Raw genomic sequence first — 114,172 nt, forward strand, 5'->3', positions numbered from 1 at the left:
TCCCGCTGCTCAAAGTCGACGGGGTTGGCGGGGTGTTCCAGTGCACGACGGCGGAGCACCACTGGTGGAAGTCGATGCCTTCCTGGCCGGGGCTGGTGGTGGCGACGACGAACGGCCAGAACGGACTGTTGAAGGCCCGACGGACGGACTCCTTACGGTTGACCTGGGATTGTTCTTCGCCGCGGCCGCTGTAGCGCAGCGCGAACCGGCCGGGCAGTTTGATCCGCTCGTCGGGGTGGTGCGGGTTGAAGGCTTCGTACGTCGACGGTCGGCTGGCGATCGCCTGCTGCGCTTCGTCGGCGAGCCGGCAGAGTTCCTCGTCGTCGTGGCGGGTGTCGGCGGCACCGCTGCGCAGGGTGTGCAGGTGCTCGTCGAGGACGGCCTGCAGACCGCCGGCGGCGCAGTACCGCAGCACCGCCTGCCAGTAGACCGAGCCCATCGATAGGCTGTCGAGCAGCTGCGCGGATTCCGGTCGGTTGAACAGGGACCGCAGCCCGTTCGCCAGGACCGCTGCGGCGCTCCTGCGGATACAGCGTCAGTCCGCCGTTCACCTCATTCGGGAAGTTCGCCGGTGCCCCTGGCAGCGTCGCGTGCCAGGCACCGCTCGATTGGTCGGCCAGTTCATCGGCCTCGGACAGGCCGGAGGTCAGCCGTCGGTCCGGGGCGTCATCGTCACCCGTGCGGATGCCGTACCGCAGCAGCGCCGCCGCATAGATGGCTGGTGGCAGGGTTCGCACACCGACGCCGGCCCGCCGGCCCGCCGGCCGATCACACCTCGGTGTCGTCCCCGCGTAGCAGCGCAGCGATCGCCTTCCGCTCGTTGCCGTCAATTTGCGCGGCGAGGCGCTCACCGCGCAGGCCACGCCGCTGCGCCTCCTGGTAACACCACGGCACGATCAGCAGGTACCGCGCCCGGGTCTGCAGCACCGAGGTCCCGGGAAACAGCAGGTCACTGAACGCGTCGCGGACCTGGCCGACGCCCAACTCGTCCCGGCTCTCCGCGTCGCTGAACAGCTTGAGCAGCTCACGCATCCGGTTCTGGTCGTCGCGGGAACTGTCCAGCCAGCTCAATCTCGAGGCCATCAATACCCTCCGCTCATCCTTATGCACCATCGATGAGGTCGCTGAGCGGGCCGGTGGGCAGAGCGATCCAGCCCTCGACACGTGTGACCGTCCGCTGCTCGTCGCTCGGCTGGACTGCCTTGCCGATCGCCGCGGCGCGCGCGTTCAAGGCCGCGATCACCGAGTCGAACGCGTCATGGCTGCGCCGACACAGCCTTTCAAAAGCACCCAACTCCAGCCAGGGCGCGGCCTCGCGAAGCGCAGTAACCAGATCGGCATGCTGCACGTGCTGGCCCCGGCCCTTGTAACCGCGGTACGCCAATCCCCAGCGGCACAGGGCCGCCGCCGGGTACACCTCCACGATCCTGCCGCCGCCGCCGCAGCGGTCGACGTCGTGTCCGGCGGCAGCGAGCATCGCCAGCAATCCGGCGCAACGGAAGGCGGCGTGAGCGATGCGGTCCGCGGCCACACTGAGCGGGATGATGCTCGTCTCCTCGCGGACCACCTCGTCTGTCAGCCGGTAAGCCAGGTGACGCCGCCACTGGGTGCCATCGGCATCGGCATCGGTGACGTGGCCGATTCGATGGGCCTGCACGAGCGCGACGAAAGGTTCCGGCCAGCCGAGGGGGCAGTCCAGTCCGACCTTGTCAGCGTGCTCGCTGGCCTCGACGATGCGGGCGTCGCTGACGTCGAGGACTAGGTCCCGCACCATGGCGCGGTCTGGCAGCCATTCGACCGTGGCCATCGCCGTACGCTTGTCCGCCGCTGCAAGGTCGACGCCGAGGGTCAGCACCGCACCACTCTAGGTGTCGTTAGCTCGGCAAGACATGGCTCGACCGACGGTCGTTAGCTGACACTTAGCTGTATCCGGGCTCCGATGCGCTGAGCCAGGGCTGGGTGCGGCTCGGCGGCTTTGTCCACGGCGCGACGTTCCGCAGCACACCGATACAATGTTCGTCCACTGGGTCGAGCGGTCGATCGCGGTGCACCCGTATCGCCTCTTGCGTTCAGGCGGCTGGCCTTCGACGTGGCCGGTCCGTTATGGCGGCGGCCAGGGCGGCGCCGGTCGCAGCCAGATCTATGGGCGTGCCGGCGAGCTGATGGGCCAGCTCATCGATGCGATACCGCAACAGTCGCTGATATCGGACTGCGTAGACGGCGATATGAGTGACGCGGTGACCGTTGTGAACGGCGAGCAGCGCGTACGTCAGGATCTGACGGATCAGCTCGTCAAGATAGCGGTCCTCGTCGAGTCGACCACTCTTCACTTCTAATATGGTGGTGCCAAGGAGGAAGTCGGCGTGGCGGCGTCCGTCGAGCAGGGACAGCTGCGCGGTCGCCGGCCCGTAGGAGCGGAATGCGCCGTGGAAGCCACTGGAGTAGCTGGCCCAGACGGTACGGAACGCACGCCTCGTGTGATACGTCTCGTCGACACGACCGCTGAGGAGACGCGGGTACTGCTCAAGGAGATGCTGCGCGACATCCACGGAGTCTGAGCAATGACGATCAAGATCATTGAGCAGATTGCGAACGTGGGCGAGCCGACTGGCGACGGTGAAGACACGCGCTGGCTGCGGCGCTGAGCCGCTACGGCGCCAGACGCCGTATGCCGTGTCGGCGTTGTGGGTGGGCCCGTAGCCGGCCATGTTGAGCAATCGGCCCGCGAGGTCGTTGTCGAGGCAGTGGAGCAAGCGAAGGTACGGGCTCTGATCGCACAAGGCAAGGCCAATCGCGAGTTCCACAACGTGGCCGAAGAAAGACTTGTTCGGCGGGTCGATCAGCAGAACTGGGCAGCGGCGAAGATCCGCCGCAATGCTGGCGCGCAGAACATGCTGGTACGGAAACGTCTCGGCCAGCAAGGCGCCGACGGGATTCTGCGAGACGCCATGGGATCCGGCGATCATGGTGCTACTCCTCTCACGGCGGGAGCGACGCTGACCACGGGTGCGGCAGCGTGGGGCCCGACTGGTAGGCAACGCGCGAGACAGGCGGCCCGTCCGCGATAGGCGGAACGTCCTCAGTGAACAGGTGGGATATAGCCGCATGCGGTCTGTAGCCCTCGGCGTTCACGCCGCGATGTGGGCTCCGCGAGAGGAAGCGGCAAGCAAGGGGAGACGGATAGACCGGCGTCCCGACTCCTGCACCGTACGACAGACACGAGCGACGCACAAGGACCTCTACGCCCACCGCTTTGAGTAGCGTGGCCGGCCAAGCACCGGTTCCGCTCAGCTGGCTTATGGTCGTCCGGGACGCGGTATGCGGGTGCTCGCCGGGTGCTCGCGCGCCGTGGACGACGGGCATCCAGTGGCACACGGCGGCCCACAGGCAATGGACTGGTAGGGGCCGTGGGACTGTCAGCGCCGTACGGGACCGATGAGCATGGCATCGACGGGGCTCTTAATCCGCGGGTTCGGGGTTCGAGTCCCTGGCGGCGCACAGATGGCAGAGGCCCTGGTTCGTTCACCCCGAACCAGGGCCTTTTCGTCGTGCCCGTTCGGACGCCGCAACCTGGCCGGACCTCGGACCCATCGACGGCCGGGCGGAATAGATCATATTCTGACCCGTCGAAGGAGGCCGTCGTGTCCGCCACCCGGAGCGTGCTCACCCCGGCCACGTCGGCCGGTCCAACCGGCCTGCGCCCCCGCACCTGGACCGCGCTGATCGTGCTCGGGCTCGTCGGGCAGATGGCCTGGACCATCGAGAACATCTACCTGAATCTGTTCGTGTACGACACGATCACCGACGATCCCAACGCGATCGCCACGATGGTCGCCGCCAGCGCCGTCACCGCCACCGTCGCCACCCTGCTGCTCGGTGCCCTCTCCGACCGGACCGGCCGGCGCCGGTCGTTCATCGCCGGCGGCTACCTGCTGTGGGGCGTCTCCACTGCCGCCTTCGGTTTCCTGACAGTGGGGTTCGTGGAGGACATCGCGCCCGTGGCGAACGTCGTGCTGGTCACGGCGATCGCGGTCATCACGCTGGACTGTCTGATGTCCTTCCTCGGCTCGGGGGCGAACGACGCGGCGTTCCAGGCGTGGGTCACCGACGTGACCGAGCCGGCGAACCGCGGCCGGGTCGAGTCGGTGCTCGCCGTCATGCCGCTGGTCTCGATGCTGGTCATCTTCGGCGGGTTCGACGGGCTGGCCCGCACCGGGAACTGGCAACTGTTCTTCGTGGTCATCGGCGCGCTCATGGCCGTGGCCGGTTTGCTGGCCTGGTTCCTGGTCGAGGACAGCCCGTCACTCGTCCGGCACGAGGGCGGCTACCTGCGCGCCGTCGTCCACGGTCTGCGCCCGGCCGCCGTCCGGGCCAACCCGGGGCTCTACCTCGCCCTGGCGGCCTGGTCGATCTGGGGGATCTCCACCCAGGTGTTCCTGCCGTATCTGATCATCTACCTGCAGCGGTATCTGCGGATCGAGGGGTACGCGATAGTCCTGGCCGTCGTCCTCGTCACGGCGTCGGCGGTGAGCGTGGTCGGCGGGCGGCTCATCGACCGCGTCGGCAAGGTGCGCTTCCTGCTGCCGGCAGTAGTGGTCTATGGCACCGGGCTGGCGCTGATGTTCTTCGCCCGCGGCATGGTGCCCGTGATCGCCGCCGGGATCGTGATGATGTCGGGCTTCATGCTCGTGCTCGCCCCGATCGGTGCCATCGTGCGCGACTACTCACCGCCGGACCGGGCCGGCCATGTCCAGGGGCTGCGGATGGTCTTCGCCATCCTCGTCCCGATGCTCGTCGGTCCGTACCTCGGCGCCGCCGTGATCACCGGCGCCGGCGAGGTCTACGAGGATCTCGGCGTGGTGAAGCAGGTTCCGACGCCGGGCATCTTCCTCATGGCGCTCGCAGTGCTGGTCCTCATTTCGGTGCCGGCCGTGGCGCTGCGGCGGCGGGAGCAGGAGGCTCGGGCATGACGCTGCTGACGACGTGGGGTGCCACGCTCGACGCGGAGCGTGTCCTGCCCGAGTATCCCCGCCCGCAGTTCGCCCGGGACAGTCATCTCAACCTCAACGGCCGGTGGGAGTACGCGATCACCGGTTCGTCCACCGAGCCGGAACGCTACGACGGCCGGATCCTCGTGCCGTTCTCTCCGGAGTCCGCGCTCTCCGGCGTCGGGCGGCAGCTCCAACCGGGCGAGACGCTCTGGTACCGCCGTCCGCTGACCCTCCCGGCGGGCTTTCACGCTGCCGGTTCGCGCCTGTTGCTGCACTTCGGCGCGGTCGACCAGACCTGCCGGGTCTACCTGAACGATGTTCCGGTCGGCGGCCACACCGGCGGGTATCTGCCATTCACCTGCGACATCACCGACGCGCTCCGCGAGGACGCCAACGTCCTGGTCGTGGCGGTCCAGGACGACAGCGACACCGGCCACCACTCCCGGGGCAAGCAGCGGTTGCGCCGCGGCGGCATCTGGTACACCGCCCAGTCCGGGATCTGGCAGACGGTGTGGGCCGAGAGCGTGCCCGCCGTACACCTGCGGAGCCTCACCCTGACCCCGCTCCTCGACGAGCGGTGCGTCGAGGTGACGGCGCACGCGACGGCGGATGCCGGCGACGCCGGCATCCGGATCCTGGCCGACGGGGTCGCGGTGGCCGAGGCCACCGCGCCGGTCGGCGTAGCGGTGCGCATCCCGATCCCCGAGGTACGGCAGTGGAGCCCCGAGGATCCGTTCCTCTACGACGTGACCGCCGAGTTGGGCGCGGACCGGGTACGCAGCTATTTCGGCATGCGCTCGTTCGGTGTCGGACCGGACCCCGACGGCGTGCCCCGGCTGCTGCTCAACGGCCGGCCGTACTTCCACGCCGGGATCCTCGACCAGGGCTACTGGTCGGACGGCATGTACACGGCGCCCTCCGACGAGGCGATGATCGCCGACATCGCCACCATGAAGCGGCTCGGGTTCACCATGCTGCGCAAGCACATCAAGATCGAGCCGCTGCGCTGGTACCACCACTGCGACCGGCTGGGGATGCTGGTCTGGCAGGACATGGTAAACGGCGGCAGCAGTTACCACCCGCTGGTCGTCACCGCGCCGGCGGTGACGCCGCTGCGGCTGCCCGACCGGGGCCGGTGGCGGCGCTGGTTCGGCCGTGCCGACGCCGGCGGACGGGCCCGGTTCCGGGCCGAGCTGCGCGACACCGTCGAGCATCTGCGCAACGTGGTGAGCCTCGCCGTGTGGGTGCCCTTCAACGAGGGCTGGGGGCAGTTCGACGCGGCCCGGATCGCCCGCGACGTCGCCGAACTCGACAGCACCCGTACTGTCGACCACGCCAGCGGCTGGCACGACCAGGGCGGCGGTGACCTGCGCAGCCTGCACGTCTATTTCCGCCGCTTCCGGGTGCCGCGGCGACGCGGCGACCGGCGGGTGCTGGTGCTGTCGGAGTACGGCGGCTACAACCTGCGCGTCGACGGGCACGCCTTCAGCCGCAAGGATTTCGGCTATCGGCGGTGCCGGAGCGCCGAGGAACTGGCGGAGGCGTTCACGCGGCTGCACCACGAGCAGATCGTGCCCGCGATCCGGACCGGTCTGAGCGCGACCGTCTACACCCAGCTGTCCGACGTGGAGGACGAGCTGAACGGCTTGCTCACGTACGACCGGCGCGTGGTCAAGCTTCCCGAGGAGGTGGTCCGGCAGGTCAACGAGCGGCTGCGTCACCAGCGGTTCTGAGCTTCCTCCGCCCAGCCGGCCAGGCCGTCCACCGCCACCCGTTCGCCGTCGTCCGCCTGGACCCAGCCGGAGAAGTGCCCGAAGCACTGGTGGGTCTCGCTCGCCACGACGCCGAGGTTGGTGCGCGAGATCTTCTCGTGGAACGGGTGGAACTCCACAGCGACCCGATCACCGCTGATCCGCCACGGCCGCAGCCAGTCGTGGCGGTCGTAGCTCCACTGCAGTTCGGCGCCGAGCTTGTGCAGCCGGCCGCCGAGAAACAGCGCGTTCTCGGTCGAGCCGGTGCCGTCGGTCCACTTGCCGCCGAGCTGGATCGACACGTCCGATCCACTGCCCGCCGCCCAGTTCCAGGTGATCGCGTACGGCCACTTGCCCCGGCCGTGGTCGAGCACGGCGAACGAGTCCCGCTCGTCCACGGCGTGCGTCGTGCCGTCGACCCGTAGCGAGCCGCGCACCGGCCGCCCGACGTCCTTGACCGTGTACTGGAACCGGCGCGGGCTCCACGGGACCACGACGCCGAGCGACTCGTGGCCGGGCGGGAGCGGCACCACGAGGTCGATCTCGATGCCCGGCGCGGTGGCACGGATCGTGCTGCCCTCGCCTGTCTGGTCGATGTCGATCGACAGGCCGCTCCCACGGGCGCTCACGGTGCCCGCTCCGCTGACCGGCGGCAGCACGGCGCCACGGGCGAACGGGACCACGACGTCCTTGCCGGTCTCGACCTTCGTGGCGCGGTCGAGCACGTAGACACCGTGCACCCCGGCGTAGTCCAGCGACGACGCGACGAGACCGACGATGTGGGTGGGCGTCACGATCCCCCAGTACTCCCAGCGCTTGGCCCTTCCCCAGCCGCGCAGGTTCGCCCGGTGCAGCGGCCGGCGGGTCCAGCCGACCGCGGCGGAGTTGAGCCGCCCGTCCGGCAGGCACAGGTCGACCGGCTCGACGATCTCCTTCTCGTGCGTCATCGGGGGAGCGTAGCGACCGCCTCAGTAGTCGATGTTGATGGCGGCGACCTGGCGGCTGCCGTTGAAGACGATCGCCGGGCCGGCGAAGCGGGAACTGGCGTACGTCAGCGCCGTCTTGTGCCCGGGGCTGTTGAACCAGGCCTCGATCATCTGCTCCGGCGAGGAGTTGCCCGACGAGGCGAACAACACCTCGTGCCCGCAGTGCTGCAGGCCGCTCGCGTTGAGGTTCTTACGTACGCAGGACTCCGCCTCCCGGTGCTGCGCCGCGCCGAGTTTGACCTCGTTCAGCCCGAGCGCGCGACGCCGCTCGTTGAGCAGCACCAGCAGCCGCCGTTCCGGGGCGGACAGGCCGGTGGACGTGGCGGCGGACCTGGAGGGCGACGACGACGGGGTCGGCCTGGGCGACTTGCTGGGCTTCGCCGACCTGCTGGGGGTGGGGATCGGGCGGGCAGCGGTCGGGGACGGCTCCACCGCGGCCGGCGAGGGTGTGAGCGCCGGTGCGGCGGTCGCGGCCGAGGGCTGCGCGGCTGCCGCCCTCGCCTGCTGCGGTTTCGGCTCGCTCGGGTAGTTGGCGAGGACGAGCGCGCCGCCTCCGGCCACCGCGACGGCGGCGACGACGCCGACCAGGACCTTGGACAACGAGAGCCCCGGCCGGGCTCCGGCGGTCACGGCGTGGAGGCCCGGCGAGGCGGCCTGCGACCCGGCGACGGTGTGCATCGTGTGGGTGACGTCCGAGGCGAGTGCGGCCGGGGGCGGCGTGAGCGCCAGACCGGCCAGCAGCCGCTCGGCGGGGACCAGGTCGTTCGTCGCGTCCGGGCAGTGCGGGCAGTCCCGGATGTGCCGGGCGAACCGCTTGCGCCACACCGGCGCCGGCTGACGGTCCCAGCGGGCGGCCGCGTCGGCCAGGGCGGCGCAGCCGGGCCGGGCGGTGAGCGCCCGCACCACCAGCCGGGCGGTGTCCAGCTGAGCCTTCATCCGGGACACCCGAACGGTCACGTGGTGCGGCGCCAGGTTCAGGGCGTCGACCAGGTCGGCGCGGCTGAGGTGACCGGCCTCGACCAGCCACCAGAGGGACAGCAGGTGACGGTGGTCGTCATCCAGCCAGCGGGTGGCCAGGACGACCTCCCGGCGCTGGTCGGAGAGGCGGAGCTGGGTAAGCGTCAGGTCCTCGAAGTCCGAGCGCGGGTCGATCACGGTGTCGATGTCCTCCGGCGGCGCCGGTGTGGCGGCCCGGCGCTGCGTGTGGGTGCGGATCTCGTTCATCGTGACGGCCACCAGCCACGAGCGGAAGAGCTGCGGCTCGCGCACGCCCGCCAGGCCGCGTACGACGTTCAGCATCGTGTTCTGCACCACGTCGTCGACGTCTGCCGACCGGTTCAGTGCCCGGCCCACGATGTTGTAGACCAGCGGCAGACAGTGCGAGACCAGCTCGTCCATCGCCGCCCGGTCGCCGCGGCGCGCCGCGTCCACCACCGCCGACATGCCGGCCCTGCTCGGGTACGCGGGATAGGACACCCTCACCACCTCGTCTTCGCGCAAACGATCTCGTACACGGTGGAGACTGTCCGGTACGCGGTCAGGTCACACAAAATGCGTGCCCTGTCGGAGGAGAGCGCTATCTTCTCCGCCATGCCATTGATCACAGTCACCGACGAGGTCGTCGGAGCGCCGAGCGGACCCGCATGGACCATCGAGGTCTTCGAGGAAGAGGTACGCCTCGACGAGCTGATCCGGCGACGCGTCTTCCTGGAGATCGCCGAGTCCGGCGTGGACGCCGATCCGGAGGAGCGCACCCGGACGACGCTGGAGGCGTTCGGCCGTAACGCCTTCGTGGTGCTCGTCGACGACCGCCAGGTAACCGCCCTGGACGAGAAGGTCCGCCTGCACGCGGGATCCCGCGTCACCTTCCTCAAGCTCGTCCCGCTGGTGGGTGGCTGAATGAAGACGTACGACCCCGAGTCGGCCCTGCGCGATGTGGCCGCCACCGCCAAGAAGTGGTGGGGCCCGAGCGCCCAGAACCTCAACGAGACCGCCAAGCAGGAATTCGTCGACCGGGTGGTGACGGTGTGCGGCTGGGCACCGGCGGGGACGGTCCCGGCGCTGCTCGCCGCGCTCAAAGATCCGCACGGGCCCTACGATCTCGCTGCGCCGTTGGTCGAGCTGCTGCCGGAGGCCACCCGGAAGGTCGAGTCGGTTGCCGCCGCCGTGGCCGACCTGACCGGCGACGACGCGGATCACGACAGGCGTGTCGCCGCCGCTTCCACCCTGATCGACAGCCTGCCGCACCTGCCGTACCAGCACGAGGAGCCGTGGGACCGGGCCCGGGGCGAGGCGTGGCGCCGGACGGCGGAACTGCTGGCCGCGCAACCGGCACCGGTACGGCAGGTGGTGTTCGACGCGCTGGCGGTGCCGGGGCTCAACAAGGACGGGGCGAGCAAGCTGATCACTGCCGCGCGCTCCGGCGGCGGGCTCGACGGCTCGGCCTGGCTCGGCCGGCTCGGCACTCAAGCATGGCTGGGATTCAATTACTGGAGTTGGCACCTCAAGCGGTTCACCTGGGAGGCCATCCAGGCGGAGGCCTCGGCCGGGCGGGTGGATCCGGCGGCGTTGGCGACCTGGCGGCGGACCCGGATCGAGCGTTCCTCCAGCGACACGAGCGACGAGGCCGATCGGATGTGGCCGATCCCCAACGTCGGTGAGCAGTGGGCCGACCGCGCCGTCGCGGACATCGAGGCGATGCCGGCGGATCGCCGGTCCGCGTGGGAGGCGCTGCTGGCGCACTGTCCGGTCGAGGTGGACAAGGCGAAGCCGACGGCCGGTTGGCGCAAGCAGGCTCGGTCGCTGCTCGACGCGGTGGGCGTCGACGATTTCACCGCCCGGCTCGACGACTGGCTCCCGCTCGTCGGGCAGGCGCGCAGCCTGCCGCTGCGCATGACCACATGCTGCCCCGGCCACATCAAGGACATGCCATCACGGATGATCGACCGCTACAACGTCGGGCTGCTGTGGGGCCTGATCTGGATGCGGACGATGTGCCCGCCGTCGGAGGAGAGCCTGCGCAGCCTCGGCCAGATCGCGGAACGGGCCGCCCGCAAGATCTCCGGCCACGGCCCGGCGAGCCCGAAACTGGCGAACGTCGCGGTCGCGGCGCTCGTCGACACCGATCACCCGGCCGCGCTCGCCCAACTGGCGCGGCTGTCCTCGCGGCTGACCTACAAGAGCACCCTGCGCCTGGTGGAGAAGGGGCTGACCCGGCACGCCGAGGCGCGCGGCGTCAGCCGGGAGGACGTCGAGGAGATGGCCCTGCCCGGCTTCGGGCTGCCGCTCGCGGACAAGCTGGGCGACTGCTCGTACGAGCTGGAGGTGCGCGGTGTCGACGCCGTAGTGGTGTGGCGCAACGCCGACGGCAAGGTGGTCAAGACGCCTCCGGCCCAGGTGCGCAAGGAGCACGGCGAGGAGGTGAAGGAGCTGAAGGCGACTGTCGTCGACGTCGCCGCGACGCTCGTCGCCACCCGCGACCGGCTGGAAGGGCTCCTGCGGCGCGACCGTTCGTGGACCGTCGAGCAGTGGCGCGAACGGTTCCTGGACCATCCGCTGGCCCGTACGCTGGCCCGGCGTCTGGTCTGGACCGTCGATGGCGTCGCCTGCTGCTGGGCCGGTGAGGCGCTGCGAACAATGGACGACACCGTGGTCGAGCCGGCCGACGAGGCGACGGTCCGGCTGTGGCATCCGGTGCTCGACCCCGACGCGGTGGGGTCGTGGCGAGACTTCCTCAGCCGGCACGGGATCACCCAGCCGTTCAAGCAGGCGCACCGGGAGCAGTACCTGCTCACCGACGCGGAGCGGGCCACGGGCATGTACTCCAACCGGTTCGCCGCGCACATCGTGCGTCAGCACCGGCTCAACGCGCTGCTGTCCCGGCGCGGCTGGTCGTACGTCCAGCACCGCAACGATGGGGCCTCGTACGACCTGCCCTGGCTGGCCCTCCCGGACTGGGGGCTGCGCGCCGAGCTGGGTGTCGCCGGGATCGAGGACCGGGGCGACGACCTCGTGTTCGACACGATGGGGACCGACCAGCTGTTCTTCATCCGGGGAGAGCGCCTGCCGGTTCCGCTGGCGGAGGTGCCGCCGGTCGTGCTGAGCGAGGTGATGCGCGACGTCGACCTGTTCGTGGCCGCGGCCGGGGTGGGCGCCGACCCGAACTGGTACGACGGCGGGCCGGAGGGCCGGTACCGCGACTACTGGGCGGGGAGCAGCTTCGGCGAGCTGACCCCGACCGGCCGCACACGCCGGGAGGTGCTGGCGGACCTGATCCCCCGGCTGGCGATCGCCGGCCGCTGCACGCTCACCGACAGGTTCCTGGAGGTACGCGGCGACCTGCACACGTATCGGATCCACTGCGGCTCGGGGAACATCCTGATCGCCCCGGACGAGCGGTACCTGTGCATCATCCCGGACTCGGCGAAGGCGAAGGAGCCGGAGATGTACCTGCCCTTCGAAGGCGACAGCCGGCTCACCGAGATCATCAGCAAGGCGTTGCTGCTTGCCGCCGACAAGAGGATCAAGGATCCGGTGATCCTGCACCAGCTGTGAGGCCGCCGGCGGGCGCCGGGCCCAGGTTCAGCCCGGCGCCCGCTTCGGCAGCAACAGCTCCTCGTGGTCGAGTTCGCGCTCCAGCACGCGCAGTTCCTCGTCCGGCAGCCGCCCGGAGTCGCGCCACCGCAGCAACTCCTCCCGCTGCGCTTCGAGGACGCTCCGGCGGACCCGCAGCGCCGTCTCGTACTCCGGTGAGGTGGGCAGCTCCGACGAGCCGCTCTGCTGGATCAGGTCGAGCCGCCCCCGGTAGCGGGCCAGCCGGGTCTGCAACTGGGCCCGCGTGGTGTCGACGGCGACCCGGCTGTCCGGCTCCTCGGCGACGACGGTGTCGAGGCGTGCCAGCGCCGCCTCCACCGCTGCCGAGCGGGCCTCGTTGCGTACCCGGGCCTGGTCGGCCTCGTTGGCGCGCAGGCCGAGCATCCGCACGAGCGGCGCGAACGTCAGGCCCTGCCCGACCAGCGTCACCAGGACGACCACGAACGTGCAGAACAGCAGCAGGTCACGATCGGGGAAGGGGTCTCCGCTGCGGGTGGTCAGCGGCAGCGTGAAGATCGCGGCGAGGCTGATCACGCCGCGCGTACCGGACCAGCTCAGCGCCACCACCTCGCGGGCGGTCAGCCCGCGGGCGTTGCGGTCGACGCCACCGAGCCGGCGTGCGGCGTCCGGCTCGTCGGTGTCGTCCTGCTCGGCGACGCCACCCAGCCGGGTGTGCAGCGACCGGGGGAGCCACTGGGTCAGGATCAGCCAGGCGGGACGCAGGAGCAGCACCACACCGACCGACACCGCGACGGCGATGACGATGGTCGACGTCTCGTACTGGCGCAGGCCCCGCACGACGGCGGGGAGCTGCTGGCCGATCAGCAGGAAGACGAAGCCTTCGAGGAGGAAGTCGACGAGCCGCCACACCGCGTTCGTCTGGAGGCGGGCGGCCCCGGAGCCGAACTGCGGCGTCTGGTGGCCGACGATCAGGCCGGCGACCACCACTGCCAGCACGCCGGAGACGTGCAGCGCCTCGCCCAGCAGGTACGCCACGAACGGTGTCGCGAGCGAGATCGCGTTGGACAGCAGCGGGTCCGCGGTGAGCGGCCGGACCAGTCGTTTCGCCCGGGCGACGACCACGCCCACCGCGATGCCGCCCGCCGCCGCCAGCACGAACTGCCCGATCGCGGCGTGGAACGAGAACTCGCCGCCCACGGCGGCGGCCACGGCGACGCTGAGCATGGTCAGCGCGGTGGCGTCGTTCAGCAGTCCCTCGCCCTGGATGATCGTGACCATCTTCGGCGGCAGGTTCACCCGGCGCCCCACGGCCAGGGCGGCGACCGGGTCGGGCGGGGCGACGGCGGCGCCGACAGCGATGCCTGCGGCCAGCGTCGCGCCGGCCACGAACAGGTGGAACCCGACGCCCACGAGCAGCCCGGTGAGCAGTACCAGCACCACGGAGAGGCTGACCACGATCCGCAGGTTCCGGCGGATGTCCAGCAGCGACGAGTCGAGCGCGGCGCTGTAGAGCAGCGGCGGCAGCACGACCATGAGCACCAGCTCGGGATCGAGCCCGATGTTGGGGCCGGGGAGCAGCGCGTACGCGATGCCGATGAGGGGCAGCAGCGCGGCCGCCGGCAGGCCGGTCCGGGATGCCACCCACCGCACGGCGATGACGACCGCGACGGCGGCGAGCACGAACAGCAGTGTCGAATGGGTGCTCACCCCGACCGACACTACCGGCGCCGAGATCACCAGGCGACGCGGACTGCACCGTCAACCAGGGGTTGACGGGTAGGAGTCGTCAACCTATGGTTGACGCATGGAGGAGACCGAACCGCTCAAGATGACCCATCCGGTACGCCTCGACGACCTCATCGACGGCATCAAGAAGGCACACACCGACGCGCTCGACCAGCTGGCCGACGCGGTCCTCGTCGCCGACCACCTGGGCGACGTGGCGGACCACCTGATCGGGCACTTCGTCGACCAGGCGCGCCGCTCCGGCGCCTCGTGGACGGAGATCGGCCGCAGCATGGGCGTCACCAAGCAGGCCGCCCAGAAGCGTTCCGCCGCCAAGGCGGAGACCGCCGCCGCGCTCGACCCGAACTCCGGGTTCGGCCGCTTCACCCCGCGCGCCCGCAATGTGGTGCTGGCCTCGCAGGAGGAGGCGCGGGCCGCGGGCAACGCCGAGATCACCCCGGGCCACGTCGCGCTCGGACTGCTCGCCGAGCCGGAAGGACTGGCCGCCGCGGCGATCGTGGCTCGGGGCGTACCCCTGGAGCGGCTGCGGGAGGTCGTCACCGCGACGCTACCGGCGAAGGCCGACCCGGTCCCGGACCTGATCCCCTACGACGCGCGGGCCAAGAAGGTCCTGGAGCTGACGTTCCGGGAGGCGCTGCGGATGGGGCACAACTACATCGGTACGGAGCACATCCTGCTCGCCCTGCTGGAGGAGGAGGGCGACGACGGCGTGCTGCGCGGCCTCGGCCTGGAGAAGTCCGAACTGGAGTCGGCGTTCGAGGCGGCGCTCGCCGAGATCACCCGGAAAGGGGCCTGACCTCGCGCCGGGCACGCGTCACGGGGGCGCGTGCCCGGCGTCCGGGTCGTCAGCCGGCGACGGGGAAGCCGTACCGGGCGGCGTGCTCCGGGTCGGCGGGGTCGACCTGGCGGATGCCGGCGTCGGCCAGCCGCTTGTTCACCTCGTCGAGGTGCTCCCGGACCAGCCGGGCCTCCTCCTCGGTGACCCGGCCGCGGTGCGGGCGCCCGGCGTGTTCGATGGTGCCGTAGTCGATCCTCTCGGTGGCGCGGCGGGCCTTCGGCGGCTTGACCCGCTCGGCGGTCCGCAGCAGCTGCGCCATCGGCACGTCGGTCGCCATCGCGTCGAACTCGCTGGCGGTCAGCACCACCCGGCGCGGCTCACCGTGGCCGTGCCGGTCGTGAATCTCCACCACCGCGACGTCGAGCGCCGCGTCGTCGATGCTCTCCACCTCGACCGCGGTGGCGTCCAGCTGCACGGGGCCGGCGACCAGGTCCGGGTGCTCCAGGACGACGACCTTGACCACCTCGTCGTCGGGGCTGAGCACCTGACCGGTGAAGTCGGAGACGTGGATCGTCTTCTTGCCCATGCGCGGAGCTTCTCCTGTCGTAGGCCGGAAATCGGACCACAAGACGCTACCGCACAGGTGTGCGAAGGCCGGTACGCCGCCCGGCCGGTGTGTCGCCGCCCGCCCTCAGAGGGGCGTGAGGCCACGCCAGGAGGCGGTGCCGGCCGGTTGCGCGTTCAGTTCGGCCCAGGAGAGTCCCCGGACGCGGGCCTCGCGGTACGCCGGCTGCGCCGGAAACCGTCCGGCGTCTGCGGCGGCCCGCCAGCCGCGCTCCGGGTCCTGCTGGAATCGGTCATTCGGTTCGTGAGGCATGACCACTACCGTCCCAGAGAAACTTGTCCATGTATGAAAATGAATATGACGCAGGGTCGATGCCTTCGGTTCCGTGAAGCGCCGGAGTTCCTGCGGCCGGGGGCGGAAGCAGGGATCGGCGTCCGTCGCTGGCGTGCCGACCCTCTACCCATCGGCCGCACGTCTCAACCCCCGCGCGATCGCGGAATTCGGCGGACACGAGCGCGGCGTCCCGGCGTACCATGATCACGTGCTCGACCGGCGGGTCTTCCTTCATCTGGCGACCTGGTTGGGGCAGTGGCCGGCGGGCCCCGGGCTGCACGTGGTCCGGTCCCACCGCCGCGCCCGCCCGGCCTGGGACGGGCGGCTGCGCCCGGCCGTCGCGGTGACAGCGGACGGCAGCACCGTCCTCTCGGTGGCCGCCGACCGGGTCGAGGCGGTCCGGACCCTGGTGCGCGACCGGCCGCTCGGGGAGTGGCTGCCCGACCTGCCGGGCGCGGTCGGCACGCCCGAGTTCGTCGCGCACACCTCGGTCTTCCGCTGGTGCACCGACCCGGCGCCGCTGCCGGAGGTGGGGGAGTGGGTGCCGCCCACGCTGCCCGGGCTGCCGCCGTGGCTGCGGCTGTTCGACAGGGAGGTGCTGGTGGTCCGCGGCGCCGACGGCGCGTACCGGGCCGGCGTGGGGATCAAGCGGCACGACGCGTACGGGCACGAGCTGGCGGTGGGCACGGTGCCGGCGGCGCGCGGGCGTGGCCTGGCCCGGCGGCTGGTCGCGCAGGCGGCCCGCCGGGTGCTCGACGAGGGGGCGATCCCCACCTACCTGCACGACCCGGGCAACGCGGCGTCCGGCCGGGTGGCCGAGGCGGCCGGGTTCCCGGACCGCGGCCTCACCGCGTTCGGCGTCTTCCCCCGCTGAGCCGGCCCGGCATCCCCGGCCTGGCGCGGACCGTGGATCCCGGGCCGGATCCACGGTCCGCTGCTCTCCCCCCAGGCCCCGACATCGGTAACGCTATGTGTTAGTGCCGGTGGTCAACAAGGGGTGTGCCACTGTCCGGTTGCGGACTCTCACCTGCGCAATCGCTGTCAGGCGCGGTGGTGAGATCAGTGACGCAGCGTGTGGATCAGGGTGAGCGCCTGACGTGTGACGGGTCGCAGCACGCGCAGCCGGGACAGCCCCACCAGCCGGTCCACGAGCGGCACCACGCCGTCGATGAGCTGCCGGGTCTTGACCTGACCGTCCGAGCGGTCGTGCACCCAGTAGAGCACCACCCCCATGTAGCCGAGCCAGAGCAGCTCGGGCAGCGCCTCGCGCAGCTCGTCGTCGAGCTTGACGGTGGACCCGGTGAGCGCCTCGCGGAACAGCGCGATCGACATGTCCCGGGGCTCCGACGACTCGGCGGAGAACGGGCTCAGCGGCGAGGTCGGCTCGGCCGCCGTCTTGAAGAAGGCGCCAGCGAACGCGTGGTACGGGCTCAGCACGTCGATGCCCGCGTGCAGCACCCCGGCCAGGCGCGGGCCGAAGTCCCGCTCCCGGGCGAGCACCGTGTCGGCCGCCGCCCGGTGCTCGCGCTGGGTGCCCGCGTAGAACTCCTGGACCAGGTGCTCCTTGGAGCCGAAGTAGTAGTAGGCGTTGCCCACCGCCACGCCCGCCTCCTGGGCGACCGCGCGCATCGTCGTGCGGGCGTATCCGCGCTCGCGGAACAGCCGCATCGCGGTGTCCAGGATCAGCTGGCGGGTCTGCTCACCCCGGGCCGTCGACCCCTGGCCAGCCGCAGCTGTCGTCGGCGCACTCTGCTCGGTCATCGTCGTCACCGTATCCCGGTTCCCGGATCCGCTCGCGGACCGCGGAGGCCGCCGCCACCACCTTGCGGGCCAGCGGCAGCAGGTGTGGACGGGCCAGCCGCTCGGCCGTGCCGCGGTGCTCGGCCAGCGCCCACAGGCAGGCGAACCAGGCGCCGTCGCCGCGGTAGACCGCGCCGGTGTCGGCGACCACCGTCAGGTCGCGCAACGTCGCGTCGTGGTCCAGCCCGGGGAAGCGCCGCCGGGCCTCGGCGGAACCGGCCGGCACGAACTCCAGCGGTACGAGCTGGGCGCGCGAGGCGAGCCAGCGCCGGGCGGCCCGGCACAGCGGGCAGTCCGCGTCGAACAGGACGGTGAACCCGCGGATCCCACCGGCCCCGTGCCCGGTGGGATCCTGCGGGTGCCCGCCCGGGGCGGACGTCACCGGGCCGGCGGGTTCGGACCCGCCGGTACCGGTCCGCCCTGCGGCGGGAGCATTCTGACCGGCGGCAGCGGTGGGTGGGTGGCCTGCTGCCGCAGGCGGCCGCGCCGGTAGCGGCCGAGCGCGAAGACGTTGAAGAAGTGCAGCGCGCCGAGCACCAGCAGGACGAATCCCACCTTCATGGAGAGCTGCTCCAGTGCCTGGCTGGTGTCGCCGACCGGACCGGACTCCTTCATCGCCACCGTGACGTAGCCGAGGTTGAGCAGGTAGAAGCCGACCACCAGCAGGCTGTTGACGGCCTCGGCCAGCCGGCTGTCGGCGAACACGTCCTGCAGGAACACCAGCCCGTTGCGGGACAGTGCCCGCGCCACCCAGACGGTGAGGCCGATGCTCACCGTCAGGTAGGCCAGGTACATCCAGACCTTCACGTCCATCCCCGTAGCCTCTCTTGAACGTGTTCAAATCGCTGGCGCCCTGAGCGTACGACAGATTTTGAACGTGTTCAAGAGGGCGGCCCGCAGCCCTTCCGGGCAGCGGGCCGCGTGGGGGGTGCGGGTCAGGCGGTCAGGCCGAGCGCGTCGGCGGCGGCCCGGCCGTTGGCGTGACTGGCGCCGTGGGTGGCGACGAACGCGCGTGCGCCCGCCGGCCGCCACGCGCCCGGCCAGCCCATCTCGACCACAGTCACCCGATGCGTGGCGGCCAGCGCCTCGACCAGCTCGCGCGCGCCGGGCAGCCGGTGCAGGTGCCGCCCGACCAGCACGACCGGCCGGTCCCCGGCGAGCCGCCGCACCTGCTCCGGGTCGGTCTCGCCCGCCACCGCGCGCGCCTGCTCGAGCCCGGCGGCCAGGTGCGGGCCGAGTCCCCACGGCACCCGCCCCTCGGCGATGGTGGAGGTGGCGTGCACCTGCACCACCAGGGGAGCGGTGTCGCGGGTGAGGTCGCCCTCCACGCGTACCGCCCGCAGCGCGGCGGCGTAGCCGAGGCCGTCTGCGGCGGGCGGCGGGGCGTCGGCGGGCCCGGTGGCGGCGGCGAGCGCGGCGGTCCGGCCGGCCGCCTCCTCGACCCGCCCACGCGCCAGCCGTCCGTCGGCCATCGCCGCGACGATCTCGGCGGCGACCGACTCGACCAGCTCGGCGTCCACCCGGGCGCCGATGCAGAGCAGGTCCGCGCCGGCGGCCAGGGCCCGGACCGCGCCCGCGCCGACCCCGCCGGCGGCGAGCACCGCGCCCTTCATCTCCAGCGCGTCGGTGATCACCGCGCCGGTGAAGCCGTACTCGACGCGCAGCAGGTCGTGCAGGACCGCGCGGCTGAACGTGGCCGGGCCGTCGCCGGTCAGCGCCGGCACCCGGATGTGCGCGGTCATCACCGCGCGGACGCCCGCGTCGACCACGGCGGCGAACGGCGGCAGGTCGCGTTCCCGCAGGACGGCCGGCTGCACGTCGACAGTGGGCAGCTCGTGGTGGGAGTCCGCGACTGTGGCGCCGTGCCCGGGGAAGTGCTTGGCGCAGGCGGCCACACCGGTCGACTGGAGACCGGCGACGGCGGCGGCCGAGTGGACGGCGACCCGCTTCGGGTCCGCCCCGAACGAGCGGGTGCCGATCACCGGGTTCTCGTCGGCGGTGTTGACGTCGACGGTGGGGGCGAGGTCGACGGTGATGCCCAGCGCGGCCAGCTCCGCGCCGATCGCCGCGTACACCCGGCGGGTGAGATCGGGGTCGTCCACCGCGCCGAGCGCGGCGTTTCCGGGGTACGGGCTGCCGGTGGCGTGCGCCAGCCGGGTGACGTCGCCGCCCTCCTCGTCGATCGCGACGATCACGTCGGGGCGGCCGGCACGCAGCGCCGCCGTGGACGCCGCGACCTGGGCCGGGTCGTGGATGTTGGTGCCGAACAGGGTGTGCCCGGCGAGCCCGTCGGCGAGCAGGTCGACCGCCCAGCCCGGCGGGACCGGTCCCGGGTACGCGGCAAGCAGCGTGCCCAGCGCGAGCCGGCGCAGTCCTGGATCCAGACCCACGAGTATCCCCTTTCCCTGCCGGGTCGTCCGACCTCCGCGCATGGGGGTGGCCGATACGCTAACGGGCGCCCCTCGGCAGGCGTTTTGTGGTTAGAAAACTTTACTGAAAATTGAGGACGACGGCATGAGTGCGACCCGGCTGCCCGGTACCCCCCGACTCCTGCGGGCGCTCAACGACCGTGCGGCGCTGGAGCTGCTGCTCGAGCGCGGCCCGCTGACCCGGGCCCGGATCGGTGAGCTGACCGGGCTGTCCAAGGTCACCGCGTCCCAGCTCGTCGAGCGGCTGGAGGAGCGCGGCCTGGTCGCCCGGGTCGGCGAGCAGGCCGGCGGGCGGGGCCCGAACGCCCAGCTCTACGCCGTCCGGCCGAGCAGCGCGTACGTGGTGGGCGTCGAGGTGGGCGCGGAACGGGTGGTCGCCGCCTGCGCCGACATCACCGGCACCGTGGCCGGACGGGTCGAGCAGTCCACCAGGGACACCGACGACCCGGTCGGCGTGGTGCACAACGCCGTGGTCCAGGCGGCCGCCAGTGCCGGGGCGGAGCTGTCCGCCGTCCGGCGCGTCGTGCTCGGCACCCCCGGCCTGGTCGACCCGCAGACCGGTGACATCACGTTCGCGTTCAACCTGCCGCGCTGGCACAGCGGCCTGCTCGCCGCGCTGCGCGAGGACCTGGACACCCCCGTCGTGTTCGAGAACGACGTGAACCTCGCGGCGGTGGCCGAGGCGCAGTCCGGCGCGGCCCGTGGCACCGCCGACTTCGTGCTGGTCTGGGTGGACGCGGGCGTCGGCCTGGCGATCATGCTGGGCGGCCGGCTGCACCACGGCAGCAGCGGCGCGGCCGGCGAGATCGGTTACCTGCCGGTACCCGGCGCGCCCATCCCGCGCGATGTGTCCAAGCGGGCCAAGCCGGCGTTTCAGCAGCTCGTCGGCGCCGACGCGGTACGCGCGGTGGCAGCCGAGCACGGGTTCGCCAGCCCGGAGGCGGCCGAGCAGGGCGTCGCGGCGGCCCGGGCCGCCGAGGTGGTCCGCGCGGCGATCGCGGCCGGCACCGCCGGTGGGCCGATGCTCGACGAACTGGCCCGGCGGCTGGCGCTCGGTGTGGCGAGCACCTGCGTGGTGCTGGATCCGCCGCTGGTGGTGCTCGCCGGCGCGGTCGGCCAGGCGGGCGGGGCGGCGCTGGCCGAGCGGGTGCAGCACGAGGTCGCCGCGATCACGCTGGTCCGGCCCCGGGTGGTGACGACCGGGCTGACCGAGGAGCCGATCCTGCGCGGCGCGCTGCGTACCGCGCTGGACGCCGTACGCGACGAGGTGTTCGGCTCGACGGTCGGCTGACCGCGTCGTGCACCCTGGCGCCATGTGAAGGAATCCTTCATCATGGCGCCAGGGTCCGCAAGGAGTTGCCGGATCGCGGCTCCGGTCAGATCAGGTCACGGCGGCGGAACACCGTGAACGCCGCAGCCACCAGCGCGCCGGTGAGCCCGAGCAGCACCACCAGGCCCGACGTCCAGGTGAGCGTGTAGGAGCCGTCGCAGTAGCCGGAGATCCCGGAGCCGCAGGCATTGTTGTCCCACAGCCGGACCTCGCCGGACAGCCAGGCCGCCAGGTGGCTGGACAGCATGTACCGGTCCGGCCGGCCGACCTCCAGGATCTGGAACACCAGCCGGGCACCCAGCTCCCACACCACCAGGTACGCGGCCACCGTGCCGAGCGCCGCCGAGGTGTGCCGGCCCAGCGTGGCCACGGCGAACCCGAGCGCCGCGGCGAGCAGCACCAGCACCAGCCCCCGCGCCCAGATCGCGGCGAGCGACGGCCAGAAGTCGCCGCCGGTGCGCCCGACCAGGCCGGAGGCCTGGCCGATCAACCAGAACGCCCCGAGGTACGCCACCGACGCCAGCACCGAGAGGCCGAGCAACCCGCCCAGCAGCGTGCCCAGCTTCGCGGCGAGCACCGTCGGCCGCCGGGGCCGCCACAGCAGCAGGTTCACCACCCCGCCCGAGTTCAGGTCGGCCCCGATGTAGGAGGCGCCGACCAGGAACCCGAACAGCGTCAGGAACGCGATCAGGAAGTAGAGCAGCGGCTCGGCCTCCTTGGCGAAGACGAACACACCGCTGAGGTAGTCGGCAGCGGTCGGCAGCTCCTCGATCTGGGCCGGGTCGATCTGGGCGCAGTCGCGCGGCAGATAGTCGTTCTCGCCCAGCGGTAGCCCGCCCTCCCGGATCCGCAGGCAGCGGTCGTACGCCATCTCCATCTGGCGCACGCTCTCCGCCGCCTGGGTCTGGGCCCGGCTCAGCTCCGGCGGGCTGGGCCGGTGCGAACCGGCGAGCGTGGTCGCCACCGTCACCGCGAAGGCGACAGCCAGCAGCACCACCATGAGCTGCACGAAACGCCGGGCGGCCAGCCGCTCCAGCTCGGCACGGACCAGGTTCACGCGTCCACCTCCCGGGTCTCCCGGACGTCGAGGTCGATCACTCCGTCGTTCGGCGGAGCGCCGTCGACCTGCCGCGGCACCGCCACGTGCTCGTGGCCGCCGGTCAGCTCCAGGAAGACGCTCTCCAGGTCCGGCCGCAGCGGGACCAGCTCCCGCACCCACACGCCCTGCTCGCCGAGCGTCCGGCTGATCGTCTCCGGATCCTCCACACCGGTCACCACCAGGTGGTCCGGCGCGACGGCCACCGACAGGCCGGCCCGGCCCAGCAGCTCCCCGGCCCGCTCCGGGTCGGCCACCCGGACCCGCCACTGGTGCTGGTCGAAGCCGGCCAGCACCTCCTGCACCGGCCCGTACGCGACCCGCTGCCCCCGGCTCACGATCGTCACGTGGTCGCAGATCAACTGGATCTCGGCCAGGATGTGGCTCGACAGCAGCACCGTCACCCCGGCCTCGGCGAGCGACCGGGTCAGGTCGCGCATCTCCCGGATGCCGGCCGGGTCCAGCCCGTTCGCCGGCTCGTCCAGGATCAGCAGCTCCGGGTTCTTCAGCAGGGCCGACGCGACCGCCAGCCGCTGCTTCATGCCCAGCGAGTAGCCCCTGACCCGCTCGTCGCCCCGGTCGCGCAGCCCGACCTGCTCCAGCACCTCGTCCACCCGGCTGGTCGGCACACCGCCTGCGAGCGCCAGCAACCGCAGCGTCCGGTGCGCGGTGAAGTTGGCGAAGAACTGCGGGCTCTCCACGATCGCGCCGACCCGGCCGGCCACGTCCGGCAGGTGCTCGGGGGACTCGGCGCCCAGCACGCGCATCCGCCCGGAGTCCGGCCGGACCAGCCCCAGCAGCGCACGCAGCGTGGTGGTCTTCCCGGACCCGTTCGGCCCGAGGAAACCGTGCACCTGGCCCGCCTCGACCAGCATGTCGAAGCCGTCGACGGCGACCCGGCGCCCCTGGCGCAGCGTGTGGAACGTCTTGCGGAGGCCGGCGATCTCGATGACCGCGCTCATCCGCGCGCCTTCCGGCAGCGGTCGGGCATGGGTGTCCTTCCGGAAGTGGTGACCAACGACACGGCGCCCCACCCTATGGCGGCGGCGCCGCCCGTGGGGGGCGCCGGGCCGGGTGCGTGATTGGATGGAGCGGTGACTGGTGACCTGATCCCCGGCGCCCCGGGCGCCCCCGCCCCCTCGACCGTGGACGCGGATCTGGTGGTCAGCCTCGACGGGGTCGTCGTCAAGCGTTCCGGCACCGCGCTGGTGCACGACGTCGACTGGCGGGTCGAGCTGGACGAACGGTGGGTGGTGCTCGGGCCGAACGGCGCGGGCAAGACCACGCTGCTCAACCTGGCCGCCGGCCGGCTGCACCCGACCAGCGGCGTCGCGCACGTGCTCGGCGAGCGCATCGGCCGTACCGACGTCAACGAGCTGCGTACCCGCATCGGTCTGTCCACCGCGACGCTCGCCGAGCGGATCCCCGCCGAGGAGCGGGTCGTCGACGTGGTGGTGACCGCCGCCTGGTCGGTGGTCGGCCGCTGGCGGGAGAGCTACGACCGCACCGACGTGGCGCGCGCCGCCGCGCTGCTGCGCCAGCTCGGCGTCGGACACCTCACCGACCGCACGTACGGCACGCTGTCCGAGGGCGAGCGCAAGCGCGTGCAGATCGCCCGCGCCCTGATGACCGACCCGGAGTTGCTGCTGCTCGACGAGCCCGCCGCCGGGCTCGACCTGGGCGGGCGCGAGGACCTGGTGGCCCGGCTGGCCGAGCTGGCGTACGACCCGGACGCGCCCGCGATGGTGCTGGTCACCCACCACGTCGAGGAGATCCCGCCGGGCTTCACCCACGCGCTGCTGCTGCGCGAGGGCGGCGTGGTGGCGCAGGGCCTGCTCGCCGACGTGCTCACCGCCGACAACCTGTCGAAGACGTTCGGCCTTCCGCTGGTGGTCACGCGGTCCGGCGACCGCTGGGCCGCCCGCGCCGCCTGAGCGGCGGGACGACACCGTGCCGCAGACCCGGATCGCCGTCGTCGGCAGCGCCAACATGGACCTCGTCGGCATCGGCGCGGCGCTGCCCCGGCCCGGCGAGACGGTGCTGGGCGACGACTTCGTCATGGTGCCCGGCGGCAAGGGCGCCAACCAGGCCGTCGCCGCGGTACGCGCCGGCGCGTCCTGCGTCTTCCTCGGCGCGATCGGCTCGGACTCGTTCGGCGTGACGCTGCGGGCCCGGATGACCGCGGCCGGCGTGGACACCGGCCACCTGCGGGTGGTCTACGGCCCGTCCGGCGTCGCGCTGGTCATGGTCGGCGGCGCGGGGGAGAACGCCATCCTGGTCACCCCCGGGGCGAACGCCGCGTTCACGTCGCTGACCGCGGACGAGCTCTCCGCCGTACGCGATGCGGATGTGCTGGTCGCGCAGCTGGAGGTGCCGGTCGAGACGGTGACCGAGGCGGCGCTGGCGGCCCGGTCGGCGGACACTCGGGTGGTACTCAACGCGGCGCCGGCCCGATCGGTGCCGGCCGAGCTGCTGGCGGCGACCGACCTGCTCGTGGTGAACGAGCCGGAGGCGCAGGCGCTGACCGGTCGCGGCCGGGACGAGCCGGCGGCGCTGCTGGACCTGGTGCCCCGGGCGGTGCTGACGCTCGGCGGCGACGGCGCGTGGTACGTCGACCGGGACCGGCCGGCGACACACGTGCCGGCGGTGCCGGTGGACGTGGTCGACTCGACCGCCGCCGGGGACGCGTTCACCGCCGCGCTCGCGGTGGCCTGGGGCGAGGGCCGGGACCTGGCCGACGCGGTGCGCTGGGCGGCGGCCGCCGGTGCGGCGTGCGTACGCAAGCTCGGCGCCTCGGTCGCGCTGCCCCATCGGGCGGAGATCGACGAGCTGTTCCCGGCCGGCTGAGCCTCAGCCGGCCGGTTCGTCGGTGAGGCGCTCGCCGCGCCGGCGCAGCATGCCGAGCCCGGGGATGCCGGCGACCGCGAGCTTGAGATCGCGCGTGACGTCCAGCAGGTCGTGCAGGTCCGGGCCGACCCGGTCCAGCGTGGCCAGGATCGGCAGCACGTCCGAGGTGAGGTGGTCCTTGAGCTTCGGCAACTCGTCCACGAGCCGGATCGCGGCGGTCACCTCCTCCGGGCTGAGCTGCTCCACGAACCGCGCCGCCATCGGCGCGGCCCGCCGCAGCGTCGCCTCGTACGCGGCGAGCAGCTCGTTCGCGACGCCCGTCGCCTTCTCCGCTGTCGCGAGCGTGCCCGCCGCCCGCGCGGTCACCGTCTCCGCCTCGGTCACCACCCCTGCCGCGCCGCGGGCCACCCGGTCGGCCTCGCCGACCACCACTGCCGCCGCCTCGGAGACCCGCTGCGCCTCGCCGACCACGGCAGTCGCCGCGGCGGCCACCTCGGTCGCCGTGTCGATCGCCGCAGTGGCGGCGGCGCTGATCACCGCCACCTCGCGGACCGCCGTCTCCGCGCCGGTGAGCACCCGGTCGGTGCGGTCGAGCGCGCCCTCGATCCGGTCCACCACCCCGTCGATCCGCCGGACCAGCGCCTCCACCTGGTCGAGGACGGCGAAGGCCCGAGCGGGTACCGAGGCCACCGTGGCGGCCGAGCCGAGCGCCTGGTCCAGTGCGGTACGGGTGAGGCCGAGCACGGCGCCGGGCCGGGGAAGAGGGATCGCCATGACATCCAGTGTGCGGCGTCGCGGCCAGTGCCGCCCGGCGGCGGCCGGGCGGCGACTGTCACTCCGGGCCGCCGACGCGGCGTAGGGTGCCGGCATGCCCACCCCCGGCCCGGCGTCGCGGCGACTGCTCGCCTGCGGCGTGGTCGCGCTGCTCGCCGTCGTCCTGGGCGCTCTGCTCCTGGCCCGCGCCGACGCCGGTCTGAGCACGCGGCGGGCGACGGTGGCGGGAGTGCCGCTGACCGAGGTCCGGGCGGACGGCGTGAGCGGCGACCGGCGGCCCGGGGTGGTGATCGCGCACGGCTTCGCCGGGTCGGCCCGGCTGATGCGGCCGCTGGCCGACTCGGTGGCCCGCCGGGGCGGGATCGCGGTGCTGCTCGACTTCGCCGGCCACGGCGCCAGCCACGCCCGGCTACCCGGCGCGGGCCGGGACGAGGAACGCAGCCGGGCGCTGCTGCGGCACGACCTGGACGTCGCGGTCGCCTGGCTGCGCGGGCGTCCCGGCGTCGACAGGGACCGGATCGTCCTGGTCGGGCACTCGATGGGTGCCGGCGCTGTCGTCCGGTACGCGGTCGCGCATCCGGAGATCGACCGGACCGTGGCGATCTCGCTGCCCGACGGCGGTGACGTGCCGGCGGGCTGGCCGGGGAGGCTGACGCTCGTGGTGGGCGGGCTGGAGTTCGCCGGTTTCCGCCAGGCGGTCGACGAGGCGTCACGGGACGCGGCGCCGGGCACCCGCACGCGGGTGGCGGCGCCCGGCGTCGAGCACGTGTCGGTGCTGTTCGCGCCGCGTACCCACGCCGCGGTTCTGTACGCGCTGCCGAACCCTGCCGGCGGGCTGCCACCGTCCCCGCTGACCCGGCCGGCCGGCGCCGGGCTGCTGCTGGCGGGGCTCGCGCTGGGCTTCGTGCCACTGGCGGCGTTGCTGCCGCGCCGGGCGCGGGCGGGCACCGGCGGTCCGCGTACCGGGCGGTGGCTCGCCGCGACGGTGCCGGCGGCGGGCGTGGGCGCCGTGCTCGCCGCGCTGTTGCCGACCGCCCGGTCGCCGCTCGCCGTGGGCGGATACGTGGCGGTGTTCCTGCTGCTCACCAGCGTGCTGCTGGCCGCCGCGGCGCGCTTCGCGCAACCCCGCCGGCCACCGGCGACCGGGGGTGGCGTCCGGTCCGCTGTCGTCGCCGTCGTGCTCCTCGGGTACGCGGTGCTCGCCGTCGCGCTGCCGCTTCATCTCGGTCTCACCTCGACCGTGCCGGTCGGGGCCCGGTGGTGGCTGCTGCCCCTGGTGACGTTCTGCTGCCTGGCGTTCCTGCTCGGCGCCGAGCGGCTCGCGGACGGCCACGGCGTCCGGTACGCGGCCACCGGCGGGATCGCCGTGCTGGTGCTCGCCGTCGCCGCGGTCATCGGCCTGGCACCCGGGTTCGTGCTGCTGGTGGTGCCCCTGTTCGCGGCGCTTGTGGCCTGGCAGGCGGCCTGGGCCGTGGTGCTGCGCCGCCGGGCCGCGCCGTGGTGGCTGGCGCCGTCGGTAGGGGCGGTGGTGCTCGCCTGGCCGATCGCGACCACGCTGCCGCTCACCTGAGTCGCCGCTATCGGCGGTCGGTCTGCTGCTCCACGGCGCGTTGCACGGCCCGGTAGATCTGCCCGAACCGCAGCGCGTCGGGCGTACGGACCAGCATCGTCTCCCGGCCGTGGTGCTGCACCCACAGCTCGTGCACCCGGTTGCCGCGCTCGTAGGAACGGTCGAGCCAGCCGAGCGGCACCTCCAGGAACGGGGTGAGCGCCAGTCCCACCACCACGAACGCGGCCAGGATGATCAGGGCCAGTTTCCACTCGCCCCGGTCCTGCGCGGACCAGGCCAGCGAGAGCACGCAGACCACCGCGACCAGTGGTGGCAGCGACAGCAGCAGGACCAGCACCCCGCGGCCCAGCACCCGCCCGCGGACGGCGAGTGTGGTGGTGCCGCGCGCGTGCCAGACGTACGTGACGTCGGCGAGCGCGACGGCCTGACCGCCAGCGTGGATGGCCTCGGAGGTGACCTGCACGGCGTCGTCCCGGTAATAGAGGACCATGAATCAGCCTAACCGCGTGTGTCGATGCCGGCGACGCGTGCGCCGGTAGGCTGGCGGCATGACGGACCGGAACGCGGTCGGAACCGGCGGTGACGAGCAGGCGCGCAACGTCGAGGTGGTCAAGCGCTACCTGCGCACCTTCGTCACGAAGGACCTGGCCGAACTGGCCGAGGTGGTCGACGAGGACGTGGAGATCTACGGCTCCGGCAGCGCGGTACGCGGCCGGCGCTACACCGAGGCGGCCGTCTCCTCGCCCGGCCTGACCGTGCTCGACCAGGAGATCCAGGAGATCTTCGCGGCCGGGGACCGGGTGGTGGTGTCGCTGGCGCAGACGTACCGGCGGGACGCGACAGGGGCGACCACAGTGCAGAGCGCCTGCAAGATGTACCGCCTGGCCGGCGGCCGGATCGTCCAGTTCTGGGGCGAGCAGGACACCTACGGCCTGTTGCGCGGGCTGGGCCTGCTGCCGGACGAGCCGATCACGTTCTGACCCGTCGCGGCAGGACCCGTCGCGGCAGGACCGGTCGCGGGACGACCGGTCGCGGGACGACCGGGCGCGGCGGGGAGGCTCTCCACGGCCCGCTGCACCGCCCGGTAGATCTGCCCGAAGCGCATCGCGTCGCGGGTGTGCAGCAGCCGCACCGGGCGGCCCCGCCATTGCGCCCACATCTCCATCTCCCGGCTGCCCCGGGCGTACGAGCGGTCCAGGTGTTCGAAGAGGAAGTCCGCGAGCGGCCCGACGGCGAGGCCGACCAGCACCGAGACGCCGACGATGGCGACGGTGACCACCGCCGAGCGCTGCAGCCACACGGCCAGCGCGATGCCCAGCGCGGCGGCCACCAGCGGCCCGGCGAGCGCGGCCCCGATCGCGCCGCGCCCGGCGAGCACCCGCCAGGAGCGGTCGCCCTGCCGGTGCCACACGGTGGTCAGTTCGGCCAGCGGGTAGCTGCGCCCGTCCACCCGTACCGCGGTGGAGGTGACCTGGACGGAACGGTCGTCGTAGTAGGTGATCATGGCCTCACTCCCGGTGGCGGGGCGGCGGCGACTGCGGCGGCGACCTGGGGAGTCGCCGACACCACACTGTCTACCCCAACGAGGCGAGTCGTAAGGTTGGCACGCGACTTCGACGAGGAAGTGAGGGCAGCGTGGGCGAGTTCGTCAGGCTGGAAGTGAAGGACGGCATCGGCACCATCCGGCTGGAGCGGCCGCCGATGAACGCGCTCAACACCCAGGTGCAGGAGGAGTTGCGCGCCGCCGCGTCGGCGGCCACCGCCGACGCCGAGGTCCGCGCCGTGATCGTGTACGGCGGCGAGAAGGTCTTCGCGGCCGGTGCGGACATCAAGGAGATGGCCGACATGTCCTACGTGGACATGGCGGAGCGCGCGGCCGACCTGTCCAGCGCGCTCGGCGCGATCGCCCGCATCCCCAAGCCGGTCGTCGCCGCGATCACCGGGTACGCGCTCGGCGGCGGCTGCGAGCTGGCGCTGGCCTGCGACTGGCGGATCGTCGCCGAGGACGCCAAGCTCGGCCAGCCGGAGATCAAGCTCGGCATCATCCCGGGCGCCGGCGGCACCCAGCGGCTGGCCCGCCTGGTCGGCCCGGCCCGCGCCAAGGACCTGATCATGACCGGGCGGATGGTCGACGCCGCCGAGGCGCTGCGCATCGGCCTGGCCGACCGGGTGGTCCCGGCCGCCGAGGTCTACGACGCCGCGGTGGCGTACGTGAAGCCGTTCCTGACCGGGCCGGTGCAGGCGCTGCGCGCGGCGAAGGCGGCTGTCGACGGCGGTCTGGACATGGACCTCACCTCGGGCCTGGCCTGGGAGAGCCAGCTCTTCGCAGCGCTGTTCGCCACCGACGACCGGCGCGAGGGCATGGCCGCGTTCGTGGAGAAGCGCAAGCCGGGCTTCACCGGTCGCTGACGCGAGAGCTGTTCACATCCGCGATACCGGCCAGTAGCGTGACCCCGGTCGGTCGACGAAGGGGAATGGCATGACGGAGCGGATCGAGGGCCACGGGGGCGATCTGGCACTCGCGGCACTACGCGCGCACGGCGTACGGGAGATGTTCACGCTGTCCGGCGGGCACGTCTTCCCGCTCTACGACGCCGCGCACAAGGCGGGTTTCCCCCTCTACGACGTGCGGCACGAGCAGTCCGCCGTGTTCGCCGCCGAGGCGGTCGCCAAGCTCCAGCGCCGCCCCGGCCTGGCCGTGCTCACCGCCGGCCCCGGCGTCACAAACGGGGTCTCCGGCCTGACCAGCGCGTTCTTCAACGCCTCGCCGGTGCTGGTGCTCGGTGGACGGGCGCCGCAGTTCCGCTGGGGCTCGGGCAGCCTCCAGGAGATGGACCACCTGCCGCTGGTCGCGCCGGTGACCAAGCACGCCGAGACGGTGTTCAGCGCCGACGACATCCCGCGCGCGGTGTCGGCGGCGCTGACCACCGCGCTCACTCCGCACCGCGGCCCGGTGTTCCTGGACTTCCCGCTGGAGGCGGTCTTCTCCGTCGGTGACGCCGACCTGCCGGCGGTCACGCCGCCGGCCCCGATCGAGCCGGACCCGGACGAGGTGGCGAAGGCGGCCCGCCTGATCGCCGGCGCGTCCCGGCCCGTGATCATCGCCGGCTCCGACGTGTACGCGGGCGACGCCGTCGACGCGCTGCGCGCCGCCGCCGAGTCGCTGCGGGTGCCAGTGTTCACAAACGGGATGGGCCGGGGCGCGCTCCCGCCGGAGCACCCGCTCGCCTTCGCCAAGGCCCGCCGGGTCGCGCTCAAGGGCGCCGACGTGGTCGTGGTGATCGGCACCCCGCTGGACTTCCGGCTCTCCTTCGGCGACTTCGGCGACGCGCAGGTGGTGCACGTCGTGGACGCACCGAGCCAGCGGGCCGGGCACGTGCAGCCGGCCGCCGCGCCGGCCGGTGACCTGCGGCTGATCCTGGGTGCGTTCGCCGACCACACCGGCGACCGGGCCGACCACGCCGACTGGATCGCCGAGCTGCGGACCGCCGAGGACGCGGCGAAGGCCCGCGACGCGGAGGAGATGGCCGCCGAGAGCGACCCGATCCGCCCGGCCCGGATCTACGGCGAGCTGCGCCGGGCGCTCGCGCCTGATGCCATCACCATCGGCGACGGCGGCGACTTCGTGTCGTACGCCGGTCGGTACCTGGAGCCGGCCCAGCCCGGCACCTGGCTCGACCCCGGCCCGTACGGGTGCCTCGGCACCGGCATGGGCTACGCGATGGGCGCCCGGGTCAGTCACCCGGACCGGCAGATCTGCGTGCTGATGGGCGACGGCGCGGCCGGCTTCTCGCTGATGGACGTGGAGTCGCTGGTCCGGCAGAAGCTGCCGGTGGTGATCGTGGTCGGCAACAACGGCATCTGGGGGCTGGAGAAGCACCCGATGCGGGCGATGTACGGCTACGACGTGGCCGCCGACCTCCAGCCCGGCCTGCGCTACGACAAGGTGGTCGAGGCGCTCGGCGGCGCGGGCGAGACGGTGGAGAAGGCCGCCGACCTCGGGCCCGCGCTGGGGCGCGCGTTCGACTCGGGCGTGCCGTACCTGGTGAACGTGCTGACCGACCCCGCGGACGCGTACCCCCGTTCGTCGAACCTGGCCTGACCACGGCGCGTACGGGCCGTCCGCCGGGTGACCGGCGGGCGGCCCGCGGCGCGTCTCAGACCTCGGGGCGGTCCCGGTCGTCCGGCCGGCGCAGTTCCTCCTCGCGGCGGCGCAGGTCCTCCTCCCACAGCCGCAGCCGTTCCTGGTCCTCGCGGCGGGACCGCTCGTCCAGCGAGGCGAGGAACTCCGGGTCGTCGTCCGGGGCGAGCGGCCGGCGGGCCGGGGCGGCCGGACGGGCCGTGCCGGTGACGCCGGCGGTGCCGGCCGGGCGTTCGCGGCCCACGAGGAACCAGGCGATCGAGCCGACCAGCGGGAAGAAGAGAATGATCAGCACCCAGATCATCCGGGGCAGCGCCTTGACCTTCTCCTCGTCGGCGGAGAGGCAGCTGATCAGCGCGCACACGGCGAGGACGATCTGGACCAGGAAGAGCAGCACGTAGAGGCGGGCCATGCCTCATGATGGCTCACCGCCGCTCGTCAGTGCACCCCGCCGAGCACGTGCGCCACGCCGAGCAGCGCCAGTCCGGCCGCGCCGAGCGCGGTCAGCGGCACCGACCATCTGTCGAACCGGCGCGGTCCGGTGCCGGTGGCCCGGTGCCACGTCACCACGAGCACGGCGAGCCAGACCACTACCGCGAGCCCGGCCGGCGCCGCGTCCGCGGGCCGGCCGCCGAACGCCGGCCGGAGCTGGAGCAGCAGCACCGCGGTGAGCGTGAGCAGCGTCCGCCGCCACGCCAGCCGGGTGCGCTCGGGTTGCAGGCCGGGGTCACGGGTCACCGCGCGCCGCCCACCAGCACGGCGGCCACCAGCAGCAGCGCGCCGACCGCGACGACGAGCGCCAGGACGGCCGGGAAGCGGGACGCGGGCAACTCCTCGTTCAGCCGCATGGCGCGTTCGGTGCGTGCCCAGTGGTCGACCGCCCGGATCGAGACGGTGGCGCCGAGCAGCAGCAGCGCGACCGCGAGCCCCTCGCGCAGGTGGGCCAGGCGCAGCGGCGGCAGGAACTGCGCGGCGGCCAGCCCGCCCGCCACCAGCGCGAGACCTGTTCGCAGCCAGGCCAGGAACGTCCGTTCGTTCGCCAGCGAGAAGCGGTAGTCCGGCGGGGTGCCGACCGAACGCAGCTCACGCGGGTCGAACCAGCTCTTGATCGACTCCCACACGCTGCCGATTATCCGCTTTGCCCCGCGCCTAGCCTGGGGGGATGACCGATCTTGACGCGCGCGAGCTGCGTGACGCCTACGACAGCCAGCTTCGTCCGGAGTTGCCCGATCCGGCGCCCGCCGGCGTGACGGTGGAGCGCGACGGCCCGCTGTTCCGCGTGCTCGGCCTCGACCACCGCGGCTTCCTCACCTACCGGACGCTCGACGGCCTGGCCGGCGCCGAGCTGGACGCGCTGATCGCCCGGCAGGTCGAGGTCTTCCGGGAACGGGGCGAGGCGGTCGAGTGGAAGCTCGCCGGTCACGACGAGCCGGCCGACCTGGCCGACCGGCTGCGCGCCGCCGGGTTCGTCCCGGAGGACCAGGAGACAGTCGTGGTCGGCCCGGTCGCGCCGCTCGCCGCCGCCGTCCCGGTGCTCCCCGAGGGGGTACGCCTGCGCGAGGTCACCAGCCGGGCCGACCTGGAGCGGATCGCCGACATGGAGGAGGAGGTCTGGCGGGAGGACCGCAGCCACCTGGTGTACGGGCTGGCCCGGGAGATCGAGGCGGATCCGCAGTCGATCACGATCGTGGTGGCCGAGGCGGGGGAGACGGTGGTCAGTGCGGGCTGGATCCGCTACCAGCGTGGCACCGGCTTCGCCAGCCTGTGGGGCGGCTCGACGCTGCCGCAGTGGCGCAGGAAGGGCATCTACCGGGCGCTGGTGGCGTACCGGGCGCGACTGGCGCAGCAGCGCGGCAAGGCGTTGCTGCAGGTGGACTGCTCGCCGGACAGCCGGCCCATCCTGGAGCGGCTCGGGCTCGTTGCGGTCACCACCTCCACGCCCTACGTCTACACTCCGTGATCATGGAGCGGTTGACGGCGGACGAGCGGCTCACCCTGAAGACCGGCGCGTTCGGTGCCGTGTTCCTGGTCTCCAACGCCGTACCGGGGGTGCTGGCGATGGTGCGGGAGAGCTTCGCCGCCTCCGGCGCGCTCGGCGAGGTGGGCGGCGTGGTGAAGGAGGCGCTGACCACCGGGCCGCTGCCGCAACTCCCTCGGGACTCGGTCCTGGAGGTCGAGTCGGTGGTGCTGCCCGCGCTGGGCCGGTCGGTGGAGATCCTGCGCGCCAAGTCGCCGGGGGACGTCGAGACGTACCGGTCGGTGGTGCTGGACGCGGCGGATCGGGTGGCGCAGGCGCACCGGGGGATCGAGCCGGCCGAGGCGGCGGCGATCGAGAAGATCCGGCAGGCGCTGACCGAGGCGGCGTGACGGCGGTGAGTTGCGTCACTCCGGGCCGCCGGGGCGGCCATGCTACTTGCGGGTAACATTGCCTCGTGGGGAAGTGCACAGCTGCCCGCGGTTGACCCACGTTGCGTCACGCGGGAGGCTGCGCCCGTGACCGGGCGAGTGATCGCTACACCAAACAGGAGGGTCGTCGAAGCGCGATGAACATCGTCGTACTCGTCAAGCAGGTGCCCGATTCGGGCGCGGACCGCAACCTGCGTTCTGACGACAACACCGTCGACCGCGGTTCGGCGAACAACGTCATCAACGAGATGGACGAGTACGCCATCGAGGAGGCGTTGAAGATCAAGGAGGCGCACGGCGGCGAGGTCACCATCCTGACCATGGGTCCGGACCGGGCGACCGAGTCGATCCGCAAGGCGCTCTCCATGGGCCCGGACAAGGCCGTCCACGTCGTCGACGACGCCCTGCACGGCTCCTGCGCGGTGGCCACCTCGAAGGTGCTCGCCGCCGCCCTCGGTCAGCTGGGCGCCGACCTGGTCATCTGCGGCGCCGAGTCGACCGACGGCCGGGTGCAGGTCATGCCGCACATGATCGCCGAGCGGCTGGGCGTGGCCGCCCTGACCGGCGCGCGCAAGCTCACCGTCGACGGGTCCAGCCTGACCGTCGAGCGGCAGACCGAGGAGGGCTACGAGGTGGTCACCGCCTCGACCCCGGCCGTGGTCTCCGTCTGGGACACCATCAACGAGCCGCGCTACCCGTCCTTCAAGGGGATCATGGCGGCCAAGAAGAAGCCGGTGCAGACGCTCTCCCTGGGCGACCTGGGCGTGGCCCCGGCCGAGGTGGGCTTCGACGGCGCCACCAGCGCTGTGGTGGAGCACTCCAAGCGCCCGCCGCGCTCCGGCGGCGAGAAGATCACCGACGAGGGCGAGGGCGGCGTGAAGCTGGTCGAGTTCCTCGCCACCGAGAAGTTCGTGTGAGAGGTCACTGACATGTCTGAGGTTCTCGTCGTCGTCGAAGCCACCAAGGAATTCGGCGTCAAGAAGGTCACCCTGGAGATGCTCACCCTCGCCCGCGAGCTGGGCAGCCCGAGCGCGGTCGTCCTCGGTGGCGCCGGCGCCGCCGAGGCGCTGAGCGCCAAGCTCGGCGAGTACGGCGCGGAGAAGATCTACGCGGCCGAGGGTGAGGAGATCGACGGCTACCTGGTGGCCCCCAAGGCGACTGTGGTCGCCGAGCTGGTCAAGCGCGTCCAGCCGGCCGCCGTGCTGCTCGCCTCGTCGCAGGAGGGCAAGGAGATCGCCGCCCGCCTCGCGGTCAAGCTGGACAACGGCATCCTGACCGACGTGGTCGGCCTGGCCGCCGACGGCACCGCCACCCAGGTGGCGTTCGCCGGCTCCACCATCGTCAAGTCCAAGGTCACCAAGGGCCTGCCGCTGGTCACCGTCCGGCCGAACTCGCTCAACCCGGCCCCGGCCGCTGCCACCCCGGCGGTCGAGCAGCTCACCGTGTCGGTCACCGACGCGGACAAGCTGGCCAAGGTCGTCGAGCGGGTCGCCGAGCAGAAGGGCTCCCGCCCCGAGCTGACCGAGGCGTCGGTGGTCGTCTCCGGCGGCCGCGGTGTCGGCAACGCCGACAACTTCAAGCTGGTCGAGGAGATGGCCGACCTGCTCGGCGGCGCGGTCGGCGCGTCCCGCGCGGCAGTCGACTCCGGCTACTACCCGCACCAGTTCCAGGTGGGCCAGACCGGCAAGACCGTCTCCCCGCAGCTCTACGTCGCGCTGGGCATCTCCGGCGCGATCCAGCACCGGGCCGGCATGCAGACCTCGAAGACCATCGTCGCGGTGAACAAGGACGCCGAGGCGCCGATCTTCGAGCTGGCCGACTACGGCGTGGTCGGCGACCTGTTCAAGGTCGTCCCGCAGGCCGCCGAGGAGATCCGCAAGCGCAAGTGAGCGTCGCGTGACAGAAGGCCGCCGCCCGGTGCACCGGGCGGCGGCCTTTCTCGTAGGGAGCTGATCGGCGGGCCGGGGAGCTGAGCCGGCCCGCCGATCAGCCCGTCAGGGTGCCCCTCAGCAGGCTGTCGCCGGAGTGGCCGGGCTTGTTGTCGTACTGCTCCGCGCTGACGTCGACCACGGTGTAGGTACGCAGGTCGACGTTCGGGGGGATCGGCAGGAGCGCGTCCCCTGATCCGTTGCTCAGCGTACCCACGGAGAACATATCCATCGTGTTCGGATCGATCAGCCAGACCTCGTAGTACCCCGGAACGGTCGGGAGATTCGCCACGTGCAGATGCAATCGGTTGTCGCCGAGCACCCGGGCGTCGCCGGAGGCGTCCTTCGGCGTCGAACCGAACGCGGCGAGCGGCGCGCTGGCCAGCACAGACGGCTGCGGATCGGCCGGCTCGCCACCGCCGCCGCCGAGCACCGCGGCCGTACCGGCCACGCCGATCACCGCGGCGGCGGTGGCGGTGACCGCCGTGGTCGCCCACCCGGGCCAGCGCCGGGTCCGCCGCGGACGACGTGCCACGACGGGTACGGCGGCCGGCTCCACCGGGTCGGCCGGGCGCGGCAGGCGCCGATCGGTCAGCGTCGGCAGCTCCTCGGCGGCCCGGATCTCGGCCACGATGCCCTGCCAGATGTGCTCGGGCGGGTCGGGCAGCTCGGCCAGTCCCTGCGTGCCCGCGCCGAGCCCGGCGACGTGCTGGAGCGTCTCCATCTCGCCCCGGCAGTGGTCGCAGGTGTCCAGATGGGTGGCCTCGCCGTCAGCCGCCTCGCTCTCACCGAGCGCCAGAAAGACCAGCCGGTCGTGGTCCAGGTGCTGCACCGTCCACCTCCCATCTGCGTTTCAGGCTCTGCATGCCGCGTCTGATGTGACTCTTGACGGTGCCGAGCGGCACTCCGGTCACCGCCGCGATCTGCTGATGTGTCAGGTCGTCGTAGAACGCCAGCTCCAGCATCCGGCGCTGCTCGTCGGGAAGCCGGGCCAGCTCGTCGGCGACCACCAGCCGGTCGACCACCGTGTCCGGGTCGGGGCCGGTGGAGACCGGTTCCGGCAGTTGCTTCACCGTCTCGACCACCCGGGTCTCCCGGGCCGAGGCCCGGATCCGGTCGACCACCTTGCGCCGCCCGATTCCGAGCAGCCAGCCGACCAGTGAGCCTTTCGCCGGGTCGAACGTCTCCCGGCCGAGCCAGGCGGCGACGAACGTCGCCTGGGTCACGTCCTCGGCGTCACTGCGGTTCACGAGCGTCGTGGTGGCCAGGTGCAGCACCGCCCGCCCGTACCTGTCGTACGCCTCTCGCAGGGCCGCCTCGTCGCCGTCGCGGAACCGGGTGGCGAGGTCGTCCTCGCCCGGCGGTTCGGGGCCCTGCCTGGCCGCCGTCACCGGGCGGCTCGCCTTCCGTGGGGCATGCCCGACTGTAACTCCCACAGCCCTCGCCCCACTCTCCCGGTGTGTCGGTCACGACCCTCGTCACCTCTCCTTCGTCGCCGGAGGGTCCGGCGGATGCGCCCGGAGACGGGAAAAAGAAATCGGATCCGGGCGCATCCGGGGGCGACGGAGCCGGCGTAACCCGTTCTGCAAGCCAGGCCTGACGAATCAGCATCAACCACCAGGAGGCAGACAATGCAGTACGCGATGTTCCGTCGGGTCGCCGCGGGCGGCGCGGTGGCCGCCCTCACCTTCGCCGGCGTCGGCGCCGCCACCATGAGCCCGGCCTACGCCGCCTCGTCGAAGGTCTCCGTGGTCCACGGCATCCCGGACACCCCGGTCGACGTGTACGTCAACGGCGAGAAGACGCTGAACAACTTCAAGCCCGGTGACGTGGCCGGCCCGCTCACCCTGCCCGAGGGGGAGTACGACATCGCCCTGACCAAGCCCGGTGAGGCGGTCGACAAGGCGATCCTGAAGGTGGACGACGCGAAGGTGCCGGGCGGGGCGAACATCAGCCTCGCCGCCCACCTGAGCGCCGCCGGCGAGCCGCAGATCACCCCGTTCGTCAACGACGTGTCCAAGGTGGGTGCCGGCAAGGCCCGGCTGATCGTCCGGCACACCGCCGCCGCCCCGGCCGTCGACGTGCGGGCCGGCGGCAAGCCGGTCTTCGAGGACCTGACCAACCCGAAGGAGGCGAAGGCGGACGTGGCCGCCGGCTCGGTCGAGGCGGACGTGGTGCTCGCCGGCACCGACACCGTCGCCATCGGCCCGGCCGACCTGAACCTGAAGGAGGGCACCGCCACCATCGTCTACGCGATCGGCTCGGCCGAGGCGAAGAACCTGAGCGTGGTCGCCCAGACCATCAACGGGCTGCACTCGGCGCCGGGCGGCGTGCCCAGCGGCACCGGCGGCCAGGCCGGCACCGGCGTGGACACCTGGTGGTACGTGCTGGCCGGGGCCGGCGTGCTGCTCCTGGTCGGCGGCGGGGCGCGGGTGGCGGCAACCGCCCGGGCCGGTCGCCGGTGACGGTGCGCAACCGCGGGGCGCTGGCGGCGATGGCCGCCGGCGCCGCCGCGCTCATCCTGGCGACGGTGGTGGCGTGCGGATCGGAGCCCGCCGAGGACGTCGGCGGCGACGAGGTGACCGCCCTGGCGAGCGCCACACCCACGCCCACGCCGGCGGCGACCGGCGGCGGTTCGGTCCCGGTGAACCCGGGGACGCTGCCCGGCGACAGCGAGATCGTGCCGCCGGTGAAGCTGAGCATCCCGCCGATCCGGGTCACCGCGACAGTCAACCCGGTCGGCGTCAACGAGCGCACCGACGAGTTCGAGGTGCCGCCCAGCGTGGACCAGGTCGGCTGGTACCGCTACGGCCCCGGCCTGGAGGCCGGCGCCGGCTCGGTGGTGATCGCCGGGCACGTGGACAGTGCCGAGCAGGGCAAGGGCGCGTTCTTCCGGCTGCGTGAGCTGGGCCAGGGGGACGAGCTCACCGCCACCGGCTCGGACGGCCGCGAGCGCGCCTACCGGGTGGTGGCCCGGGAGGAGTACCGCAAGTCGAAGATCCCGCTGGAGCGGTACTTCGCGCGCGACGGGAAGCCCCGCCTCACGCTGATCACCTGCGGCGGGCCGTTCGACGCGAAGACCCGCAGCTACCGGGACAACATCGTGATCACAGCCGTTCCCGCGTGATCACGGGCGTTCCGCGTGAGCGGCCGGACCGCCCCGGGTGGGACGGGGCGGTCCGGCCCCCGGCGCCGGGTACGCAGGCCGTTAGGCTGAACCGTGATGGCATACCTTGATCACGCGGCGACGACCCCGATGCTGGACGAGGCACTCGAGGCGTACGTCGCCGTCGCCCGCGAGGTGGGCAACGCGTCGTCGTTGCACGCGGCGGGTCGCCGGGCCCGGCGACGGGTGGAGGAGTCCCGCGAGCGGGTGGCCGCCGCGCTCGGTGCCCGCCCCTCCGAGGTGATCTTCACCGGCGGCGGTACGGAGAGCGACAACCTCGCCGTGAAGGGCGTCTTCTGGGCCCGTCGCGCCGGCCGGGCCGAGCGGGTCCGGGTGGTCTCCAGCGCGGTCGAGCACCACGCCGTCCTCGACGCGGTGGACTGGCTGGTCGAGCACGAGGGCGCGGAGGTCGGCCGGCTGCCGGTCGACGCGGCCGGGCGGATCGACCCGGAACGCCTGCGCGCCGAGCTGGCCGAGCACGGCGAGCGCGTCGCTGTGGTCACCGCCATGTGGGCGAACAACGAGGTGGGCACCGTCCAGCCGGTGGCCGAGCTGGCCGCCGTCGCCGCCGAGCACGGGGTGCCGTTCCACACCGACGCCATCCAGGCGGTCGGGCAGGTACCTGTCGACTTCGCCGCCAGCGGCGTGTCGGCGCTCACCGTGACCGGGCACAAGCTCGGCGGCCCGGCCGGCGTGGGTGCGCTGCTGCTGGCCCGCGACGTGGCGGCCACCCCGCTGCTGCACGGCGGCGGCCAGGAGCGTGACGTGCGGTCCGGGACGCTCGACACCGCGGGCATCGTCGCCTTCGCGGTCGCCGTCGAGGCCGCGGTGAAGGGCCAGCAGGAGTACGCGGCCCGCGTCGCCGCGCTGCGCGACGAACTGGTCGAGCGGGTCCGGCAGGCCGTCCCCGAAGTGATCTTCAACGGCGACCCGGCCGATCGGCTCCCCGGCAACGCGCACTTCTCGTTCCCCGGCTGCGAGGGGGACGCGCTGCTGCTGCTCCTGGACGCCCAGGGCATCGCCTGCTCGACCGGGTCGGCCTGCTCCGCCGGGGTGGCGCAGCCCTCGCACGTCCTGCTGGCGATGGGTGCCGACGACGACCGGGCCCGGTCCTCGCTGCGCTTCACGCTCGGCCACACGAGCACCGGCGCGGACGTGGACGCGCTGATCGCCGCGCTTCCGGCGGCGGTGGAGCGCGCCCGCCGCGCGGCCGCCCTCCGTACGCCCCGCTGACCCGGATACCCTCGGTGAGGACGAGGGGAGTGGGCCGGTGAGGGTTCTGGCGGCGATGTCGGGCGGGGTGGACTCCGCCGTCGCGGCGGCACGGGCGGTGGAGGCCGGGCACGACGTGACAGGCGTGCACCTGGCGCTGGCCCGTAACCCGCAGACGTACCGCACCGGCGCCCGGGGCTGCTGCACGCTGGAGGACTCCCGGGACGCCCGGCGCGCCGCCGACGTGCTCGGCATCCCGTTCTACGTGTGGGACATGGCCGACCGGTTCCACGACGACGTGGTGGACGACTTCGTGGCCGAGTACGCCGCCGGTCGTACCCCGAATCCCTGCCTGCGCTGCAACGAGAAGATCAAGTTCGCCGCGGTGCTGGACCGGGCCGTGGCCCTGGGCTTCGACGCGGTGGTGACCGGCCACCACGCCCGGCTCGGCGCCGACGGCCTTCTGCGGCGCAGCGTCGACGCGGCCAAGGACCAGTCGTACGTGCTGGCGGTGCTGACCCGCGCGCAGCTCGACCGGTCGATCTTCCCGCTGGGCGACTCGACGAAGGCCGAGGTGCGCGCGGAGGCCGCCCGGCGCGGCCTGGCGGTGGCCGACAAGCCCGACTCGCACGACATCTGCTTCATCGCCGACGGCGACACCCGCGGCTTCCTCGCGGAGCGGCTCGGTGAGGCGCCGGGCCAGGTGGTGGACGCGCTCACCGGCGCGGTGGTGGGCAGCCACAGCGGCGCCTACCAGTACACCGTCGGGCAGCGGCGCGGCCTGCACCTGGACCGCCCGGCGCCGGACGGCCGCCCCCGCTACGTGCTGTCCATCACCCCGACCACCAACACGGTGACCGTCGGCCCGGCCGAGGCGCTGGAGGTCTCGGACGTGCGCGCCACGCGCCCGGTGTGGACCGGCGGGCCACGCCCGGACGGGCCGGTCGAGTGCGAGGTGCAGCTGCGGGCCCACGGCGACGTGGTGCCGGCCGCCGTCGAGGTCGACGCCGACGGCCTGCGCGCGTCGCTGCGCCGCCCGGTCCGCGGTGTCGCCGCCGGCCAGGCGATCGTGGCCTACCGGCCGGACCCGGCCGGCGACGTGGTCCTCGGCTCCGCCACCATCACCGCCGCCTGACCTCGTACGGGCAGCGGATAGGCTGCGGCCGTGACTGAGCAGGCGTGGCCCTGGCCCACCGGCGCGGCGACCGGGATCGGGTCGCTGCCCGGCACCGACATCGCCGAGGCGCAGCGGATCGTGCTCGGCGAGCTGCCCGCCCTGCCGCACCTGCCCGAACTGCCCGCCCGAGGGCCGGGCGCGGACCTCGTCGGCCGCAGCGCCGGCCTGCTCGTCGAACTGCCTGTCGAGCTGTACGCGGCCCGCTGGCGCATCGCCCCGCGCCCCGGCCGGGACCTGCGCCGCGCCCGCGACCTGATGGAACGCGACCTCGACCAGCTGGCCGAGCAGGCCGAGGAGTACGCCGGCCCGGTCAAGGTCCAGGCCGCCGGGCCGTTCACCCTGGCCGCCGCGCTGGAGCTGCCGATCGGCGGCCGGATGCTGCGCGACCCCGGCGCGGTACGCGACCTCGCCGGTTCGCTCGGCGAAGGGCTGCGCGGGCACGTCGAGGCGGTGACCCGGCGGCTGCCCCGCGCCTCGGTGCTGCTCCAGCTCGACGAGCCGTCCCTGCCGGCGGTGCTGGCCGGGCGGGTGCCCACCGAGAGCGGCCTCGGCACCCACCGTCCGGTGGAGACCGAGGTGGCGCGGGCGCTGCTGCGCGACGTGATCGAGGCGGCCGGCGTACCGGCGCTCGTGCACTGCTGCGCGCCGGACGTACCGCTGGAGCTGATCCGCTCCGCCGGTGCGGCAGGCGTCGCGCTCGACCTGTCGCTGGTCACCGACCTCGACCCGCTCGGCGAGGCGATCGACGCCGGGCTCGGGCTGCTGGCCGGCGCCGCGCCGACGCTGCCGCCGCCGTCCGGCCGGGCGCCGACGTCGGCCCAGGTCGCCGACCGGGTGCGGCGGGTCTGGGACCAGCTCGGCTTCCCTCGCCGCCGGCTGGCCGAGCAGGTGGTGGTCACTCCCGCGTGCGGCCTGGCCGGCGCCACCCCGGGGTACGCCCGCGCGGTGCTCACCGCCTGCCGCGACGCGGGCCGGCGGCTCGCCGAGGACTGACGTTTTTCCGTCGTACCCGCCGGGCACGATGACCGGCATGATTGGACGACTGCGTTCCACAGTGATCGACTGCCCCGATCCGCACGCGCTCGCCGCCTTCTACTCCGAGCTGCTCGGCCTGCCGCTGGTGGAGGAGAACTCCGACGGCGACGAGTGGGTGGTGCTCGGCGGTCCACCCGGGCACCAGCCACGGGTGGCCTTCCAACGGGCGCCGGGCCTGCGCGCCCCCGACTGGCCCGACCCGGCCCGGCCGCAGCAGTTCCACCTCGACGTGACAGTCGACGACATCGAGGCGGCCGAGAAGGCGGCGCTGGCGCTCGGCGCGCGGCGGCTACCGGGCGAGGGGGAGGGCTTCCGGGTCTACGCCGACCCGGCCGGCCACCCGTTCTGCCTCTGCTGGGACTGATCTTCCCCGGCTTGCGTGGTGGGGGCATGATCGCCACCGTGACCGCCTCCACCGCCACCGGCCGCGCCGCCGGTTCGCTGTTCGGCCTGGCCTACGGCGACGCCCTGGGCAAGCCGACCGAGTTCCTCACCGTCACCGAGATCGTCCGCCGCTACGGTCCGGCCGGTCCGCGCGAGCTGACCGGCGACCCGGCCCTGGTCACCGACGACACCCAGATGGCGCTCGCCGTGGCGTGGGCGCTGCACGACGCGCCCGCGTACACGGCCGAGGCGGTGGAGCCGCTGCTGCGGCAGCGCTTCGTCGACTGGTCCATCAGCCCGGAGAACAACCGCGCCCCCGGCATGACCTGCCTGCGGGCCTGCGCCGAGCTGGCCCGGGGTGCCCGCTGGCAGGAGGCCACTGTCGCCGGCTCGAAGGGCTGCGGCGCTAACATGCGCGTCACCCCGGTCGGGCTGCTCGACGTCGACCTGGACACGATGGCCGGGCTGGCCCAGCTCCAGGCCGGCCTCACCCACGGCCATCCGACCGGGCTGGCGGCGAGCGAGCTGACCGCGTACGCGGTCCGGCTGCTGCGCGACGGCGCTGCGCTGCCGGAACTGCCCGGCCTGCTCACCGATCGGGCCCGGGAGCAGCGCACCGTCTACCGCGACGACTGGCTCGGTGACCTGTGGCAGCGGCCCGGCGAGAGCAGCGCGGCCGAGTTCGTCGCCCGGGGCTGGGACGACTGCCTGCGCGTGCTCGGCCGGCTGGAGGCGGCGCTGGCCCGCCCGGACGACGGCGGCGACCCGTGCCGGCTCACCGGCGAGGGGTGGATCGCCGAGGAGGCGCTCGCCACCGCGTTGCTCTGCGCGCTGCGCCACCGCGACGACCCGGTCGGCGCGCTGGCCCGGGGCGCCACCACGGCCGGTGACTCGGACTCCATCGCCGCGCTGGCCGGCGCGTTCGTCGGCGCCGCGTACGGCATCGCCGCCTGGCCCGCCGGGTGGGCCGGCCGGATCGAGTACGCCGGTCAGCTCACCGCGCTCGCCGCCGCGTTCGACGGGGAGGCGTCCGGCGGCGGCTCCCGCGGCGAGGGGTGACGCGCTCGCTCAGCCGGCGAGGTGGCTCAGCCGCCGGACACCACGCCACAGGTCCGGGTCGCAGGTGCCGGCCCGGTCGGCGAACGCGCCCAGCGGCACCGGGATCGGCTCGCTCACGTCGAGGTAGCTGTCGTGGTCGGCGCCCGGATCCCAGTCCCGGGTCGGGATCGGCAGGTGGTCGTCCCGGTCCGACTTGTCCTGGCTGGTGATCTTCAGTACCTCGGCGTCCCCGCCGTCGACCCGCAGCACCAGACAGGGACGCACCTTCGAACCGGTCCCGTCGGCGTACGGCACGTCGGCCCACCAGATCTCCCCGGGGCGCGGCTCGTCCCGGTCCCGCCCGGCGCCCCGGGGCCTCGGCGCCGCGCCGGCGCGGTCACCCCGTGGCCCGGTGCCGGCCCGCTCGTCGCCGCGCCCTCCGCCGGGCCGGTCGGTGCCGGTCCGGCCGCCACGCCCGGTGTCCCGCCGCCCGTCGGCCCGGCCGCGCGTGCCGGCGGCGCGGTCGGCCGCGCGGCGGCGCCACTCGTTCCACAGCCAGCCGGCCGCGACGCAGGCCACGATCACCAGCGCCCAGATCACCCCGTCGCGCATCCGCCGCCCGCCTTCCGACCGTTGTCGCCCACTACCGCCGACGCGATCGTCGCACGGCCGCGGCGGACCCGCCCGGGTGGCGCGGCGGGCACCGGTCCGCCCTGCTCGGCGCAGGTGACCGGACGGCTGTCACAGCCGACCGCTACGGTTCTCGGGTAGCACCAACACGGGAGGTCGACAGCGGTGTCCGAAGGCGGCGGCGTGTCCGAAGAAGCGGTTCCCCCAGCGGTCGACGCGGCCCAGGACGCGGCGGCCGGCGCCGAGCCGACCCCGGCGGCCCGGGAGCGGCACGCCACGCTCAGCCAGGAGCTGACCGAACACCAGTACCGCTACTACGTCCTCGACGCGCCGACCGTCACCGACGCCGAGTTCGACGAGCAGCTGCGGGAGCTGGAGGCGCTGGAGGCCGAATACCCGGCGCTGCGCACCCCCGACTCACCCACCCAGCGGGTCGGCGGCACCTTCTCCACCGACTTCACCCCGGTCGCGCACGCCGAGCGGATGCTCTCGCTCGACAACGCCTTCGCCGACGAGGAACTGGCCGCCTGGTCCGAGCGGGTCGAGCGGGACGCCGGCGGCCCGGTGCCCTACCTGTGCGAGCTGAAGGTCGACGGGCTCGCCATCAACCTCACCTACTCCAAGGGCCGGCTGGTGCGCGCGGCCACCCGGGGCGACGGCCGCACCGGCGAGGACGTCACCGCCAACGTGCGCAGCATCAAGGGTGTGCCGGCCCGGCTGACCCCGGCCGACGACTTCCCCGACGTGCCCGATCTCCTGGAGGTGCGCGGCGAGATCTACTTCCCGGTGGCCGCGTTCGCCGACCTGAACGCGAGCCTGGTCGAGCAGGGCAAGGCGCCGTTCGCCAACCCGCGCAACGCCGCCGCCGGCAGCCTGCGGCAGAAGGACCCCCGGGTGACCGCCTCCCGCCCGCTGCGCCTTGTGGTGCACGGCATCGGCGCGCGCACCGGGTTCCGGCCGGCCGCGCAGTCCGAGTCGTACGCCGCGCTCAAGGCGTGGGGGCTGCCCACCAGCGACCGGTGGCGGGTGGTGGACGACCTGGCCGGCGTCGCTGACTACATCGCCTACTACGGCAAGCACCGGCACGACGTCGAGCACGAGATCGACGGCGTGGTGGTCAAGGTCGACCCGGTCTCCATCCAGGGCCGCCTCGGCTCGACCAGCCGCGCGCCCCGCTGGGCGATCGCCTTCAAATATCCGCCGGAGGAGGTGAACACCAAGCTGCTCGACATCGAGGTGGAGGTCGGGCGCACCGGCCGGGTCACCCCGCGCGCCGTGCTCGAACCGGTCCGGGTGGCCGGCTCCACCGTCGCCTACGCCACCCTGCACAACGCCCGCGAGGTCGAGCGCAAGGGCGTGCTCATCGGCGACACGGTGGTGCTGCGCAAGGCCGGCGACGTGATCCCCGAGGTGCTCGGCCCGGTGGTCGAGTTGCGCCCGGCCGACGCCCGCCCGTTCGTCATGCCGACCACCTGCCCGGCCTGCGGCACCCCGCTCGCGCCGGCCAAGGAGAGCGACGTCGACATCCGCTGCCCCAACGGGCGCGCCTGCCCCGGTCAGATCCGCGAGCGGGTCTTCTACCTGGCCAGCCGCAAGGTGCTCGACATCGAGGTGCTCGGCGAGAGGGGCGCGGCGGCGCTTCTGGACGCCCAGATCATCACCAACGAGGGCGACCTGTTCCAGCTCGACGCCGAGCAGTTGAGCCGGTCGCCGTTCTTCGTCAACAAGGACGGCAGCCTGGGCAGCAACGCCACCAAGCTGCTCGAGAACCTCGCCGAGGCCAAGGAACGCGACCTGTGGCGCGTGCTGGTGGCGCTGTCCATCCGGCACGTCGGCCCGACCGCCGCCCAGGCGCTCGCCCGGCACTTCCGCTCGGTCGCCGCGATCGAGGCCGCCGGTGAGGAGGAGCTGTCCTCCGTGGACGGCGTCGGCCCGACCATCGCCGCGAGCGTGAAGGAGTGGTTCGCCGTCGACTGGCACCGCGACGTGGTGCGCAAGTGGGCCGAGGCGGGCGTCCGGATGGCCGAGGAGGCCGCCGACGAGGGGCCGCGACCGCTCGACGGCGTCACTGTGGTGGTCACCGGCACGCTGAGCGGGTTCAGCCGCGACCAGGCGGCCGAGGCGATCCAGGTCCGGGGCGGCAAGGTGACCGGCTCGGTCTCCAAGAAGACGGGTTTCGTGGTGGTCGGCGACAACCCCGGCTCCAAGGCCGACAAGGCCGCCACCCTGAAACTGCCGATCCTCGACGAGGACGGCTTCCGGGTGCTGCTCGACTCCGGCCCGGAGGCGGCCCGCGAGGTGGCCCGGGTGGAGGACTGACAGGCTGGTCACAGCTTTCGTCCGGCGGATACCAAGTTAATTACGACTCCGACCGATTCGTGACTGTCGTGTCGGGGAAATCGCCTCGGAGGGCGTTTCATTGGCGTACGACGCGTGACGGCGCGCGCCAGGACGTTCCCCGGGAGGTGCGATGGAGACCGGCGACCCGCGTAACTCCGTCCCGCCCGGGCGGAGCGGGCCGTTCTTCGGCTTCGTCGCCGCGATCGGCGCGGTCGCTCTGCTGGTCTCGGCCGGGCCGCTCGTCGCGCTCACCGACCGGCTGACCGAGCTGCCGGCCGCGTTCTGGACGATGGCGGTGCTCGCCGTCGCCTGCGACGCCCGCCCGTTCGTCCCGCCCGGCCGCCGGCAGACGTCTGCGGTGTTCCCGTCGACCTGCTTCACCTTCGCGATCCTGCTCGGCTGGGGCTTCGGCCCGGCTGTCGCGGTGCAGGCCGTCGCCGTGGCGGTCAGCGGCTGGCGACTCGGGTACGCCCCCTGGCGCACCGGCTTCAACGCCGCGCAGTACGCGTGCGCGCTCGCCGCCGCGTACGCGGTCACCCGGCTCGGTCCGGGCGAGCTGTTCGGCGGCGGCCGGCTGCACTGGACCGACGTGGCGGCGGTGGGCGGCGCGACGCTCGCCTGGTTCGTGGTCAACTACGGGCTGGTCAGCTCCGCGGTCCGGCTGCGGTTCGGCGACAGGTGGTGGCCCAGCGTCCGCAGCGGCCTGGCGTACGAGCTGCTGTCCACCGGTTCGCTGCTGCTGCTCGCACCGGTGCTGGTGGCCGCCGCGCGGGCCAGCGCGGCGCTGATCCCGCTGGTGCTGGTGCCGCTGTTCGCCGTCTACCGGATGGCCCGGCTCTCCGAGGAGCGGGAACAGCTCGCCGACGTGGACCCCCTCACCGGGCTGCCCAACCGCAAGGCGCTGCTCACCGAGGTGGCCGAGCAGGTGCACCTGCACGGCGAGCGGGCCGCCCGGGGCGCGCCGGACGCGCACCTGGCGCTGCTGCTGCTCGACCTCGACCGGTTCAAGCACGTCAACGACGCGCTCGGGCACGCGGTGGGGGATCGCCTGCTGGTCGAGGTGAGCGCCCGGCTGATGGGCGCTGTGGGCGCCGGTGACATGGTGGCGCGGCTCGGCGGCGACGAGTTCGCCATCGTCGTACCCCGGCTCACCGACATCGACCAGGCCCGCGAGCGGGCCGGCCGGGTGGTCGCCGCGCTCGCCGAACCGGTGCCGCTGGACGGGCTGCCGCTGGACGTGGGCGGCGCCATCGGCATCGCGCTCTACCCGGACCACGGCGAGGACTTCGCCACCCTGATGCGTCACGCCGACGTGGCCATGTACGACGCGAAGCACCGCAACGACACGGTGGCGGTGTACGCGCCGGAGTCCGACCACAACTCGGCCGAGCGCCTCAGTCTGCTGGCCGACCTGCGCCGGGTGCTGGAGTCCGGCCCGTCCGCGCAGGGCGGGGAGACGGTCGGCGTACGCGGGGGTGACGGCGCGGCCCTGACCCCGGCGCTGCCGGTGCGGGCCGACCGCCCGGCCCGCAACCAGCGCCCGGCGCGCGAGGGCGGCCGGGGACGGTCCGGTGACGGGCCGAACCGGTGGCTGCGGCGCCGCCGCGACCGCGCGGAGGAGCGGCACGACGACGACCTGATCGAGCAGATCCTCACCCGCGCCGACCCGATCCGCCGCCGGGCCGCCCGGGCCGGCGCCGGACCGGGTGCGGGTCCGCTCGTGGTCGGCGACGCGGAGTTCGCGCCGGAGACCGCCGACGCCGACGTCACCCAGGACGCGGAGGCGGCCGTGAGCACCGGCGCGCCGGGCGTCATCGGGCCGACCGCCGACGGGAGCACCGCGGGGGCTGAGGCGGACGAGCAGGCCGGGCACCCGGGCGAGATCACCATGTACTACCAGCCGCAGATCGCCATCGCCACCGGCGAGGTGGTGGGCGTCGAGGCGCTGCTGCGCTGGCGGCACCCGCGCCGGGGCATGGTCGACCCGGGCGAGCTGATCCAGGTCGCCGAGCAGAGCGCGGTGATGCGGCTGCTCACCCGCCGCGTGGTCGACGACGTGGTGGAGCAGCTCGCCAAGTGGTCGGCGGCCGGGCTCACGCTGCGGGCCGCGCTCAACGTCAGCGTCCGGGACCTGCACACCGGCGAGATCGCCGACCAGATCGCCGACCGGCTGACCCGGTACGGCGTGCCGCCCGAGCGCCTCCAGGTGGAGATCACCGAGGGCGCGCTGATGGCCGACCCGCGGCGGGTGCTCGCCAGCATCACCCAGTTGCACCGCATCGGCGTCGGCATCGCGCTGGACGACTTCGGCACCGGCTACTCGTCGCTGCAGCACCTGCGCCGGCTCCCGCTGTCCGAGGTGAAGGTGGACAGGTCGTTCGTCCTCGGAATGGCCGAGGACCCGGACGACGCGGCGATCGTCCGCTCGATGATCGAGCTGGCCGGCGCGCTCGGGCTGCGGGTGGTCGCCGAGGGCGTGGAGGACGAGCGCACCTGGCGGCTGCTGCACGCCGCCGGGTGCGACGTGGCGCAGGGCTGGTTCCACGCCCGGCCGATGCCGGCCGAGGACCTGGTGGCCTGGCTGTCCCGCTACCGTCCGGTGCGTCCGGCGGAGGCGGTGGGCCGCGGCGGTCCGGCGCCGGAGGGGGAGTCGAAGGCGTCGTCGTGACGGCGGGACAATAGACTCGCTCCGGTCACCGCGCGTCATCGAGCACGCCCGCACGCGCGGCCGGTCCACCGCAGACGTCTCAGGACAGCCACGAAGGGGGCACTGATGGCCGCCATCTCCCGCGAGGAGGTCGCGCACCTCGCGCGACTGTCGCGGCTCGCCGTCACGGAGGAGGAACTGGACACCTTCGCCGGCCAGCTGGATGTGATCCTCCAGTCGGTCGCGCAGGTCGGCGAGGTCGCCGCGGCGGACATCCCGCCGACGTCCCACTCCGTGCCGCTGACGAACGTGCTCCGCGAGGACGTGGTGCGGCCGGGTCTGACCCCGCAGGAGGCGCTGTCGGGCGCCCCCGACGCCGAGGAGCAGCGGTTCCGCGTCCCGCGGATCCTGGACGAGGATGTGGCCTCATGAGCGAGCTGACGAAGCTGAGCGCCGTGGAGATCGCCGGGCTGGTGGCGAGCGGCGAGACCTCCGCGGTCGAGGTCACCCAGGCCCACCTGGACCGCATCGGCGCCGTCGACGACCGGGTGCACGCGTTCCTGCACGTCGACACCGAGGGAGCGCTGGCCGCCGCGCGTGCCGTGGACGAGCGCCGCGCCGCCGGTGCGGAGCTGGGCCCGCTCGCCGGTGTGCCGGTCGCGGTGAAGGACGTGCTCACCACCAAGGGCGTACCGACCACCGTCGGGTCGAAGATCCTGGAGGGCTGGCGCCCGCCGTACGACTCGACGATCGTCGAGCGGCTGCGCGACGCCGGCACGGTGATGCTCGGCAAGACGAACATGGACGAGTTCGCGATGGGCTCCTCCACCGAATACTCCGCGTACGGGCCGACCCGTAACCCGTGGGACCTGGAGCGGATTCCGGGCGGCTCCGGCGGTGGCAGCGCGGCGGCGCTGGCCGCGTACGAGGCACCGCTGTCGATCGGCTCGGACACCGGCGGCTCGATCCGCCAGCCCGGCGCGGTCACCGGCACCGTCGGCGCGAAGCCCACCTACGGCGGCACCTCCCGCTACGGCCTGGTCGCGTTCTCGTCCTCGCTGGACACGCCCGGCCCGTGCGCGCGTACCGTGCTCGACGCCGCGTTGCTGCACCAGGTGATCGGCGGTCACGACCCGCGCGACTCCACCTCGATCCCGGCCCCGGTGCCGGACGTGGTGGCCGCGGCGCGGCTCGGCGCCACCGGTGACCTGACCGGCGTGAAGCTCGGCGTGGTCACCGAGTTCACCGGTGAGGGCGCGGAGCCGGGCGTGATGGCCGCGTTCCGCGACGCGGCCGAGGCGCTGGCGAAGCTGGGCGCCGAGATCGTCGAGGTCTCCTGCCCGCACTTCAAGTACGCGCTGCCGGCGTACTACCTGATCGCGCCCAGCGAGTGCTCCTCCAACCTGGCCCGGTTCGACGGCGTCCGGTTCGGCCTGCGGGTCGGCGACGACGGCAACCGGTCGCTGGAGGAGGTCATGTCGCTGACCCGCGAGGCCGGCTTCGGCCCCGAGGTCAAGCGCCGCATCATGATCGGCACGTACGCGCTCTCGTCGGGCTACTACGACGCCTACTACGGCCAGGCGCAGAAGGTCCGCACGCTCATCACTCGGGACTTCACCAGCGCGTTCGAGCAGGTCGATGCGCTGATCTCGCCGACCACGCCGTTCGTGGCGTTCCCGATCGGTTCGCGTACCGCCGACCCGTACCAGATGTACCTGGCCGACCTGTTCACCATCCCGACGAACCTGTACGGCGGCCCGGCCATCTCGGTGCCGTGCGGCCTGTCCGACGGGCTCCCGGTCGGCTTCCAGATCATGGCGCCGACGATGGCCGACGACCGGATGTACCGGGTCGCGGCCGCGTTGGAGGGCGCCGTCGGCACGCTCACCCCGCCGGCGCTCTGAACCAAGCGGTACGGAGGCGGCCCGGCCGCCTCCGTACCGACACGGTGATCACCGATCAGTGGATTGCCCGGGGTCACTGGCACTGGTCGAATAGACTCCGAGTCTGCTGATTCGACTGGACTGTGGCCCGCTGGCGGACGCGAGCGGTTCCGACCGAGAGCTGGATGTGCGATGGGGACACTTCGCCCGGTCATGGCCCTGACGATGGTCGTCGCGTTGCTGCTGGGCGCCGGTCAACCGGCCGCCGCGCAACCGGCTACCGCCGCCACCGAGACCGTCACCATCACGTCGGGCAAGCCCCGGTCGGTGATGGTGATCGGGCAGGTCTACGCGATCCACACCGTCGAGGCGACGGGTGGCACCGGGCCGTACTCGTTGACAGTGGTGTCGGGCGGCCTGCCGACGGGGATGCTCGTGGTGGGGACGTCGCTCGGTGGTGCGCCGACCACGCCGGGGACCTACACGTTCACGCTGCGGATGACCGACAAGAACGGCCTTTTCGACGAGCAGACGGCGACGATCGAGGTACGCGAACCGACTGTCGTCATCACGTCGGGCAAGCCCCGGTCGCCCATGTACCTCGGCCGGGTGTACGCGATCCACACCGTCGAGGCGACGGGTGGCACCGGGCCGTACTCGTTGACAGTGGTGTCGGGCGGCCTGCCGACGGGGATGCTCGTGGTGGGGACGTCGCTCGGTGGTGCGCCGACCACGCCGGGCACGTACACGTTCACGTTACGGATGACCGACAAGAACGGCCGCTTCGACGAGCAGAACGCCACTGTCGTCGTCGCCGAGGCAGCGGCCGCGTTCACCTCCGGCGAACCGCCCGCTGCCACCGTCGGAAAGCGGTACTCCTTCCGGTTCACCGCCGACGGCGACTCGGACATCGTGTTCGCCCTGGCCGCCGGGGCCCTGCCGGACGGCCTCACCCTCGACGACAAGGGCAAGCTCAGCGGCACCCCGAGCAAGGCCGGTACGTTCGCCTTCACCGTCGGCGCGAAGGGGTACAGCACCAGCGCCACGAAGGAGGTGTCGCTGACCGTCGCCGCCCGCACCCCGGCCACCCCCACGGCCTCCCCGACCGGCTCGACGCCCGACCCGGACGACCCGACTGCGACGCCGACGCCGAGCGACCCGGCCGCCACGCCGTCGGAGAGCAGCCTCCCCGCGACGCCCCAGCCGACGCCCTCGCCGTCGAAGGTGAGCGGCGCGTGGCTGCCGATCACCGGACCGGGTTCGCCGCTCGTCCTGCTGCTGCTGAGCGTCGTGGCCTTCTCCATCGGCGGCATCCTGCTCGTTCTGGCCTACAACCGCCGGCGGACCTTCACCACACCCGAGTGACACCCGGCCCGGGCCCGGTCCCCGTCGCGGGGCCCGCGCGGTGATCTCGAAGCCCGGCAGCGGGGTGGCCGGGCCAGCCGATTAGGCTGGAACGGTTCTGTCCGGATCGCGCCTGGAGCTCAGATGACGACGACACTGCCCGCGTACGACGAGGTCGTCGCGCGCTTCGAACCGGTGATCGGCCTGGAGACCCACGTCGAGCTGGGCACGAACACCAAGATGTGGTGCGGCTGCCCGACCGACTTCGGCGGCGAGCCGAACACCCGGGTCTGCCCGGTCTGCCTCGGCCTGCCCGGTTCGCTGCCGGTGGCGAACAAGGCCGCCATCGAGGCGACCATCCGGATCGGGCTGGCGCTGAACTGCTCGATCGCGCAGTGGTGCCGGTTCGCCCGGAAGAACTACTTCTACCCGGACATGCCGAAGAACTTCCAGATCAGCCAGTACGACGAGCCGCTGTGCTTCGACGGCTACCTGGACGTCGAGGTCAACGGCGAGCTGGTGCGCATCGGCATCGAGCGGGTGCACCTGGAGGAGGACACCGGCAAGACGCTGCACGTCGGCGGCGCCACCGGTCGCATCCACGGCGCCACCGAGTCGCTCGTCGACTACAACCGGGCCGGCATCCCGCTCGTCGAGATCGTCACCAAGCCCATCCCCGGCACCGGCGCGCTCGCGCCCGAGGTCGCCCGCGCGTACGTCGCCGAGCTGCGTGACGTGATCCGCTCGCTCGGCGTCTCCGACGTGCGGATGGAGGAGGGCTCGCTGCGCTGTGACGTCAACACCTCCCTCAACCGGCCGGGTGAGGAGTGGGGCACCCGTACCGAGACCAAGAACGTCAACTCGCTGCGCTCGGTCGAGCGGGCGGTCCGTTCGGAGATGCTGCGCCAGGCGTCGGTGCTGGAGGCCGGTGGGCGAATCACTCAGGAGACCCGGCACTTCCACGAGGACACCGGGGACACCACGTCGGGCCGGTCCAAGGAGACCGCCACCGACTACCGGTACTTCCCGGAGCCGGACCTGGTGCCGCTCGCCCCGGACACCGCGTGGGTGGCCGAGCTGAAGGCGGCCCTGCCGGAGCTGCCGCGGCTGCGCCGCAAGCGGATCCAGCAGGAGTGGGGCCTGTCCGACCTCGACATGCAGTCGGTGGTCAACGCCGGCGCGGTCGAGCTGATCGAGGCGACTGTTGCCGCCGGTGCCACCCCTGCCGCCGCCCGGAAGTGGTGGCTGGGTGAGCTGTCCCGCCGCGCCAACGAGACCGGCGTGGAGCTGGCCGACGTGGGCGCCACCCCGGCCCAGGTCGCCGAGCTGCAGGGCCTCGTCGACGCCGGCAAGCTCAACGACAAGCTGGCCCGTACCGTGCTGGAGGGCGTGGTGGCCGGCGAGGGCTCGCCGACCGAGATCATGACCAACCGCAACCTGGAGGTCGTCTCGGACACCGGCGCGCTCACCGCCGCCGTGGACGAGGCGATCGCCGCCAACCCGGACGTCGCCGACAAGATCCGCAGCGGCAAGGTCGCGGCGGCCGGCGCGCTGGTCGGCGCGGTCATGAAGACCACCCGCGGCCAGGCGGACGCGAAGACCGTCCGCGAGCTGATCCTGGCGCGCCTCGGCGCCTGATCCGGTCGTGTGGGCCCTTTCCCGGCAGGGGAGGGGCCCTTCGTCCGCTCCTCACCCCGCAGAGGGCGTCAACGGCGACGCCCGGATGGAGTCACCGTGAACCAGCACGACCTCGACGTCCTCGACGAGATCCAGCGCCGGGTGCTCTGGCTCGCCACCCGCATCGTCGACGCGGCCAACCACGACCGCGACACCGGTGACGGGGTGAAGGTCGGCGGCCACCAGGCATCAAGCGCCTCCCTGGTCACCGCGATGACCGCGCTCTGGTTCCAGCACCTGGACGCCGAGGACCGGGTGGCGGTGAAGCCGCACGCCTCGCCGGTGTTCCACGCGATCCAGTACCTGCTCGGCAACCTCGACAAGTCGTACCTGCCCAAGCTGCGGGCGCGCGGCGGGCTCCAGTCGTACCCGTCGCGCACCAAGGACCCGGACGAGGTGGACTTCTCCACCGGCTCGGTCGGCCTGGGCGCCGCCGCGCCGCTGTTCGCCGCCGTCACCCGCCGCTACGTCGACGCGCACTTCGGCGCGCGCCCGCACTCCCGGTTCGTCGCCATCATCGGCGACGCCGAGCTGGACGAGGGCAACATCTGGGAGGCGGTCGCCGACCCGGCCACCACCGGGCTCGGCAACGTGATGTGGCTCGTCGACTTCAACCGCCAGTCGCTGGACCGGGTCGTCCCCGGCATCCGCATCAACCAGTGGCGCGGCCAGTTCGAGGCGGCCGGCTGGCACGTCGTGGAGGTCAAGTACGGCCGTCGGCTCGCCGAGGCGTACGCCCGGCCGGGTGGCGCGGCGCTGCGCGACTGGATCGACCGGATGCCCAACGAGCAGTACCAGTCGCTGTTCGGACTGGCCGGTCCGGCGCTGCGCAAGCAGTTCCTGGACGGCGCGCCGGCCGAGGTCGCCGCGTTCGTCGCCGACATCGGCGACGACGAGCTGGGTCCGCTCGTCACCGACCTGGGCGGGCACGACGCACAGGCCATGCTCGACGCGTACGCCCAGTGCGACGCGGTCACCGACCGGCCCAGCGTCGTGTTCGCGTACACGGTGAAGGGCTGGGGTCTGCCGATCGCCGGCAACCCGCGCAACCACTCGGCGCTGCTCACCACCGAGCAGATCGACGCGCTGCGCGCCGCGCACGGCCTGACCGCCGAGACCGAGTGGGATCGCCTCGACCCGGCGACCCCGGCCGGCATCCGGGCCGGCGAGCGCCGGGAGGCGCTGTCCCGCCCGCCGCGCGAGCGTGCGCTGGGCGTAACCGTTCCGGAGACCACGAGGGTACGCGCGAACAAGCCCGTCTCCACCCAGGAGGTCTTCGGCCGGGTGCTGGTCGACCTGGCCCGCGATCCGCAGGTCGCGCCCTACCTGGTGACCACCGCGCCGGACGTGGCCACCTCGACCAACCTGGCCGGGTTCATCAACAAGACGGGCGTGTTCGCCCCGACCGAGCAGCGTTCCTGGACCGAGGACCGGATGCTGCGCTGGACCGAGAGCCCCGCCGGGCAGCACATCGAGCTGGGCATCTCGGAGATGAACCTGTTCCTGCTGCTGGGCCAGCTCGGCCTGTCGTGGGACCTGTCCGGTCAGCCGCTGCTGCCGGTGGGCACCGTCTACGACCCGTTCGTGCTGCGCGGTCTCGATGCGTTCCTCTACGGCACGTACTCCGGCTCGCGGTTCGTGGTGGCCGGCACCCCGTCCGGCATCACGCTGGCGCCCGAGGGCGGCGCGCACCAGTCCACCATCACCGCATCGGTCGGCCTGGAGCTGCCCGGGGTGACGTTCCTGGAGCCCGCGTACGCCGGCAGCCTCGACTGGCTGCTCTGCGACGCGCTGGGGCAGATCGCCGGCGGCGCCGCTCCGGCCGCCACCGCCGCGCCGGCCGAGGACGGGGCGTACTACTTCCGGCTCAGCACCCGGCCGATCGACCAGGCGCCGTTCGAGGCCGCGCGTACGCGGCTCGGGGACGCGGTGCTGCGGCGGCAGGTGGTGGCCGGCGCGTACCGGCTCGTCGACGCGCACCAGGCGTACCCCGATCTGGCCGACGCCCCGGTCGTGCAGCTCGCCGCCTCCGGCGCGGTGCTGCCGGAGGTCCTGGCGGCCGCCGCCGAGCTGGCGGAGGAGGGCGTGGCCGCGCACGTCGTGGACGTGACCAGCCTGGACCGGCTCTACCGCGCGTGGCAGCGGACGCTGCGCCAGGGTGTGCGGACCGCGACAGTGCCGAGCGTGCCCGGCGCGCTGCGGTCGGCGTTTGCCGACCGGGTGCCGGTGGTCACCGTGCACGACGCCGCCTCGCACGCGATGGCCTGGCTCGGCTCGGCGGTCGGCGCCCCGGCGGTGCCGCTCGGCGTGGACGAGTTCGGCCAGTCCGGCAGCGTCCGGGAGCTGTACGAGCTGCACGACCTGCTGCCCGGCAGCATCGTCAACGCCGCGCTGGCCGCGATCGCGCTGCGCTGAGGCGCGCGTCCGTTGCGCTGACCGCACTCCGCCACGGGGCCGGCCGGACATACCGGGCGGCCCCGGCCCGCGGCTCGACTCCGGCGCGGCGGGCCTTGTCCTGGCCGACCCGGGTGGGGCGGCGACTGGTTCTCCCTCACGGAACGTGACGGCTGGGTTGGCTGCGGAGAGTAACCGCCTCTGGTGGCCTCGGCGTTCACCTCTCGGCCCCTTTGCTCTGCAGCCATATCCGCATCACCGTCCTGAGCTGGGGCGGAGTGGAATGCCCACCGCTCTGCACCCACCCAGGCGGTGACTCTCGGTGCCTGCTGCGCCGATGGGTGCAGAGCAAAGTCGGCGGCGGGGCATGCCCGGGCCGGACGGGATTTATGACGCGGAGTGACCGGGTGTCGGTGTGGCGGAGCACCGGACTGACCGCGAGGGGAAGCGGCGAGAAAGCGGAGCCGTCAGCTCGTGGGGGTGGGGCTCAGCGTGGTCGTACCCGGCGACGGCGACTCCGACGGGCCGCGGGTCGGGGTCGGGGTCACCGGGACCTGGTCGCCCTTGGCCGGGTCGCGGATGACGTGCCGTTCCAGGTTGACCTGAGACTGCCCGGTGCCGCCCACGGTGATCTCGTCGTACGCCTGGAGCAGCTTCTGCTGGTCGAAGTAGAGCACCGTCATGGTCAGCGGGGTCGGCTTCTCGCCCTCCAGGCCGCGCAGCCCGGCACCGCCGGTCGAACCCTGCACCATCAGCGTGGTCGGCTGCTTGCCCTCCACCTGCGGCAGCTTCGACACCTGCCGGGAGTGGGTGTGCCCGGAGAGCACCAGCGGGCAGGTGCCGGAGAGCGGGCCGGCCGAGGCGGGGTCGTGGATGAGCGCGATGTCGACCTTGCGCGGCGACTTCCCGATCGTGGCGGCGAGCTGTTCACCGGCGCCGATCACCTGGTCGGCGACGGCCGAGGTGAGGCCGCTGCCGGCCGGTGAGGTCTCCTTGTCCGGGGTGAAGCGGGGGTCGCCGATGCCGGCGATGGTCAGCCCGCCCACAGTCGTGACCGAGTTGTTCAGCACGATCGCGTTCGGCTGCTGCGCCACCGCGGCGGCGGTACGCGGCGAGTCGTGGTTGCCGCGGATGAACACGTACGGCTTCTTGAGCAGGCCGATCGACCCGACGAACGACGCCTCCGGCTCGCTGCCCCAGTCGGTCATGTCGCCGGTGTCGACCACCACGTCGATGCCGAACTGCTCGACCACGGTACGGATCAGCTGCCAACCGGTCGGGTTGAGGTGGATGTCCGACACGTGCAGCACCCGGGTGGTGCCGGGCGACGGCTGCACCACCGGCAGCGCCGAGACCGTGGTGTAGAGCTTGCTGACGTTGCCGACCAGCCGCTGGAGCTGCTCGGCGTACTTGGTGTAGTCGTTCGCGATCCGCCGCGCGTCACCGACGATCGCCGGCGCGTTTACGAGCAGGCCCTCGTACCGTGGCTCCTCGATCGCCTGCGGGCGCAGCGTGCTCGCGGCCATGCCGAGGCTGCCGGCGGTCACGACCAGCGCCAGACCGCCGGCCCAGGCGGTGCGCCGGACGTCCCGGAAGACGAGCGCGGCCAGCAGCAGCGTGGCCAGCACGGTCGAGGCGAGCGTACGCAGCCCGAGCCGCATCACGCCGTCGCGGACGTCCTGGACGGCCGACTGGCTGGCCCGGCTGATGCTGGCCGGGTCGTCGATGAGCGCCTCGGTGCGCCCCTGGTCCAGCGAGCCCACCTCGACGGTGAGGTACGCCGGACCGTCGTGGCTGTCCAGCAGTAGCGCGCCCAGCGGCGGGATGTCGACTGTGGTGCCGCCGGACAGCGACGGGCTGAGCTTCAGTTCGGCCCGGAACGGGCCGATGTCGGTGCCGACGTGGCCGCCCGCGTACGTGCCGATCACGATGCCGCCGAGCGTGACCGCGAGCAGAGCCAGCACCACACCCAGCCGACGCAGCCGGTGACCGGGCCGCCACGCCGTCAGTCGGCGGGCGCGCCCGCGCTCCGGAGACGCCTCGTCCCCGGTGCGGTGCTGTTCGTTCTCGTGGCCGTCCATGCTGAGATTCTGACCTGCCCCCTGCGCGATCTTGACAAACCCGGCCGGCCGGATCAGCTCCGGCCGGCACCACCGTCGGCGAAGACGAGCCGCAGGATGCGGTCGTCCTCGGCGGTGGGCGTACCCCGCCCGTCCCGGTTCGACGTGCTCACCCACAGTGAGCCGTCGGGCGCCCCCGCGACGGCCCGTAGCCGACCGTACCGGCCGTTGAGCAGGTCGCGCGGCTGACCGAGGACGGTGCCGTTACCGGCCAGCTCCACCAGCCAGAGCCGCTGGCCGCGCAGGCAGGCGGCCACGAGCAGACGGTCCGCTGCCGCCAGGCCGGAGCAGGAGGCGTCACCGGTGGGCCACTGTGTGATCGGGTTCACGTAGCGCCTGTCGTCGCCGCGTCCCTCGACCCGGGGCCACCCGTAGTTGCCGCCCTTGTTGATCTGGTTGATCTCGTCCCAGGTGTTCTGGCCGAACTCCACCGCGTACATCTTCTTGTCCGGCGTCCAGGCGAAGCCCTGGACGTTGCGGTGACCGGTCGACCAGACCGGCGACCCGGCGGTGGGGTTGCCCGGCGCCGGCTTGCCGTCCGGCGTGATCCGCAGGATCTTGCCGCCGAGGCTCTTGGCGTCCTGGGCGTTCTCGGTGCGCCCGGCGTCGCCGGTGCTCGCGTAGAGGTGACCGTCCGGGCCGAAGCCCAGCCCGCCGCCGTTGTGCGTACCGGACTTCGGGATGCCGGTCAGGATCGGCTTCGGCGCCTGCCCGAGCTGCATCTTCGCGATCCGGTTGTCGTCCTCGGCGGTGTAGTAGACGAAGACCGTGCGGTCCTTGGCGTACGCGGGGGAGACAGCGATGCCGAGCAGGCCGCCCTCACCACCGGCGGCCACGTCCGGCACGGTCTGCACCGGCCGCACGGTCAGCCCGTCCGGGCCGGACTCCGGGCCGACCTGGAGGATCCGCCCCTTGTCCCGCTCAGTGACCAGGGCGCCGCCGTCGGGCAGGAACGCGATTCCCCACGGCACCTCCAGGCCCCGGGCCAGCACGGTGGCGACCACCTGCTGGCCGGCCCCGCCGGGACTCGCGGTGCCGGACGGTGTGGGCAGGTTGGGCGGGGCGCCGGCCGGGTCCGGCTCGGGCTCGCCGAGGGCGCAGCCGGCGGTGCCCAGCAGCAGCGCCGCGCAGGACGCCGCCAGCGCCGTCCGGAGACGGCTGACACGGGGGTACGCAAGACGCGGGCTCACCCGCCCCAGCCTAGCCGGGCGGACCGGCGAACCGGGCGCGTCGCGCCCACCCCTGCCCGCCTCCGGCCGTTCGGGGGAGTGCCGGTTCAGCCGGCTCGCAGCGCGAGCAGGGCGACGTCGTCCTCGCGCCGGTGCGCGGCGGCGAGCAGCCGGTCGCAGAGCAGGTCCAGGGGTACGCCCGGCCCGCCGGCCTCGAGGTGGGCGAGCAGCTCGGCCTGTCCCTCGTCGATCGGCTGGTCCCGGCGCTCGATCAGCCCGTCGGTGTGCAGCAGCAGCGTGTCGCCGGGGGCGAGGGTCAGCGTCCGGCCGGCGCGCCGGGGCGGCCGGGCCAGGCCGAGCAGCGGTCCGCGGCCGTCCGCCACCGAGACCGTGCCGTCGGCGCGGACCAGCAGCGGTGGCGGATGCCCCGCGTTGCACCAGGAGACCGCCAGCCCGCCGGCGGCCGGACGGACCCGGGCCAGTACGGCGGTGGCGACGGTGGGCACCCGCAGCCCGCCCATGGCCCGGTCCAGGTGGGACATCAGATCCTCCACCGGATCGTTCCGCCCGTACGCGTTGCCCCGCACCAGGTTGCGCAGCTGGCCCATGCTGGCCGCCGCCTCGATGTCGTGCCCGGCGACGTCGCCGATCGCGGCGATCAGCTCGCCGTCGGGCTGGACGAAGGCGTCGTACCAGTCGCCGCCCACCTCCACCCGGTCGGCGGCCGGCAGGTACCGGGCGGCCAGCTCGATCCCCGGCACGGCCGGAAGGGTCGGCAGCATGCTGTGCTGCAACACCTCGGCGACGTGGCGCTGCTCGCCGTAGAGGCGGCTGTTGCCGACCGCCTGTCCGGCGCGTACCCCGATGTCCTGCGCGGTGCGCAGGTCGCTCGGGTCGAAACCGCGCCGCCCCGGACGGTTGACCAGCGTGACCGCCCCGATCACCCGGTCCCCGGCGGCGGTGATCGGCACGGTCAGGTGGGAGCCCACGCCGAGCCGCTCGGCGAGCGGCACCAGTTCCGGGCGCGTGGTGCCGCGCGCCACGTCGTCCAGGCCGGCCACGGCCCGCACCACCGGCCGGCCGGTACGCAGCACCGATCGGATCTGCGAGTCCGCGCTGAGCCCGGTGGTCAGCAACTCTGCGAAGCGGGCCAGGTCGGCCTCGCGCTCGGCGTCCCGGTGTACGCCGGTGACGGTGCGCGGCCGCCCGGCCGGGTCGACGAGCGTGATCAGGCACCAGTCGGCGAGCAGCGGCACCATCGCGTGCCCGAGCCGGTCGACCGCGGTGGCCACGTCGAGCGTGCCGCCGAGCATCTCGCTCATCCCGGCCAGCATGGCGAGCCGGTCGTGCGCCTCCTCCGCGCGGCGGCGGGCCTGTTCCGAGCCGCGCACCGCGATGCGCAGCCGCAGCTCCGAGGAGCACGCGGCGGCCAGGTCGGCGAGCGTACGCAACTGGTCCTTGGTCCAGGCCCGGGGCTTGCTGTCGATCGCGCAGAGCGAGCCGAGCACCCGCCCCTCCAGGTCGGTCAGCGGCATGCCCGCGTACGCGACCACGCCCAGGTCCTCGATCGCCAGGTTGAGACGTACGCGCGGGTAGAGGCGGGCGTCGGGCAGCACCAGCGGCATCTCGATGTCGACGACGTGCTGGCAGAACGAGTGGGTCAGCGGCGTCTCCCGGCGGGCCGCCCACGGCTCCGGCAGCCCGGTCGCGCCGGGGAAGAACTGACGGTCCGCGTCCACCAGGGAGACGAGCGCGACGGGAACGTCCAGCAGGTCGCCGACCAGCCGCGCGAACCTGTCGAACGACTCGTCCGGTACGGCGTCGAGCCGCGTCTCGTCGAGTGAGCGCAACCGGTCGGGATCGGCGAGCGCCGGAATCGGCACGGACACCCGTCCCCGGCCGTCCTCGCTCATCGCCACCGCCCTCAGCAAGCGGAACACCCGACCGGCATCCCGCTCTCGGTTATACCCCGCCGGACCGCCACTCCATTCCCGGCGCGGTGTTCGTCACGGGTCACGCCGCACCGGCCGGTCCGGGGCCGATATCGTCGGCGGTCGTGAAGGTATGGATCCCGCACCCCGAAGGACGCCGGCTGCTCGGCGAGCCACCGCCCGGCGTCACCGTGGAGGTGCTGGACGACCCGCACCGGCTCCCGCCGTCCCCGTCCGGGGTGCGATTCTGGGTGCCGCCGTTCCTGTCCGGCCCGGACGCCGGTGCGCTCCTCGCCGAGCTGCCCGACGTCGAGGTGGTGCAACTGCTCTCCGCGGGCGCGGACGCCTGGGCGGGACGGATGCCCGACGGGGTGACACTCTGCGACGCCCGGGGCGTGCACGACTCGCCCACCGCCGAGTGGGTCGTCGCCGCGATCCTCGCCTCGCTGCGCGGGTTCGCGCCGCTGGCCCGGGCGCAGGCGCGGCGCGAGTGGGCGTACGACGAGGTGGCGCCCACCGACGAGCTGGCCGGCAAGCGGGTGCTCATCGTCGGCGCCGGCTCGATCGGCACCGCGGTCCGCGACCGGCTCGCCCCGTTCGAGGTGAGCTTCACGCTCGTGGCCCGTACGCCGCGCCCCGACCAGGGCGTGCACGGGGTCGACGAGCTGCCCGCGCTGCTGCCGGAGGCGGACGTGGTGGTGCTCCTGGTGCCGCTGACCGAGCAGACCCGGGGCATGGTCGACGAACGTTTCCTCGCCGCGATGCCGGACGGCGCGCTGCTCGTCAACGCCGCCCGCGGGCCGGTGGCCCGTACCTCGGCGCTGGTGGCCGAGCTGACCTCGGGCCGTCTGCGCGCCGCGATGGACGTCACCGACCCGGAACCGCTGCCCGCCGACCATCCCCTGTGGGAGCTGCCGAACGTGCTGCTCACCCCGCACGTCGCCGGCTCGGTACGCGGGCTGCTGCCCCGCGCGTACCGCCTGGTGGGCGAGCAGTTGCGCCGGTACGTGGCAGGGGAGGAGCTGACGAACCGGGTGGTCGACGGCTACTGATCGCCGGCTTGCTGATCGCCGTCGGCGTCCGGTAGTTCCTGCCCGGTGACGGCGATCAGCCGGGGCAGTTCGCTGGCGCGTACCGCCGGCAGCATCACCACCTCGCCGTCGTCGAGCCGGGCCATCGCCCGGCCGCGGGAATCACCGGCGAGTTCGGCGACCCGGTTCCACGGCACCCGGCGCTGCCCGGCGAGCGCCCGCAGCCGCAGCTCCCGGGCGTCGGCGTCGGTGCCGGCCCGCCACGCCCAGACCGCGACGGCGAGGGGTACGAGCAGCACCCAGAGCAGCCACCAGCGGGCGGAGGCCAGGGGCAGCGCGCCGATGAAGGCGACGATCGCGGCGACCAGGATGGCCTGGTTGTGACGGAAACGGACGGTATCGGCGCGGCTCACCTCCCGATGATCCCATCCGACCCCTCCACCCCACCCCCCGGGCGTCCCCCGCCCCATCGGGACCCCCGCCGCCCCCGCCCTTCCGCGCCCGCCCCGAACGGCCCGCCGCAGATCTTGGTACGGCTCCGCCCCTCGCGGGGCGGCTCGGTACCAAGATCTGCCGCGTCTGGAGATCTTGGAAGCAAAGGGCCCTCCTGGGGGCCGGTTTCTTCCAAGATCTTGTGTCGGGAGGCGACGCGAAAGCGAGCGGCGTCGATCTTGGACGAGGGCCGTCTCCGTGACAGCTGTTGGTGTGACGGACGTCACTGGTGCGGTGACGTCACCGGGCGCTTCCGGGATCGTTTCTAGGCGTGGCCGCAGCGGTCCCCGCCGATGCGTCCCCGCCCGCCCCGACCCCGCACGTCGTACCGCGTACCGCAACCGCACCGCCCCCGTGCCCCCTCACGAAGGCGACCGCCGTGCCCGTCCCCCCTCCCGCCGATCCCCGTCGGCAATCAGCCCTGCCCGATGTCGCCGTGTCGCTCACCGGCGCGGTCTTCCTCCTCGCCGGCGTCGCCGGTGCCCTGCCCGGCCCCGCTGCCGCCGCGCTCGCCGTCGCCGGAGGTTTCGCCCTCGCCTGCGTCCGGCTCGCCTGGCTGGCCGGAGCCGCCACACCGCCCGACCGTCCCGCAGCCAACGGGCGGCGGGCGCGCCGGGCCGCGCTGTCCCGCCGGGTCGCCGCCATCCTGGACGGCGCCGTCCTGGTCGCCGGGCTCACCGTTGCGGTGCTGCCGCTGAGCGACGCCGCGCACCGGCTGCCGATCGCGCTGGCCGGGCTGTGCCTCGCCGGGGCACTGCACGTGACGGCCCTGCTGCGCCTGCCCGGCCGATCCAGGCTGTCCGGCCCGGAGCTGGTGCGCCGTACCGTCGACGTGCTCGCGCTCGGCGTCAGCCTGGTGTTCGCGGGCTGGATGCTGCTGCCGGGCGGCCCGGTCCCGGCCGTCGCCGCAATGGTGGCGGCGGGCGGCGCGGTGGTGCTCGCCGTGCTCGCGGTGGCCGCCGTCGCCGAACGCCGGCGCCGGCCCGGTGCCGCGCGCTGCCACGCCGGGGCCGCGCTGACGCTCGGCGGGCTGACGCTGCTGGTGGTGCTGCTGGCCTACGGTGCGCCGGACCGGGCGCTGCCGCTCGTCGCGGCGCCGCTGGTGGCGGGGGCGCTGCTCACCGCCGCCGGCGCCCGGCGTACCTCCGGGGGTGAACGACCGGGCCGGGACGTGGCGCCTGCCGCGTGGCCGCGCCTCACCGCGCCGGCCGGGATCGCCGCGCTGGCCGCCGGGATCCACCTGGGTACGGCGGGGGAGTTCAGCACCGCCGCGATGGCGCTGGGCCTGGCCGTCATTCCGCCGATCATGATGGGTGAGCTGCTCGCCGCCGCCGACCAGCGCCGCCGGGTGCAGCGGCTCGCGGCCCGCGAGGCGTGGCTGCGGCGCCGCCTCGGACCGGACGCCCGGGCCGCCGAGCCCGTGCCGCTGACGCGCGCGGAGCTGGTCCGGGCGATGGCGGAACGCAGTGGCGGCGCGCTGCTCGTCGTCGACCTGCACGGGGTGGGTGGCGCGGTGCCGGAGGGACCGGTGCTCACCGAGGCCGCGCGCCGGCTGCGGGCGGGCTCCGGGACGCACGATCTGGTGGCCCGGCTCGGCGACACGGAGTACGCCGTCCTCACCGACGCGGGGCCGGTGCTCGCGTACGCGCTCGGTCTGCGGCTGCTCGCGGCGCTGGCCGAGCCGTACCCCCGGCCCGGAGGTCTCGCCCGGTTGAGGGTGAGCGTCGGGCTGGCCGAGACCAGCGGCGGCGATCCGGAGGACGTACTGCGGCAGGCGGACCTGGCCCGCCGCCGGGCGGTGCAGCTCGGCCGGGACCGGGTCGAGTGGTACGACGCCTACCTGGAGGAGCAGCTGGTCCGCCGCCTGGATCTGGAGCGGGAGCTGCCCGGCGCGGTGGCGCGCGGTGAGCTGGACCTGGTCTACCAGCCGGTGGTGGCGCTCGCCGACCGGATGCCGGTGGGTACCGAGGCGTTGCTGCGCTGGCGCAGCCCGGCGTTGGGCACCGTGCTGCCGGCGGAGCTGCTGCCGGTGGCGGCCGACCTCGACCTGACCGGCGAGATCGGGCGGTGGGTGCTGGACCGGGCCTGCCGCCAGCTCGCCGCGTGGTCGGAGGGCGGTCGCGAGCTGTGGATGGCGGTGAACGTGACGCCGCGCGAGCTGGCCGCCCCGGACTTCGTGGCGCGTACCGCAACAGCGCTGGCCGCGTACGACGTGGTGCCGGAACGGCTGGTGGTGGAGGTGGCCGAGCCGGTGGTGGGCGCGGAGTTGTCCACAGTGGTGGCTCGACTGGCCGGTCTGCGGTCGATCGGCGTGCGGATCGCGCTGGACGACTTCCGGGCCGAGCACGCCTCGCTCGCGCAGCTCCGCCGGCTGCCGATCGACCTGCTCAAGGTGGGCCCGCACCTGGTCGGCCCGGGCGGGGACGGGCAGCGTCCGCTGATCGACGTGGTGGCGAACCTGGCCGACCGGCTCGGCGTGGAGCTGGTGGTCGAGGAACTGGAGTCGGAGGTCCAGGTGGCGGGCGCGCGGCGGGCCGGCTGCCGGTACGGTCAGGGCTTCGCGCTGGCCCGCCCGGCGACCGCCGAGCGGGTCGAGGCGTGGTTCGAGGAGTACCCGTCGACCGCGCGGTGAGCTGAACCGGTTCAGCGGTTCGTCGTACGAGGTGGGGCGGTGCTGCCGCGCGGCGTCAGATGCGCGGTCTCGTCCTGTACGACGGCGGCCGGCTCGCCCGCGATCACGGCCAGGAGCTGGCGCGCGGCGTGCGCGCCGTACGCCGGGATGTCCCGGCCCAGCGCGGTGAGCGGCGGGTGCACCAGCCGGCACAGCGGCGAGTCGTCCCAGGCCACGATGGACAGGTCGCCCGGCACGGTGAGGCCCATCTCCTGGGCCACCGAGAGCCCGGCGATCGCCATCACGTCGTTGTCGTAGATCACCGCGGTGGGGCGGCCGGCGGAGCTGAGCAGCCGCCGGGTGGCCCGCGCGCCCTCCTCGCCGGTGTAGTCGGACCAGACGGTGGTGGCCTCGTCCAGCCCGAGCCGCCGGCACACGCCGGTGAACGCCTCGGTGCGGATCTCGGTGTGCAGCAGCGACTGCAGCCCGCCGACCCGGGCGATGCGCCGGTGGCCGAGCGCGACCAGGTACTCCACGGTCTCGACCAGCGCCGCCGCGTCGTCGGCCCAGACGCTCGCCAGGCCGCCGGTGTGCCCGGGCCCGCCGATCACCACCGCCGGCAGTTGCAGTTCCTCCAGCGCCGGCACGCGCCGGTCGTCGGTGCGCAGGTCGCAGACGAGCACGCCGTCCACCCGGCGTTCGGCCCACCACCGCCGGTAGACGGCGATCTCGGCCTCCTGGTCGCTGACCACCTGGAGCGTGAGCGCGTACGAGCGGGCCGACAGTTCGGCCTCGACGCCGCTGATCAGCTCCATGAAGAACGGCTCGATGCCGAGTATCCGGGCGGGGCGGCACAGCGCCAGCCCGACCGCCTTGGCGGTGGCGCCGGACAGCGCGCGGGCGGCGCTGCTCGGACGGAACCCGATCTCGGTGGCGATGGCGAGGATCCGCTGCCGGGTCGCCTCGGAGACACCGGGCTGGCCGTTGAGGGCGTACGACACCGCGCCCTTGGAGACCCCGGCGCGCCGGGCGACGTCGGCGATGGTCGGCCGCTTCACCGAAGCGTTCCTCCACTGTGTCCGGCCCTCGCGGGCGCTTCCGGTCGCCGGATCACCGGCGTCTGGTGACGCTACTGCACGCGCTGCCGGGTCCGGGTGCCGCCGGCGGCGCCGGTGGACCGCATCCGGCGGCAGTCGCTTGTGCGGTTCAGCTTAGGGCGCGGACCCGCCGCCGACCGCCCTGACCGTGGTCGTGAGCGGCGGCGAGGTTACCGAACCAGCACATCGGTAACCGACCGTTGACAGTCATGAATGAGGACCGTACGGTGGCGTCACTTATCCGGTTCAGTCAACGTCTCTCGATATTCGGGAGCGTTCCCATTCGGCGCGGAGGATGAGATGAGACGGTCCTGGACGCACCTGGCGCGGGTGGCCGCCGTCGGTGCCGTCAGCCTGGTCATGATCACCGCCTGCAGCGGCAGGAGCACCACCGGCGGCTCGGACTCGGCCGGTGGTCAGGTCACGCTGAAAATCAACTTCTGGGGCGACTTCGGGCTCCAGGATCTGAAGGCCAAGTACGAGGCCGAACACCCGAACGTCAAGATCCAGCTCAACTCGGGCGAGTACAACGCCCAGCACGAGGACCTGCAGAAGAAGCTCGTCGCCGGCAACGGCGCGCCCGACATCGCGGCGATCGACGAGGGGTTCATGGTCCAGTTCCGCAGCCAGTCCGACAAGTTCGTCAACCTGCTCGACAAGGGCGCCGGCTCCTACGAGAGCAAGTACCTGCCCTGGAAGTGGAAGCAGTCGCTGTCGGCGGACGGCAGGACGCAGATCGGCCTCGGCACCGACGTCGGCGGCCTGGCCATGTGCTACCGCACCGACCTGTTCAAGGCCGCCGGCCTGCCCACCGAACGCGACCAGGTGTCAGCCCTCTGGCCCACCTGGGACAGGTTCATCGAGGTCGGCCGGCAGTACACCGCGAAGACCAAGAAGAAGTTCATCGACGCCGGCACCAACCTGTTCAACCCGATCCTCGGCCAGCAGCCGGTCGGGTTCTACGACGAGCAGGACCAGCTCCGGATGGAGCAGGGTCCGAAGGTCGCGTTCGACTACACGGTCAAGGCGGTCGGCGCCGGATTGTCGGCCAACCTGGTCAGCTTCCAGGCCGACTGGGACAAGGGCTTCACCAGCGGCGCGTTCGCGGTGCTCGCCTGCCCGGCCTGGATGCTCGGCCACATCAAGGACACCGCACCGGGCACCGAGGGCAAGTGGGACATCGCCGCGGTCCCGGGTGGCGGCGGCAACTGGGGTGGCTCCTTCCTGACGCTGCCGAAGCAGGGCAAGAACGTCGACGAGGCGTACAAGCTGCTGACCTGGCTGGTCGCGCCGGAGCAGCAGATCGAGATCTTCAAGAAGGTCGGCAACCTGCCGTCGCAGCCGGCGCTCTACAGCGACCCGGCGATCGCCGACTTCAAGAACCCGTTCTTCAACGACGCCCCGGTCGGCCAGATCTTCCCGAAGATGGCGCAGGGCCTCACCCCGCAGTACCTGGGCCGGAAGAACGGCCCGACCCGGGTGGCGGTCGAGAACGTCATCCGGCGGGTGGAGAACAAGTCGCTCAAGTCCGACGCCGCCTGGAACGAGGCGGTCAAGGAGGCCGAGAAGGCCGCCAAGTCCTGACGCGTCACAGGTGACGGGGCGGCCCGGTCCGCCCCGTCACCGTCCGATCTCCCGGCCCTGGAGTGAACAGATGTCCAGCACCCGTGCCGCGCCCGCGCCACCAGGCCGTCCACCCGCGCGCAAGCCCGGCCGTACCGGCGCCGGCGACCGGCGGATGAGCTGGCGCGACCGGCTGTACCGCTTCGACATGCGCTACATGCCGTACCTGATGATCGCGCCGTTCTTCCTGCTCTTCCTCGTGTTCGGGCTGTTCCCGCTGCTGTTCAACGCGGTCGTGTCGCTGCGCAACTACCGCCTCGACGACCCGACGCTGCCGTACTGGGCGGGCACCGAGAACTTCAGCCGCCTGGTCGCCGACGACGACTTCTGGAACGCCCTGGCCAACACGTTCGGCATCTTCCTGCTCTCCACCGTGCCGCAACTGCTGCTCGCGCTGCTCGTCGCGTCGCTGCTCAACCGCAGGCTGCGGGCGCAGACGTGGTGGCGGGTGGGCGTGCTGCTGCCGTACGTGACACCGATCGTGGCCTCGACGATGGTGTTCAGCGTCTTCTTCTCCCGCGACTTCGGCATGGCGAACTGGGCGCTCGGCCTGCTCGGCATCGGCGGCCCGGACGACCCGATCGACTGGCGGGCGGACAAGCTGCACGCCTGGATCGCCATCGCTACCATGGTCAACTGGAAGTGGATCGGCTACAACGCGCTGCTCTACCTGGCCGCCATGCAGTCCATTCCGCGCGACGTCTACGAGGCCGCGGCGATCGACGGCGCCGGCCCGTGGAAGCAGCTCTGGCGGATCACCGTGCCGATGATCCAGCCGGTGGTCCTGTTCACCGTCATCCTGTCCACCATCGGCGGGTTGCAGCTGTTCACCGAGCCGATGTTGTTCGACCCGAACGCGCAGGCCGCGACCGGCGGGCCGGACGGCGAGTGGCAGACCATCGCCCAGCTCATCTACAAGGTCGGCTGGAAGGACCTCAACCTCGGGTACGCGGCCGCCATGTCGTGGGCGCTGTTCCTGATCATCCTGATCGTGGCCGGCGTCAACTACCTGCTGACCAACCGACTCTCCGGAGGCCGCCGGTGACGACGCGACGTGTGGTGGCCCGGGCGCCACAGGACACCCCGGCCGGGCTCTGGACCTACCTGCTGCTCGCGGTGAGCATGCTGTTCGCCGCGTTCCCGCTCTACTGGATGTTCGTCATCGCCACCAGCGACGACGAGGCGCTGGCGAAGCTGCCACCCGCTGTGGTCCCCGGCGACCGCTTCCTCACGAACGTCGACGAGGTCTTCTCCCTCCAGGACGTCTACTTCGCCGCGTCACTGGTCAACAGCGTCATCGTCTCCGCCGTCGTGACCGCCTCGGTGCTGTTCTTCTGCTCGCTGGCCGGCTTCGCGTTCGCCAAGCTGCGCTTCAAAGGCAGCCGCGCGCTGATGCTGTTCGTGGTGCTCACCCTGACCGTCCCCAACCAGCTCGGCATCGTCGCGCTCTACATCGTGATGGGCAAGCTCGGCTGGAACGGCACGCTGCTCGCCGTCATCGCGCCCGGCCTGGTCACCGCGTTCGGCGTGTTCTACATGCGGCAGTTCATCGTGAACACCGTCCCGGACGAGCTGATCGAGTCGGCCCGGGTCGACGGCGCCACGACCATGCGGGTGTACGCGACGATCGTGCTCCCGGCGATCCGCCCGGCGCTGGCGGTGCTCGGCCTGCTCACGTTCGTGGCGACCTGGAACGACTTCCAGTGGCCGCTGATCACGCTCAGCGGCACCGACTACCCGACGTCGATGGTGGCGGTCTCCGACCTCGCAAGCGGCAACTACGTGATCTACCGGCGGGTGCTCGCTGGTGCGTTCATCGCCACCGTCCCCCTGCTGGTCATGCTGTTCATCGGTGGACGTCAGATCGTCCGCGGAATCATGGAAGGCGCGGTGAAGTCGTGAGCCGTCGAACGCTGCTGCACGAGGGATGGACGCTGCGGGCCGAGCCCGGTCCGGCGGTGCCGCCGGAGATCGCCGGGACGGCGGTGCCGGCCACGGTCCCGGGTTGCGTGCACACCGACCTGCTGGCGGCGGGCCTCATCCCCGACCCGTACCTGGACGACAACGAGAACCGCCTCACCTGGATCGGCCGCACCGACTGGGTCTACGAGACCACGTTCGCCGGGCGACCCGGTGACGGCGACCGGGTCGACCTGGTCTGCGCCGGGCTCGACACCGTCGCCACCGTGACGCTCAACGGCGTCGAGGTCGGCCGCACCGAGAACCAGCACCGCTCGTACCGCTTCGACGTCCGCGCGCTGCTGCGCCCGGACGGCAACACCCTGGCCGTACGCTTCGCCTCCCCGTACCGGTACGCCGAGGCGCACCGGGACCGGCTCGGTGACCGGCCCAACGCGTACCCGGAGCCGTTCCACTTCATCCGCAAGACCGCCTGCAACTTCGGCTGGGACTGGGGGCCGACGCTCGTCACCGCCGGCATCTGGCGCGACATCGGCCTGCACGCCTGGTCCACCGCCCGGTTCGCGTCGGTCCGGCCGCTCGTGACGGTGGCCGACGGAGTCGGCCGGGTCGAGCTGCACGTGCAGGTCGAGCGGGCCGGCGACGAGCCGCTGACCGTCCGCGCCGCCGTCGCCGGGGTCAGCGCCGAGGTCGCCGTACCGGCGGGGGAGCGGACCGCCGTCGTGACGCTCACCGTCGCGGACCCCGCGCTGTGGTGGCCGATCGGGTACGGCGACCAGCCGCGCTACGACCTCGACGTCACCCTGCACGGCGCCGACGGCCGGGAGCTGGACGCCGCCGCCCGGCGGATCGGGTTCCGTTCGGTCCGGCTCGACACCACACCCGACGCGCACGGCACCCCGTTCACGCTGCACGTCAACGACGTGCCGGTGTTCGTCAAGGGCGTCAACTGGATCCCCGACGACGCGTTCGGAAACCGGGTCACTCGGGAGCGCCTCGCCGAGCGGTTCGGCCAGGCGACCGGCGCGAACGTCAACCTGCTGCGCGTCTGGGGCGGCGGCCGGTACGAGTCGGACGACTTCTACGACCTCGCCGACGAGATCGGGTTGCTGGTGCAGCAGGACTTCCTGTTCGCCTGTGCCGCGTACCCGGAGGAGGAACCGTTCCGCACCGAGGTCGAGGCGGAGGCACGGGAGCAGGTCACCCGGCTCGCCGGGCACCCCTCGCTGGTGCTCTGGACCGGCAACAACGAGAACATCTGGGGCTGGCACGACTGGGACTGGCAGGAACCCCTGGCCGGGCGCACCTGGGGGCGCGGCTACTACCTGGACCTGCTGCCGGGGATCGTCGGGGAGCTGGACCCGACGGTCCCGTACTGGCCGGGGAGCCCCTGGTCCGGCAGCGACGACGTCCATCCCAACGACCCGGCGCACGGCACCACGCACATCTGGGACGTGTGGAACACCGACGACTACACGCGCTACCGGGACTACGTGCCCCGGTTCGTGGCCGAGTTCGGCTACCAGGCGCCGCCCGCGTACGCGACGCTGCGCCGGGCCCTGTCCGACGACCCGCTCGCGCACGACTCGCCGGGCATGGCGCACCACCAGAAGGCCGCGGACGGGGACGGCAAGCTCCGGCGCGGGCTCGACGCCCACCTGCCGCCACCCGCCGACTTCGACGACTGGCACTACCTCACCCAGCTCAACCAGGCCCGCGCCATCCAGCTCGGCGTCGAGCACTTCCGCTCGCACCGGCCGGTCTGCACCGGCACCGTCGTGTGGCAGCTGAACGACTGCTGGCCGGTCACGTCGTGGTCGGCGATCGACGGCGACGGCCGCCGCAAACCCCTCTGGTACGCGCTGCGCCGCGCCTACGCCGACCGGCTGCTCACCGTGCAGCCGCGCGACGGCGGGCTGGCGCTGGTGGCGGTGAACGAGACCGCGCATGCGTGGAGCGGGCCGGCCACCGTCACCCGGTTGGCCCTCACCGGGGAGCCGAGGGCGAAGACCTCGGTCGACCTCGACGTCCCCGCGTACTCCTCGGTCGTGGTGGAACTCCCGGCGGAGCTGGCGCGGCCGGACGACGGCCGCGCGGAACTGCTCGTCGCGGACGCCGGGGACGCCGCGGAGCGCGCGCTGTGGTTCTTCGCCGAGGACCGCGACGTGCGGTGGCCGGCGGCGCAGTGGGACGCGACCGCCGAGCCGGTCGACGGCGGCCGGCGGATCAGGGTGACCGCCCGGACCGTGCTGCGCGACCTGACGCTGTTCCCGGATCGCCTCGATCCGGCCGCGCAGGTGGACCGGGCCCTGGTGACGCTGCTGCCGGGGGAGAGCGCGACGTTCACCGTGCACGCGCCGGGCCCGCTCGACGCCGACGCGCTCATCCGCCGCCCGGTGCTGCGCTGCGTCAACGACCTCGTCTGAGGGGTCACACTCCATCTCCGTCGATTTGAAGATTTCTGCAAGTGCTAAAGTCTTCAGAGTCGTCGGAGGGGTGAGTCATGTCGGTGCCGCTGTACCAGGCCAAGGCGGAGCTGTTCCGCACCCTCGGGCACCCGGTGCGCATCCGGGTGCTCGAACTGCTCCAGGACGGGCCGAAGCCGGTACGCGACCTGCTGGCCGCCATCGACGTGGAGGCGTCGAACCTCTCCCAGCAGCTCGCCGTGCTGCGCCGCGCCGGCATGGTCACCTCGTACCGGGACGGCCCGCTGGTCATGTACGCGCTCAGCACCCCCGACGTGGCCGACCTGCTCGCCGCCGGACGACGCATCCTCGGCGCGGTCCTCACCGACCGGGACGCGCTGCTGGACGAGCTGCGGGCCTCCGGGACGGACCGGTGAGTGCGGCGGCCCTTCGCGCCGGTGACGCCGTCCGGCAGGCGGGCCGGCTGTTCCGCGGGCTGCTGCCCGGCCGGGCCGACTGGGCGGCAGCGCGCCGCTCACCCCGGCGCGACCTGCTCGCCGGGCTCACCGTCGCCGTGGTGGCGCTGCCCCTGGCGCTCGCCTTCGGCGTCACCTCCGGGCTCGGCGCGCAGGCCGGCCTGGTCACCGCCGTCGTCGCCGGAGCCGTCGCGGCGGTCTTCGGCGGCTCCAACCTCCAGGTCTCCGGTCCCACCGGGGCCATGACTGTGGTGCTGGTGCCCGTGGTGCAGCAGTTCGGCGCCGGTGGCGTGCTGATGGTCGGCGCGCTGGCCGGGCTGATCCTGATCGCGCTCGCAGTGGCCCGCCTCGGCCGGTACGTCCGCTACCTGCCGTCCCCGGTGATCGAGGGCTTCACCGCCGGCATCGCCGTGGTCATCGCGCTGCAACAGGTGCCGGCCGCGCTCGGCGTCACCGGCGCGCACGGCGAGAAGGTGTGGGCGGTCGCAGCCGACGCGGTCGCCCGGTTCGCCGCGCAGCCCCGGCCCGCCGCGATCGCTGTGGCGCTCGGTGTGGCGGCGCTGATGCTGCTCGGCGGCCGGTGGCGGCCCGCCGTGCCGTTCTCCCTGGTCGGAGTGGCCGCTGCGACGCTGCTCGCCGAGCTGACCCCGATCGAGCTGGCCCGGATCGGCGAGCTGCCGCAGGGGCTGCCCGCGCCGTCGCTGGACTTCGTGGACCTCGGCGCGCTGGGCGTACTGCTGCCGAGCGCCCTCGCCGTGGCCGCGCTCGCCGCCCTGGAGAGCCTGCTCTCCGCCACGGTGGCCGACGGCATGACGGTCGGCGAGCGGCACGACCCGGACCGGGAACTGTTCGGCCAGGGCCTGGCCAACCTCGCCTCCCCGGTCTTCGGCGGCATCCCGGCGACCGCCGCCATCGCCCGTACCGCGGTGAACGTCCGCGCCGGGGCGTCCTCGAAGCTCGCCGCGCTCACCCACGCGGTGGCCCTCGCCGCGATCGTGCTCGCCGCCGCCCCGCTCGTCGGCCGCATCCCGCTGGCCGCCCTGGCCGGGGTGCTGCTCGCCACCACGGTACGGATGGTGGAGGCGGCCTCCCTGCTGGCGCTGATGCGGGCCACCCGGGCCGACGCGGTGGTGCTGGTGCTGACGTTCGCCGTCACTGTCATCTGGGATCTGGTGACAGCGGTGGTCGTCGGGCTCGCCGTCGCGGCGGTCCTGGCGCTGCGCGCGGTGGCCCGCAGCGCCAAGCTGGAACAGGTGCCGCTGGACACCGGCGAGCACAGCGCCGAGGAGCACGCGCTGCTCGCCGAGCACATCGTCGCGTACCGGCTGGACGGGCCGCTGTTCTTCGCCGCCGCGCACACCTTCCTGCTGGAACTGGCCGAGGTGGCCGACGTGCGGGTGGTGATCCTGCGCATGTCCCGCGTCTCCACCGTCGACGCGACGGGCGCGCAGGTGCTCGGCGACGCCATCGCCCGGTTGCGCGCCCGGGGGATCACGGTGCTGCTCTCCGGCATCACGCCGGGCCACGACCAGGTGCTCAGCACGCTCGGCGTCGCCGACGAGCTGCGCCGCGAGGGCCTGGTGTTCGCGGACACCCCGGCCGCCATCCGGTACGCCCGGGGTGTCGCCCTCGCCGCAAGCCCCGCTCCTACTCGCCTGTGAGGGGCAAGCCCGCCAGCGGAGTCTTGTTCTCCCGCCAGGTCAGCGAAGCGCCAGCACCAACCGCCAGACCGCCGTGGAGGGGTTCGCGTCGGGGGGTTCACTCAGCGTTCGCGCCCGTTCGATGGCGGAGTCGAGCCCGTCGCGGAAGTCGTCGAAGTCGAGCCGGGTCTTGTCCCAGTTACGTACGTATCGGCGTAGCAGTTCCTTGGCCTTCTCCGCGTTATCCAGGTGCCGGGTGCACGCGTCGCGGTGCAGAATCAGCCAGACCTCGAAGCAGGGATTCGACCACAGCAGGGTGACCTCGTGCCGCCGGGCTTCCCGCTCCGACTCCGCCGGCGCGTAATGGTCGACGTCACAGACGACGTACGCCTCGTCGAAGTCGTTGTCGTCGCGGCGGCGAGCGGCGCCTCGCACCGCGTCGACCGGTGACCCCTTTTCCACGGCCACGACGAGACGGTGTGCAAGCCACCGCTCCCGCCGGAGCCCGTCGAGATATGCGCGCTCGGTCGACTCACCGTTGGTGACGACGAGGACGGTTCGTCGCTGCTCCCGGGTGGGGAGCCGACGGCGAAGGTCGGTTTCGCGGTTCGTGGCGCTCTTGCGCTGCTGGTCAGTCCGCCGCTTCGTCATCCACCGGTCCTCGTGCCGCCAGAGCCTGCTCGAACAGATATGCCGAAAGGTCCGGCACCGCGCCGTAGTTGCCGTTCAGGTAGCGGCGCTGCCGGTTCTCGCCTTCCTTGCGGGGCTTGAAGTCGGTCAGCGGATACAGCGTGGATGCGCCATCGGCGTCCTTCTCGGTGAACCAGATCTCGTCCCGATGGAGGATTTCCTCGGTGTCGATGGTGCCGAGGAGAGCCGCATCGTGACTGGTGAAGATGAGCTGGCTACCCCGAGGGTTCGAGGTGGTGGACCGGAAGAGAGCGATGAGCCGCGCCGTGAGCAGCGGATGCAGGCTGGCGTCGATCTCGTCGACGCACATGGTGCCGCCCTCGCCGAGGATCTCGGCTGCTTCGATCGCGAGGCCAAGTAGCTGTTGCGTACCGGTCGACTCCTCGGCCAGCTCGAACTGCACCTCGCCAGCCGGCCCCTGATGGGCGAACTTCAGCCGCTTCCGCTCCTGGCCCACCCGGTTACGGGCGTTTCTGCGCATCCCCCGTCCGATGCTCGGATCCTCGAGGCGGAACAGCAAGGGCTGCTCGTCGGTCACCGTGCTGGTCACCTCTACCACGTCGACGATTCCGACATCCGCTGCCCTCAGCAGCTCGACCAAGGCCCGCCTGCCGGCATCGCTGTCGGGCCACCCCGATCGGTACCCACCACTCAGTTGAGGCTGGCTCCGGTTCCTCATTCGCTGGAACCAGCGGTAGACATCGCGGAGCGGCTCGGGCTCGACCCTGTCCGGTGCGGCCTGCCGGTGGTCGAAGCGGGCGATGGTGCTGAGGAACAGAGCAGTGGGAGCGGTGACTTCGGCGATCCGTTCCAGCAGGGCGCGCTGGCCTGACTCATCGCCCCAGGCGAAGGAGTCGCCGTTGCGCTCGAAGACCCGCCGCTTCCGCCTGAGCGGATAGTGGTATAGCCACTCGTCCAGGACGCCGTCGTTGTCCACGGTGTAGCCGTAGGTGTGCCGAATGCCATTCAGTTCGAGGTCGACGACGTAGTGGGACGGTGCCTCAAGCGAGTCGGCCGTCATTCGATACGGCTCGCGGGCCACACCGAGGCCCGGCTCGACCTCCCGGTCGGAGAAGATCACGAAGCGGCGCATGAACCCCAGGGCATGCAGGCAGTTGGACTTGCCGGAGGCGTTCGCGCCGAAGATGCCGACCACCCGGACCGCCTGGTCGTGTTCGGCGCTGCGATAGGCCGGCGTCAGGTTGAGGTGCTGCTCGTCCCGAAACGATCGGTGGTTGGCGAAGCGGAAACTCAACAGCATTGCTGTGCCCTCTGATTTCCGGGCCTTGCGGCCGTTCCATGCGAGTAAACCACGCGGAACGGCCTGAAGCTGCCGCCCCGCCGGGAGTTGGCCGGACGGAGAGGTCCACGTCATCGGTTCGGGCCCTGCGGCGCTTCTGTCCGGTAGCTGACTGCGGGCCGATCTCTCGCACGATCGGGTGAGCAACGCGTCGGATGGCACGCCGGGAACATCCCGGTGCCGGGAATCCTTGCCAGTCGCACATGCGACTACGGTGGACCGGCACGGATTCGTGACCGCCCGCGCACGAGGAGACAGCACCAAGCATGACCCATGACCGGACCGCGACATGACCGAGCGTTATGCGCGGGCTTCCGCGACACCCCGTGACACGCTCGCCATCCCGCTCAGCCTCTCGGAGCTGGAGCAATATCTGGCCCGCGCCGCCGACCTGCTACGCGGCAGCATCGACCAGGCGGACTTCAAGGCGTACATCTTCCCGCTGATGTTCTTCAAGCGGATCAGCGACGTCTACACCGAGGAGTACGAGCGGGCGCTGGCGGAGTCGGACGGCGACCACGCGTATGCGTCGTTCCCGGAGAACCATCGCTTCGGCATTCCTGCCGGCAGCCTCTGGGAGGACGTGCGCGCCCGTACCGAGAACATCGGTCAGGCCCTGGTGACCGCGTTCCGGGCGATAGAGAAGGTCAACCCGGACGTGCTGTACGGCATCTTCGGCAGTGCGGCCTGGACCAACAAGGACAAGCTGCCCGACGCCAAGCTGCGCGATCTCATCGAGCACTTCTCCACCCGGACGCTGAGTAACGCCGTCGTTGCACCGGACGTGTTCGGGCAGGCGTACGAATATCTCATAAAGCGGTTCGCGGACCAGTCGAACAAGAAGGCCGGCGAGTACTACACCCCGCGTCCGGTGGTGCGGCTGCTCGTTGACATCCTCGACCCGCAGGAGGGCGAGACGGTCTACGACCCGGCCTGCGGCACGGGCGGCATGCTCATCGAGGTCATCGAGCACGTGAAGCGCCAGGGCGGCCGACCGCAGACCCTCCGGGGCAAGCTCTTCGGCCAGGAGAAGGTGCTCGCCACCTCCGGCCTCGCCAAGATGAACCTGCTTCTGCACGGCGTGCAGGACTTCAAGATCGAGCACGAGGACACGCTGCGCGCGCCGGCCTTCTTCGACGGCGGTCGCCTCACCCGGTTCGACTGCGTCATCGCCAACCCGCCGTTCTCGCTCAAGAACTGGGGTGACGTGGCGTGGGGCACCGACCCGTGGGGCCGCAACCGGCTCGGGGGCGTGCCACCCAAGGGGTACGCCGACTGGGCATGGGTCCAGCACATGATCGAATCCGCGGCGCCCGGCACCGGCCGGGTGGCCGTCGTCCTCCCGCAGGGTGCGCTGTTCCGCCAGGGCGCCGAGGGGCACATCCGCGAGTTCGTGCTGAAGGCCGACCTGGTCGAAGCCGTGATCGGCCTCGCGCCGAATCTCTTCTACGGCACCGGCCTGGCCGCGTCCGTGCTGATCCTGCGGCGGCGTAAGGCCGAGGAGCGCGCGGGCCGGGTGTTGTTCGTCAACGGCGAGACGCTGTTCCGGCGTGGCCGTAACCAGAACACGCTCGAACCCGAGCACGCCGACACGTTGCTGCGGACCGTCCAGGAATTCACCGACGCACCGGGCCTGGCGGCGGTCGCCACGCTCAACGACATCAAGGCCAACGGATTCAACCTCAACATCCCGCTGTACGTCGCGCCCGTCGACGACGGCGAACAACGCACGCTGGAGCAGGCCCTGGCCGACCTCGAAGCGGCCCACGCCGCCGCCCGCGAGACGCGCGCCGCGCTGGAGGCCGAACTGACCAAGTGGGGCCTCGGGCCGAAAGAGGTGACGGCATGAGCACCCGCATCACCCAGCGCGAGCTGGAGTCCTACCTGTGGGGCGCGGCAGTCGTGCTGCGCGGCCTCATCGACGCCGGGGACTACAAGCAGTACATCTTCCCGCTGGTCTTCCTCAAGCGGCTCTCCGACGTCTACGACGAGGAGCGTGCCGCCGCGTTGGCCACCTACGGCGAAGAGGAACTGGCCGACCTGCCGGAGAACCACCGGTTCGCCATCCCCGACGGCGCCCACTGGAAGGACATCCGCGCGGCCGGCACCGACGTCGGCGCGGCGGTCCTGGCCGCCATGCGGGCGATCGAGGCGGCCAACCCGGACACGCTGACCGGCGTGTTCGGCGACGGCGAGTGGGGCAACAAGAGCCTGCTGCCCGACCGGACCGTCAAGGAACTCATCGAGCACTTCTCCACCAAGACACTGTCGGTGGCGAACCTGCCGGAGGACGAACTAGGTCAGGGGTACGAATATCTGATCAAGAAGTTCGCCGACGACTCCGGCCACACCGCCCAGGAGTTCTACACCAACCGCACGCTCGTCCACCTGATGACGATGATGCTCAAGCCCGAGCCGGGGGAGTCGGTCTACGACCCGACCTGCGGCACCGGGGGGATGCTCATCTCCACCGCCGCCGAGCTGCGCCGGCAGGGCAAGGAGTGGCGCAACCTGCGGCTGTACGGGCAGGAACTGAACTACGGGACGTCGGCCATCGCCCGGATGAACCTGTTCCTGCACGGCATCGTCGACGGTGAGATCGCGTACGGCGACACGCTCACCAAGCCCGCCTTCCTCGACGGTAACCGGCTGCGTACGTTCGATGTGGTGCTCGCCAACCCGCCGTACTCCATCAAGGCATGGAACCGGACCGCCTTCACCAACGACCCGTACGGCCGCAACATGTGGGGGGTGCCGCCGCAGGGGCGCGCTGACTACGCGTTCTTCCAACACATCGCCGCCAGCCTCGATCCGCAGACCGGAAGGGCCGCGATTCTATTTCCTCACGGGGTCCTCTTCCGCCGCGAGGAGGCTGGTCTTCGCGAGAAGCTGATCAGATCCGATCTGCTTGAGGCTGTCATAGGGCTCGGAGCAGGTCTTTTTTACAATTCTCCGATGGAAGCCGTCGTAATAACACTCCGAAGCCAAAAGCCGGCCGAGCGGTGCGGTAAAGTTCTCTTTATTGACGCGCTCAACGAGGTTGCTCGCGAGCAGGCGCAATCGTTCTTGCGTGAGCAGCATCAGGGAAAAATTTGCCGTGCCTATGAAGCGTTCATCGGTATTGACGGATTCGCCGCCACTGCCAGCCATGATCAGATTGCTGAAAAGCAGTACAGTCTTGCGATTCCCCTATACGTTACCAGGGCCTCTGTGACTAGTCGCGCCCAAGGGATGAACGGGGCTGAAGCGATCGACGCGTGGAGAGTTGCGGCTGTCGGAGCCGATGCTGCGATTGAACATGTTCTTGAACTTCTGCGCCGGGAGGTGAGTCGTGATTCCTGACCTTGACCGAAGTGCATGGAAGCGTGTGGCGCTAGGTGACACTGCGGTGGCATCTAGAGAAAGAGTGGATCCTAATTCTGGCAAGATCGACCGCTACGTTGCCGGCGAACATATGGAATCGGACGATCTCAAGGTTCACCGCTGGGGTCAAGTGGGAGACGGCTACCTCGGTCCCGCCTTCCATCGCCGCTTCCGTCCTGGTCAAGTCCTCTATGGTTCTCGTAGGGCTTATCTGCGAAAGGTTGCGGTTGCAGAATTTGACGGTGTGACTGCTAACACCACGTACGTGCTCGAGACTAAAGACCGTGACCGAATGCTGCAAGAATTCTTGCCTTTCGTGATGACAACCGAGCTGTTTCATGCCTTCGCAATTCAAGAATCGAAAGGTTCGGTCAACCCGTATCTCAACTGGTCTGATGTTGCGCGATACGAGTTCGATTTGCCGCCTGTCGACGAACAACGGCGAATCGCTGACCTCTTCTGGGCCGTTGAGCGGGATCGGCAGGCAGCAAAGCGTGTGGTGGTGGCATTAGATGACGCGGTCAAGGATTTAACCGACACGTCGCTCGCTCGATCAGGCGCCTCCGAACGACCTCTAGCTGACGTCCTTGAGGTGTGCCAGTATGGCCTTTCGATACCTGCTGACGAAGAAGGTCCATATCCACTGCTTCGAATGACAAACTTGCTTGCGGGCGCTGTGGTTGGCCAGGACCTCAAATACTGCGAGATCTCCGCCGAAGACCTCGAGGCTTACCGATTGTTGCCAGGCGACGTGTTGTTCAATCGCACGAATAGCGTCGAGCATGTTGGTCGGTCGGGCTTGTTTGACCTTGAGGGGGATTTCGTCTTTGCCTCGTACTTGGTGAGACTTAGGCCTCGGTTCGGTATTCTAGATTCCGAGTATCTGAATTATTTCATTAACTCAAGGCTCGGGCAGAGGCGTATCCGTGTGCATCTCTCAAAGGGAGTGCAGCAAGCGAATATCAGTGCGACCAAGCTCAAGATGGTGCGGATTCCAATACCTGCAATCGAAATCCAGCGCGCCATCGTTAGCCGGATCGACGCCCTTCGTCAATCGCGGCGTGCGGCAGCTAGTCGGGTTTCAGCTATTAGCGAACTGAGCGCGACGCTTAGACGTGAGGTCTTCGGGGGACTTAGTTGAAATTTAATGAGGCGAATGCGGTTCGGGACTTCGTCCGTGACCTTGTTGCTTCGCGTGACACCCAGTTCATTGCCGGCAAGCAGTTGCCTCGACGGGAGGACGAGGTCCTGCTTGAGGGGCCGCTCAAAGAGGCCCTCATCCGGCTAAATCCTGCCATCGAAGCCGACCCCCGGCGCGCCGACGAGGTCATCTACCAGCTTCAGGCGGTCATCCTGGCTGCGCGGCGGACCCCAAACCCGGTCATCGCCAACGAGCAGTTCGCCGCCTGGCTGACCGGCCAGAAGTCGATGCCGTTCGGCCCCGTCGGTGAGCACGTCACCGTTCGTCTGATCGACTTCGACAACCCGGAGCCGAGCACCAACCAGTGGATCGTCTCGACGGAGGTGACCTACCAGGTCGGACGGGTCGAGCGCCGCTTCGACCTGGTGCTCTGGTGCAACGGCTTCCCGCTGGTGGTGGGTGAGGCGAAGTCGCCGGTCCGGCCGGCGTACTCCTGGATCGACGCGGCGGCGCAGATCAACGAGGACTACGAGGTCAACGTACCGGCGTTCTTCGTGCCGAACGTGTTCAGCTTCGCCACCGAGGGCAAGGATTTCCGGTACGGCTCGGTCGGCATGCCGGTCGGCCTGTGGGGGCCGTGGCGTGAGGAGTCGGACGACGACGCCCCGGCGCGGTCCGGTCTGGCGGTGGTGCACGAGGCGGCCGAGGGTGTGCTGTCACCGGCGGCGGTGCTGGACTTCCTGCGCTTCTTCACGGTGTTCGCCACCGACAAGAAGCACCGCAAGATAAAGATCATCGCGCGATTCCAACAGTTCCAGGCGACGAACCTGATCGTCGAGCGGGTGCTGCACGGGCGGATCAAGCAGGGCCTGATCTGGCACTTCCAGGGTTCGGGCAAGTCACTGCTCATGGTGTTCACCGCGCAGAAGCTGCGCGCCTCGGCGGGCCTGACCAACCCCACCGTGATCATCGTGGTGGACCGGATCGACCTGGACACCCAGATCACCGGCACGTTCAACGCCTCGGACGTGCCGAACCTCGTCTCGACCAACAGCCGCCGGGAGCTTCAGGATCTGCTCAGCACCGGTGCGCGGAAGGTCATCATCACCACGGTTCACAAGTTCGGTGAGGCGCCGGGCGTGCTGGACGCCCGCGACAACATCATCGTCATGGTCGACGAGGCCCACCGTTCCCAGGAGGGCGACTACGGTCGCAAGATGCGCGAGGCCCTGCCGAACGCGTTTCTTTTCGGCCTGACGGGCACACCGATCAACCGCCGCGACCGCAACACGTTCATGTGGTTCGGGTCCACAAAGGATGAAGGCGGCTACCTGTCACGGTATTCGTTCCAGGATTCGATCCGGGACGGGGCGACGCTGCCGTTGCACTTCGAGCCGCGCCTGTCGGAGATCCACCTCGACGAGGCCGCGATCGACGCCGCCTTCGCGGAGCTGGCCGAGCAGCACCGGCTCACCGAGGCCGACAAGTCCACGCTGTCCAGGCGGGCCGCCTCGCTGGAGTCGCTGATCAAGTCTCCCGGGCGGGTCCGCAGGATCGCCGAGGACATCGCCGAACACTTCCGGGCCAAGGTCGAGCCGCAGGGGTTCAAGGCGCAGGTGGTCGTCTATGACAAGGAAACCTGCGTCGCCTACAAGGCGGAACTCGACGACATCCTCGGCCCTGACGCCTCCACGGTCGTCATGAGCCGCACCGCTCGCGACCCCGAGGACTGGAAGGAATACACGCCTGACCGGGACGAGTTGGAGCGCATCACCGCCCGGTTCAACGACCCGGCCGATCCCCTGAAAATCATCATTGTGACGGCGAAGCTGCTCGTCGGCTTCGACGCGCCCATCCTCTACGCGCAGTACGTCGACAAGCCGCTCAAGGAACACAACCTGCTCCAGGCGATCACCCGCACCAACCGCGTCTATCCGCCGAGCAAGACGCACGGCCTGATCGTCGACTACCTGGGCATCTTCGACAACGTCGCCAAGGCGTTCGCCTTCGACGAGAAGAGCGTCCAGCAGGTGATCAGCAACATCGCCGTGCTGAAGAATCAGCTCCGCCCGGCCATCGAGGCGGCGTTGGCCTTCTTCCCCGGCGTCGACCGGACCGTGGGCGGCTACGAGGGGCTCATCGCCGCGCAGACCGCGATCAGCAGCGACGAGGCCCGCGACGCCTTCGGCGCGGCCTACAGCCTCGTCGCCCAGCTCTGGGAAACCCTCAGCCCGGACCCGATCGTCTCGCCCTACGCGGCCGACTACCGGTGGCTCACCGACGTGTACGAGTCGGTGCGGCCCTCGGACATCGCCGGCCGGCTGGTCTGGCACACCCTCGGCGCCAAGACGTTGGAACTCATCAACGAACACGTCACCGTCGAGGTGCCCCGCACCGACCTCGACACAATCGTGCTCGACGCCCAGGTGATCGAGGACCTCATGTCCGGCCGGCGGCCGGACATCGACCCGGTCGAGGTCGAGAAGTGGATCACCGCCCGCATCGCCAAGCATAAGGGCAACCCGGCCTTCGTCGAACTCGGCAAGCGGCTCGCGGCGCTGCGGGAGAAGTACGCCCACGCCCAGCAGGCCAGCCTGGAGTTCCTCAAGGAACTATTCGCCCTCGCCCGGGACACCGTTGCCGCGGAGAAAGCCGCCGCGCAGATCCCCCGTGAGGACCAGGGCAAGGCGGCGCTCACCGAACTGTTCCAGTCGCTCAAGGGCAACGGAACGCCGATCATCGTGGAGAAGGTCGTCGAGGAGGTGGACGAGGTCGTGCGGGCGGTGCGCTTCGCCGGCTGGCAGGACACCCGCGACGGCGACCGCGAGGTCCAGCAGTCCCTGCGCAAGACGCTCTACATCAAGTTCAAAATCCGTGACAACGACGTGTACGAGCGCGCGCTCGGCTACATCCGCGAGTACTACTGAACGACCGCCGCCGGGTGCGGCGGTCATCCGTTTTGGCCGGACGGTCGGTGGTGGTCGGTGGTGCTCCGGCTGCGCGACGCCCCGGTGCACCCGGACGAGCTGCCCGACCGGCCAAGCCTCGCGGCGGCGCTCGACGACTGCCTCACCCACCTGGCCGACGACCTGAGCGAGCTGGTCCCGACCGACGCGCACGAGCCGCTGCCGGTGCCCGCCTCGGCGGCCCGCGAGCCGCTCACCGACCCGGTGCCCGCGCTGGTCCGGCTGGCTGCCGCGCACGCCGGCCGGGCGGTGACGCTGCGCGTAACCCGCGCCGGCCACACCGTGGACCGCCACGACGACGTACGCCCGGTGGACGCCTAGTTGGGCAGGGCGGCGAGGCCGGCCAGCAGTTCCCACCGCTCGGCCTCGGTGAGGACCGCGTACGCCGGCTCGTCGCGGCGGTCGGTGTCCGCCTCGATCGCCGCGCGCTCCGGCCCGTCCGGCAGCGTCCGGATCTCGTCGGCGGTCAGCCCGGCGGCCCGCCACGCGGCCCGGTGCGCGTCGGCGCGGTGGTGGCGCAGCGAGCCCAGCCGGGTGACGAGCAGCAGCGCCGGGGAGGCGCCCTCCGGCTCGTACGGCGGGGACATCGCCCGGAACACCGGCCCGCCGGTGGCATGCGCGTGCGTCAGCACCCGGCCGACCAGGTCGGCGAGGCGGGGCACGATGCTCAGGCCGGGCAGCACGCCGGGCAGCGTCGACCACAGTTCCTCGGCTGCCTCACCGCTGGCCCGCTGGGCGAACAGCGTCAGCTCGCGGCCCAGGTCGGTGAGGTGCCAGGCGCCGTCGGCGTCCCGGACGACGATGCCCTGCTCCAGTTCCTCGTCCATGCTGCCGGACGTGTAGATCAGGCCGTCGGCCAGCGCCTCGGCGGGCATCGGCCGGGCCAGCACACCGGAGAAGAAGCTGTTCTCCGCGCCGAGTGTGCAGCCCCGCTCGGCGTAGAAGGCCTCCATCCGGGCGCGGGCTCCCCAGCGGGCGCCCACGTACACCCGGTCGATCGCGGGCCGGACCAGTCGCGCGTAGCTCACCGTCGTCTCCACGCCGCCGGACCCTACCGGCGGCGGGCGTCGCGCGGGGCCCTGCCGCAGAGCCCCGCGTTGCTCACTCCGGGACGCGGCGGTAGGCGCCGTCGCTGGCCGAGGTCGCCATCGACGCGTACGCGCGCAGCGCCGCCGACACCGGGCGCTGCCGGTCGACCGGGGTGTACGGGCGGTCCCGCTTCTCCTCGGCCACCCGGCGTGCCTCCAGCTCGTCGGCGGGCACGTTCAGCTCGATCGACCGGCCCGGGATGTCGATGACGATCTCGTCGCCGTCGCGGACCAGCGCGATCAGCCCACCCGAGGCCGCCTCCGGGGAGACGTGCCCGATGGACAGGCCGGAGGTGCCGCCGGAGAACCGGCCGTCGGTGAGCAGCGCGCAGGAGCGGCCCAGCCCACGGCCCTTGAGGAACGAGGTGGGGTAGAGCATCTCCTGCATGCCGGGGCCGCCCTTCGGGCCCTCGTACCGGATCACCACCACGTCCCCGGCGACGATCTCCTTGGCGAGGATCGCGGTCACCGCGTCGTCCTGCGACTCGTAGACCTTGGCCGGGCCGCGGAACGTCAGGCACTCCTCGGGCACGCCGGCGGTCTTCACCACGCAGCCGGCCGGCGCGAGGTTGCCGTGCAGGATGGCCAGGCCGCCGTCCGCGCTGTACGCGTGCTCCCGGTCCCTGATGCAGCCGCCGGCCGCGTCGGTGTCCAGCGACGACCAGCGGTTGGTGGTGGAGAACGGCTCGGTGGTGCGCACCCCGCCCGGCGCGGCGTGGAACAGCTCGACCGCCTCGCGCGTGGCCGCGCCGCCGCGCACGTCCCAGTCGGCCAGCCACTCGTCGAGACTGGGGGAGTGCACCGCGCGCACGTCGCGGTGCAGCAGCCCGGCGCGGTCCAGCTCACCGAGGATGGCCGGGATGCCGCCGGCCCGGTGCACGTCCTCCATGTGGTAGTTCGGGGAGTTCGGGGCGACCTTGGCCAGGCACGGCACCCGGCGGGAGATCGCGTCGATGTCGGCGACGCCGAAGTCCAGCTCCGCCTCGCGGGCGGCGGCGAGCAGGTGCAGCACGGTGTTCGTGGAGCCGCCCATCGCCACGTCGAGGGCGATCGCGTTCTCGAACGCCTCCCGGCCGGCGATCGAGCGCGGCAGCACCGAGGCGTCGTCGTTCTCGTACCACTGCTTGGCGATCTCGACGACGGTGCGCCCGGCCTCGACGAACAGCGACCGCCGCGCGGCGTGGGTGGCGAGCGTCGAACCGTTGCCCGGCAGCGCCAGGCCGATCGCCTCGGTGAGGCAGTTCATCGAGTTGGCGGTGAACATGCCGGAGCAGGAGCCGCAGGTCGGGCACGCGGAGCGCTCGATCTCGCCGAGCTGGTCGTCGGTGACCGCCTCGTTGGAGGAGGCGATCATGGCGTCGATCAGGTCGATCTTGGAGTGCACCACGCCCTCGATCGCCACCGTCTTGCCGGCCTCCATCGGGCCGCCGGAGACGAAGACCGTCGGGATGTTGAGCCGCAGCGCGGCGAGCAGCATGCCCGGGGTGATCTTGTCGCAGTTGGAGATGCAGACCAGGGCGTCCGCGCAGTGCGCGTTGACCATGTACTCCACCGCGTCGGCGATCAGCTCCCGGCTGGGCAGGGAGTAGAGCATGCCGCCGTGGCCCATGGCGATGCCGTCGTCCACGGCGATCGTGTTGAACTCCCGGCCGACGCCGCCGGCCTCGGCCACCGCGTCGGCGACCAGGCCGCCGAGGTCCTTGAGGTGGACGTGACCGGGTACGAACTGGGTGAAACTGTTCGCGATGGCGACGATCGGCTTGCCGAAGTCGTCGTCGGTCATCCCGGTGGCCCGCCAGAGGGCCCGGGCGCCGGCCATCGTCCGACCGTGGGTGGAGGTCCTCGACCGCAGCTCAGGCATGACAACCAGTCTGACACCATCCGCGCGGCGACCCCGCCGCACGCACCCTGTGTCCCAACAGTTGCACACCCGGTGCCCCACGGGAGGCGCTCATCCGGCAGAGTTGACGCGTGCAGTCGTCCCCGGGGATGGTCACCGTCGCGGTGTTGAGCGGGATCGCCGCGGCCGGCGCCGCCGTGCTGCTCGCCGCCTCGGTGCGGCGCCGCACCGGCCCCCGCCGGCCGGCTCACCTGCTGCTCGCGGTCGCCGCCGGGGCCGCTCTGTTCAGCCTCCTGGTCGGCCTCGGCGGTCTGCTGGCCGCCGGTGACCACTGGGCGCACCGGCAGGGCCAGCGGACCGGTTGGGCGATCCTGGTCGCCGTCGGCACGACGCTCGCCGCGCTCGGTCTCGGCGCCGCCGTGCTGCGGCTGCCCGGCGCGGCCGCGTCCCGGGCGGCCACCGCCCGGCTGCTGCTCGACGGCCTGATCATGGGCAGTGCGCTCTGGTTCGTCGGCTGGGTGGCGATCAGCGAGCCGACCCGGCTGCTCGGCGACGCCACCCCGGTCGCCTGCCTGCCGATCGTGCTGGCGACGGTCAGCGCGGCGCTCACCACCGGGCTCACCGTGATCGTCGTGCTGCGGGTCGCGCCGCCGCGCGGGTGGCTCACGCTGCTCGCGGCCGGCGCGACAGCGGTGACGGCCGGCGGGCTGGCCGTGTCCGCCGGGCTCTGCCAGGCCGGCCCGGGCATGGTGCTCACCGGCGCGGTGCTGACCGCCGCCGGGCTGCTGGCCACCGCCGTGGCCGGGCGCCGCGCCGACCTGACGCAGCTCGACGTCGACTTCATCCGCCGCGACGGCGAGTACGCCTTCGTGCCCATGTTCGCGATGGCCGCCTCCGCGATGTACCACCTGGTGCAGGGCGGCGGGTTCGACGGGTATGCGATCGTGGCCGGCACGGTCGAGGGGTTCGCCCTGGTGACCCGGCAATATCTGGCCCTGAACGACGTCCGCGGCTACGCGATCCGGCTCGCCGAGCGCGAGGCGCACTTCCGCGAGCTGGCGCACACCGACCCGCTGACCGGGCTGGCGAACCGGCGCGGGCTGCTGCGCGCCCTGCACCGCAGTGCCGAGGCGGGCATGCCGTGCGTGTTGCTCGGGCTCGACCTCGACGGCTTCAAGAACGTCAACGACATGCGCGGGCACGACGTCGGCGACGCGGTGCTGATCGAGGTGGGACGGCGGCTGCGGGGCAACCTGCGCCCGGGTGATCTGGCCGCCCGGCTCGGCGGTGACGAGTTCGCGGTGCTGATGCACGGTTCGGCCGACCCCGGCCCGGTCGCCGACCGCCTGCTCGGGGTCCTCGGCCGCCCGTACGAGCAGGGGGACGGGCCGGTCTTCCTGTCGGTGAGCATCGGGGTGGCCGCCGGGCAGCGGGAGCAGGACGTCGAGCTGCTGCTGCGCAACGCCGACCTGGCGCTGCGCTACGCCAAGCAGCGGGGCAAGAACCGGATCGAGCGCTACGACGCCACGTACGACCAGTTGCTGAGCCGGCGTACCCGGATGGAGCACGAGCTGCGCGGTGCGATCGAGCGCGACGAGCTGCGGCTGGTCTTCCAGCCGGTGGCCTCGCTGCCGTCGGTGCGGCCGGTCGGCGCGGAGGCGCTGCTGCGCTGGCGGCACCCGGAGCTGGGCAACGTCCGGCCGGACGAGTTCATCCCGCTCGCCGAGGAGTGCGGGATGATCGCCAAGCTCGGCGCGTGGGTGCTGCACCAGGCCTGCTTCCAGCTCTCCCGCTGGCTGGCCGACGGGCACGACGTCTGGGTGTCGGTGAACGTGTCGCCGCGCGAGCTGCACGCCCCGGAGTACGTGGTCCAGGTCGCCGACGCGCTGCGCGCGCACCACGTGCCGCCGCAGCGGCTGGTGCTGGAGGTGACCGAGCACGCGGTCGCCACCGACCTGGACGAGCTGATCCGGCGGCTCACCGCGCTGCGGCTGACCGGGGTGCGGATCGCGCTGGACGACTTCGGCGCCGGCTACTCGTCGCTCGGCCAGCTCCGGCGCCTGCCGATCGACATCCTGAAGATCGACCACAGTCTGGTCGCCGAGCACGAGCCGGTCCGGCCGGTCGGGCGGGACGGCCCGGCGTTCGCCCCGATGGTCGACATCGTCATGCGCCTGGGTCACCAGCTCGGGCTGGAGGTGATCGCCGAGGGCGTCACCAACCCGACCGAGCTGGCCGCGGTGGTGGCCGCCGGGTGCCGGTTCGGCCAGGGCGCGCTGTTCGGCTGGGGCGTACCGGCCGAGCACCTGGAGGCGATGCTGGAGGCGGCCACCGCGCCGGGCAACCGGCACACCGCGATGCCGCCGGCGCCGCCGCCCGCGCCGGCCCGCGCCCCGTCGCCGCTGCTGCCGAGGCTGCGCAACAATCCGCCCGCCGCGGTGCCCGCGCAGCGTCCCCCGATGGAGGGATCTTCGCAGGTGGCACCGGTCGCGGAGGGGGTGCCGGTGACCGACACGCCCACGTCCGTGAACCAAAATGTGGGATCAGTTGACTCATCGCGTGAGATGCGTCAGGCTTAGCCGCATGTCGTCGAACCGGTCGCCGCGAGTACTTACCTGAGCGCACTCTCCCACCGAGAGTGCGCTGGCCCCGTGCATCCTGCACGTGGGCTTTTTTGTTGCCGTCGGACCATCGCCGGGACCTCGCCGTCCCATCCTGAGAAGCGCGTCACCCACTCACTTCCGAAGGCTTGAACCGCCATGACGAGACCCACGCCAGAGACCCTCGCCCACTCCGCCCGCCGTGCCCGCTCCGGCACCGGCGCGGCCGGTGACTCCGACCCCGCCGCCCGCCCCGGCCGTACCGTCCCGGCGGCCGCCACCACCGAGACGCCCGTACGGGAGCCCGCCACCGCGCAGGTCTCGGGCGCCGGTTCGCTCGTGCGGTCGTTGGAGGCGCTCGGCGTCGACGTGGTCTTCGGCATTCCGGGCGGCGCGATCCTGCCCGCCTACGACCCGCTCTACGACTCCACGGTCCGGCACATCCTGGTCCGCCACGAGCAGGGCGCCGGGCACGCGGCCACCGGCTACGCGCAGGCCACCGGCCGGGTCGGCGTGTGCATCGCCACCTCCGGTCCGGGCGCGACGAACCTGGTGACGCCGATCGCGGACGCGTACATGGACTCGGTCCCGATGGTGGCCATCACCGGGCAGGTGGCCCGGCCGTCGATCGGCACCGACGCCTTCCAGGAGGCGGACATCCAGGGCATCACGCTGCCGATCACCAAGCACAACTTCCTGGTGCAGACCGCCGACGAGATCCCCCGCGTGCTGGCCGAGGCGTTCCACCTGGCCGCGACCGGCCGCCCCGGCCCGGTGCTCGTCGACATCCCCAAGGACGTGCTCCAGGCGCCGGCGACCTTCTCCTGGCCGCCCACGCTCGACCTGCCCGGCTACCGGCCGACGCTGCACCCGCACGGCAAGCAGATCCGCGAGGCGGCCCGGCTGATGACCGGCGCCCGCCGTCCGGTCCTCTACGTCGGCGGCGGCGTGCTCAAGGCCGGCGCCACCGAGGGGCTGCGCAAGCTGGCCGAGCAGACCGGCATCCCGGTGGTCACCACGCTGATGGCACTGGGCGCGTTCCCCGACTCGCACCGCCAGCACCTGGGCATGCCCGGCATGCACGGCACCGTCGCCGCGGTCTACGGCCTGCAGAAGGCCGACCTGATCGTGGCGCTGGGCGCCCGCTTCGACGACCGGGTGACCGGCAAGCTGGACTCGTTCGCGCCGGACGCGACAGTCGTGCACGCCGACATCGACCCGGCCGAGATCGGCAAGAACCGGCACGCGGACGTCCCGATCGTGGGCGACGCGCGGCACGTGATCGACGAGCTGATCGCCGCCGTCACCGCCGAGCAGGCCGCCCACCCGCCGGCCGACCTGACCGGCTGGTGGGCCCAGCTCGACGACCTGCGCGAGCGGTACCCGCTGGGCTTCGAGGAGCCGGCCGACGGCACGCTCTCCCCGCAGTACGTGATCAAGCGGCTGGGCGAGATCGCCGGCCCGGACGCGGTCTACGTGGCGGGCGTCGGCCAGCACCAGATGTGGGCCAGCCAGTTCATCTCGTACGAGAAGCCGCACACCTGGCTCAACTCCGGTGGCCTGGGCACGATGGGCTACGCCGTCCCGGCCGCGATGGGCGCCAAGGTCGGCAAGCCGGACACCACGGTGTGGGCGGTCGACGGCGACGGCTGCTTCCAGATGACCAACCAGGAGCTGGCCACCTGCGCGCTGGAGGGCATCCCGATCAAGGTCGCCGTGATCAACAACGGCAACCTGGGCATGGTGCGGCAGTGGCAGACCCTGTTCTACGGGGAGCGCTACTCCAACACCGAGCTGGGCACCCACAAGCACCGCATCCCGGACTTCGTCAAGCTCGCCGAGGCGCTCGGCTGCGTCGGCCTGCGCTGCGAGAACGCGGCCGACGTGGACAAGACCATCGAGGCGGCCATGGCGATCAACGACGCGCCGGTGGTCATCGACTTCGTGGTCGGCAAGGACGCGATGGTCTGGCCGATGGTCGCCGCCGGCACCAGCAATGACGAGATCATGTTCGCCAGGGGTGTGCGCCCCGCGTTCGACGAGGACGAACTCTAGATGACTATGCACACGCTGTCCGTGCTGGTGGAGAACAAGCCGGGTGTCCTGGCCCGGGTCTCCGGGCTGTTCTCCCGGCGCGGGTTCAACATCGACAGCCTCGCCGTCGGCGAGACCGAGAACCCGGACGTCTCCCGCATCACCATCGTGGTCAACGCCGAGTCCTCGCCGCTGGAGCAGGTGACCAAGCAGCTCAACAAGCTGGTGAACGTCCTCAAGATCGTGGAGCTGGACCCGCAGGTGTCGGTGGCACGCGAGCTGCTGCTGGTCAAGGTCCGCGCGGACCGCGCGGCCCGCGCCCAGGTGCTGGAGACGGTCGGCCTGTTCCGCGCCCGGGTTGTCGACGTCGCGCCGGACACGCTGACCATCGAGGCGACCGGCACGCCGGACAAGCTCGACGCGCTGCTGCGCGACCTGGAGCCGTTCGGCATCAAGGAGATGGTCCAGTCCGGCACCGTGGCGATCGGGCGGGGTTCGCGGGCCATCACCGCCGGCCCGGCCCTGCGCGCCGCCTGATCCGTACCCACAAGTTTTTCGACGGGCCGACGGGCACCGCCGTACGAAAGGGAAGTCAATGAGCGTTGAGGTGTTCTACGACGACGACGCCGACCTGGGCCTGATCCAGGGCCGCAAGGTCGCCGTGATCGGGTACGGCAGCCAGGGCCACGCGCACGCGCTGTCGCTGCGCGACTCCGGTGTCGACGTGGTGATCGGCCTGCCCGCCGGGTCGAAGAGCCGGCCGAAGGCGGAGGAGCAGGGCTTGCGGGTGCTCACCCCGGCCGAGGCGGCGGCCGAGGCCGACGTGATCATGATCCTGGCGCCGGACACCGCCCAGCGGCACATCTACGCCGAGGCCATCGCGCCGAACCTGGCCGCGGGCAAGGCGCTGTTCTTCGGGCACGGCTTCAACATCCGGTACGGCCTGATCAAGCCCCCGGCCGACGTGGACGTGGCGATGGTCGCCCCGAAGGGCCCCGGTCACCTGGTCCGCCGCCAGTACGTCGACGGCAAGGGCGTGCCCTGCCTGGTCGCCGTCGAGCAGGACGCCAGCGGCAACGCGTTCGGCCTGGCCCTGGCGTACGCCAAGGCGATCGGCGGCACCCGGGCCGGTGCGATCCGGACCACGTTCACCGAGGAGACCGAGACCGACCTGTTCGGCGAGCAGGCGGTGCTGTGCGGTGGCGCGGCGGCGCTGGTGCAGACCGGTTTCGAGGTGCTCACCGAGGCCGGCTACGCGCCCGAGGTGGCCTACTTCGAGTGCCTGCACGAGCTGAAGCTCATCGTCGACCTGATGTACGAGGGCGGCATCGCCCGGATGCGCTACAGCATCTCCGACACCGCCGAGTACGGCGACCTGTCCCGCGGCCCGCGCGTGATCGACTCCCGGGTCAAGGACGAGATGCGCAAGATCCTCGGCGAGATCCAGTCCGGCGAGTTCGCCCGCGAGTGGGTGGCCGAGGACGAGGCCGGCCGGCCGAACTTCGCCAAGTGGCAGGCCGAGGGCGCGGCGCACCCGATCGAGGAGACCGGGCGGAAGCTGCGCGGCATGATGAGCTGGGTCGACCGGCCGATCACCGAGACCGCCTGAGCCCTCCCCACGTGCGGCCCGCGACCCGACGCTCTCCCCGGCGTCGGGCCGCGGGCCGCCGTTCGTTCACGTGCTGGGACACGGTGAGTAACGCCTCGTCCCGCACCGCCCCCGGTGAACAGGGGATGACAGGCGTGCGACGGACCTGTGTGAGGGCGCTCACCCCGCAGTCCGGGACCCGGAGAGCGGGCAGGCACCTACCATCCTTGGTGTGGTGCCCGAGCGCACCCGACGGCCGTGGCACGGATCGGCGCAGGGCGCAGCGCGGCGTCCCCGCGCCCCAGGCCGAACCATTACCGAGCGTCTACGAGGACCGATGAATCCTGTCGTACTGATCGCCGAAGAACTCGCCCCCGCCGCCATCGAGGTGCTCGCGCACGACTTCGACGTGCGCCACGTGGACGGCACCGACCGCCCCGCTCTGCTCTCCGCCCTCTCCGAGGCCGACGCGGTGATCGTACGCAGCGCCACCCAGATCGACGCCGAGGCGATCGCCGCCGCGCCGCGGCTGAAGGTGGTCGCCCGGGCCGGCGTCGGCCTGGACAACGTCGAGGTGCCGGCCGCCACCGCCCGGGGCGTCATGGTCGTCAACGCGCCCACCTCGAACATCGTCTCCGCCGCCGAGCAGGCCGTCGCGCTGCTGCTCGCGGTCGCCCGCAACACCGCCAGCGCCAGTGCCGCGCTCAAGGCGGGGGAGTGGAAGCGGTCCAAGTACACCGGCGTCGAGATCCAGGGCAAGACCGTGGGCGTGGTCGGTCTCGGCCGCATCGGCGTGCTCTTCGCGCAGCGTATCGCCGCGTTCGGCACCCGGCTGATCGCGTACGACCCGTACATCCAGCCGGCCCGCGCCGCCCAGCTCGGCGTCCGCCTGGTCGGGCTGGAGGAGCTGCTGCGGGAGAGCGACTTCATCTCGATCCACCTGCCGAAGACGCCGGAGACGGTCGGCCTGATCGGCGAGAAGGAGCTGGCGATCGTCAAGCCGGGCGTCCGGATCGTCAACGCCGCCCGCGGCGGCCTGGTCGACGAGCAGGCGCTCGCCGACGCGATCGCGGAGGGCCGGGTCGCCGGCGCCGGTGTCGACGTGTACGCCAAGGAGCCGTGCACCTCCTCGCCGCTGTTCGCCTTCGACAACGTGGTGGCCACCCCGCACCTGGGCGCCTCCACGAACGAGGCGCAGGACAAGGCCGGTCTCGCGGTGGCCAAGAGCGTCAAGCTCGCGCTCCAGGGCGAGTTCGTCCCGGACGCGGTGAACGTGCAGGCCGGCGGCGTGGTCGCCGAGGACGTCCGCCCGCTGCTGCCGCTGGCCGAGCGGCTGGGCCGGGCGTTCACCGCCCTGGCCGGCGGGGTGGCCGCCAGCGTCACCGTCGAGGTGCGCGGCGAGATCGCCGCCCACGACGTGTCGGTGCTCAAGCTCGCCGCGACCAAGGGCCTGTTCAGCTCCGTGGTGGAGGAGCAGGTCACCTACGTCAACGCGCCGCACCTGGCCGCCGAGCGGGGCGTCGAGGTCACGCTGGCCACGCCGGGCGAGACCGTCGACCACCCGAACCTGGTGACCGTACGCGGGGCGCTGCCGGACGGGCGTACCGTCCGCGTCTCCGGCACCGTGGCGCACACCGGCACCCGCGACGTGTTCAAGCTGACCGAGGTGGACGGTTTCGACGTGGAGATCGGTGCGGAGGGCATCCTGGTCTTCCTGCGCTACGCCGACCGGCCCGGCGTGGTCGGCACCGTCGGCACGCTGCTCGGCGAGGCCGGCGTCAACATCGCCGCCATGCAGGTGGCCCGCCGCGAGGCCGGTGGCGAGACGCTGATGACGCTCACCGTCGACCAGGCGCTCGGCGCCGACCTGCTCACCTCCGCCGCCGACTCGATCGGCGCGGTCGCGGCCAGCGCGGCCGACCTGCGCGACGTGTAGTCCGAACAGGACACATCGGGGCCCGGCCGGATGCGGCCGGGCCCTTCGTCGTCCCGGCCGGTCAGGAACGCACGCGGGCCGGTGGCGGGTAGACCGAGCCGTCCTGCGCGTCGAAGAGCATCAGGTCGTGTTCGCCGGCCAGCCGTTCGATGTCCAGCAGGACCTGGTCCGGGCAGGTCGGGTTCAGGTTCATCTCGATGTGGTCGGCGGCCGTGTGCAGCGGCGCCTCCCAGGGCGTACCCGGCCGGGTCGGACCGTCGGGGTAGCTCGCCGTGATCGTCCGGTAAAAGGCGACCAGCCTCGGGTCGGGTTGCTGCTTGCCGTGCCAGCCCTCGCGGCACTGCTGCACCGCCGCCCGCACCTGCTCCGGTGTCGCCCCGTCCGGCAGGGCCCACACGCTCAGATCGAAACTCACGGCGGACAGCGTGCCATCCCGCGCCCGGCCCGTCACCTCTGCCCCACCGGGCGTTCACCGCTGATTGCCGACATCGTTCACCGGGCGTCCGCTGTGGAGACTCTTGCCTCGAGTTGCGTCGATTCGCTAGCGTACCGATGCGGTTTCCGCTGAGTCGATCCCCGGCCCGTCTTCGGGTGGCGTGGTCGGGCGCCCGGCCCCTCGGCCCGCACCCCTCGATTGCGCGAGCCACGCGCACTCGTCGCTGACCGGCCCTCACGGTCGTTGCCGAGACCGTGGGGGCCGATCGCGCTCCCCCGCCGAGCGCAGATCAGCGCCGGTGGTGCGCGAACAGCGGCCGGTAGTCCGAGTCGTGACGGAACCAGGCCAGCCCGGCCGGTCCGGCGGCGTACAGGGCGGTGGCGTAGGCGTCGGCGACTGCGAGGTTCGGGCCGAACACGGTGGCGGCCACCAGCCGGTCGGTCGGCTCGCCGGTGTGCGGGTCGACGACGTGCCCGCGCCGACCGGTGACGCCCGAGGTGCCGACCGCGCCCGTCGTCATCTCCATCACGACAGGTGTCCGGCGGGTGTCCGTCGGGTGGTGCACGGCGACGCGCCACGGTCCGCCGTGGGCGGCGTGTCCGCGTACCGTCAGGTCGGCGCCGCTGAGCACGGCGTAGTCGTGGATGCCGGCGGCGCGCAACCGCGCCGCGGCCCGCTCCACCGCCCAGCCGCCGAGCAGGCCGCCCGGGTCGAAGCCGCCGGGCACGGCCCAGGCGTCGAACCAGCCGTCGGTGGCCGCCCGCATCGCGGCGCAGAGGTCGATCAGGTCGGCCAGCGGGGGGTACGAGTCGGGGCTGATCTCGTCGCGGCGCAGCCGGGAGACGAGGCTGTCCGGCCGGTTCGGGCCGTAGGTGAGGTCGACGGCGCGCAGCTCGGCGACGGCGTCGCGCAGCGCCTCGCTCACCGCCCGGTGGCCGAACCACTCCGGCGCGTTGAGCAGCATGGTGTAGTCGGCGGTCGAGGTGGTGACGGTGTGCCGGACGCTGATCCGCCCGGACGCGGAGGTGCCGGCCCGCTCGACACGGTGCTTCGTGGCACCCAGGTGCAGGTCCGGCCGGAGCGGGCGGAACGCGGACTGGTCGACCCAGCGGGTACGTGGTTGTTCGTCCGCCCAGTGGGCCCGCCGGTGCTCGATCCGCATGACACCTGCCCCCTCGGTGGTCGCCGCCGCGTCGCGGCGGTGCCGGATTCCGGGCCCCCGTCGACCCGGTGAATCCGACCCTAAGCAGTGGAGATGACCGCAGCATGAGTGCCGGCTGGGAGCCTCCTGTGATTCGCCGTCCCGGATGATGGAAGATTCGTACCGGGGGCCGGGACGGCGACGTACGGTTGCGCCTAACGACGAGACGAGGAGCGCCAGGTGGCACACATCGCGGTGGTGGCCGGCGACGGCATCGGACCCGAGGTGGTCGCGCAGGCCCGCAAGGTCCTCGACGCGGTGGTGCCCGGGATCGAGGCCACCGAGTACGACCTCGGCGCGGCACGTTACCACCGCACCGGCGAGGTGCTGCCCGACTCCGTCCTCGACGAGCTGGCCGGCCACGACGCCATCCTGCTCGGCGCGGTGGGCGACCCCACCGTGCCGCCGGGAGTGCTGGAGCGCGGTCTGCTGCTCAAGCTCCGGTTCGCCTTCGACCAGTACGTCAACCTGCGCCCGTCCCGGCTCTGGCCCGGCGTGGCCGGTCCGCTGGCCGCGGTCAAGCCCGGCGAGGTCGACCTCGTGGTGGTCCGCGAGGGCACCGAGGGGCTGTACGCGGGCGCCGGCGGCGCGCTGCACCGGGACACCCCGGCCGAGGTGGCCACCGAGGAGAGCCTGAACACCCGGCACGGCGTCGAGCGGGTGATCCGGGACGCGTTCGCCCGGGCCGGCCGCCGGGAGCGGCGCAAGGTCACGCTCGTGCACAAGACGAACGTGCTCACCCACGCCGGGTCGCTGTGGGCGCGCGCGTTCGCCGCGGTGGCCGCCGAGCACCCGGACGTGACCACCGAGTACCAGCACATCGACGCCGCCGCGATGTTCCTGGTGACGAACCCGGCGCGGTACGACGTGGTGGTCACGGACAACCTGTTCGGCGACATCCTCACCGACATCGCCGCCGCCGTGACCGGTGGAATCGGGCTCGCGGCCAGCGGCTGCATCAACCCCGAGGGGCGCTACCCGTCGATGTTCGAGCCGGTGCACGGCTCGGCGCCGGACATCGCCGGCCAGGGCGTCGCCGACCCGGTCGCCGCGGTGCTGTCCGCCGCGCTGCTGCTCGACCAGCTCGGCCACCCCGACGCCGCCGCCCGGGTCACCGCCGCGGTCGGCGCCGAGTTGGCCGCGCGTACGCCGGGGACGCCGCTGCGTACCGAGGAGGTCGGCGACCGGCTCGCCGCGTACGCCGTAGCCTGACCGGGCCGACCCTGCTGGCGGCCCGGTACCGGGCCGCCAGACCCGTCACCGGGCCACCCCGACCGTCCGGCGCGTCGTCTCCGCCGGGGCGGAGCTATCCGCTGAACGACCGTTCGGGGTAAGTTTTCTGGCACCAGTGACGTCGGTGTGCGATCCCGCATGCCGTCAACCCGCAGGGAGGTCAGCGCGATGAGCGGTGGTGACATGCTCGATTTCGAGATCCGTCCGAATCCCGCGCCGGTATCCGCCGCCGACCGGGCCGCCCTGCTGGCGAACCCCGGCTTCGGCCGGGTCTTCACCGATCACATGGTCACGATCCGCTACGCCGAGGGCAAGGGCTGGTACGACGCCCGCCTGGAGGCGCGGGCGCCGATCCCGATGGACCCGGCCGCGGCCGTACTGCACTACGCGCAGGAGATCTTCGAGGGGCTGAAGGCGTACCGAACCGGTGACGCGGTGACGATGTTCCGTCCCGAGGCCAACGCGGCCCGGTTCGCCGCGTCGGCCCGCCGGCTGGCCATGCCGGAGCTGCCGGAGGCGACGTTCGTGGAGTCGCTGCGCCGGCTGGTCGAGATCGACCAGGCGTGGATCCCGGAGCACGAGGACGCCAGCCTCTACCTGCGGCCGTTCATGTTCGCCAGCGAGGTCTTCCTCGGCGTCCGCCCGGCCAACGAGTACCTCTACTGCGTGATCGCCTCGCCGGCCGGGGCGTACTTCGCCGGTGGCGTGAAGCCGGTGACGGTCTGGGTCTCGCCGGACTACACCCGGGCCGCGCCCGGCGGTACCGGCGCGGCCAAGTGTGGCGGCAACTACGCCGCCTCGCTCGCCGCGCAGGCCGAGGCGATCGAGGCCGGCTGCGACCAGGTGGTCTTCCTGGACGCGGTCGAACGGCGGTACGTCGACGAACTGGGCGGCATGAACGTCTTCTTCGTCTACGACGACGGCAGCATCGTCACCCCGCCGCTGGGCGGCACGATCCTGCCGGGCATCACCCGCGACGCGATCCTCGCGCTGGCCGCCGAGGCCGGGCACGAGGTGCGGGAGGCGCCGGTCAGTTTCGACGACTGGCGGGCCGACGCGGCGAGTGGCCGGCTGCGCGAGGTGTTCGCCTGCGGCACCGCCGCCGTGATCACCCCGATCGGCGGCGTGCGCTTCCCCGACGGCGAGTTCCTCATCGGCGGCGGCGAGCCGGGCCGGGCCACGATGGCGTTGCGGCAGAAGCTCGTCGACATCCAGCGCGGCCGCGCCGCCGACCCGCACGGCTGGGTCACCCGGGTCCTCTGACGGCCCTTCGCGGTGAGCAGGGATTCCGCTCCCTGCTCACCGCGGCGGCGTCAGTCCAGCAGGTGGGTGCGCAGGGAATCCAGCTGCGCCTCGGTGACGCCCGCGTGGGTCAGGTAGCCCTCGACCGAGCCGTAGCCGGTGCGCAACTCGGTGAGGAACAGCTCCATCGTCTCGGCCGGTGACTCCAGGAACGGCGGCGGTGGTTCCTCCGCGTCCGGCAGCGTGGCCCGGACCCACGCGGTGAAGCGCCGCGACGCGGCGGTGCTGAGCGCGTAGTCGGCTACCACGTCCTCGTCGGGCACCCCGAGCACGGAGAGCGTGAGCGCGCAGACGATGCCGGTGCGGTCCTTCCCGGCGACGCAGTGCACCACCACCGGGGCGTTGGCGCTGTCCGCGATCAACCCGACCGCCTCGCCGAGCCCGGCGGTGCCGGTACGCGCCAGATCGGCGTACCGGTCGGCCAGGTAGCGGGCCAGGCTGACGCCGGAGGCGTCGAACCGGTTCGCGCCCCAGTCGGCGTGCTCGGGGTGGATGTGCCGGTAGGTCAGCCCGTCGTAGTCGGGCACCCGCCCGTCGCGTTCCACCTCGGACGGCCGGCGCAGGTCGATGACGGTGCGGATGCCGAGCGCGGTGAACGCGCTCCGGTCGGTCTCGTCGATGCGGTGCAGCGAGTCGGAGCGGTAGAGCCGGCCGCGGCGGACCATGCGCCCGTCCCGAGCGGCGTATCCGCCGACGTCGCGGAAGTTGAACAGGGTGGGGAAGGGGCTCTGCGGGGCGTCCACATCCGACACGGTAACGGCCGGCGGGGCGTTCGTCCGTCCCCGCCGGCCGTCGCCGAGGTGTCAGGCGCGCGGCGGTACGTCCGGCGGCAGCGCCGAGTGGCTCTCGCCGTAGTAGCCGCCAAGCCGGTCCCGGTAGCCGGGGTCGGCGTGGCTGGCCTCGTCGTACTCCGGGGCGGCCTTGATCTGGTCCTTCTCCCGGTCGACGTGCACGGTGCGGGCGTCGTGGTCGACGTGGTTCACGGTCCCGGCCGGGAGCATCACCTTCTTGCCGAAGATCCACGGCCCGGTGTCCACGACCAGGTAGCTGTCGTCCACCTCGTGGCTCGCCCGGTCGATCTTGCCGATGGCACCGTCGGTGGCCTCGACCTTGTAGCCGGTCAGGTCGGCGCTCGCCACACCCGCCTCGTCGCGGTAGCGCCACGGGTCGAAGGCACCCGCCGGGGCGCCCCCGGCGACCGTGCCCCGGCCGTCGTCGAGGATCGGCTCGGTGCCGCCGTGCGTGGCGCGCGGGTCCAGTCCGTCCATGTGCCGCCTCCCGTCCCAGGGCCGCGGCCGTCGCGGCGCCGTCGTCAGTCGGGAGGGTTACCCACCCTGTCCGGGCACCAACCCGCCGAGGCCGGCCCGCCGACGCCGAGGGGCCGGCGCCACGGTGGTGACGCCGGCCTCTCGGGTCGTCGGCCCGCGCGGTGCCGGTCTGGCACGTGCGGGCCGGTGGATCAGGCCAGTGCGGCCTCCGCGTCCAGGGTCACCGCGGCGGCGTGTACGACGGCGGCGATGCGCAGCCCCTCGTGCACCTGCTCACGGCTGAACCCGGCGGCCCGCAGCGTCTTCTCGTGCGACTCCAGGCAGACGCCGCAGCCGGTGATCGCCGAGACGGCGAGGCACCACAGCTCGAAGTCGGCCTTCTCCACGCCGGGCCGGGCGATGATCTGCATCCGCAGCCGGGCCGGCAGCGACGCGTACTGCTCGTCGCCGATCAGGTGCTTGGCCCGGTAGTAGACGTTGTTCATCGCCATGACCGCCGCCGCGCCCTTGGCCGCCGCGACCGCCTCGGGCGTGAGGTGACCGGCCGCCTCGGCGGCGATCTCCCGCAGCACCAACGGGTTCCGGGCCGCCACCGCGCAGGCCAGGGCGGTGCCCCACGCCTGATCCGGCTTCAGCGTCGAGGTGGTGATGGTGGAACCGAGGTTGAGCCGGATGTCCTTGGCGTACTCCGGCAGGCCCGCCTTGATCGCGTCGAGACCCACGGTCAGGCCCCGGCGCCGGCGAGGAGCGCGTTGGCGTCGAGCGTCGCCGCGCCCTTGTTCCAGTTGCACGGGCACAGCTCGTCGGTCTGGAGCGCGTCGAGCACCCGCAGCACCTCGGAGACGTTGCGGCCGACCGAACCGGCGGTCACCATGACGAACTGGATCTCGTTGTTCGGGTCCACGATGAAGGTGGCCCGCTGCGCGACACCGTCGGCGCCGAGCACGCCGCAGGCGGAGGTCAGCTCGCGCTTGATGTCGCTGAGCATCGGGAAGGGCAGCTCGCGCAGGTCCGGGTGGTCCTTGCGCCAGGCGTAGTGGACGAACTCGTTGTCGACGGAGACGCCGAGCACCTGGGCGTCCCGGTCCGCGAACTCGCCGTTGAGACGGCCGAACTCGGCGATCTCGGTGGGGCAGACGAAGGTGAAGTCCTTCGGCCAGAAGAACACGACGCGCCACTGGCCCTCGTGGGACTTGTGGTTGATCGTCTCGAACGCCTTGTCGGCGTCGAGCGACACGCAGGCGGTGAGTTCGTACTCGGGGAAGTGGTCACCGACAGTGAGCACGGGTCCTCCTTGAGCGTGGCTCGGCAGCACCGCCGGGCCAGTAACTGGATCAGTTCAAGATTCTTCCGCAGCCCCGTTTGTGCTCGTGGTGGGCGGTGGTCCGGTGTGAAGGCGATCACCAGGGCGGTCGTCGTCCCGGAATATGGGTTTCGCCTCCCAAAACCGTGGGCGGGGTGGCAGAGTACGGGTCGTGACCAGCTTCGTCCTGATCATTAGCAGCTAGCGCGCCGGCCCTTCCCCCGCCGAGCGCGCAGACCTCCCGCATCCGCGGGGGGTCTTTTTGTTTGCTCCCCAGGGCACGAGAAGAGGACTCCGATGACCTTCCAGGTGTACGACACGACGCTGCGCGACGGCGCGCAGCGCGAAGGGCTCACGTACTCGGTGGTCGACAAGCTGGCGGTGGCCCGCCTGCTCGACGACCTCGGAGTCGGCTTCATCGAGGGCGGCTGGCCGGGCGCGGTGCCAAAGGACACCGAGTTCTTCCGCCGCGCCCGCACCGAGCTGGAGCTGCGGCACGCGATCCTGGTCGCCTTCGGGGCCACCCGCAAGGCCGGCCTCGCGGTCGAGGACGACCCGCAGGTGCGCGGCCTGCTCGACGCGCAGACCCCGGCCGTGGCCCTGGTCGCCAAGGCGGACCTGCGGCACGTGGAACGCGCGCTGCGCACCACCGCCGAGGAGAACCTCGCCATGATCCGCGACACCGTGTCGTACCTGGTGGCGCAGGGGCGGCGCGTCTTCGTCGACGGGGAGCACTGCTTCGACGGGTTCCGGTTCGACCCGGGCTACACCGCCGCCGTGGCGGAGACCGCGCTGGCCGCCGGCGCCGAGCGGTTCGTGCTCTGCGACACCAACGGCGGCATGCTGCCCTCCCAGGTCACCGCCGTGGTCGAGCAACTGGTGGCGCGGACCGGCATCGCGCCGGAACGGCTCGGCATGCACGCGCAGAACGACACCGCGTGCGCGGTCGCAAACACGATCGCCGCCGTCGAGGCGGGCGTCCGGCACGTGCAGGGCACCGCCAACGGGTACGGCGAGCGCCCCGGCAACGCCGACATCTTCGCGATCGTCGCCAACCTCCAGCTCAAGCTGGGCATGCCCGTCCTACCGGAGGGCTGCCTGGAACAGATGGTGCGGGTCTCGCACGCCATCGCCGAGATCGCCAACATCGCCCCCGACACCCACCAGGCCTACGTCGGGGCCGCCGCCTTCGCTCACAAGGCGGGGCTGCACGCGAGCGCGATCAAGGTCGACCCGTTGCTCTACAACCACGTGGAACCCGCTGTGGTGGGCAACGACATGCGGATCCTGGTGACCGAGATGGCCGGCCGGGCCAGCATCGAGCTCAAGAGCCGCGAGCTCGGTCTGGACCTGGCCGGCCATCCGGACGCCCTGTCCCGGGTCACCGGGCGGGTCAAGGAACTGGAGGCCGACGGCTGGTCCTTCGAGGCCGCCGACGCCTCCTTCGAGCTGCTGGTCCGCTCCGAGCTGCCCGATGCCGCGCCGGCCCGGCCGTTCGCGCTGGAGTCGTACCGGGTGATCGTCGAGCACCGCGAGGACGGTGCGGTGGTCTCCGAGGCGACTGTGAAGATCCGGGTACGCGGCGAGCGGGTGATCGCCACCGCGGAGGGCAACGGCCCGGTCAACGCGCTGGACGAGGCGCTGCGGGTGGGCCTGGCCCGGCACTACCCGGAGCTGCGCGACTTCGAGCTGGCCGACTACAAGGTGCGCATCCTGGAGGGCAGCCACGGCACCGGCGCGGTGACGCGCGTGCTGGTGGAGACCGCCGGCGCCGGGCGCGACTGGACCACAGTGGGCGTGCACCCGAACGTGGTCGAGGCGAGCTGGCACGCGCTGGTCGACGCGCTCACCTACGGCCTGGACCGGGCCCGGGTGGCGGGCGGGAGCCCGGCCTGACTCAGCCGGCCGGCAGGCGCAGCTCGGCCAGCAGCGCGCGGTGGTCGCTGCCCGGCACCGGCCAGGTGCCGGCGGCGTGGGCCGCGATGCGCCTGTCGACGAGGACGTGGTCGATGGTGACCGGCGGGATCGGGTCGCCGTCGTAGGGCCCCCAGGTGCCGTCGAACCCGGCTCCGGCCGCGTCCGCCGCGTCGGTGTAGCCGGTGGCGATCAGGTCCCGCAGCGCCGCGTGGTCGAGCGTGGCGTTGAAGTCCCCGGCCAGCACGCTCAGCCCGCCGTCCGGAGTGGCAGGCGGCTGGGCGCGCTGGTCGGTCCACCAGTCCGGCACCACGTGCGGGGCGTACGGCGCGGCCGGGTGCGCCGACTCCACCCGCACCGGTGGCGCCCCGGGCACGGTCACCGTCGCGTACGCCTGGGTGAAGAAGAAGCCCTTGTTGCGCCGGTGACCGGTGTCGCGCAGCGGGTGCCGGGCGTACACGCCGGAGCCGGTCGAGCCGACCTCGGGCGTCAGCGACCGGTGCGGCAGCAGCGTGGCCAGTCCGAGCCGGTCCAGCTCGGCCGCCAGCGGCGGGGTGAGTTCCTGCACCGTGAGCACGTCGACCCGGCGGTTCCGGACCAGGTCCACCAGCGCCGCCGGGTCGGCCGAGCCGAGGCGCAGGTTGGCGGTGAGCAGCCGCAGCGTCGGGCCGTCGGCGGCGGGCCGGTCGCCGGGGATCGCGCGCGGCGCCACCGCGCCGATCAGCGTCAGCGCGGCCAGGACCGCGACCACCGCCGGGGCGCGGCGCCGCAGGGCGAGCGCGGCCACCGCCACGACCGGGGCCACGGCGGCGACGTACGGCGTGAACGCGACCGCCTGCACCAGCGGGCCGCGTTCCAGCCCGGTCAGGCGTACCAGTGCCCACGCGGCGACCGGCGCGACGGCGAGCCAGCACGCGACGGTGGCGAGGCGGCCGCTCCGGGTGCCCGCGCGGGGCGGTCGCGGCAGGGTGATCATGGCGCTCAGGCTACCCGGATCAGGGACGGCGCGATGCCCTCCGAAACAATTTCGTGAATTGTTGCTCGCAATTTCCGGGCAGCTTTGCGGATCGGTCGGACACGCAATAGTGCTATTGACCGCCCGCATTTTCCGGTGCTAGGTTCCACCTGGTTGAGACGTCGCGACTCTCTGTAGTAAGGCCAGCTCACGAGCGGTGCGCTCCCGGCGGATACCCGATGATCCGCAATTTGACGCGCGCAGTCGCCGTATCACCACGGTCTACCAAGGGAGAACTCATGGCCACATTCTTGAAGCGAAAGGCGACGGTGGTGGCGCTCGCCGCGCTGTCGCTCAGCCTGGCCGGTGGCGGGATCGCCGCGGCCGCCCAGTCGGAGGCGAAGCCGCAGCCGGGTGCCCGGCACTCCACGGCGCAGCCGCCGGTGACCGCCGCCGAGCGGCAGGCCGCCCGCACCGCCATGCGGGCCACCCTGGCCCCACCGGCGGCCGGCCAGGTCGCCTGGGCCGTCGTGGCGGCAAACGGCACGCTGCTGCAGCACTCCGGCAACGTGGTGTCCTCGTTCCGGTTCGCCCCGGGCGTCGGGGTGTCCCCCGGGCAGTACCAGGTGCTGCTGGACTACAACGTGTCCGCCAAGGCGTACGTGGCGACGATCGGCACGAACGACACGGCGAACGTGCCGCCGGCCGGTGAGGTGTCGGTGGCGCCCCGCACGCTGACCCCGAACGCCGTCTTCGTGCAGACGCGCAGCTCCTCCGGCAGCGCCTCGGACCGGCCGTTCCACCTGGTCATCGCCAACTGACCCGTCCGGCACCGCACCGGCCCCCGCTCCGGCGGGGGCCGGTGTCGTGTTCCGTACCGGTCCGGCCGGTGCCGCGCCGCTTCGTGCCGTTCGCGCCCGGCTGGGGAGATGCTGCCGGTCCGGCCCTCCGACCACGGCCCAGGGGCCGATAATCCGACGTTTGTCGCCGGTCCGGCACGGGAAGCAAGCACCGTGACGGACATCTCGGACACCCCGGCCAGCGTGCTCAGCCCGGTCGACGCCGACGCGAGCGGCGTCGAGCTGGAACAGACCCTCGTCGAGGTCAAACGCGTGATCGTCGGGCAGGATCGGCTCGTCGACCGCCTGCTCACCGCCCTCGTCGCCGACGGGCACTGCCTGCTGGAGGGCGTACCGGGGGTGGCCAAGACACTGGCCGCCCAGACACTCGCCACAGTGGTCGGCGGCACGTTCTCCCGGATCCAGTTCACCCCCGACCTGGTCCCCTCCGACATCGTCGGCACCCGCATCTACCGCGCCTCCACCGAACAGTTCGACGTGGAGCTGGGGCCGATCATGGCGAACCTGGTGCTCGCCGACGAGATCAACCGGGCCCCGGCCAAGGTGCAGTCGGCGCTGCTCGAGGCGATGGCGGAGCGGCAGGTCTCCATCGCCGGCCGGAGCTGGCCGGTGCCGGACCCGTTCCTGGTCCTGGCCACCCAGAACCCGATCGAGTCCGAGGGCGTCTACCAGCTCCCCGAGGCGCAACGCGACCGCTTCCTGATGAAGGTCGTGGTCGACTACCCGAGCGACGCCGACGAACTGGCCATCCTCTACCGGATGAGCACCGACCGGCCCACCGCGCGTACCGTGCTCGACCCGGGCCGGCTGCGCGAACTCCAGCGCCGCGCGACGGACGTCTTCGTCCACCACGCGCTGGCCGAGTACGTGGTCCGCCTCATCCTCGCCACCCGCGACCCGGAGCGCTTCGGCCTGCCCGACGTCGCGCCCCTGCTGGCGTACGGGGCCAGCCCCCGGGCCACGCTCGGCCTGGTGGCCGCCGCCCGCGCGCAGGCGCTCATCCACGGCCGGGACTACGTGCTCCCCGAGGACATCCGGGGACTCGCGGTGGACGTGCTGGCGCACCGGCTCGTGCTCTCCTTCGACGCGATCGCCGACGGCATCTCCGGCGAGGACGTGGTACGCCGCGTCATCGAGGCGGTGCCGCCACCCCGGCTGGTGAACGGGCCCACCGAGACGGTGAACGACCTGGCGGCGGCATGACCGGCGGAGCCGAACCGGGACTTGCCGACCTCGCCCCGGACCAGCGGCTGCGCCGGCTGGAGCTGACGGTGACCCGGCGGCTCGACGGCCTGCTGCACGGCCGGTACCGCGGCCTGCTCCCCGGACCGGGCAGCGAGGCGGCCGGCAGCCGCGAGTACCGGCCCGGTGAGGACGAGGTACGCCGGATGGACTGGGCGGTCACCGCCCGGACCACCGTCCCGCACGTCCGCGAGGTCGACGCGGACCGGGAACTGACCACCTGGCTGCTCGTCGACGCCAGCCCCAGCATGGAGTACGGCACGTCCACACTGGACAAACGGGAACTGGCGGTGGCCGCCGTGGCGGCGATCGGCTTCCTCACCGCCGGCGTCGGCAACCGGCTCGGCGCCCAGGTGCTCACCACGGACGGGTTGCGCCGGTTCCCGGCCCGCAGCGGGCGTACCCATCTGCTCGGGCTGCTGCGCGCGCTGCTCGGCGCCCCGCGTACCGGCGACCTGCCGGACTCCGACGGCGCGGGCGCGGCCGGCGCGGGCCGGACCGACGCGGCGCCCGGCCTGGTCGACGGGCTGGACGGCCTTCAGCGCGTCGCCACCCGGCGCGGGCTCGTGGTGATCGTCTCCGACTTCCTCGACGAGCTGCCCGACGACCCGGACGCCGCGCCGCCGCCGTGGGCCGCCGCGCTGCGCCGCCTCGCGGTACGGCACCAGGTGCTCGCGGTCGAGGTGACCGACCCGCGCGAGCTGGAACTGCCGGACGTCGGCCTGATCACGCTGGTCGACCCGGAGAGCGGCCGGCACCGCGAGGTGTGGACCGGCGACCCGGGCCTGCGCGAGCGGTACGCGCGCGCCGCCGCCGAGCAGCGCGACCAGGTACGCCGCACGCTGCGCCGGGCCGGCGCGACCCATCTGGCGCTGCGCACCGACCGGGACTGGTGCGCGGACGTCGTCCGGTACGTGCACGAGCAGCGCCGGCTGGCCACCGTGCCGGCCGCGGCCCGCGGAGGTGTCGCATGACCTGGCAGTCACCCGGCCGCCTCTGGCTGCTGCTCGCCGTCGTCGCGCTGGTCGCCGGCTACCTGGTGCTGCAACGGCGGCAGAGCCGGTACGCGGTGCGATTCACCAACCTGCGCCTGCTCGACCGGGTCGCCCCGCGCCGCCCGGCCTGGCGGCGGCACGTCCCGGCGGGTCTGTTCCTCGCCATGCTGGCGCTGCTCGTGGTCGGGTTCGCCCGGCCCGAGGCGGAGGTGCGGGTGCCCCGGGAGCGCGCCACGGTGATGGTCGCGGTGGACGTGTCCACCTCGATGCTCGCCGGTGACGTGGACCCGGACCGGCTGACCGCGGCCAAGGAGGCGGGCCGGCGGTTCGTCGACGGGCTGCCCGACGAGTTCAACGTCGGTCTCGTCGCGTTCGCCGGCAGCGCGGCCGTGCTGGTGCCGCCGAGCACCGACCGGGAGGCGCTGCACGACGGAATCGGGCGGCTGGCCGAGGGCATCACCGGCGTGCAGGGCACCGCCATCGGCGAGGCGATCAGCACTTCGCTCGGCGCGGTGAAGAGCCTGGACGCCACCGCCGCCAAGGACCCGCCGCCGGCCCGGATCATCATCCTCTCCGACGGCGCGAACACCTCCGGCATGGACCCGATGGAGGCCGCCGACCAGGCGGTCGCCGCGAAGGTGCCGGTGCACACCATCTCCTTCGGCACGCCCGGCGGCTCGGTCGACCGGGGCGGTCGCGCGATCCAGGTGCCGGTGGACGGCCAGACACTGCGGGCGGTCGCCGAGCAGACCGGCGGCGGCTTCCACGAGGCGTCCACCACCGCCGAGCTGAAGGACGTCTACGAGGACATCGGCACCTCGGTCGGCTACCGCACCGAGCGGCAGGACGTCTCGGCCCGCTTCATCGGCCTCGGACTGGTCCTGGCGATGGGCGCCGCGGCCGGCTCGCTGCGGTGGTTCTCCCGGCTGCCCTGACCCGCACACCACTACCGCACGACACGTGAGGAGCCAGGCATGGCAGTGCAGACCGGACTCGGCGAGCCACGCGGACCGTGGTTCGTCTCGCCGGAGCTGGACCCGGACGGGCGCGGCCACCGGGACGTACCCGGGGGCGGGCCGGAGGCCGGGCGGCGGAGCATGCGGCACCGGCTGCTGAGCGTGGCGGCGGTGGTGGCGCTCTCCACCGTCTCCGGCGCGGCGGCCGGCACCTGGGCGGCCGACCGGGGCGCGCCCGGACCGACGGCCGCGTCCGCCGCGCCGGTGCCGGCCGAGCTGGTCACCGCCGCCGGCAAGACGGTGCCGGGGGTGGTGTCGGTGATGGTCGGGGGCCGCTCCGGCGCGTCCGCGTCCGGCTCCGGGTTCGCCATCGACAACGAGCAGCACATCGTCACAAACGACCACATCCTGGCCCGGGGCGGCGCCGGCGCGGTGACTGTGGAGACCTCGGACGGGCGGCGCTTCCCGGCCGAGGTGGTGGGCCGGGAACCGGCGAGCGACCTCGCAGTGCTGAAGGTGCCAGCGTCGGCCGGGTTGCCGCCGTTGCCGCTGGCAAAGGCGAACTCGACGCGGGTGGGGGAGCCGGTGCTCGCGGTCGGGTCGCCGCTCGGGCTCGCCGGGACGGTCACCGCCGGCATCGTCAGCGCGCTGAACCGGCAGGTACGGATCGGCAACGGCCGGCACACCGCGGTGCAGACCGACGCCTCGATCAACCCGGGTAACTCCGGTGGTCCGCTGGTGAACGCGCGCGGTGAGGTGGTCGGCGTGAACACCGCGATCGCCACCATCGACGGCAACGGCTCCATCGGTATCGGCTTCGCCATCCCGATCGACCAGGTCCAGCAGACCGCCGACACCATCATCGGCCGGGGCGGCTGAGCCACCGGCGCGGTCTCCCCGCGCCGGGTGCTCCGGCGTCCCGCGCGGCGCTGACCTGCACAAGCGCCGCAAGATCGGTGCGAACTGTCGGATATCCGGCGTGGGATCATTGGGGCATAGAAATATTACGCTGAGTATGGATACTGGCGGAGGTGGAGCAAGCTGTCATTGCGGCCCTCCTCGTGGTGGGCCTGATCATCGGCGCCGGTGTCGGCGCGTCCTACGCGCGCGCGAAACGCGGCTGGACGGATTACCAGACCATCCGGACCAGCGTCCCCGGCGCCCGGCGCAACGCCTGGCTCGCGATCCGGGGCGTGGTCGTCAAGCTCGCGGTGATCGCCCTGCTGCTCGTCGGTGCGGCCGCGTACGCGGCGTCCGGCGGCGGCGAGGAACGGGCCGGTCCCACGCCGAGCGCCACCCCCACCCCGAGTCACCGCGCCGGGCGCTAGCCTCGGGGAGTGGACGACGGACTGCGGGTCACCGATCGGCTCACGGTGCCCGCCGCCGAGCTGCGCGAACGGTTCTCCCGCTCGTCCGGCCCGGGCGGGCAGGGTGTGAACACCACCGACTCCCGGGTGGAGCTGAGCTTCGACCTGGGCGGCTCGCCGAGCGTGCCGGAGGCGCTGCGGGAACGCGCGCTCGCCCGGCTTGAGGGCCGTCTGGTCGGCGGCGTGCTCACCGTCACCGCCAGCGAGCACCGCGCCCAGCTGGCCAACCGGGAGGCGGCCCGCGAACGGATGGCCACGCTGCTGCGCGAGGCCGTCGCCCCGCCGCCGAAGGCGCGCCGCCCGACCCGCCCCTCCCGTGGCGCGAAGGAGCGCCGTCTGGCCGAGAAGAAGCGCCAGTCCCAGCGCAAACGCGACCGCCGGGTGGACGGCGACTGACCGAAAATCCGTTGAGCCGCCACGCGCGCCGCGCGGAGAATTCCGCCACGTGATCGACTTCTCCGTCAAGCCCACGCTCACCGGCGAGCTCGTCGTGCTGCGCCCGTTCCACGACGACGACCTGCCGGCGCTCGCCGAGATCCTGGCCGACCCGGAGGTGGCCCGGCTGACCGGCAGCCCGGCCGGCGAGACGTTCGAGCCGTCCCGGCTGCGCGCCTGGTACGGCACCCGCAACAGCCAGGACGACCGGCTCGACCTCGCCGTGGTGGACCGGGCCAGCGGCGCCTGCGTCGGCGAGGTGGTCCTCAACGAGTGGGACCGGACCAACGCCAGCTGCAACTTCCGCACGCTGATCGGCCCCGGCGGCCGCGACCGCGGCCTCGGCACCGAGGCGGTCCGGCTCATCGTCGGGTACGGCTTCGAGCAGCTCGGCCTGCACCGCATCGGCCTGGAGGTGTTCGCGTTCAACCCCCGTGCCCGGCGCGCCTACGAGAAGGTGGGCTTCGTCGCCGAGGGGATACTGCGGCAGGTGCTGCGCGACGGCGACGACTGGGTGGACGCCACAGTCATGTCGATCCTCGCCCCGGAGTGGAACCGGCACCGGGGGCACCCGGAGGGTTGAGCCGAAGGCGTCGAAGCGCTTCAATGCGTACGGGAGCTTCAGGGCCGTCACCGACCACCACGTCACAGTGACAGGAGTCCCTTCCGCATGTCCCGAAACCCCCTGCGCGCCGCGCTGACCGCGCTCGCCGCGCTGCTGCCGGTCCTCGCTCTCGGCCTCGCCCTCACCGCCACCACGCCCCCGGCCGCCGCGGCGGCCACCCCGGTCCGCGTCATGCCGCTGGGCGACTCCATCACCGGGTCGCCCGGCTGCTGGCGGGCGATGCTCTGGAACCGCCTCCAGTCCACCGGCCACGCCGACGTCGACTTCGTCGGCACGCTCGGGCCGCAGGGCTGCGGCGTGCCGTACGACGGCGACAACGAGGGCCACGGCGGCTACCTCGCGACGAACGTGGCGAACCAGAACCTGCTGCCCGGCTGGCTTGCCGCCACCCGCCCGGACGTCGTGCTCATGCACTTCGGCACCAACGACGTGTGGAGCAACATCGCGCCCGCCACGATCCTGGCCGCGTACTCGAAGCTGGTGGACCAGATGCGGGCCGCCAACCCGGCCACCACGGTGCTGGTCGCGAAGATCATCCCGATGAACCCGGCGAGCTGCCCCGAGTGCGGCCAGCGGACCGTGGCGCTCAACGCGCTGATCGACGGCTGGGCGGCCGGGAAGACCACAGCCGCCTCCCCGATCGTGGTGGTCGACCAGTGGACCGGGTTCAGCACCGCCACCGACACGTACGACGGCGTGCACCCGAACGCCGCCGGCGACCAGAAGATGTCCGACAGGTGGTACCCGGCGCTGGTCGCCGCGTTGGGCCGCACCACGCCCGGTCCGACCACGTCCCCGACCGTCAGCCCCACCTCGTCGCCCACCGTCAGCCCCTCACCGACGACCAGCCCTTCACCCACGACCAGCCCGTCACCCACCACCGGCCCGACGTCCGCGCCCGGCGGCTGCACCGCCACCTGGCGGGTCGCCGGTCAGTGGCCGGGCGGCTTCCAGGGGGAGGTGACAGTCCGCAACGACGGCGCCGCGCCGATCGCCGGCTGGACCGTGCGCTTCCCGCTCACCGCGGGCCAGCGGATCAGCCAGGCGTGGAGCGCCGACGTGACACAGAGCGGAACCACTGTGACCGCCCGGAACGCGAGCTGGAACGGCGCCCTGGCCCCGGCCGCCCAGACCACGTTCGGGTTCCTCGCCGACGGTGCCGTCCCGAGCCCGGCACCGGCAGTGAGCTGCGCCGCGAACTGATCCCGCGCCGGCCGGCCCCGCGCTCAGCGGCGGTCGGCCGGCACGGCCCGGTCCAGCGCGGCCAGCAGCCGGGCGCGCAACCCGGCGGCCCGCTCGGCGAACCCGCGCTGGGCCGTGGCGTACTCGGCCCGGCCCTCCGGCGTCTCCACCCGCACCGGCGGGTAACCCAGGTCGGCCAGGTCGTACGGGCTGGCCCGCATGTCCAGCGCCCGGATCTCCCGGGCCAGCGCGAAACAGTCCGCCACCAGTTCCGACGGCACCAGCGGCGACAGCTTGTACGCCCACTTGTAGAGATCCATGTTGGCGTGCAGGCAGCCCGGCTGCTCCAGCGCGTGCTGGCCCTCCCGGGTCGGCTGGAGCACGTTCAGCGGCCGGGCCGGCGCGGTGAAGAACCGGAACGCGTCGAAGTGGCTGCACCGCACGCCGCGCTCGGAGACCACAGCCGCCGTCTCCGCCGGGCTCAGCCGCAGCGGCCAGGCGTTGTGGCGTACCTGCTCCTGGGTCTGCCGGTAGACCATCGCCCACTCGTGCATACCGAAACAGCCGAACTGCGCCGGGCGTCCGGCGGTCGCCGCGAGCAGCGAACGGATCCAGGCGATCGACTCGGCGCGCCGCGCGCGTACCCGATCGGTGTCGAGGGTGAGCCCGGCGGCGCCCGCGGTGTAGTCCGGGCCGAAACCGGCCGGGTCGGCGTCGCGCAGCACCACGCCCGCGCCCGGGTGCCAGCGGCGCAACTGCGCCGGGCGGTGGGAGTAGTAGGTGAACAGGAAGTCCTCCACCGGGTGCTTCACCCCGGTGCGGCGGCGCTCCAGGTGCGGCGTCAGCCAGGCGTCCACCCGCGCCTCGTGGGCGTGCCGGCGCGCC

General features: G+C 72.5%; 103 protein-coding genes (2 of these 103 running past the window's edge). 62 read left to right on the forward strand and 41 right to left on the reverse strand.

What is annotated here, in order from left to right; all coding sequences use genetic code 11:
• A protein-coding gene (locus O7546_RS04600) for a hypothetical protein (protein ID WP_281600533.1) crosses the window boundary here: on the reverse strand, window positions 1–62 show its 5' portion. 394 nt of this gene lie to the left of the window's left edge; only the first 62 of its 456 coding nucleotides appear in the window; it begins with the start codon at window positions 60–62; the stop codon falls past the left edge of the window.
• A 2-nt stretch (window positions 63–64) separates the two neighbouring features.
• On the opposite strand from O7546_RS04600, the gene O7546_RS04605 reads away from it, so the two are divergent.
• Window positions 65–445 (forward strand): hypothetical protein, encoded by a 381-nt coding sequence (locus tag O7546_RS04605; protein WP_281600534.1) that lies wholly within the window; start codon window positions 65–67, stop codon window positions 443–445.
• A gap of 323 nt (window positions 446–768) precedes the next feature.
• Here O7546_RS04605 and O7546_RS04610 read toward each other — a convergent pair whose 3' ends face one another.
• The 3 genes from O7546_RS04610 to O7546_RS04620 form a co-directional block, all read right to left on the reverse strand.
• Window positions 769–1,083, reverse strand: coding sequence for a DUF6361 family protein (locus O7546_RS04610; RefSeq protein WP_281600535.1), 315 nt, complete (start codon window positions 1,081–1,083; stop codon window positions 769–771).
• A gap of 19 nt (window positions 1,084–1,102) precedes the next feature.
• A complete protein-coding gene (locus tag O7546_RS04615; protein ID WP_281600536.1) occupies window positions 1,103–1,855 on the reverse strand; it encodes a DUF429 domain-containing protein in 753 nt (250 codons plus the stop codon).
• Between the two features lie 214 nt (window positions 1,856–2,069).
• Entirely contained in the window at window positions 2,070–2,966 is an 897-nt protein-coding gene (locus tag O7546_RS04620) for a hypothetical protein (protein ID WP_281600537.1), read from the reverse strand.
• Window positions 2,967–3,641: 675 nt separating this feature from the next.
• Between O7546_RS04620 and O7546_RS04625 the strand changes: the two genes are divergently transcribed.
• Window positions 3,642–4,970, forward strand: a complete 1,329-nt coding sequence (locus O7546_RS04625) for an MFS transporter (RefSeq protein WP_194799593.1) — start codon at window positions 3,642–3,644, stop codon at window positions 4,968–4,970.
• Window positions 4,967–6,724, forward strand: a complete 1,758-nt coding sequence (locus O7546_RS04630; protein WP_269696253.1) for a sugar-binding domain-containing protein — start codon at window positions 4,967–4,969, stop codon at window positions 6,722–6,724. Before O7546_RS04625 ends, O7546_RS04630 begins: the two co-directional genes overlap by 4 nt.
• Here the strand turns inward: O7546_RS04630 and O7546_RS04635 are convergent.
• A complete protein-coding gene (locus O7546_RS04635) occupies window positions 6,709–7,689 on the reverse strand; it encodes a DUF2804 domain-containing protein (RefSeq protein WP_194799595.1) in 981 nt (326 codons plus the stop codon). The two genes, O7546_RS04630 and O7546_RS04635, sit on opposite strands and share 16 nt — an antisense overlap.
• Window positions 7,690–7,710: 21 nt before the next feature.
• Window positions 7,711–9,204 carry a sigma-70 family RNA polymerase sigma factor gene (locus O7546_RS04640; RefSeq protein WP_194799596.1) on the reverse strand — a complete coding sequence of 498 codons (1,494 nt, stop codon included), beginning with the start codon at window positions 9,202–9,204 and terminating at the stop codon, window positions 7,711–7,713.
• A gap of 114 nt (window positions 9,205–9,318) precedes the next feature.
• On the opposite strand from O7546_RS04640, the gene O7546_RS04645 reads away from it, so the two are divergent.
• Complete coding sequence (locus tag O7546_RS04645; RefSeq protein ID WP_194799597.1) at window positions 9,319–9,627, forward strand: hypothetical protein; 309 nt, start codon at window positions 9,319–9,321, stop codon at window positions 9,625–9,627.
• Window positions 9,628–12,282: a DUF4132 domain-containing protein gene (locus tag O7546_RS04650; protein WP_228531617.1), complete on the forward strand. Its 2,655-nt coding sequence runs from the start codon at window positions 9,628–9,630 to the stop codon at window positions 12,280–12,282.
• A 27-nt stretch (window positions 12,283–12,309) separates the two neighbouring features.
• On the opposite strand, the gene O7546_RS04655 is transcribed toward O7546_RS04650, so the two are convergent.
• Window positions 12,310–13,989 (reverse strand): Na+/H+ antiporter, encoded by a 1,680-nt coding sequence (locus O7546_RS04655; protein ID WP_281600538.1) that lies wholly within the window; start codon window positions 13,987–13,989, stop codon window positions 12,310–12,312.
• Window positions 13,990–14,086: 97 nt separating this feature from the next.
• On the opposite strand from O7546_RS04655, the gene O7546_RS04660 reads away from it, so the two are divergent.
• The gene (locus O7546_RS04660) at window positions 14,087–14,824 is read left to right on the forward strand and encodes a Clp protease N-terminal domain-containing protein (protein ID WP_194799598.1); all 738 of its coding nucleotides are present in this window, start codon (window positions 14,087–14,089) and stop codon (window positions 14,822–14,824) included.
• Window positions 14,825–14,873: 49 nt separating this feature from the next.
• Here O7546_RS04660 and O7546_RS04665 read toward each other — a convergent pair whose 3' ends face one another.
• On the reverse strand, window positions 14,874–15,392 hold the full coding sequence (locus O7546_RS04665; RefSeq protein WP_194799599.1) for a hypothetical protein: 519 nt from the start codon (window positions 15,390–15,392) through the stop codon (window positions 14,874–14,876).
• Between the two features lie 105 nt (window positions 15,393–15,497).
• The gene (locus O7546_RS04670; protein ID WP_194799600.1) at window positions 15,498–15,683 is read right to left on the reverse strand and encodes a DNA repair protein; all 186 of its coding nucleotides are present in this window, start codon (window positions 15,681–15,683) and stop codon (window positions 15,498–15,500) included.
• 229 nt (window positions 15,684–15,912) lie between these two features.
• On the opposite strand from O7546_RS04670, the gene O7546_RS04675 reads away from it, so the two are divergent.
• Window positions 15,913–16,578 carry a GNAT family N-acetyltransferase gene (locus O7546_RS04675; RefSeq protein WP_194799601.1) on the forward strand — a complete coding sequence of 222 codons (666 nt, stop codon included), beginning with the start codon at window positions 15,913–15,915 and terminating at the stop codon, window positions 16,576–16,578.
• Window positions 16,579–16,763: 185 nt separating this feature from the next.
• On the opposite strand, the gene O7546_RS04680 is transcribed toward O7546_RS04675, so the two are convergent.
• The 4 genes from O7546_RS04680 to O7546_RS04695 form a co-directional block, all read right to left on the reverse strand.
• Window positions 16,764–17,465, reverse strand: a complete 702-nt coding sequence (locus O7546_RS04680; protein WP_194799602.1) for a TetR family transcriptional regulator — start codon at window positions 17,463–17,465, stop codon at window positions 16,764–16,766.
• Entirely contained in the window at window positions 17,404–17,886 is a 483-nt protein-coding gene (locus tag O7546_RS04685; protein ID WP_281600539.1) for a DCC1-like thiol-disulfide oxidoreductase family protein, read from the reverse strand. The genes O7546_RS04680 and O7546_RS04685 overlap by 62 nt, the downstream gene beginning before the upstream one ends.
• Complete coding sequence (locus O7546_RS04690; RefSeq protein WP_194799604.1) at window positions 17,883–18,317, reverse strand: hypothetical protein; 435 nt, start codon at window positions 18,315–18,317, stop codon at window positions 17,883–17,885. The genes O7546_RS04685 and O7546_RS04690 overlap by 4 nt, the downstream gene beginning before the upstream one ends.
• Before the next feature lie 122 nt (window positions 18,318–18,439).
• Window positions 18,440–19,894: a glycoside hydrolase family 3 N-terminal domain-containing protein gene (locus O7546_RS04695; protein WP_281600540.1), complete on the reverse strand. Its 1,455-nt coding sequence runs from the start codon at window positions 19,892–19,894 to the stop codon at window positions 18,440–18,442.
• A gap of 124 nt (window positions 19,895–20,018) precedes the next feature.
• On the opposite strand from O7546_RS04695, the gene O7546_RS04700 reads away from it, so the two are divergent.
• Window positions 20,019–21,224 carry an ROK family transcriptional regulator gene (locus O7546_RS04700; protein WP_194799606.1) on the forward strand — a complete coding sequence of 402 codons (1,206 nt, stop codon included), beginning with the start codon at window positions 20,019–20,021 and terminating at the stop codon, window positions 21,222–21,224.
• Window positions 21,225–21,309: 85 nt separating this feature from the next.
• Here O7546_RS04700 and O7546_RS04705 read toward each other — a convergent pair whose 3' ends face one another.
• Both O7546_RS04705 and O7546_RS04710 read right to left on the reverse strand, forming a co-directional pair.
• Window positions 21,310–22,320, reverse strand: coding sequence for an ABC transporter permease subunit (locus tag O7546_RS04705; RefSeq protein ID WP_281600541.1), 1,011 nt, complete (start codon window positions 22,318–22,320; stop codon window positions 21,310–21,312).
• Window positions 22,317–23,321 carry an ATP-binding cassette domain-containing protein gene (locus O7546_RS04710; protein WP_194799608.1) on the reverse strand — a complete coding sequence of 335 codons (1,005 nt, stop codon included), beginning with the start codon at window positions 23,319–23,321 and terminating at the stop codon, window positions 22,317–22,319. The genes O7546_RS04705 and O7546_RS04710 overlap by 4 nt, the downstream gene beginning before the upstream one ends.
• A gap of 120 nt (window positions 23,322–23,441) precedes the next feature.
• Between O7546_RS04710 and O7546_RS04715 the strand changes: the two genes are divergently transcribed.
• Together O7546_RS04715 and O7546_RS04720 are read left to right on the forward strand one after the other, a co-directional pair.
• Window positions 23,442–24,293 (forward strand): ABC transporter ATP-binding protein, encoded by an 852-nt coding sequence (locus tag O7546_RS04715; protein WP_228531619.1) that lies wholly within the window; start codon window positions 23,442–23,444, stop codon window positions 24,291–24,293.
• Between the two features lie 16 nt (window positions 24,294–24,309).
• Entirely contained in the window at window positions 24,310–25,206 is an 897-nt protein-coding gene (locus O7546_RS04720; protein WP_194799609.1) for a ribokinase, read from the forward strand.
• A 3-nt stretch (window positions 25,207–25,209) separates the two neighbouring features.
• Here the strand turns inward: O7546_RS04720 and O7546_RS04725 are convergent, their stop codons facing one another.
• Window positions 25,210–25,980, reverse strand: a complete 771-nt coding sequence (locus tag O7546_RS04725) for a hypothetical protein (protein WP_194799610.1) — start codon at window positions 25,978–25,980, stop codon at window positions 25,210–25,212.
• A 94-nt stretch (window positions 25,981–26,074) separates the two neighbouring features.
• Here O7546_RS04725 and O7546_RS04730 point away from each other — a divergent pair, with 94 nt between their 5' ends.
• Window positions 26,075–27,550 carry an alpha/beta fold hydrolase gene (locus O7546_RS04730; RefSeq protein ID WP_194799611.1) on the forward strand — a complete coding sequence of 492 codons (1,476 nt, stop codon included), beginning with the start codon at window positions 26,075–26,077 and terminating at the stop codon, window positions 27,548–27,550.
• Between the two features lie 7 nt (window positions 27,551–27,557).
• Here the strand turns inward: O7546_RS04730 and O7546_RS04735 are convergent, their stop codons facing one another.
• Window positions 27,558–28,040: a DUF6232 family protein gene (locus O7546_RS04735; RefSeq protein WP_194799612.1), complete on the reverse strand. Its 483-nt coding sequence runs from the start codon at window positions 28,038–28,040 to the stop codon at window positions 27,558–27,560.
• A gap of 58 nt (window positions 28,041–28,098) precedes the next feature.
• On the opposite strand from O7546_RS04735, the gene O7546_RS04740 reads away from it, so the two are divergent.
• Window positions 28,099–28,530, forward strand: coding sequence for a nuclear transport factor 2 family protein (locus O7546_RS04740; protein ID WP_194799613.1), 432 nt, complete (start codon window positions 28,099–28,101; stop codon window positions 28,528–28,530).
• On the opposite strand, the gene O7546_RS04745 is transcribed toward O7546_RS04740, so the two are convergent.
• Entirely contained in the window at window positions 28,476–29,054 is a 579-nt protein-coding gene (locus O7546_RS04745; protein ID WP_194799614.1) for a DUF6232 family protein, read from the reverse strand. The genes O7546_RS04740 and O7546_RS04745 overlap by 55 nt on opposite strands.
• A gap of 131 nt (window positions 29,055–29,185) precedes the next feature.
• Here O7546_RS04745 and O7546_RS04750 point away from each other — a divergent pair, with 131 nt between their 5' ends.
• Window positions 29,186–29,959: an enoyl-CoA hydratase-related protein gene (locus O7546_RS04750; protein ID WP_120571337.1), complete on the forward strand. Its 774-nt coding sequence runs from the start codon at window positions 29,186–29,188 to the stop codon at window positions 29,957–29,959.
• A 70-nt stretch (window positions 29,960–30,029) separates the two neighbouring features.
• Window positions 30,030–31,652: an acetolactate synthase gene (locus O7546_RS04755; protein WP_194799615.1), complete on the forward strand. Its 1,623-nt coding sequence runs from the start codon at window positions 30,030–30,032 to the stop codon at window positions 31,650–31,652.
• A 55-nt stretch (window positions 31,653–31,707) separates the two neighbouring features.
• Here O7546_RS04755 and O7546_RS04760 read toward each other — a convergent pair whose 3' ends face one another.
• Genes O7546_RS04760 through O7546_RS04770 form a run of 3 tightly spaced genes read right to left on the reverse strand, consistent with a single transcriptional unit; the run spans window position 31,708 to window position 32,812 of the window.
• Window positions 31,708–32,103 (reverse strand): PLD nuclease N-terminal domain-containing protein, encoded by a 396-nt coding sequence (locus O7546_RS04760; protein WP_135243658.1) that lies wholly within the window; start codon window positions 32,101–32,103, stop codon window positions 31,708–31,710.
• Window positions 32,104–32,129: 26 nt separating this feature from the next.
• Window positions 32,130–32,429 (reverse strand): DUF202 domain-containing protein, encoded by a 300-nt coding sequence (locus O7546_RS04765; RefSeq protein WP_194799616.1) that lies wholly within the window; start codon window positions 32,427–32,429, stop codon window positions 32,130–32,132.
• On the reverse strand, window positions 32,426–32,812 hold the full coding sequence (locus tag O7546_RS04770) for a DUF202 domain-containing protein (protein ID WP_194799617.1): 387 nt from the start codon (window positions 32,810–32,812) through the stop codon (window positions 32,426–32,428). Before O7546_RS04770 ends, O7546_RS04765 begins: the two co-directional genes overlap by 4 nt.
• A 41-nt stretch (window positions 32,813–32,853) precedes the next feature.
• On the opposite strand from O7546_RS04770, the gene O7546_RS04775 reads away from it, so the two are divergent.
• From O7546_RS04775 to O7546_RS04790, 4 genes are all read left to right on the forward strand, one after another.
• Window positions 32,854–33,651: a GNAT family N-acetyltransferase gene (locus tag O7546_RS04775; protein WP_194799618.1), complete on the forward strand. Its 798-nt coding sequence runs from the start codon at window positions 32,854–32,856 to the stop codon at window positions 33,649–33,651.
• 2 nt (window positions 33,652–33,653) lie between these two features.
• Window positions 33,654–34,058, forward strand: coding sequence for a hypothetical protein (locus O7546_RS04780; protein ID WP_194799619.1), 405 nt, complete (start codon window positions 33,654–33,656; stop codon window positions 34,056–34,058).
• Between the two features lie 176 nt (window positions 34,059–34,234).
• A complete protein-coding gene (locus tag O7546_RS04785; RefSeq protein ID WP_194799620.1) occupies window positions 34,235–35,014 on the forward strand; it encodes an electron transfer flavoprotein subunit beta/FixA family protein in 780 nt (259 codons plus the stop codon).
• 12 nt (window positions 35,015–35,026) lie between these two features.
• Window positions 35,027–35,986, forward strand: coding sequence for an electron transfer flavoprotein subunit alpha/FixB family protein (locus tag O7546_RS04790; RefSeq protein ID WP_194799621.1), 960 nt, complete (start codon window positions 35,027–35,029; stop codon window positions 35,984–35,986).
• 97 nt (window positions 35,987–36,083) lie between these two features.
• On the opposite strand, the gene O7546_RS04795 is transcribed toward O7546_RS04790, so the two are convergent.
• Entirely contained in the window at window positions 36,084–36,857 is a 774-nt protein-coding gene (locus tag O7546_RS04795; protein ID WP_194799622.1) for an anti-sigma factor, read from the reverse strand.
• The gene (locus O7546_RS04800; protein ID WP_013284457.1) at window positions 36,811–37,416 is read right to left on the reverse strand and encodes a sigma-70 family RNA polymerase sigma factor; all 606 of its coding nucleotides are present in this window, start codon (window positions 37,414–37,416) and stop codon (window positions 36,811–36,813) included. The genes O7546_RS04795 and O7546_RS04800 overlap by 47 nt, the downstream gene beginning before the upstream one ends.
• A gap of 240 nt (window positions 37,417–37,656) precedes the next feature.
• On the opposite strand from O7546_RS04800, the gene O7546_RS04805 reads away from it, so the two are divergent.
• The 7 genes from O7546_RS04805 (at window position 37,657) to O7546_RS04835 (ending at window position 44,058) form a co-directional block, all read left to right on the forward strand.
• The gene (locus tag O7546_RS04805; RefSeq protein ID WP_194799623.1) at window positions 37,657–38,490 is read left to right on the forward strand and encodes a DUF4397 domain-containing protein; all 834 of its coding nucleotides are present in this window, start codon (window positions 37,657–37,659) and stop codon (window positions 38,488–38,490) included.
• Window positions 38,487–39,152, forward strand: coding sequence for a class F sortase (locus tag O7546_RS04810; protein ID WP_194799624.1), 666 nt, complete (start codon window positions 38,487–38,489; stop codon window positions 39,150–39,152). The genes O7546_RS04805 and O7546_RS04810 overlap by 4 nt, the downstream gene beginning before the upstream one ends.
• A 96-nt stretch (window positions 39,153–39,248) precedes the next feature.
• Complete coding sequence (locus O7546_RS04815; RefSeq protein WP_269696263.1) at window positions 39,249–40,424, forward strand: cysteine desulfurase family protein; 1,176 nt, start codon at window positions 39,249–39,251, stop codon at window positions 40,422–40,424.
• 37 nt (window positions 40,425–40,461) lie between these two features.
• On the forward strand, window positions 40,462–41,538 hold the full coding sequence (gene mnmA / locus O7546_RS04820) for a tRNA 2-thiouridine(34) synthase MnmA (protein ID WP_013284461.1): 1,077 nt from the start codon (window positions 40,462–40,464) through the stop codon (window positions 41,536–41,538).
• Between the two features lie 30 nt (window positions 41,539–41,568).
• Window positions 41,569–42,573: a methionine synthase gene (locus O7546_RS04825; protein ID WP_194799626.1), complete on the forward strand. Its 1,005-nt coding sequence runs from the start codon at window positions 41,569–41,571 to the stop codon at window positions 42,571–42,573.
• Between the two features lie 37 nt (window positions 42,574–42,610).
• Window positions 42,611–42,979 (forward strand): VOC family protein, encoded by a 369-nt coding sequence (locus tag O7546_RS04830; RefSeq protein WP_184682833.1) that lies wholly within the window; start codon window positions 42,611–42,613, stop codon window positions 42,977–42,979.
• 26 nt (window positions 42,980–43,005) lie between these two features.
• Window positions 43,006–44,058 (forward strand): ADP-ribosylglycohydrolase family protein, encoded by a 1,053-nt coding sequence (locus O7546_RS04835; RefSeq protein ID WP_194799627.1) that lies wholly within the window; start codon window positions 43,006–43,008, stop codon window positions 44,056–44,058.
• A gap of 9 nt (window positions 44,059–44,067) precedes the next feature.
• Here the strand turns inward: O7546_RS04835 and O7546_RS04840 are convergent, their stop codons facing one another.
• On the reverse strand, window positions 44,068–44,649 hold the full coding sequence (locus tag O7546_RS04840; RefSeq protein WP_194799628.1) for a type II toxin-antitoxin system PemK/MazF family toxin: 582 nt from the start codon (window positions 44,647–44,649) through the stop codon (window positions 44,068–44,070).
• A gap of 201 nt (window positions 44,650–44,850) precedes the next feature.
• On the opposite strand from O7546_RS04840, the gene ligA reads away from it, so the two are divergent.
• The 7 genes from ligA to O7546_RS04875 all read left to right on the forward strand — a co-directional run bounded on the left by ligA (window position 44,851) and on the right by O7546_RS04875 (window position 56,973).
• Entirely contained in the window at window positions 44,851–46,986 is a 2,136-nt protein-coding gene (ligA, locus tag O7546_RS04845; protein WP_194799629.1) for an NAD-dependent DNA ligase LigA, read from the forward strand.
• Window positions 46,987–47,137: 151 nt separating this feature from the next.
• A complete protein-coding gene (locus tag O7546_RS04850) occupies window positions 47,138–49,675 on the forward strand; it encodes a GGDEF domain-containing phosphodiesterase (RefSeq protein ID WP_281600542.1) in 2,538 nt (845 codons plus the stop codon).
• Between the two features lie 105 nt (window positions 49,676–49,780).
• Window positions 49,781–50,086 carry an Asp-tRNA(Asn)/Glu-tRNA(Gln) amidotransferase subunit GatC gene (gene gatC, locus O7546_RS04855; protein ID WP_013284468.1) on the forward strand — a complete coding sequence of 102 codons (306 nt, stop codon included), beginning with the start codon at window positions 49,781–49,783 and terminating at the stop codon, window positions 50,084–50,086.
• Window positions 50,083–51,558, forward strand: a complete 1,476-nt coding sequence (gene gatA / locus O7546_RS04860; protein WP_281600543.1) for an Asp-tRNA(Asn)/Glu-tRNA(Gln) amidotransferase subunit GatA — start codon at window positions 50,083–50,085, stop codon at window positions 51,556–51,558. The genes gatC and gatA overlap by 4 nt, the downstream gene beginning before the upstream one ends.
• A gap of 192 nt (window positions 51,559–51,750) precedes the next feature.
• On the forward strand, window positions 51,751–52,902 hold the full coding sequence (locus tag O7546_RS04865) for a putative Ig domain-containing protein (protein WP_228531620.1): 1,152 nt from the start codon (window positions 51,751–51,753) through the stop codon (window positions 52,900–52,902).
• 123 nt (window positions 52,903–53,025) lie between these two features.
• Window positions 53,026–54,519 carry an Asp-tRNA(Asn)/Glu-tRNA(Gln) amidotransferase subunit GatB gene (gene gatB, locus O7546_RS04870; protein WP_281600544.1) on the forward strand — a complete coding sequence of 498 codons (1,494 nt, stop codon included), beginning with the start codon at window positions 53,026–53,028 and terminating at the stop codon, window positions 54,517–54,519.
• 96 nt (window positions 54,520–54,615) lie between these two features.
• The gene (locus O7546_RS04875; RefSeq protein ID WP_194799634.1) at window positions 54,616–56,973 is read left to right on the forward strand and encodes a pyruvate dehydrogenase; all 2,358 of its coding nucleotides are present in this window, start codon (window positions 54,616–54,618) and stop codon (window positions 56,971–56,973) included.
• Between the two features lie 446 nt (window positions 56,974–57,419).
• Here O7546_RS04875 and O7546_RS04880 read toward each other — a convergent pair whose 3' ends face one another.
• From O7546_RS04880 to O7546_RS04890, 3 genes are all read right to left on the reverse strand, one after another.
• On the reverse strand, window positions 57,420–59,033 hold the full coding sequence (locus O7546_RS04880; protein WP_194799635.1) for a metallophosphoesterase: 1,614 nt from the start codon (window positions 59,031–59,033) through the stop codon (window positions 57,420–57,422).
• Window positions 59,034–59,086: 53 nt separating this feature from the next.
• Window positions 59,087–60,262 carry a PQQ-dependent sugar dehydrogenase gene (locus O7546_RS04885; RefSeq protein ID WP_194799636.1) on the reverse strand — a complete coding sequence of 392 codons (1,176 nt, stop codon included), beginning with the start codon at window positions 60,260–60,262 and terminating at the stop codon, window positions 59,087–59,089.
• An 86-nt stretch (window positions 60,263–60,348) separates the two neighbouring features.
• Complete coding sequence (locus O7546_RS04890; protein WP_194799637.1) at window positions 60,349–62,154, reverse strand: SpoIIE family protein phosphatase; 1,806 nt, start codon at window positions 62,152–62,154, stop codon at window positions 60,349–60,351.
• 143 nt (window positions 62,155–62,297) lie between these two features.
• Here O7546_RS04890 and O7546_RS04895 point away from each other — a divergent pair, with 143 nt between their 5' ends.
• Window positions 62,298–63,224 (forward strand): 2-hydroxyacid dehydrogenase, encoded by a 927-nt coding sequence (locus O7546_RS04895; protein ID WP_281600545.1) that lies wholly within the window; start codon window positions 62,298–62,300, stop codon window positions 63,222–63,224.
• On the opposite strand, the gene O7546_RS04900 is transcribed toward O7546_RS04895, so the two are convergent.
• Complete coding sequence (locus tag O7546_RS04900; RefSeq protein ID WP_194799639.1) at window positions 63,218–63,616, reverse strand: PH domain-containing protein; 399 nt, start codon at window positions 63,614–63,616, stop codon at window positions 63,218–63,220. The genes O7546_RS04895 and O7546_RS04900 overlap by 7 nt on opposite strands.
• Before the next feature lie 515 nt (window positions 63,617–64,131).
• On the opposite strand from O7546_RS04900, the gene O7546_RS04905 reads away from it, so the two are divergent.
• Window positions 64,132–66,327 carry an EAL domain-containing protein gene (locus O7546_RS04905; RefSeq protein WP_281600546.1) on the forward strand — a complete coding sequence of 732 codons (2,196 nt, stop codon included), beginning with the start codon at window positions 64,132–64,134 and terminating at the stop codon, window positions 66,325–66,327.
• An 11-nt stretch (window positions 66,328–66,338) separates the two neighbouring features.
• On the opposite strand, the gene O7546_RS04910 is transcribed toward O7546_RS04905, so the two are convergent.
• Window positions 66,339–67,364, reverse strand: coding sequence for a LacI family DNA-binding transcriptional regulator (locus O7546_RS04910; protein ID WP_194799641.1), 1,026 nt, complete (start codon window positions 67,362–67,364; stop codon window positions 66,339–66,341).
• 339 nt (window positions 67,365–67,703) lie between these two features.
• On the opposite strand from O7546_RS04910, the gene O7546_RS04915 reads away from it, so the two are divergent.
• The 6 genes from O7546_RS04915 to O7546_RS04940 all read left to right on the forward strand — a co-directional run bounded on the left by O7546_RS04915 (window position 67,704) and on the right by O7546_RS04940 (window position 75,488).
• Entirely contained in the window at window positions 67,704–68,987 is a 1,284-nt protein-coding gene (locus O7546_RS04915; protein ID WP_281600547.1) for an extracellular solute-binding protein, read from the forward strand.
• A gap of 70 nt (window positions 68,988–69,057) precedes the next feature.
• Entirely contained in the window at window positions 69,058–70,071 is a 1,014-nt protein-coding gene (locus tag O7546_RS04920) for a sugar ABC transporter permease (RefSeq protein ID WP_281600548.1), read from the forward strand.
• Window positions 70,068–70,928, forward strand: coding sequence for a carbohydrate ABC transporter permease (locus tag O7546_RS04925; RefSeq protein ID WP_262014719.1), 861 nt, complete (start codon window positions 70,068–70,070; stop codon window positions 70,926–70,928). Before O7546_RS04920 ends, O7546_RS04925 begins: the two co-directional genes overlap by 4 nt.
• On the forward strand, window positions 70,925–73,372 hold the full coding sequence (locus O7546_RS04930; RefSeq protein ID WP_281600549.1) for a glycoside hydrolase family 2 protein: 2,448 nt from the start codon (window positions 70,925–70,927) through the stop codon (window positions 73,370–73,372). The genes O7546_RS04925 and O7546_RS04930 overlap by 4 nt, the downstream gene beginning before the upstream one ends.
• A 77-nt stretch (window positions 73,373–73,449) precedes the next feature.
• A complete protein-coding gene (locus O7546_RS04935) occupies window positions 73,450–73,788 on the forward strand; it encodes a metalloregulator ArsR/SmtB family transcription factor (RefSeq protein WP_013284484.1) in 339 nt (112 codons plus the stop codon).
• Window positions 73,785–75,488 carry a SulP family inorganic anion transporter gene (locus O7546_RS04940; RefSeq protein WP_281600550.1) on the forward strand — a complete coding sequence of 568 codons (1,704 nt, stop codon included), beginning with the start codon at window positions 73,785–73,787 and terminating at the stop codon, window positions 75,486–75,488. The genes O7546_RS04935 and O7546_RS04940 overlap by 4 nt, the downstream gene beginning before the upstream one ends.
• 39 nt (window positions 75,489–75,527) lie before the next feature.
• On the opposite strand, the gene O7546_RS04945 is transcribed toward O7546_RS04940, so the two are convergent.
• Both O7546_RS04945 and O7546_RS04950 read right to left on the reverse strand, forming a co-directional pair.
• Window positions 75,528–76,118 (reverse strand): RloB family protein, encoded by a 591-nt coding sequence (locus O7546_RS04945; protein WP_281600551.1) that lies wholly within the window; start codon window positions 76,116–76,118, stop codon window positions 75,528–75,530.
• On the reverse strand, window positions 76,099–77,418 hold the full coding sequence (locus tag O7546_RS04950; protein ID WP_281600552.1) for an ATP-binding protein: 1,320 nt from the start codon (window positions 77,416–77,418) through the stop codon (window positions 76,099–76,101). Before O7546_RS04950 ends, O7546_RS04945 begins: the two co-directional genes overlap by 20 nt.
• Before the next feature lie 328 nt (window positions 77,419–77,746).
• Here O7546_RS04950 and O7546_RS04955 point away from each other — a divergent pair, with 328 nt between their 5' ends.
• From O7546_RS04955 to O7546_RS04975, 5 genes are read left to right on the forward strand one after another with little or no spacing between them, the layout of a single operon-like run.
• A complete protein-coding gene (locus tag O7546_RS04955) occupies window positions 77,747–79,306 on the forward strand; it encodes a class I SAM-dependent DNA methyltransferase (RefSeq protein WP_281600553.1) in 1,560 nt (519 codons plus the stop codon).
• Window positions 79,303–80,799 (forward strand): class I SAM-dependent DNA methyltransferase, encoded by a 1,497-nt coding sequence (locus tag O7546_RS04960; RefSeq protein ID WP_281600554.1) that lies wholly within the window; start codon window positions 79,303–79,305, stop codon window positions 80,797–80,799. Before O7546_RS04955 ends, O7546_RS04960 begins: the two co-directional genes overlap by 4 nt.
• 46 nt (window positions 80,800–80,845) lie before the next feature.
• Window positions 80,846–81,961, forward strand: coding sequence for a restriction endonuclease subunit S (locus O7546_RS04965; protein WP_281600555.1), 1,116 nt, complete (start codon window positions 80,846–80,848; stop codon window positions 81,959–81,961).
• Window positions 81,958–84,888: a type I restriction endonuclease subunit R gene (locus O7546_RS04970; protein ID WP_281600556.1), complete on the forward strand. Its 2,931-nt coding sequence runs from the start codon at window positions 81,958–81,960 to the stop codon at window positions 84,886–84,888. The genes O7546_RS04965 and O7546_RS04970 overlap by 4 nt, the downstream gene beginning before the upstream one ends.
• 57 nt (window positions 84,889–84,945) lie before the next feature.
• Entirely contained in the window at window positions 84,946–85,248 is a 303-nt protein-coding gene (locus O7546_RS04975; RefSeq protein WP_281600557.1) for a hypothetical protein, read from the forward strand.
• Here the strand turns inward: O7546_RS04975 and O7546_RS04980 are convergent.
• Both O7546_RS04980 and ilvD read right to left on the reverse strand, forming a co-directional pair.
• The gene (locus O7546_RS04980; protein WP_281600558.1) at window positions 85,245–85,967 is read right to left on the reverse strand and encodes a hypothetical protein; all 723 of its coding nucleotides are present in this window, start codon (window positions 85,965–85,967) and stop codon (window positions 85,245–85,247) included. The two genes, O7546_RS04975 and O7546_RS04980, sit on opposite strands and share 4 nt — an antisense overlap.
• Before the next feature lie 61 nt (window positions 85,968–86,028).
• The gene (gene ilvD / locus O7546_RS04985; RefSeq protein WP_281600559.1) at window positions 86,029–87,876 is read right to left on the reverse strand and encodes a dihydroxy-acid dehydratase; all 1,848 of its coding nucleotides are present in this window, start codon (window positions 87,874–87,876) and stop codon (window positions 86,029–86,031) included.
• 110 nt (window positions 87,877–87,986) lie between these two features.
• Between ilvD and O7546_RS04990 the strand changes: the two genes are divergently transcribed.
• The 5 genes from O7546_RS04990 to serA all read left to right on the forward strand — a co-directional run bounded on the left by O7546_RS04990 (window position 87,987) and on the right by serA (window position 96,013).
• Window positions 87,987–90,434, forward strand: coding sequence for a bifunctional diguanylate cyclase/phosphodiesterase (locus O7546_RS04990; protein WP_194799651.1), 2,448 nt, complete (start codon window positions 87,987–87,989; stop codon window positions 90,432–90,434).
• 180 nt (window positions 90,435–90,614) lie between these two features.
• Window positions 90,615–92,510 (forward strand): acetolactate synthase large subunit, encoded by a 1,896-nt coding sequence (locus O7546_RS04995; RefSeq protein ID WP_194799652.1) that lies wholly within the window; start codon window positions 90,615–90,617, stop codon window positions 92,508–92,510.
• Window positions 92,511–93,026, forward strand: a complete 516-nt coding sequence (gene ilvN, locus O7546_RS05000; protein WP_013284504.1) for an acetolactate synthase small subunit — start codon at window positions 92,511–92,513, stop codon at window positions 93,024–93,026. It begins immediately after the preceding gene.
• 58 nt (window positions 93,027–93,084) lie between these two features.
• The gene (gene ilvC / locus O7546_RS05005; RefSeq protein ID WP_194799653.1) at window positions 93,085–94,098 is read left to right on the forward strand and encodes a ketol-acid reductoisomerase; all 1,014 of its coding nucleotides are present in this window, start codon (window positions 93,085–93,087) and stop codon (window positions 94,096–94,098) included.
• A 316-nt stretch (window positions 94,099–94,414) separates the two neighbouring features.
• A complete protein-coding gene (gene serA / locus O7546_RS05010; protein WP_120571297.1) occupies window positions 94,415–96,013 on the forward strand; it encodes a phosphoglycerate dehydrogenase in 1,599 nt (532 codons plus the stop codon).
• Window positions 96,014–96,074: 61 nt separating this feature from the next.
• On the opposite strand, the gene O7546_RS05015 is transcribed toward serA, so the two are convergent.
• Window positions 96,075–96,428, reverse strand: coding sequence for a hypothetical protein (locus O7546_RS05015; RefSeq protein ID WP_194799654.1), 354 nt, complete (start codon window positions 96,426–96,428; stop codon window positions 96,075–96,077).
• A gap of 310 nt (window positions 96,429–96,738) precedes the next feature.
• Window positions 96,739–97,611, reverse strand: a complete 873-nt coding sequence (locus O7546_RS05020) for an FAD:protein FMN transferase (RefSeq protein WP_194799655.1) — start codon at window positions 97,609–97,611, stop codon at window positions 96,739–96,741.
• A 219-nt stretch (window positions 97,612–97,830) separates the two neighbouring features.
• On the opposite strand from O7546_RS05020, the gene O7546_RS05025 reads away from it, so the two are divergent.
• Together O7546_RS05025 and O7546_RS05030 are read left to right on the forward strand one after the other, a co-directional pair.
• A complete protein-coding gene (locus tag O7546_RS05025) occupies window positions 97,831–98,862 on the forward strand; it encodes a 3-isopropylmalate dehydrogenase (RefSeq protein ID WP_194799656.1) in 1,032 nt (343 codons plus the stop codon).
• Window positions 98,863–99,051: 189 nt separating this feature from the next.
• Window positions 99,052–100,146, forward strand: coding sequence for a branched-chain amino acid aminotransferase (locus O7546_RS05030; protein ID WP_194799657.1), 1,095 nt, complete (start codon window positions 99,052–99,054; stop codon window positions 100,144–100,146).
• Between the two features lie 50 nt (window positions 100,147–100,196).
• Here the strand turns inward: O7546_RS05030 and O7546_RS05035 are convergent, their stop codons facing one another.
• From O7546_RS05035 to O7546_RS05050, 4 genes are all read right to left on the reverse strand, one after another.
• Entirely contained in the window at window positions 100,197–100,937 is a 741-nt protein-coding gene (locus tag O7546_RS05035; protein ID WP_269696274.1) for a tyrosine-protein phosphatase, read from the reverse strand.
• Window positions 100,938–100,988: 51 nt separating this feature from the next.
• Window positions 100,989–101,453 (reverse strand): PRC-barrel domain containing protein, encoded by a 465-nt coding sequence (locus tag O7546_RS05040; RefSeq protein ID WP_194799659.1) that lies wholly within the window; start codon window positions 101,451–101,453, stop codon window positions 100,989–100,991.
• A 191-nt stretch (window positions 101,454–101,644) separates the two neighbouring features.
• Complete coding sequence (locus tag O7546_RS05045; RefSeq protein ID WP_194799660.1) at window positions 101,645–102,175, reverse strand: carboxymuconolactone decarboxylase family protein; 531 nt, start codon at window positions 102,173–102,175, stop codon at window positions 101,645–101,647.
• 2 nt (window positions 102,176–102,177) lie between these two features.
• Window positions 102,178–102,738, reverse strand: coding sequence for a peroxiredoxin (locus O7546_RS05050; RefSeq protein ID WP_069087635.1), 561 nt, complete (start codon window positions 102,736–102,738; stop codon window positions 102,178–102,180).
• 315 nt (window positions 102,739–103,053) lie between these two features.
• Here O7546_RS05050 and cimA point away from each other — a divergent pair, with 315 nt between their 5' ends.
• Complete coding sequence (gene cimA / locus O7546_RS05055) at window positions 103,054–104,652, forward strand: citramalate synthase (protein ID WP_269696275.1); 1,599 nt, start codon at window positions 103,054–103,056, stop codon at window positions 104,650–104,652.
• A 1-nt stretch (window position 104,653) separates the two neighbouring features.
• On the opposite strand, the gene O7546_RS05060 is transcribed toward cimA, so the two are convergent.
• Window positions 104,654–105,646 (reverse strand): endonuclease/exonuclease/phosphatase family protein, encoded by a 993-nt coding sequence (locus O7546_RS05060; RefSeq protein WP_194799662.1) that lies wholly within the window; start codon window positions 105,644–105,646, stop codon window positions 104,654–104,656.
• A 278-nt stretch (window positions 105,647–105,924) separates the two neighbouring features.
• Between O7546_RS05060 and O7546_RS05065 the strand changes: the two genes are divergently transcribed.
• From O7546_RS05065 to O7546_RS05105, 9 genes are all read left to right on the forward strand, one after another.
• The gene (locus tag O7546_RS05065) at window positions 105,925–106,446 is read left to right on the forward strand and encodes a hypothetical protein (protein ID WP_194799663.1); all 522 of its coding nucleotides are present in this window, start codon (window positions 105,925–105,927) and stop codon (window positions 106,444–106,446) included.
• A gap of 192 nt (window positions 106,447–106,638) precedes the next feature.
• Window positions 106,639–107,688 carry a MoxR family ATPase gene (locus O7546_RS05070; protein ID WP_194799664.1) on the forward strand — a complete coding sequence of 350 codons (1,050 nt, stop codon included), beginning with the start codon at window positions 106,639–106,641 and terminating at the stop codon, window positions 107,686–107,688.
• Window positions 107,685–108,701 carry a DUF58 domain-containing protein gene (locus O7546_RS05075; RefSeq protein WP_281600560.1) on the forward strand — a complete coding sequence of 339 codons (1,017 nt, stop codon included), beginning with the start codon at window positions 107,685–107,687 and terminating at the stop codon, window positions 108,699–108,701. Before O7546_RS05070 ends, O7546_RS05075 begins: the two co-directional genes overlap by 4 nt.
• Window positions 108,698–109,657 carry a VWA domain-containing protein gene (locus O7546_RS05080; RefSeq protein WP_194799666.1) on the forward strand — a complete coding sequence of 320 codons (960 nt, stop codon included), beginning with the start codon at window positions 108,698–108,700 and terminating at the stop codon, window positions 109,655–109,657. Before O7546_RS05075 ends, O7546_RS05080 begins: the two co-directional genes overlap by 4 nt.
• A 39-nt stretch (window positions 109,658–109,696) precedes the next feature.
• Entirely contained in the window at window positions 109,697–110,557 is an 861-nt protein-coding gene (locus O7546_RS05085; RefSeq protein WP_120571224.1) for a trypsin-like peptidase domain-containing protein, read from the forward strand.
• A gap of 152 nt (window positions 110,558–110,709) precedes the next feature.
• On the forward strand, window positions 110,710–111,006 hold the full coding sequence (locus O7546_RS05090) for a hypothetical protein (RefSeq protein ID WP_013284522.1): 297 nt from the start codon (window positions 110,710–110,712) through the stop codon (window positions 111,004–111,006).
• A 9-nt stretch (window positions 111,007–111,015) separates the two neighbouring features.
• Window positions 111,016–111,441 carry an alternative ribosome rescue aminoacyl-tRNA hydrolase ArfB gene (arfB, locus tag O7546_RS05095; protein WP_194799667.1) on the forward strand — a complete coding sequence of 142 codons (426 nt, stop codon included), beginning with the start codon at window positions 111,016–111,018 and terminating at the stop codon, window positions 111,439–111,441.
• Between the two features lie 49 nt (window positions 111,442–111,490).
• Window positions 111,491–112,063, forward strand: a complete 573-nt coding sequence (locus O7546_RS05100) for a GNAT family protein (RefSeq protein WP_194799668.1) — start codon at window positions 111,491–111,493, stop codon at window positions 112,061–112,063.
• Between the two features lie 87 nt (window positions 112,064–112,150).
• Window positions 112,151–113,308, forward strand: a complete 1,158-nt coding sequence (locus O7546_RS05105; protein ID WP_194799669.1) for a cellulose binding domain-containing protein — start codon at window positions 112,151–112,153, stop codon at window positions 113,306–113,308.
• Between the two features lie 23 nt (window positions 113,309–113,331).
• Here the strand turns inward: O7546_RS05105 and O7546_RS05110 are convergent, their stop codons facing one another.
• Window positions 113,332–114,172, reverse strand: the 3' portion of a protein-coding gene (locus O7546_RS05110; protein ID WP_269696277.1) for a 3-methyladenine DNA glycosylase. It continues 44 nt past the right edge of the window; the window shows 841 of its 885 coding nt (coding positions 45–885); its start codon lies off the right edge, out of view; the stop codon is at window positions 113,332–113,334.

Source organism: Micromonospora sp. WMMA1976, from assembly GCF_027497335.1.
Classification (GTDB): Bacteria; Actinomycetota; Actinomycetes; order Mycobacteriales; family Micromonosporaceae; genus Micromonospora; species Micromonospora aurantiaca.

What these genes read in the sequence shown, in the direction of transcription:
- O7546_RS04610 (WP_281600535.1), bottom strand. Translation starts at nt 1,083, where the DNA reads ATGGCCTCGAGATTGAGCTGGCTGGACAGTTCCCGCGACGACCAGAAC.
- O7546_RS04620 (WP_281600537.1), bottom strand. Translation starts at nt 2,966, where the DNA reads ATGATCGCCGGATCCCATGGCGTCTCGCAGAATCCCGTCGGCGCCTTG.
- O7546_RS04630 (WP_269696253.1), top strand. Translation starts at nt 4,967, where the DNA reads ATGACGCTGCTGACGACGTGGGGTGCCACGCTCGACGCGGAGCGTGTC.
- O7546_RS04635 (WP_194799595.1), bottom strand. Translation starts at nt 7,689, where the DNA reads ATGACGCACGAGAAGGAGATCGTCGAGCCGGTCGACCTGTGCCTGCCG.
- O7546_RS04645 (WP_194799597.1), top strand. Translation starts at nt 9,319, where the DNA reads ATGCCATTGATCACAGTCACCGACGAGGTCGTCGGAGCGCCGAGCGGA.
- O7546_RS04650 (WP_228531617.1), top strand. Translation starts at nt 9,628, where the DNA reads ATGAAGACGTACGACCCCGAGTCGGCCCTGCGCGATGTGGCCGCCACC.
- O7546_RS04660 (WP_194799598.1), top strand. Translation starts at nt 14,087, where the DNA reads ATGGAGGAGACCGAACCGCTCAAGATGACCCATCCGGTACGCCTCGAC.
- O7546_RS04665 (WP_194799599.1), bottom strand. Translation starts at nt 15,392, where the DNA reads ATGGGCAAGAAGACGATCCACGTCTCCGACTTCACCGGTCAGGTGCTC.
- O7546_RS04670 (WP_194799600.1), bottom strand. Translation starts at nt 15,683, where the DNA reads ATGCCTCACGAACCGAATGACCGATTCCAGCAGGACCCGGAGCGCGGC.
- O7546_RS04680 (WP_194799602.1), bottom strand. Translation starts at nt 17,465, where the DNA reads ATGACCGAGCAGAGTGCGCCGACGACAGCTGCGGCTGGCCAGGGGTCG.
- O7546_RS04690 (WP_194799604.1), bottom strand. Translation starts at nt 18,317, where the DNA reads ATGGACGTGAAGGTCTGGATGTACCTGGCCTACCTGACGGTGAGCATC.
- O7546_RS04700 (WP_194799606.1), top strand. Translation starts at nt 20,019, where the DNA reads ATGAGTGCGACCCGGCTGCCCGGTACCCCCCGACTCCTGCGGGCGCTC.
- O7546_RS04710 (WP_194799608.1), bottom strand. Translation starts at nt 23,321, where the DNA reads ATGAGCGCGGTCATCGAGATCGCCGGCCTCCGCAAGACGTTCCACACG.
- O7546_RS04725 (WP_194799610.1), bottom strand. Translation starts at nt 25,980, where the DNA reads ATGGCGATCCCTCTTCCCCGGCCCGGCGCCGTGCTCGGCCTCACCCGT.
- O7546_RS04730 (WP_194799611.1), top strand. Translation starts at nt 26,075, where the DNA reads ATGCCCACCCCCGGCCCGGCGTCGCGGCGACTGCTCGCCTGCGGCGTG.
- O7546_RS04735 (WP_194799612.1), bottom strand. Translation starts at nt 28,040, where the DNA reads ATGGTCCTCTATTACCGGGACGACGCCGTGCAGGTCACCTCCGAGGCC.
- O7546_RS04740 (WP_194799613.1), top strand. Translation starts at nt 28,099, where the DNA reads ATGACGGACCGGAACGCGGTCGGAACCGGCGGTGACGAGCAGGCGCGC.
- O7546_RS04745 (WP_194799614.1), bottom strand. Translation starts at nt 29,054, where the DNA reads ATGATCACCTACTACGACGACCGTTCCGTCCAGGTCACCTCCACCGCG.
- O7546_RS04755 (WP_194799615.1), top strand. Translation starts at nt 30,030, where the DNA reads ATGACGGAGCGGATCGAGGGCCACGGGGGCGATCTGGCACTCGCGGCA.
- O7546_RS04760 (WP_135243658.1), bottom strand. Translation starts at nt 32,103, where the DNA reads ATGGCCCGCCTCTACGTGCTGCTCTTCCTGGTCCAGATCGTCCTCGCC.
- O7546_RS04775 (WP_194799618.1), top strand. Translation starts at nt 32,854, where the DNA reads ATGACCGATCTTGACGCGCGCGAGCTGCGTGACGCCTACGACAGCCAG.
- O7546_RS04780 (WP_194799619.1), top strand. Translation starts at nt 33,654, where the DNA reads ATGGAGCGGTTGACGGCGGACGAGCGGCTCACCCTGAAGACCGGCGCG.
- O7546_RS04785 (WP_194799620.1), top strand. Translation starts at nt 34,235, where the DNA reads ATGAACATCGTCGTACTCGTCAAGCAGGTGCCCGATTCGGGCGCGGAC.
- O7546_RS04790 (WP_194799621.1), top strand. Translation starts at nt 35,027, where the DNA reads ATGTCTGAGGTTCTCGTCGTCGTCGAAGCCACCAAGGAATTCGGCGTC.
- O7546_RS04805 (WP_194799623.1), top strand. Translation starts at nt 37,657, where the DNA reads ATGCAGTACGCGATGTTCCGTCGGGTCGCCGCGGGCGGCGCGGTGGCC.
- O7546_RS04815 (WP_269696263.1), top strand. Translation starts at nt 39,249, where the DNA reads ATGGCATACCTTGATCACGCGGCGACGACCCCGATGCTGGACGAGGCA.
- O7546_RS04830 (WP_184682833.1), top strand. Translation starts at nt 42,611, where the DNA reads ATGATTGGACGACTGCGTTCCACAGTGATCGACTGCCCCGATCCGCAC.
- O7546_RS04835 (WP_194799627.1), top strand. Translation starts at nt 43,006, where the DNA reads ATGATCGCCACCGTGACCGCCTCCACCGCCACCGGCCGCGCCGCCGGT.
- O7546_RS04840 (WP_194799628.1), bottom strand. Translation starts at nt 44,649, where the DNA reads ATGCGCGACGGGGTGATCTGGGCGCTGGTGATCGTGGCCTGCGTCGCG.
- O7546_RS04850 (WP_281600542.1), top strand. Translation starts at nt 47,138, where the DNA reads ATGGAGACCGGCGACCCGCGTAACTCCGTCCCGCCCGGGCGGAGCGGG.
- gatC (WP_013284468.1), top strand. Translation starts at nt 49,781, where the DNA reads ATGGCCGCCATCTCCCGCGAGGAGGTCGCGCACCTCGCGCGACTGTCG.
- gatA (WP_281600543.1), top strand. Translation starts at nt 50,083, where the DNA reads ATGAGCGAGCTGACGAAGCTGAGCGCCGTGGAGATCGCCGGGCTGGTG.
- O7546_RS04865 (WP_228531620.1), top strand. Translation starts at nt 51,751, where the DNA reads ATGGCCCTGACGATGGTCGTCGCGTTGCTGCTGGGCGCCGGTCAACCG.
- gatB (WP_281600544.1), top strand. Translation starts at nt 53,026, where the DNA reads ATGACGACGACACTGCCCGCGTACGACGAGGTCGTCGCGCGCTTCGAA.
- O7546_RS04880 (WP_194799635.1), bottom strand. Translation starts at nt 59,033, where the DNA reads ATGGACGGCCACGAGAACGAACAGCACCGCACCGGGGACGAGGCGTCT.
- O7546_RS04890 (WP_194799637.1), bottom strand. Translation starts at nt 62,154, where the DNA reads ATGAGCGAGGACGGCCGGGGACGGGTGTCCGTGCCGATTCCGGCGCTC.
- O7546_RS04915 (WP_281600547.1), top strand. Translation starts at nt 67,704, where the DNA reads ATGAGACGGTCCTGGACGCACCTGGCGCGGGTGGCCGCCGTCGGTGCC.
- O7546_RS04920 (WP_281600548.1), top strand. Translation starts at nt 69,058, where the DNA reads ATGTCCAGCACCCGTGCCGCGCCCGCGCCACCAGGCCGTCCACCCGCG.
- O7546_RS04935 (WP_013284484.1), top strand. Translation starts at nt 73,450, where the DNA reads ATGTCGGTGCCGCTGTACCAGGCCAAGGCGGAGCTGTTCCGCACCCTC.
- O7546_RS04945 (WP_281600551.1), bottom strand. Translation starts at nt 76,118, where the DNA reads ATGACGAAGCGGCGGACTGACCAGCAGCGCAAGAGCGCCACGAACCGC.
- O7546_RS04950 (WP_281600552.1), bottom strand. Translation starts at nt 77,418, where the DNA reads ATGCTGTTGAGTTTCCGCTTCGCCAACCACCGATCGTTTCGGGACGAG.
- O7546_RS04955 (WP_281600553.1), top strand. Translation starts at nt 77,747, where the DNA reads ATGACCGAGCGTTATGCGCGGGCTTCCGCGACACCCCGTGACACGCTC.
- O7546_RS04960 (WP_281600554.1), top strand. Translation starts at nt 79,303, where the DNA reads ATGAGCACCCGCATCACCCAGCGCGAGCTGGAGTCCTACCTGTGGGGC.
- ilvD (WP_281600559.1), bottom strand. Translation starts at nt 87,876, where the DNA reads ATGCCTGAGCTGCGGTCGAGGACCTCCACCCACGGTCGGACGATGGCC.
- O7546_RS04995 (WP_194799652.1), top strand. Translation starts at nt 90,615, where the DNA reads ATGACGAGACCCACGCCAGAGACCCTCGCCCACTCCGCCCGCCGTGCC.
- ilvN (WP_013284504.1), top strand. Translation starts at nt 92,511, where the DNA reads ATGACTATGCACACGCTGTCCGTGCTGGTGGAGAACAAGCCGGGTGTC.
- ilvC (WP_194799653.1), top strand. Translation starts at nt 93,085, where the DNA reads ATGAGCGTTGAGGTGTTCTACGACGACGACGCCGACCTGGGCCTGATC.
- serA (WP_120571297.1), top strand. Translation starts at nt 94,415, where the DNA reads ATGAATCCTGTCGTACTGATCGCCGAAGAACTCGCCCCCGCCGCCATC.
- O7546_RS05020 (WP_194799655.1), bottom strand. Translation starts at nt 97,611, where the DNA reads ATGCGGATCGAGCACCGGCGGGCCCACTGGGCGGACGAACAACCACGT.
- O7546_RS05030 (WP_194799657.1), top strand. Translation starts at nt 99,052, where the DNA reads ATGAGCGGTGGTGACATGCTCGATTTCGAGATCCGTCCGAATCCCGCG.
- O7546_RS05040 (WP_194799659.1), bottom strand. Translation starts at nt 101,453, where the DNA reads ATGGACGGACTGGACCCGCGCGCCACGCACGGCGGCACCGAGCCGATC.
- cimA (WP_269696275.1), top strand. Translation starts at nt 103,054, where the DNA reads ATGACCTTCCAGGTGTACGACACGACGCTGCGCGACGGCGCGCAGCGC.
- O7546_RS05060 (WP_194799662.1), bottom strand. Translation starts at nt 105,646, where the DNA reads ATGATCACCCTGCCGCGACCGCCCCGCGCGGGCACCCGGAGCGGCCGC.
- O7546_RS05065 (WP_194799663.1), top strand. Translation starts at nt 105,925, where the DNA reads ATGGCCACATTCTTGAAGCGAAAGGCGACGGTGGTGGCGCTCGCCGCG.
- O7546_RS05075 (WP_281600560.1), top strand. Translation starts at nt 107,685, where the DNA reads ATGACCGGCGGAGCCGAACCGGGACTTGCCGACCTCGCCCCGGACCAG.
- O7546_RS05080 (WP_194799666.1), top strand. Translation starts at nt 108,698, where the DNA reads ATGACCTGGCAGTCACCCGGCCGCCTCTGGCTGCTGCTCGCCGTCGTC.
- O7546_RS05085 (WP_120571224.1), top strand. Translation starts at nt 109,697, where the DNA reads ATGGCAGTGCAGACCGGACTCGGCGAGCCACGCGGACCGTGGTTCGTC.
- O7546_RS05105 (WP_194799669.1), top strand. Translation starts at nt 112,151, where the DNA reads ATGTCCCGAAACCCCCTGCGCGCCGCGCTGACCGCGCTCGCCGCGCTG.